General features: G+C 67.5%; 100 protein-coding genes (2 of these 100 cut by a window edge). 37 read left to right on the forward strand and 63 right to left on the reverse strand.

The features are described from left to right. Positions 1–130: the 5' end (the start) of a LysR family transcriptional regulator gene (locus tag SB771_RS20560; protein ID WP_175661206.1), read on the reverse strand. Its footprint begins 806 nt before the window's first position; 130 of the gene's 936 nt are visible here — the first part of the coding sequence; it begins with the start codon at positions 128–130; the stop codon falls past the left edge of the window. A gap of 70 nt (positions 131–200) precedes the next feature. After that, positions 201–1,094 carry a LysR family transcriptional regulator gene (locus SB771_RS20565; RefSeq protein ID WP_105832388.1) on the reverse strand — a complete coding sequence of 298 codons (894 nt, stop codon included), beginning with the start codon at positions 1,092–1,094 and terminating at the stop codon, positions 201–203. A gap of 222 nt (positions 1,095–1,316) precedes the next feature. On the opposite strand from SB771_RS20565, the gene SB771_RS20570 reads away from it, so the two are divergent. Together SB771_RS20570 and SB771_RS20575 are read left to right on the forward strand one after the other, a co-directional pair. Then, positions 1,317–1,580 (forward strand): DUF4148 domain-containing protein, encoded by a 264-nt coding sequence (locus SB771_RS20570; RefSeq protein WP_175661205.1) that lies wholly within the window; start codon positions 1,317–1,319, stop codon positions 1,578–1,580. 47 nt (positions 1,581–1,627) lie between these two features. After that, the gene (locus SB771_RS20575) at positions 1,628–2,842 is read left to right on the forward strand and encodes an MFS transporter (protein ID WP_175661204.1); all 1,215 of its coding nucleotides are present in this window, start codon (positions 1,628–1,630) and stop codon (positions 2,840–2,842) included. A gap of 85 nt (positions 2,843–2,927) precedes the next feature. On the opposite strand, the gene SB771_RS20580 is transcribed toward SB771_RS20575, so the two are convergent. After that, positions 2,928–3,404 (reverse strand): response regulator, encoded by a 477-nt coding sequence (locus SB771_RS20580; RefSeq protein ID WP_175661203.1) that lies wholly within the window; start codon positions 3,402–3,404, stop codon positions 2,928–2,930. A 233-nt stretch (positions 3,405–3,637) separates the two neighbouring features. On the opposite strand from SB771_RS20580, the gene SB771_RS20585 reads away from it, so the two are divergent. From SB771_RS20585 to SB771_RS20595, 3 genes are read left to right on the forward strand one after another with little or no spacing between them, the layout of a single operon-like run. After that, complete coding sequence (locus SB771_RS20585; RefSeq protein ID WP_165754635.1) at positions 3,638–4,291, forward strand: UdgX family uracil-DNA binding protein; 654 nt, start codon at positions 3,638–3,640, stop codon at positions 4,289–4,291. Between the two features lie 36 nt (positions 4,292–4,327). Then, complete coding sequence (locus SB771_RS20590) at positions 4,328–4,681, forward strand: hypothetical protein (RefSeq protein ID WP_175770298.1); 354 nt, start codon at positions 4,328–4,330, stop codon at positions 4,679–4,681. Next, positions 4,669–5,808 (forward strand): NRAMP family divalent metal transporter, encoded by a 1,140-nt coding sequence (locus SB771_RS20595; RefSeq protein WP_175661201.1) that lies wholly within the window; start codon positions 4,669–4,671, stop codon positions 5,806–5,808. Before SB771_RS20590 ends, SB771_RS20595 begins: the two co-directional genes overlap by 13 nt. Positions 5,809–5,954: 146 nt before the next feature. On the opposite strand, the gene SB771_RS20600 is transcribed toward SB771_RS20595, so the two are convergent. From SB771_RS20600 to SB771_RS20630, 7 genes are all read right to left on the reverse strand, one after another. After that, positions 5,955–6,566, reverse strand: a complete 612-nt coding sequence (locus SB771_RS20600) for a DUF892 family protein (protein ID WP_175661200.1) — start codon at positions 6,564–6,566, stop codon at positions 5,955–5,957. A gap of 59 nt (positions 6,567–6,625) precedes the next feature. After that, positions 6,626–7,234 (reverse strand): DUF4142 domain-containing protein, encoded by a 609-nt coding sequence (locus SB771_RS20605; protein ID WP_175661199.1) that lies wholly within the window; start codon positions 7,232–7,234, stop codon positions 6,626–6,628. Positions 7,235–7,262: 28 nt separating this feature from the next. After that, positions 7,263–8,120 (reverse strand): SDR family oxidoreductase, encoded by an 858-nt coding sequence (locus tag SB771_RS20610; protein WP_105832381.1) that lies wholly within the window; start codon positions 8,118–8,120, stop codon positions 7,263–7,265. 130 nt (positions 8,121–8,250) lie between these two features. Continuing rightward, a complete protein-coding gene (locus SB771_RS20615) occupies positions 8,251–8,817 on the reverse strand; it encodes a hypothetical protein (RefSeq protein ID WP_012372689.1) in 567 nt (188 codons plus the stop codon). A gap of 100 nt (positions 8,818–8,917) precedes the next feature. Further along, entirely contained in the window at positions 8,918–9,217 is a 300-nt protein-coding gene (locus SB771_RS20620; protein WP_175661198.1) for a DUF2795 domain-containing protein, read from the reverse strand. A 37-nt stretch (positions 9,218–9,254) separates the two neighbouring features. Then, entirely contained in the window at positions 9,255–10,283 is a 1,029-nt protein-coding gene (locus SB771_RS20625) for an SDR family oxidoreductase (protein ID WP_175661197.1), read from the reverse strand. Between the two features lie 27 nt (positions 10,284–10,310). Further along, positions 10,311–10,715 carry a BON domain-containing protein gene (locus SB771_RS20630; protein ID WP_011660541.1) on the reverse strand — a complete coding sequence of 135 codons (405 nt, stop codon included), beginning with the start codon at positions 10,713–10,715 and terminating at the stop codon, positions 10,311–10,313. Positions 10,716–10,956: 241 nt separating this feature from the next. Between SB771_RS20630 and SB771_RS20635 the strand changes: the two genes are divergently transcribed. Both SB771_RS20635 and SB771_RS20640 read left to right on the forward strand, forming a co-directional pair. Further along, positions 10,957–12,273, forward strand: coding sequence for a glycosyltransferase family 4 protein (locus SB771_RS20635; protein ID WP_175661196.1), 1,317 nt, complete (start codon positions 10,957–10,959; stop codon positions 12,271–12,273). After that, positions 12,273–13,319, forward strand: a complete 1,047-nt coding sequence (locus tag SB771_RS20640; protein ID WP_126224951.1) for a UDP-glucuronic acid decarboxylase family protein — start codon at positions 12,273–12,275, stop codon at positions 13,317–13,319. The genes SB771_RS20635 and SB771_RS20640 overlap by 1 nt, the downstream gene beginning before the upstream one ends. 68 nt (positions 13,320–13,387) lie before the next feature. Here SB771_RS20640 and SB771_RS20645 read toward each other — a convergent pair whose 3' ends face one another. Next, a complete protein-coding gene (locus tag SB771_RS20645) occupies positions 13,388–15,694 on the reverse strand; it encodes an ATP-binding protein (protein WP_175661195.1) in 2,307 nt (768 codons plus the stop codon). 130 nt (positions 15,695–15,824) lie between these two features. Here SB771_RS20645 and SB771_RS20650 point away from each other — a divergent pair, with 130 nt between their 5' ends. Together SB771_RS20650 and SB771_RS20655 are read left to right on the forward strand one after the other, a co-directional pair. After that, positions 15,825–16,532, forward strand: a complete 708-nt coding sequence (locus SB771_RS20650; protein ID WP_175661194.1) for a PIG-L deacetylase family protein — start codon at positions 15,825–15,827, stop codon at positions 16,530–16,532. Continuing rightward, positions 16,511–17,434: a glycosyltransferase family 2 protein gene (locus SB771_RS20655; RefSeq protein ID WP_175661193.1), complete on the forward strand. Its 924-nt coding sequence runs from the start codon at positions 16,511–16,513 to the stop codon at positions 17,432–17,434. Before SB771_RS20650 ends, SB771_RS20655 begins: the two co-directional genes overlap by 22 nt. A 17-nt stretch (positions 17,435–17,451) precedes the next feature. Here SB771_RS20655 and SB771_RS20660 read toward each other — a convergent pair whose 3' ends face one another. Continuing rightward, a complete protein-coding gene (locus SB771_RS20660; protein ID WP_011660547.1) occupies positions 17,452–18,819 on the reverse strand; it encodes a sigma-54-dependent transcriptional regulator in 1,368 nt (455 codons plus the stop codon). A gap of 351 nt (positions 18,820–19,170) precedes the next feature. On the opposite strand from SB771_RS20660, the gene SB771_RS20665 reads away from it, so the two are divergent. Then, entirely contained in the window at positions 19,171–20,244 is a 1,074-nt protein-coding gene (locus SB771_RS20665) for a sigma-54 interaction domain-containing protein (RefSeq protein ID WP_175661289.1), read from the forward strand. Positions 20,245–20,293: 49 nt separating this feature from the next. Here SB771_RS20665 and SB771_RS20670 read toward each other — a convergent pair whose 3' ends face one another. From SB771_RS20670 to SB771_RS20720, 11 genes are all read right to left on the reverse strand, one after another. Continuing rightward, on the reverse strand, positions 20,294–21,244 hold the full coding sequence (locus SB771_RS20670; RefSeq protein WP_012372698.1) for a glycosyltransferase: 951 nt from the start codon (positions 21,242–21,244) through the stop codon (positions 20,294–20,296). Continuing rightward, a complete protein-coding gene (locus SB771_RS20675) occupies positions 21,234–22,310 on the reverse strand; it encodes a glycosyltransferase family 9 protein (RefSeq protein ID WP_175661192.1) in 1,077 nt (358 codons plus the stop codon). Before SB771_RS20675 ends, SB771_RS20670 begins: the two co-directional genes overlap by 11 nt. After that, a complete protein-coding gene (locus SB771_RS20680) occupies positions 22,307–23,308 on the reverse strand; it encodes a glycosyltransferase family 2 protein (protein ID WP_175661191.1) in 1,002 nt (333 codons plus the stop codon). The genes SB771_RS20675 and SB771_RS20680 overlap by 4 nt, the downstream gene beginning before the upstream one ends. After that, on the reverse strand, positions 23,305–25,050 hold the full coding sequence (locus tag SB771_RS20685) for a carbamoyltransferase (RefSeq protein WP_175661190.1): 1,746 nt from the start codon (positions 25,048–25,050) through the stop codon (positions 23,305–23,307). Before SB771_RS20685 ends, SB771_RS20680 begins: the two co-directional genes overlap by 4 nt. Positions 25,051–25,053: 3 nt before the next feature. Next, complete coding sequence (locus SB771_RS20690; protein WP_175661189.1) at positions 25,054–26,256, reverse strand: glycosyltransferase family 9 protein; 1,203 nt, start codon at positions 26,254–26,256, stop codon at positions 25,054–25,056. Further along, positions 26,253–26,864 carry a D-glycero-alpha-D-manno-heptose-1,7-bisphosphate 7-phosphatase gene (locus tag SB771_RS20695; RefSeq protein ID WP_011660554.1) on the reverse strand — a complete coding sequence of 204 codons (612 nt, stop codon included), beginning with the start codon at positions 26,862–26,864 and terminating at the stop codon, positions 26,253–26,255. The genes SB771_RS20690 and SB771_RS20695 overlap by 4 nt, the downstream gene beginning before the upstream one ends. Beyond that, positions 26,855–27,604 carry an SDR family oxidoreductase gene (locus tag SB771_RS20700; protein ID WP_012372704.1) on the reverse strand — a complete coding sequence of 250 codons (750 nt, stop codon included), beginning with the start codon at positions 27,602–27,604 and terminating at the stop codon, positions 26,855–26,857. The genes SB771_RS20695 and SB771_RS20700 overlap by 10 nt, the downstream gene beginning before the upstream one ends. Positions 27,605–27,791: 187 nt before the next feature. Beyond that, on the reverse strand, positions 27,792–28,319 hold the full coding sequence (locus SB771_RS20705; RefSeq protein ID WP_175661188.1) for a hypothetical protein: 528 nt from the start codon (positions 28,317–28,319) through the stop codon (positions 27,792–27,794). Continuing rightward, entirely contained in the window at positions 28,261–31,068 is a 2,808-nt protein-coding gene (locus SB771_RS20710) for an ABC transporter transmembrane domain-containing protein (protein WP_410721201.1), read from the reverse strand. Before SB771_RS20710 ends, SB771_RS20705 begins: the two co-directional genes overlap by 59 nt. A 47-nt stretch (positions 31,069–31,115) precedes the next feature. Further along, positions 31,116–31,982: a BON domain-containing protein gene (locus SB771_RS20715; RefSeq protein ID WP_175661288.1), complete on the reverse strand. Its 867-nt coding sequence runs from the start codon at positions 31,980–31,982 to the stop codon at positions 31,116–31,118. Positions 31,983–32,256: 274 nt separating this feature from the next. Further along, positions 32,257–32,622, reverse strand: a complete 366-nt coding sequence (locus tag SB771_RS20720) for a hypothetical protein (protein ID WP_011660559.1) — start codon at positions 32,620–32,622, stop codon at positions 32,257–32,259. A gap of 293 nt (positions 32,623–32,915) precedes the next feature. On the opposite strand from SB771_RS20720, the gene SB771_RS20725 reads away from it, so the two are divergent. Next, a complete protein-coding gene (locus SB771_RS20725; RefSeq protein WP_175661187.1) occupies positions 32,916–34,502 on the forward strand; it encodes an ATP-binding protein in 1,587 nt (528 codons plus the stop codon). 63 nt (positions 34,503–34,565) lie between these two features. Here the strand turns inward: SB771_RS20725 and SB771_RS20730 are convergent, their stop codons facing one another. The 6 genes from SB771_RS20730 to SB771_RS20755 form a co-directional block, all read right to left on the reverse strand. After that, positions 34,566–34,898, reverse strand: coding sequence for a ferredoxin (locus SB771_RS20730; protein ID WP_012372709.1), 333 nt, complete (start codon positions 34,896–34,898; stop codon positions 34,566–34,568). Positions 34,899–34,926: 28 nt separating this feature from the next. Next, positions 34,927–36,132: a zinc-dependent alcohol dehydrogenase gene (locus tag SB771_RS20735; protein ID WP_175661186.1), complete on the reverse strand. Its 1,206-nt coding sequence runs from the start codon at positions 36,130–36,132 to the stop codon at positions 34,927–34,929. Between the two features lie 209 nt (positions 36,133–36,341). After that, a complete protein-coding gene (locus SB771_RS20740) occupies positions 36,342–37,880 on the reverse strand; it encodes an FAD-dependent oxidoreductase (RefSeq protein ID WP_175661185.1) in 1,539 nt (512 codons plus the stop codon). Positions 37,881–38,174: 294 nt separating this feature from the next. After that, entirely contained in the window at positions 38,175–39,599 is a 1,425-nt protein-coding gene (locus SB771_RS20745; RefSeq protein WP_175661184.1) for a PLP-dependent aminotransferase family protein, read from the reverse strand. Positions 39,600–40,136: 537 nt separating this feature from the next. Then, positions 40,137–40,592 (reverse strand): DUF1269 domain-containing protein, encoded by a 456-nt coding sequence (locus tag SB771_RS20750; RefSeq protein WP_175661183.1) that lies wholly within the window; start codon positions 40,590–40,592, stop codon positions 40,137–40,139. A gap of 163 nt (positions 40,593–40,755) precedes the next feature. Beyond that, on the reverse strand, positions 40,756–41,208 hold the full coding sequence (locus SB771_RS20755; RefSeq protein ID WP_011660565.1) for a phosphate-starvation-inducible protein PsiE: 453 nt from the start codon (positions 41,206–41,208) through the stop codon (positions 40,756–40,758). A gap of 520 nt (positions 41,209–41,728) precedes the next feature. Here SB771_RS20755 and SB771_RS20760 point away from each other — a divergent pair. From SB771_RS20760 to SB771_RS20780, 5 genes are all read left to right on the forward strand, one after another. Continuing rightward, entirely contained in the window at positions 41,729–42,799 is a 1,071-nt protein-coding gene (locus SB771_RS20760) for a Dyp-type peroxidase (RefSeq protein WP_175661182.1), read from the forward strand. Next, positions 42,792–43,607 (forward strand): family 1 encapsulin nanocompartment shell protein, encoded by an 816-nt coding sequence (locus SB771_RS20765; protein WP_012372716.1) that lies wholly within the window; start codon positions 42,792–42,794, stop codon positions 43,605–43,607. The genes SB771_RS20760 and SB771_RS20765 overlap by 8 nt, the downstream gene beginning before the upstream one ends. Positions 43,608–43,707: 100 nt before the next feature. Then, a complete protein-coding gene (locus tag SB771_RS20770) occupies positions 43,708–43,977 on the forward strand; it encodes a hypothetical protein (protein ID WP_175661181.1) in 270 nt (89 codons plus the stop codon). Between the two features lie 508 nt (positions 43,978–44,485). Further along, positions 44,486–47,338: an ATP-dependent Clp protease ATP-binding subunit gene (locus SB771_RS20775; protein WP_175661180.1), complete on the forward strand. Its 2,853-nt coding sequence runs from the start codon at positions 44,486–44,488 to the stop codon at positions 47,336–47,338. Positions 47,339–47,437: 99 nt separating this feature from the next. Further along, complete coding sequence (locus SB771_RS20780) at positions 47,438–49,717, forward strand: FdhF/YdeP family oxidoreductase (protein WP_175661179.1); 2,280 nt, start codon at positions 47,438–47,440, stop codon at positions 49,715–49,717. Between the two features lie 136 nt (positions 49,718–49,853). On the opposite strand, the gene SB771_RS20785 is transcribed toward SB771_RS20780, so the two are convergent. Beyond that, a complete protein-coding gene (locus SB771_RS20785; protein ID WP_105832362.1) occupies positions 49,854–51,275 on the reverse strand; it encodes a purine-cytosine permease family protein in 1,422 nt (473 codons plus the stop codon). A gap of 353 nt (positions 51,276–51,628) precedes the next feature. On the opposite strand from SB771_RS20785, the gene SB771_RS20790 reads away from it, so the two are divergent. Then, complete coding sequence (locus tag SB771_RS20790; RefSeq protein WP_012372721.1) at positions 51,629–52,552, forward strand: LysR substrate-binding domain-containing protein; 924 nt, start codon at positions 51,629–51,631, stop codon at positions 52,550–52,552. Positions 52,553–52,613: 61 nt separating this feature from the next. Here SB771_RS20790 and argE read toward each other — a convergent pair whose 3' ends face one another. From argE to SB771_RS20825, 7 genes are all read right to left on the reverse strand, one after another. Next, on the reverse strand, positions 52,614–53,777 hold the full coding sequence (gene argE / locus SB771_RS20795; protein WP_175661178.1) for an acetylornithine deacetylase: 1,164 nt from the start codon (positions 53,775–53,777) through the stop codon (positions 52,614–52,616). Then, positions 53,770–54,447, reverse strand: coding sequence for a DUF1028 domain-containing protein (locus SB771_RS20800; protein ID WP_175661177.1), 678 nt, complete (start codon positions 54,445–54,447; stop codon positions 53,770–53,772). Before SB771_RS20800 ends, argE begins: the two co-directional genes overlap by 8 nt. A gap of 8 nt (positions 54,448–54,455) precedes the next feature. After that, positions 54,456–54,893 carry a RidA family protein gene (locus SB771_RS20805; RefSeq protein WP_006753132.1) on the reverse strand — a complete coding sequence of 146 codons (438 nt, stop codon included), beginning with the start codon at positions 54,891–54,893 and terminating at the stop codon, positions 54,456–54,458. A gap of 126 nt (positions 54,894–55,019) precedes the next feature. Further along, positions 55,020–56,366: a flavin-containing monooxygenase gene (locus tag SB771_RS20810; RefSeq protein ID WP_175661176.1), complete on the reverse strand. Its 1,347-nt coding sequence runs from the start codon at positions 56,364–56,366 to the stop codon at positions 55,020–55,022. A 228-nt stretch (positions 56,367–56,594) separates the two neighbouring features. Next, on the reverse strand, positions 56,595–56,993 hold the full coding sequence (locus tag SB771_RS20815; protein ID WP_006753130.1) for a PIN domain-containing protein: 399 nt from the start codon (positions 56,991–56,993) through the stop codon (positions 56,595–56,597). Continuing rightward, the gene (locus tag SB771_RS20820) at positions 56,990–57,235 is read right to left on the reverse strand and encodes an AbrB/MazE/SpoVT family DNA-binding domain-containing protein (protein ID WP_006753129.1); all 246 of its coding nucleotides are present in this window, start codon (positions 57,233–57,235) and stop codon (positions 56,990–56,992) included. Before SB771_RS20820 ends, SB771_RS20815 begins: the two co-directional genes overlap by 4 nt. A gap of 84 nt (positions 57,236–57,319) precedes the next feature. Beyond that, on the reverse strand, positions 57,320–58,651 hold the full coding sequence (locus tag SB771_RS20825) for a tetratricopeptide repeat protein (protein WP_244096799.1): 1,332 nt from the start codon (positions 58,649–58,651) through the stop codon (positions 57,320–57,322). Positions 58,652–58,963: 312 nt separating this feature from the next. Here SB771_RS20825 and SB771_RS20830 point away from each other — a divergent pair, with 312 nt between their 5' ends. After that, positions 58,964–59,119: a hypothetical protein gene (locus tag SB771_RS20830; RefSeq protein WP_006753127.1), complete on the forward strand. Its 156-nt coding sequence runs from the start codon at positions 58,964–58,966 to the stop codon at positions 59,117–59,119. 209 nt (positions 59,120–59,328) lie between these two features. After that, positions 59,329–60,342 (forward strand): tryptophan--tRNA ligase, encoded by a 1,014-nt coding sequence (gene trpS / locus SB771_RS20835; RefSeq protein ID WP_175661175.1) that lies wholly within the window; start codon positions 59,329–59,331, stop codon positions 60,340–60,342. Between the two features lie 98 nt (positions 60,343–60,440). Here trpS and SB771_RS20840 read toward each other — a convergent pair whose 3' ends face one another. The 4 genes from SB771_RS20840 to SB771_RS20855 form a co-directional block, all read right to left on the reverse strand. Then, positions 60,441–60,827 (reverse strand): VOC family protein, encoded by a 387-nt coding sequence (locus tag SB771_RS20840; RefSeq protein WP_175661174.1) that lies wholly within the window; start codon positions 60,825–60,827, stop codon positions 60,441–60,443. A 41-nt stretch (positions 60,828–60,868) separates the two neighbouring features. Continuing rightward, a complete protein-coding gene (locus SB771_RS20845) occupies positions 60,869–61,789 on the reverse strand; it encodes a bestrophin family protein (RefSeq protein WP_175661173.1) in 921 nt (306 codons plus the stop codon). Positions 61,790–61,889: 100 nt separating this feature from the next. Then, positions 61,890–62,897: a cytochrome d ubiquinol oxidase subunit II gene (gene cydB / locus SB771_RS20850; RefSeq protein ID WP_175661172.1), complete on the reverse strand. Its 1,008-nt coding sequence runs from the start codon at positions 62,895–62,897 to the stop codon at positions 61,890–61,892. Positions 62,898–62,899: 2 nt separating this feature from the next. Beyond that, positions 62,900–64,300, reverse strand: coding sequence for a cytochrome ubiquinol oxidase subunit I (locus SB771_RS20855; protein ID WP_175661171.1), 1,401 nt, complete (start codon positions 64,298–64,300; stop codon positions 62,900–62,902). Between the two features lie 418 nt (positions 64,301–64,718). Here SB771_RS20855 and fdhD point away from each other — a divergent pair, with 418 nt between their 5' ends. The 5 genes from fdhD to moaD all read left to right on the forward strand — a co-directional run bounded on the left by fdhD (position 64,719) and on the right by moaD (position 69,038). After that, positions 64,719–65,591, forward strand: coding sequence for a formate dehydrogenase accessory sulfurtransferase FdhD (gene fdhD / locus SB771_RS20860; protein ID WP_175661170.1), 873 nt, complete (start codon positions 64,719–64,721; stop codon positions 65,589–65,591). Continuing rightward, complete coding sequence (gene glp, locus SB771_RS20865; protein ID WP_175661169.1) at positions 65,588–66,802, forward strand: gephyrin-like molybdotransferase Glp; 1,215 nt, start codon at positions 65,588–65,590, stop codon at positions 66,800–66,802. The genes fdhD and glp overlap by 4 nt, the downstream gene beginning before the upstream one ends. A 196-nt stretch (positions 66,803–66,998) precedes the next feature. After that, the gene (moaA, locus tag SB771_RS20870; RefSeq protein ID WP_175661168.1) at positions 66,999–68,117 is read left to right on the forward strand and encodes a GTP 3',8-cyclase MoaA; all 1,119 of its coding nucleotides are present in this window, start codon (positions 66,999–67,001) and stop codon (positions 68,115–68,117) included. A gap of 47 nt (positions 68,118–68,164) precedes the next feature. Then, positions 68,165–68,728, forward strand: coding sequence for a molybdenum cofactor biosynthesis protein MoaE (locus SB771_RS20875; RefSeq protein WP_175661167.1), 564 nt, complete (start codon positions 68,165–68,167; stop codon positions 68,726–68,728). Between the two features lie 52 nt (positions 68,729–68,780). Beyond that, positions 68,781–69,038, forward strand: a complete 258-nt coding sequence (gene moaD / locus SB771_RS20880) for a molybdopterin converting factor subunit 1 (RefSeq protein ID WP_011660588.1) — start codon at positions 68,781–68,783, stop codon at positions 69,036–69,038. Between the two features lie 57 nt (positions 69,039–69,095). Here moaD and SB771_RS20885 read toward each other — a convergent pair whose 3' ends face one another. Beyond that, the gene (locus tag SB771_RS20885; RefSeq protein WP_175661166.1) at positions 69,096–69,758 is read right to left on the reverse strand and encodes a glutathione S-transferase family protein; all 663 of its coding nucleotides are present in this window, start codon (positions 69,756–69,758) and stop codon (positions 69,096–69,098) included. A 593-nt stretch (positions 69,759–70,351) separates the two neighbouring features. Between SB771_RS20885 and acnB the strand changes: the two genes are divergently transcribed. Then, positions 70,352–72,937: a bifunctional aconitate hydratase 2/2-methylisocitrate dehydratase gene (acnB, locus tag SB771_RS20890; protein WP_011660590.1), complete on the forward strand. Its 2,586-nt coding sequence runs from the start codon at positions 70,352–70,354 to the stop codon at positions 72,935–72,937. A gap of 124 nt (positions 72,938–73,061) precedes the next feature. On the opposite strand, the gene SB771_RS20895 is transcribed toward acnB, so the two are convergent. Further along, positions 73,062–73,985, reverse strand: a complete 924-nt coding sequence (locus tag SB771_RS20895) for a LysR family transcriptional regulator (protein ID WP_175661165.1) — start codon at positions 73,983–73,985, stop codon at positions 73,062–73,064. 67 nt (positions 73,986–74,052) lie between these two features. Between SB771_RS20895 and SB771_RS20900 the strand changes: the two genes are divergently transcribed. Continuing rightward, entirely contained in the window at positions 74,053–74,670 is a 618-nt protein-coding gene (locus tag SB771_RS20900; RefSeq protein WP_175661286.1) for a LysE family translocator, read from the forward strand. 148 nt (positions 74,671–74,818) lie between these two features. Continuing rightward, entirely contained in the window at positions 74,819–75,943 is a 1,125-nt protein-coding gene (locus tag SB771_RS20905) for an aminotransferase (RefSeq protein ID WP_175661164.1), read from the forward strand. Positions 75,944–75,980: 37 nt separating this feature from the next. Here SB771_RS20905 and SB771_RS20910 read toward each other — a convergent pair whose 3' ends face one another. Then, complete coding sequence (locus tag SB771_RS20910; protein WP_165754679.1) at positions 75,981–77,408, reverse strand: PLP-dependent aminotransferase family protein; 1,428 nt, start codon at positions 77,406–77,408, stop codon at positions 75,981–75,983. A 551-nt stretch (positions 77,409–77,959) separates the two neighbouring features. Between SB771_RS20910 and SB771_RS20915 the strand changes: the two genes are divergently transcribed. After that, complete coding sequence (locus SB771_RS20915) at positions 77,960–80,137, forward strand: DUF4132 domain-containing protein (protein ID WP_175661163.1); 2,178 nt, start codon at positions 77,960–77,962, stop codon at positions 80,135–80,137. Between the two features lie 20 nt (positions 80,138–80,157). On the opposite strand, the gene SB771_RS20920 is transcribed toward SB771_RS20915, so the two are convergent. The 9 genes from SB771_RS20920 to SB771_RS20960 all read right to left on the reverse strand — a co-directional run bounded on the left by SB771_RS20920 (position 80,158) and on the right by SB771_RS20960 (position 92,153). Further along, positions 80,158–81,069: a hypothetical protein gene (locus SB771_RS20920; protein ID WP_175661162.1), complete on the reverse strand. Its 912-nt coding sequence runs from the start codon at positions 81,067–81,069 to the stop codon at positions 80,158–80,160. A 59-nt stretch (positions 81,070–81,128) separates the two neighbouring features. Continuing rightward, positions 81,129–81,452, reverse strand: a complete 324-nt coding sequence (locus tag SB771_RS20925) for a TfoX/Sxy family protein (RefSeq protein ID WP_175661285.1) — start codon at positions 81,450–81,452, stop codon at positions 81,129–81,131. 78 nt (positions 81,453–81,530) lie between these two features. Beyond that, a complete protein-coding gene (locus SB771_RS20930; protein ID WP_175661161.1) occupies positions 81,531–83,267 on the reverse strand; it encodes a site-specific integrase in 1,737 nt (578 codons plus the stop codon). A gap of 98 nt (positions 83,268–83,365) precedes the next feature. Continuing rightward, entirely contained in the window at positions 83,366–84,631 is a 1,266-nt protein-coding gene (locus SB771_RS20935) for an MFS transporter (RefSeq protein WP_175661160.1), read from the reverse strand. A gap of 15 nt (positions 84,632–84,646) precedes the next feature. Further along, a complete protein-coding gene (locus SB771_RS20940; protein ID WP_175661159.1) occupies positions 84,647–85,435 on the reverse strand; it encodes a peptidylprolyl isomerase in 789 nt (262 codons plus the stop codon). Positions 85,436–85,444: 9 nt separating this feature from the next. Further along, positions 85,445–86,128, reverse strand: coding sequence for a respiratory nitrate reductase subunit gamma (gene narI / locus SB771_RS20945; protein WP_175661158.1), 684 nt, complete (start codon positions 86,126–86,128; stop codon positions 85,445–85,447). A gap of 24 nt (positions 86,129–86,152) precedes the next feature. Further along, a complete protein-coding gene (gene narJ / locus SB771_RS20950) occupies positions 86,153–86,854 on the reverse strand; it encodes a nitrate reductase molybdenum cofactor assembly chaperone (protein WP_126223798.1) in 702 nt (233 codons plus the stop codon). Continuing rightward, a complete protein-coding gene (gene narH, locus SB771_RS20955; protein ID WP_175661157.1) occupies positions 86,851–88,386 on the reverse strand; it encodes a nitrate reductase subunit beta in 1,536 nt (511 codons plus the stop codon). Before narH ends, narJ begins: the two co-directional genes overlap by 4 nt. Then, positions 88,383–92,153 (reverse strand): nitrate reductase subunit alpha, encoded by a 3,771-nt coding sequence (locus tag SB771_RS20960; protein ID WP_175661156.1) that lies wholly within the window; start codon positions 92,151–92,153, stop codon positions 88,383–88,385. Before SB771_RS20960 ends, narH begins: the two co-directional genes overlap by 4 nt. A 427-nt stretch (positions 92,154–92,580) precedes the next feature. Between SB771_RS20960 and SB771_RS20965 the strand changes: the two genes are divergently transcribed. After that, positions 92,581–93,771 (forward strand): tetratricopeptide repeat protein, encoded by a 1,191-nt coding sequence (locus tag SB771_RS20965; protein WP_175661155.1) that lies wholly within the window; start codon positions 92,581–92,583, stop codon positions 93,769–93,771. Positions 93,772–93,877: 106 nt separating this feature from the next. Here SB771_RS20965 and SB771_RS20970 read toward each other — a convergent pair whose 3' ends face one another. Both SB771_RS20970 and SB771_RS20975 read right to left on the reverse strand, forming a co-directional pair. After that, the gene (locus SB771_RS20970; protein WP_011660611.1) at positions 93,878–94,069 is read right to left on the reverse strand and encodes a DUF2964 family protein; all 192 of its coding nucleotides are present in this window, start codon (positions 94,067–94,069) and stop codon (positions 93,878–93,880) included. A gap of 14 nt (positions 94,070–94,083) precedes the next feature. After that, on the reverse strand, positions 94,084–94,563 hold the full coding sequence (locus SB771_RS20975; RefSeq protein ID WP_175661154.1) for a universal stress protein: 480 nt from the start codon (positions 94,561–94,563) through the stop codon (positions 94,084–94,086). A gap of 265 nt (positions 94,564–94,828) precedes the next feature. On the opposite strand from SB771_RS20975, the gene SB771_RS20980 reads away from it, so the two are divergent. Next, complete coding sequence (locus SB771_RS20980; protein WP_175661153.1) at positions 94,829–95,590, forward strand: 2-keto-4-pentenoate hydratase; 762 nt, start codon at positions 94,829–94,831, stop codon at positions 95,588–95,590. 281 nt (positions 95,591–95,871) lie between these two features. Continuing rightward, entirely contained in the window at positions 95,872–97,284 is a 1,413-nt protein-coding gene (locus SB771_RS20985) for a 3-deoxy-D-arabino-heptulosonate 7-phosphate synthase (RefSeq protein WP_175661152.1), read from the forward strand. 42 nt (positions 97,285–97,326) lie between these two features. Here SB771_RS20985 and SB771_RS20990 read toward each other — a convergent pair whose 3' ends face one another. The 3 genes from SB771_RS20990 to SB771_RS21000 form a co-directional block, all read right to left on the reverse strand. Then, positions 97,327–98,379 (reverse strand): AraC family transcriptional regulator, encoded by a 1,053-nt coding sequence (locus SB771_RS20990; RefSeq protein WP_175661151.1) that lies wholly within the window; start codon positions 98,377–98,379, stop codon positions 97,327–97,329. A 146-nt stretch (positions 98,380–98,525) separates the two neighbouring features. Beyond that, positions 98,526–98,852, reverse strand: a complete 327-nt coding sequence (locus tag SB771_RS20995; protein ID WP_006759169.1) for a hypothetical protein — start codon at positions 98,850–98,852, stop codon at positions 98,526–98,528. Positions 98,853–98,883: 31 nt separating this feature from the next. Beyond that, on the reverse strand, positions 98,884–100,389 hold the full coding sequence (locus tag SB771_RS21000) for a hypothetical protein (protein ID WP_175661150.1): 1,506 nt from the start codon (positions 100,387–100,389) through the stop codon (positions 98,884–98,886). 401 nt (positions 100,390–100,790) lie between these two features. Here SB771_RS21000 and SB771_RS21005 point away from each other — a divergent pair, with 401 nt between their 5' ends. Next, positions 100,791–102,962 carry a hypothetical protein gene (locus SB771_RS21005; protein WP_175661149.1) on the forward strand — a complete coding sequence of 724 codons (2,172 nt, stop codon included), beginning with the start codon at positions 100,791–100,793 and terminating at the stop codon, positions 102,960–102,962. Positions 102,963–102,969: 7 nt separating this feature from the next. Then, positions 102,970–103,677 carry a DUF3142 domain-containing protein gene (locus tag SB771_RS21010; protein WP_175661148.1) on the forward strand — a complete coding sequence of 236 codons (708 nt, stop codon included), beginning with the start codon at positions 102,970–102,972 and terminating at the stop codon, positions 103,675–103,677. Between the two features lie 81 nt (positions 103,678–103,758). On the opposite strand, the gene SB771_RS21015 is transcribed toward SB771_RS21010, so the two are convergent. Next, entirely contained in the window at positions 103,759–104,595 is an 837-nt protein-coding gene (locus tag SB771_RS21015; RefSeq protein WP_105832324.1) for an alpha/beta fold hydrolase, read from the reverse strand. Between the two features lie 245 nt (positions 104,596–104,840). Between SB771_RS21015 and SB771_RS21020 the strand changes: the two genes are divergently transcribed. Beyond that, on the forward strand, positions 104,841–105,215 hold the full coding sequence (locus tag SB771_RS21020; protein ID WP_410721815.1) for a VOC family protein: 375 nt from the start codon (positions 104,841–104,843) through the stop codon (positions 105,213–105,215). An 80-nt stretch (positions 105,216–105,295) separates the two neighbouring features. Here the strand turns inward: SB771_RS21020 and SB771_RS21025 are convergent, their stop codons facing one another. Next, complete coding sequence (locus SB771_RS21025; RefSeq protein WP_175661147.1) at positions 105,296–106,129, reverse strand: oxidoreductase; 834 nt, start codon at positions 106,127–106,129, stop codon at positions 105,296–105,298. Positions 106,130–106,223: 94 nt separating this feature from the next. Here SB771_RS21025 and SB771_RS21030 point away from each other — a divergent pair, with 94 nt between their 5' ends. Beyond that, positions 106,224–107,195 carry an AraC family transcriptional regulator gene (locus tag SB771_RS21030; protein ID WP_175661146.1) on the forward strand — a complete coding sequence of 324 codons (972 nt, stop codon included), beginning with the start codon at positions 106,224–106,226 and terminating at the stop codon, positions 107,193–107,195. Between the two features lie 417 nt (positions 107,196–107,612). Continuing rightward, positions 107,613–109,013 carry a hypothetical protein gene (locus SB771_RS21035; RefSeq protein ID WP_175661145.1) on the forward strand — a complete coding sequence of 467 codons (1,401 nt, stop codon included), beginning with the start codon at positions 107,613–107,615 and terminating at the stop codon, positions 109,011–109,013. A 1,114-nt stretch (positions 109,014–110,127) separates the two neighbouring features. Here SB771_RS21035 and SB771_RS21040 read toward each other — a convergent pair. Together SB771_RS21040 and SB771_RS21045 are read right to left on the reverse strand one after the other, a co-directional pair. After that, positions 110,128–111,645, reverse strand: a complete 1,518-nt coding sequence (locus SB771_RS21040; protein ID WP_175661144.1) for an OmpA family protein — start codon at positions 111,643–111,645, stop codon at positions 110,128–110,130. A 42-nt stretch (positions 111,646–111,687) separates the two neighbouring features. After that, a complete protein-coding gene (locus SB771_RS21045) occupies positions 111,688–111,996 on the reverse strand; it encodes a hypothetical protein (RefSeq protein ID WP_208446598.1) in 309 nt (102 codons plus the stop codon). Positions 111,997–112,638: 642 nt separating this feature from the next. On the opposite strand from SB771_RS21045, the gene SB771_RS21050 reads away from it, so the two are divergent. Next, on the forward strand, positions 112,639–112,908 hold the full coding sequence (locus SB771_RS21050) for a hypothetical protein (protein ID WP_175661143.1): 270 nt from the start codon (positions 112,639–112,641) through the stop codon (positions 112,906–112,908). Positions 112,909–113,008: 100 nt separating this feature from the next. Here SB771_RS21050 and SB771_RS21055 read toward each other — a convergent pair whose 3' ends face one another. Then, on the reverse strand, positions 113,009–115,343 hold the 3' portion of the coding sequence (locus tag SB771_RS21055) for a molybdopterin cofactor-binding domain-containing protein (protein ID WP_175661142.1). The gene runs 2,057 nt beyond the window's last position; 2,335 of the gene's 4,392 nt are visible here — the last part of the coding sequence; its start codon lies beyond the right edge, outside the window — the gene reads right to left on this strand; its stop codon occupies positions 113,009–113,011.

The raw sequence follows: 115,343 nt of genomic DNA on the forward strand, positions 1-115,343 counted from the left end.
CGAGTTTGTCGATCCGACGACTCAACGCGGGTTGCGAAATGCTGATCGCGTCGGCGGCCTTCCGGAAGCTGCCGAGTTCCACCACCGCGCGAAACGCCTGCAAGTCGGTCAGATCGAAGTTGATTCCCACGGGCCGGTCTCCCCATCTCAGTTGCCGCGTATTGTGCATGATCCGGGCAAAACCGACCCACACCATCCCGCTATGCGCGATGCCGCAACGCATCGATCACGATCGAGAATGCGCGCGAGGCCTGGCGGCGGCTCGGATAATACGCGTGATAGCCGGGAAACACCGGGCACCAGTCCGGCATCACGATCCGCAGTTGGCCGCTGCGCACGTGGTCGAGCACGATATCCTCGGTGACGAACGCAATGCCGAATCCGTCGAGCGCCGCCTGCACCATATGCGGCTGCGTATTGCACGTGATGCGGCCGCTCACGCGCGCCTGGATCTCGTTCCTGCCCTTCTTCAGCTCCCACGCATAGATGCCCTTCGCGGTCGCGAGCCGCAGCGTCACGCAGTCGTGATCGAGCAGGTCCTGCGGCGTTTTCGGCGGCTTGCGGCCGTCGAGATACGCCGGCGACGCGACCATCGTCATCCGGATGTCCGGGCTGATGCGCACCGCGATCATGTCCTTCGCGACCTGGTCGCCGTAGCGCACGCCGATGTCGTAGCGCTCCTCGACGATGTTCGCCAGCCCGTAATCGACCGACAGCTCGACGCGGATGTCCGGGTAATCGGGCAGCACGCGCCTGAGCTTCGGCCAGATGATCGTGTCGATCGGATGCTCGGTGGCCGTGATCCGCACGACGCCGGCCGGCTTGTCGCGGAAATCGGCCACCGCGGCGAGCTTCATCTCGATCTCGTCGATGCGCGGCGCGACGGCCTGAAACAGTTCCTCGCCCGCTTCGGTCGTCGACACGCTGCGCGTCGTGCGCGTGAGCAGCCGCACGCCGAGGCGCGCCTCCAGATCGCGGACCGTCTGGCTCAGCGCCGATTGCGACACGCCGAGCCGCGCCGCTGCGCGCGTGAAGCTCCGGTCGCGTGCCACGGCCAGAAACACGAGCAGATCGTTGAGGTTTTCGCGCGGCATGTCGGGCGGCTCCTGTCGAAACGGACGCCCATCCTAGCACCGACACCGCCCCGTGCCGCCCGCTGCGGCCTCAAACGATTCATCGGCGTAGCTTATAAGTCCAAGCGTGCCGCGCTACTTAATCGATCGGGCGCGGGCCGATAGACTGCGAAGCGTTCAGGCTCCCGTGCGGCCGCTGCCGGCTTCGGGAAGCTTCCACGCATTCTCCCCGGAGTCCATCCCATGAAATCCCTTCTTCGTCTCTTCGTCGCCGCGCTTGCCGTTTCCGCTCCGTTGCTCGCCCATGCGCAGGGCCTGACGCGCGAGCAGGTGCGCGAAGACATGATTCGCTACGAAGCCGCCGGTTTCAATCCGGCGCGCGCCAATCCGCGCACGTGGGTCGACGATGCGCGGCTGGCGTCCACCCGCGTGATGGCGGCGCGCGATGCCGACGGCCGCACGTCGTTGGCCGATCGCGGCACGGCGATCGTCGCGCATTGCGACTGACGCGCCCATCGCCGACGCCACCGATCCGCACTCTTCCCGATTCGACGATGCAAGCCGTTTCCCCTTCCGATCGCGGGCCCGCGCCCGTTCACGCCGCCGCGTGGGGCGCCGTCCTCGCGATGGCGCTCGGCGCGTTCGCGCTCGTCGCGTCCGAATTCATGCCGGTCAGCCTGCTGACGCCGATCGCGCACGACCTGCGGATCAGCGAAGGGCAGGCGGGCCAGGCGATTTCCGTGTCGGGCGCGTTCGCGCTGCTCACCAGCCTGTTCATCTCGTCGCTGGCCGGGCGGCGCGACCGCAAGCGGGTGCTGCTGTCGCTGACGCTGCTGATGATCGTGTCCGGCACGGTCGTCGCACTCGCGCCGAACTACCTGGCGTTCATCGCCGGGCGCGCGCTGATCGGCGTCGCCATCGGCGGATTCTGGTCGATGTCGGCGGCCACCGCGATGCGCCTCGTGCCGGACCGGCAGGTTCCGCGCGCGCTGGCGATCGTCAATGGCGGCAACGCGCTGGCCACCGTCGTCGCTGCGCCGCTGGGCAGCTTCCTCGGCGGCATCGTCGGATGGCGATGGGCGTTCTTCTGCGTCGTACCGGTCGCCGCGATCGCGTTCGGCTGGAAGCTCGCGAGCCTGCCGCGGATGCACGCCGCGCACGGCAGCAGCACGCCCGGGCGCGCGTTCGCGCTGCTGGCGAGCGCGCCGGTCGCGCTAGGCATGGCGGCGGTCAGCGTCTTTTTCATGGGGCAGTTCACGCTGTTCACGTACTTGCGGCCGTTCCTCGAAGCCGTGACACACGCGGGCGCGGCCGGGCTGTCGATGCTGCTGCTTGTGATCGGCGTCGCCGGGTTCGCTGGGACGATCCTGATCGGCACGTTCCTGCAACGCGGGTTGTACCGGACGTTGATCGTCATCCCCGGCCTGATGGCGGCGGTCGCCGTCGCGCTGATCGCGTTCGGCCACTCGATCGGCGCGACCGCCGCGCTGCTGGCCGTCTGGGGGTTGCTCGGCACCGCGGCGCCGGTCGGCTGGTGGACGTGGCTGGCCCGTGCGCTGCCGCGCGACGCGGAAGCCGGCGGCGGCTTGATGGTGGCCGTCGTGCAGCTCGCGATCGCGCTCGGCGCGACGGCCGGCGGCGTGCTGTTCGACCTGCACGGTTATCGCGCGACGTTCGGGCTGAGCGCGGGCCTGCTCGTCGCCGCCGGCGTACTCGCCGCGCTGGCGGCGCGGGCCGCGTTGCGCGCCGAGGCCGCCGCGCGCGCGTGACGGGCCCAGCGCGCCGTCGCGGGCCGCGCTGCGCGCCGAGGCCGCCGGCCGCGCGTGACGACCGCAGCCGGCCGTCGCGGTTTTTTTACACACCCCGTGTAACGCCCGTGTCCTGCCGCGCGCCGCCGTAGGCGGCGTCCAGATAACGCAGCAGCCGGTGCGGCGTCAGCGGCTTCGCACAATGCGCGTCGAAGCCGGCTTCGCGCGCACGCTCGCGATCGCTCTGCGACGCGAATGCGGTGCACGCGATAAGCAGCATGTCGGCGGTGTGCGGGTCGCCGCGCAGCCGCTTCGCGAGTTGCAGGCCGTCGAGGCCCGGCATCGCGATGTCCAGCACGATCGCGAACGGCTGCCAGTCGCGCGCGAGATCGCAGACGGCGAATGGATCGTCCGCGACGCGGCATTCGAAGCCGCGCGCCTGGAGCAGCAATCGCAGCGCATCGGCCGCATCGCGATAGTCGTCGACGACCAGCACGCGGCGCAGCCGGCGCGGCACGCTATCGGGCGGACGCCACAGCAGCACGTCGTCTGCGGCCGGATCGTCGCCGGAGAGGATTTGCATCGCGTTTCTCCCTGTGATCGGACACGGCCCCGGCGCAAACTGCGCGCCCATATTGCCGCGATCGCCCGCACGGGGCATGCCGGTTGCTGCAAATGGTCGAAATCGTCGATACGGGAGCCATCGATGCGCGCACCGCCGCTGTTCCGACCCGGTAGGGACTTCGATCCGCCTGCAGCCCGTCGGCGAATGCCCCGTGACACAGAAGCGGCGCCAGCCTGCGCGGGAGGCCGCGCATGACGCGCCACGCGCCCGCAAAGCCGGCCGCGCCCGACGACCAAGCGCCGGCCACGCTCGACGCGTGCCGCCGCTGCGGGCTGTGGGAACACGCGACGCAGCCGGTGCCCGGCGCGGGGCCCACGAACGCGCGCATCATGCTGGTCGGCGAGCAGCCGGGCGATCAGGAAGACCGCACCGGCATTCCGTTCGTCGGCGCGGCGGGCCGCATGCTCGACCGCGCGCTCGACGAAGCGGGCATCGAGCGCGCGAGCGTGTACGTGACCAACGCGGTCAAGCACTTCAAGTGGGAACCGCGCGGCAAGCGGCGGATGCACAAGACGCCCGCGCAGCGCGAGGTCGCCGCGTGCCATTACTGGCTCGAACGCGAGCTCGCCGCGCTGGGCCCGCGCGTGATCGTCGCGCTCGGCGCGACGGCGCTGCGGGCCGTGCTGCAGGACAACGACGCAACGCTGGAGCGCACGCGCCAGCCCGTGCGCTCGCCCGACGGCTGTCTCGTCGTCGCGACCTATCACCCGTCCTACGTGCTGCGCACGCGCGGTGCCGATTCACGCGAGCAGGCTTACCGGACGCTCGTCGACGCACTGCGCACCGCGTCGCGCCTCGCGCGCGGCAGCGGCGGCACGCACGGCGCGCGGGGAGACGCTGAATGAACGATCTGCGCGGCGACGATGCGTCGCGCGAGGCCGGTGCTGGTGCTGGTGCTAGTGCTAGTGCTAGTGCTGGTGCTGGTGCTGGTGCTGGTGCTGGTGCTGGTGCTGGTGCTGGTGCTGGTGCTGGTGCTGGTGCTGGTGCGGGTGCCGGTGCCGGTGCCGGTGCCGGTGCCGGTGCCGATGCTGGCGCCGCTGCCGATGCTGGTGCCGCTGCCGATGCTGGTACCGCTGCCGGTACCGCCGCCGCTGCCGCTGCCGCCCCCGCCGCGAAGCCGTGGTACCGCCGGCTCGGCCCCGGCCTGCTCGCGGGCGCGTCCGACGCCGACCCGAGCAACATCGCGGTCTATGCGCAGGCCGGCAGCCAGTTCGGCTTCCACATGCTGTGGATGACCATCGTCGCGCTGCCGATGATGGTAGCCGTGCAGCTCGCGTCGGCGTTCATCGGACGCACCAATCGCGAGGGCCTCGTCGCGGGCATCCGCAAGCAGTTCTCCGACCGGCTCGCCAAGGGGCTGATCGTAATGATCGTGATCGTCAACGTCATCAACGTCGGCGCCGATCTCGCCGCGATGGGCGACGCGACCGCGCTCGTCGCCGGCGGGCGCAGCTACTGGTATGCGCCCGTCTACGGCCTCGGGTCGCTCGCGCTGCAGGTGCTGCTGTCCTACGAGCGCTACGCGCGCTGGCTGAAATGGATGACGCTTGGCCTGCTCGCATACGTGCTCGAACTCGGCTTCGTGCACATCGACTGGCGCAACCTGCTGCATGCGCTCGTGCTGCCGCATGTCGCGTTCACGCACGAATACGCGACGACCGCGGTCGCGGTGCTCGGCACGACGCTGAGCCCATACCTGTTCGTGTGGCAGGCCGCGCTCGAAGTGGAGGAAACCCAGGCCGAGCGCCGCAACGGCGACACCGCGTGCGCGCCCGGCGCGCGCCGCGAGGCCGAACGACGCATCACGTTCGATACCTGGACCGGGATGATCGTGACCAACGCGGTGTCGTTCTGCATCATGGTGATCGGCGCCGCGGTGTTCTTCACGCATGGCAAGCACGACATCGGCTCCACCGCGCAGGCCGCCGAGGCGCTGCGCCCGATCGCCGGCGAAGCGGCGTTCCTGGTGTTCGCGTTCGGCATCGTCGGCTGCGGGCTGCTCGCGATTCCGGCGTTCGCGGGCAGCGCCGCGTACGGCTGCGCGGAGGCCTGGCGGTTCCGCGAAGGCCTGAACGAGCCGGTGCGGCGCGCGCCGGCGTTCTACGCGGTGCTGGCGGCCTGCGTGCTCGTCGGCATCGCGATCTGTTTCAGTCCGGTCAATCCGATCAAGGCGCTGTACTGGAGCGCGGTGCTCAACGGCATCGCGGCGGTGCCGATGCTCATGCTGGTGATGCTGCTGTCGCAGCGGCGCGACGCGGCCGGCCAGCCGGGCAGCGGGATCGTGTCGAAGCTGTTCGGATGGCTCGCGGTCGCGCTGATGGCGGCGTCGGTGGTCCTGATGACCGTGGACATGCTGAGCTGAACTGAGCTGAGCGTGACGATGCGATTGAAGGCGGTTGCGTGCGCAACCATTGAATCGGAAACGGGAAAGGGAGAGCACAAAGGAAAAAAAGCCGGCCAACCGGGCGGCCGCATGTGCGACACAGCCCGGTTGCCGGCCCCGCGCGGTTACATCATCTTGCCGCGCGAACGTTCGGCACGCGCCGCATCGGCCGCCGATTCCACCTTCTTCACTTCCTCCGGCGGCGGCAGCACGGCCTTGAAGCCCATCGACTCGATCCACATCTCGCGCGCCCAGCCGCGGGTGTGATACAGGTGATGGTCCTCGTCGGCCTCGACCTCGTCGTGCGCGGCCTTCAGCGCCTTCGCCGCGTCGCTGTCGCGCAGTTGGTCGGCCGCATAGCCGATCAGCTCCCAGTTCAGATGATCCTTCGTTTCGGCGAGCACCACGCATTCGGCCGCGACGACCTGCGCGACCGCCGGATCGGCCTGCTTCTTCGCCTGCTCGATCACCTGGACCAGCGACTTGCCGGTCGCCGCCACCGCGGCACGCCCCGGCGACTGCGTGTTCGGATCGAGACCGAGCGTTTCGAACACCTTGCGCAGCACCTCCTGGTGATGCATCGTCTCGCGGTGGTACTTCTCCCATTCCTTGTGCAGGTCCGCGTCGGTCGCGCACTTGATCGCGGCCTCGTAGATCTTCGCCCCGCCAAGCTCGGTCTCGTATGCCTGACAGAGCAGTTCGAGGATGCCTTCGTGCTTCGATTGCCGTTGGGCCATGACTGCTTCTCCGAAAATACGGGCCGCCCACGCGGCCCTGGGGTTGAACCGGGCGCGCGTTACTGCGCGCCCACCTTGCGTTGGAGCGCCTCTGCCATGCTCAGGTGATGCTTGAGCGTCGGCAGCGTGGCTTTCGCGAATGCGCGCAGCTGCGCGTCCTTGCCGTCGCGCGCCTCGCCTTCGAACAGCGCGACCGCCTTGCGGTGCGCGTCGGGGCCGGCCGCCGCGACATACGCGGTGTCGAAGTCGTGGCCGCTCTTGCCGCGCAGCGCCTCGACGTCCGGATCCGAGATCTGCTCCACCTGCGGCTTCATGCCCTTGCGCGCGGCGATCTGGGTGAGCTTCGCGTTCGCCTTGCCGTGATCGGCCACCATGCGTTTCGCGAACGCGCGCACGTCCGCCGACTGCGCCTGCTTCAATGCGAGCTGGCTCGCCTGCACCTCGGCCTTGCCGGCCATCGCGGCCTTGTCGATGAATTCCGCGTCGCCGCCCTGCGGCGCCTTCGCCATGCCCGTGTCGCCCATGGCGGCGCCCGACGGGTTGATCACGCCGCCCGGCACATGCGAATTCGATGCGGGCGGCTCGCTCGGCATCTGTGCGTGCGCGAGTCCCGACACGGCGAGCACGCCCGCGGCGAGCGCCGCGATCGTCCAGTTGGGTTGCTTCATGCGCTTTCTCCTTGTGCGGGGGGAGCCGTCAGCCGCCGACGATCGAGCCGCCGTTCGGATGCAATGTCTGTCCCGTCATGTAGCTCGCGCCTTCCGATGCGAGCAGCACGTAGCAGCCGATCAGCTCGTCGGGCTGCCCCGGCCGCTTCAGCGGCACGTTCGAGCCGAACTTCGCGACTTCGTCGGCGCTGAACGTCGACGGGATCAGCGGCGTCCAGATCGGCCCCGGCGCGACGGCGTTCACGCGAATGTCGCGCTCGGCCAGTTCGATCGACAGCGAACGCGTGAACGCGACGATCGCGCCCTTGGTCGCCGAGTAGTCGAGCAGCTTCGGGCTGCCGTGATACGCGGTGACCGACGCGGTGTTGACGATGCGTCCACCGGGCTTCATGTGCTGAAGCGCCGCCTGCGTGCAGAAAATCATCCCGTACACGTTGGTGCGGAACGTGCGCTCGAGCTGTTCCTCGGTCACGTCCTCGATGCCGGGTTGCGGATGCTGTTCGCCCGCGTTGTTCACCAGCACGTCGAGCCGGCCGAACTTTTCGACGGTGCGCGCCACGGCGTCGCGCGCCTGGCGGCGATCACCGATGTCGCATGCGATCGCCTCGCAGCGCCGGCCCGCCTGCTCGATCAGGCGCTTCGTATGCGCGGCATCGTCCGATTCGTTCAGGTAGACGATCGCGACGTCCGCGCCCTCCTTCGCGAAACCGATCGCGACCGCGCGGCCGATGCCGCTGTCGCCGCCGGTCACGAGCGCGACCTTGCCGGCGAGCTTGCCGCTGCCGACGTAATCGGCCGCTTCGTCGCGCGGCTTCGGATGCATGTCCCGCTCGCTGCCCGGCTGCTGCGTCTGCTTCTGAGGCGGCGGGGTCTTTGCCGTGGTCATGGGTTCCTCCTTGAACGGGTGTCGGCGACACGTGTCGCAATCGGCGTGCCACGTCCGGCACGCCGGCCCGTGCAGGGTGACAGGGCCCGAGCGTCACACCGCATTGCAAGCACGTGCAGAAACGACCTGCTCAATGCGGCGCGCCCTGCGTGGTGCCGTCCGGGCGGCGCACCGGATCGAAGTCGCGCCACTGGCCGTCCTGCCAGTCGCCTTCGACGCGCTCGATCGATTGCGCGCCGGTCGCGCGCAGCACGTCCTCCGCGGCGGCGGCGGTCGTCGCCGTCACGCGCGCGGCCAGGATCACGCCGGTTTCGGTGTGCGCGAGCGTGCCCTTGCCTTCGGCCTGCTGGCCGCGCATCCGGCCGAGCGCGCCGCCGAAGGCGCCGAGATACGCGCCGGCGAGCGCGCCCGCGGCCGGCACGAACCAGTAGTGCACGCCGATCGCATAGACGATCATCCCGACGACCGCGCCGATCGCCAGCCCGCGCAGCGCGCCGACCATTGCGCCGCGCCCGCCCGGCTTCGCGGCCGTATCGGCATACACGTCGCCGCCGATCGGAAAGCGCGCGTGCTGGCCGCCCGGGTTCAGGAAGAAGATCGACACGTCGTCCGGGCCGAACGCGCGCTCGTACAGGTGGCGCGCCCCACCTTCCGCTTCATCGAACGTCGTGAAGCGGCCTGCGACGATCATCGCCATGCTCATGCTCCTCCTCGTGACGGTGACGGTGACGGTAATGGTGATGGTGATGGTGACGCGCCGTGCACGCGACAGCGCGCACGGCGTGACGCGGCAGCGCTCACATCAGCCGGCCGAGTTCCTTCGAGACCGACGCGGGTGTGCCGTATTCGCGATCGGGGATCTGCCGCAGAATGTCGAGCACGCCCGGATCCGCATTCGAGCGTTCCGCGCACTCGACGATGTCCGACTTGCTGGCCGGATAGTCCATCCCCTTCAGCGCCTTCTGCACGTCGACGGGGCTGGGCGCCTTGCCGTGGCCGGTTTGATGGCCGCCTTTGTCGTGGTCCTGCTGCACCCGCTCGCCTTCGTGCGCGCGCGAGTGGCTGTACTCGTGGCCCGTATGTTGTCGGGATGACATGAAAACCTCCTTCAGATGAAATAACGGAAAGGCGCGATCAGGTCGGCGCGCGGCGCGCGCGCGCCAATGCGGCAACCGCCAGCGCCGCCGCGCCCAGCGCGATCGCGCCGGCGACCTTCGGCCGCTGCACCACCGCGTTGTACGCGCAGCCGCGCAGCACGTGACCCTCCATCCCTTCGCGCTCGTGCAACACGTGGCGCGACTCGTACAGCGCGTTGTCGTCGCGCGGGCGCGCCGGGCGCACCGTGCGCTGGCCGCGCGAGAACAGCGTGGCCGCGACGCGATCGAACAGCCGCGGCGCGTGGTATGCGCTGGCCGACGTAAACTTCGCGGCGCCGCCGACGAACAGCGTGCGGCGCGGATGCGCGGCCGCGAACAGGATCGCGTCGGCGACCAGGTCCGGGTCATAGATCGGCGGCGGCAGCTTCGCCTCGACGTTCATGTAGTTCTTCGCGTGCATCACGAACATCGTGTCGATCGCGGCCGGCTTGATCAGCGTGACGGACACCGGCAGGTGATCCGACTCCAGCTCGAGCCGCAGCGAATCGGTGAAGCCCTTCACCGCGTGCTTCGATGCGGTGTACGCGCTTTGCAGCGGCAGCGGCGCGTCGGATGCCTCGCTGCCCATGTTGATGATCGCGCCGCCGTGGAAATCGTTCTTGCGGCGGAAATGATCCGAAGCGACGAGCGAGCCATGCACGACGCCCCAGTAGTTGGTGTCGAACAGCCGGCGCTGATCCTCGAGCGGCACCGCGGCCGCCGTGCCGAAGATCGACACGCCCGCGTTGTTGACCCACGTGTCGAAGCCGCCGTAGGTATCGGCCGCCTTCGCGGCTGCGCGCTGCAGATCCTCGACATTGCCGACGTCGCCGGCGACCGGCACCGCGAGGCCGCCATGCTGGCGAATTTCCTCGCACAGCGTGTTCAGCGCGTCCTCGTTGCGCGCGAACAGCACCAGCTTCGCCCCGCGCCGTGCCGCCTTGCGCGCGGTGACGAGGCCGATGCCGCTCGTGGCGCCCGTGATCACGATCGTCTGCTCGCCGACCGGTTTGAGCATGCACTTCATCAGTGGACTCCTTTCACGGGGCCGCGGTTATTTCGGGCGGATGGTCAACTGGTCGCGCACGTCCTGCACGCCCTCGATCTGCTTGACGACACTCACCGCCTGCGTGCGCTGCTGTTCGTCCGGCACGCTGCCGGTGAGCATCACGATGCCGTGACGCGTCTTCACGTGGATGTCGCCGGCCGACAGGCCGCTCGTGCCGACCAGCTCGGCCTTGGCCTTGGTCGTGATGGTCGCGTCGCGGATCTTCGCGCCGGTGCTCGTATGCGTCGACGACGACATGGATGACGATGCGCCGTCGTCGCCGGCGGCGAACACGTTCGGCGCGACGGCCGTGCACGCGACGGCCGCGGCGATCGCGACCGCCATGCCGAGGCGCGTCGCCGGACGACGGCGAAAGCGCGGTGCGCGGGCTTGCAGCGGGAATACCTTCATCGTGACCTCCTTTCGTGGGGCCGGCATGGCCGGCGGGTATCGACACGGCGCAAATCGCGTGCCGCGCGCTGTCCGCCGGATGGGCGTGCAACACGCCGATCAGACGCCCTTTCATCCAACGCGTTGTAATTTTTTCGGCGTACCGGCGGGGGGTTTCGCGCGCAAAACCCCGGGCATGCCGATTGCCGAATCGGGACGCAACGGGGCCCGTCGGCGCGGCCCTGACCACCGGAGCAACACCATGCAGAGAATTGCGTTGATCAGTGAACATGCGTCGCCGCTGGGGGGGATCGGCGGGGTGGATGCAGGCGGACAGAACATCTACGTCGCGAACATCGCGAAGCAACTGGCCGAGCGCGGCCTCGACGTGGACGTCTACACGCGTTGCGACAATGCGCACCTGCCGGAAGTCGTGGAGATCGGCCCGCGCATGCGCGTGATCCACGTGCCGGCCGGCCCGCCGGTCGACGTGCCGAAGGAGCGGCTGCTGCCGTACATGGGTGCGTTCGCCGACTACATGATCGCGCGCATGCGGCGCGAAGCCGATCCGGTCGACGTGATGCACGCGAACTTCTTCATGTCGGGCGAGGCCGCGCTGCGCGTGAAGAAGCGCCTCGGCATTCCGCTCGTCACGACCTTCCATGCGCTCGGGCGCGTGCGGCGGCTGCATCAGGGCGCGGCCGACGGCTTTCCCGATGAACGCTTCGCGATCGAGGACACGCTCGCGCGCCGCTCCGACCGGTTGATCGCCGAATGCCCGCAGGATGCGTTGGATCTGACCACGCACTATCACGCGGACGCCGCGCGCATCGAGATCGTGCCGTGCGGGTTCGATGCGCGCGAATTCCGGCCGGTGCCGCGCGCCGACGCGCGCGCGCAACTCGGCTGGCCGCAGCACGCGTTCGTCGTGCTGCAGCTCGGGCGGCTCGTGCCGCGCAAGGGGATCGACACCGTGATCGACGCGCTCGCGCGGATGCCGCGCGACCCGCAGCGGCCGACGCGGCTCTATATCGTCGGCGGCAGCCACGCGACGCCCGATCCGGCCCGCGATCCGGAACTCGCGCGGCTCGCCGCGCTCGCGCACGACACCGGCATCGCGGAGCGCGTGATCTTCGTCGGCCGGCGCGAGCGCGACGTGCTGCACCTGTACTACAGCGCGGCCGACGTGTTCGTGACGACGCCGTGGTACGAGCCGTTCGGCATCACGCCGGTCGAGGCGATGGCCTGCGCGGCGCCGGTGATCGGCAGCGATGTCGGCGGCATCCGCACCACGGTGGACGACGGCGTCACCGGCTACCTGGTGCCGCCGCGCGATCCGGCCGCGCTCGCCCAGCGGCTCGTGCAGCTGCGCGCGCGCCCCGACCTGTGCGACGCGCTCGGCCGCGCCGGCTATCTGCGCGCGCACCGCTTCTATACGTGGCGCGGCGTGGCCGATCGCCTCGTCGACATCTACCGCGGCGTCGCGCATCCGCAGCGCGCCGGCACGGCGGCCAGCAGCCGGCGCACCCCCGTCGCCGCCACGCCGGCCGTCCTCGCGAACCGCAAGGAGAATGCATGATGAAGGGCTACGATCGCAAACGCGTACTCGTTACCGGCGGCGCCGGCTTTCTCGGTTCGCATCTGTGCGAACGCCTCGTGACGTCCGGGCACGACGTGCTGTGCGTCGACAATTTCTATACGGGGACGAAGGACAACATCGCGCACCTGCTCGACGCGCCGAACTTCGAGCTGATGCGCCACGACGTGACGTTTCCGCTGTACGTCGAGGTCGACGAGATCTACAACCTCGCGTGCCCCGCGTCGCCGGTGCACTACCAGCGCGATCCGGTACAGACGACCAAGACCAGCGTGCACGGCGCGATCAACCTGCTCGGCCTCGCGAAGCGCGTGAAGGCGCGCATCCTGCAGGCGTCGACCAGCGAGGTGTACGGCGACCCCGACGTGCACCCGCAGGACGAGCACTACTGCGGCCGCGTGAACCCGATCGGCGTGCGCGCGTGCTACGACGAAGGCAAGCGCTGCGCGGAAACGCTGTTCATGGACTATCACCGGCAGTACGGCGTCGACGTGCGGATCGCACGCATCTTCAATACGTACGGGCCGCGCATGCATCCGGCCGACGGGCGCGTCGTGTCGAACTTCATCACGCAGGCGCTGGCCGGCGAACCGCTGACCGTCTACGGCGACGGCCGGCAGACGCGCTCGTTCTGCTATGTCGACGACATGGTCGACGCGCTGATCCGTCTGATGAACGAGCCCGGCGACGCGTGCGAACCGGTGAACCTCGGCAGCGACGACGAGATCGCGATGATCGATATCGCGCGCGAGGTGGTGAGGATCGTCGGCGCGACGGTCCCGATCGAGTTCCGCCCGCTGCCGTCCGACGATCCGCGCCAGCGGCGGCCCGATCTCGAGGTCGCGCACCGGCGCCTCGGCTGGCGCGCGACGACGCCGCTCGCGACCGGGCTCGCGCATACCGCGCGGTATTTCATCCATCGGCAGGCGATCCATCACGAGCCGGGCGATCTCGTGCGCAGCACGCAGATCGCGTCGCACATGCTCGCGCAGATCAGCACGCAAAACCGGCCGGCGGCGGCGACCTGAGGATCGATACGATGAGTTGAACCGACGTTACCGCTCGCGCTGCCGCGACGGCCGATGCGCACCACGCATCAGCCGTCGCGCTGCGTCACGTCCGCGATCTTGTGCGCCAGTTCGCGCACGTCGACCGGCTTGCACAGAAAGCCGTCGAACCCCGCTTCGAGCGCGCGCCGTTCGTCGGCGGGGCCCGCGTGCGCCGTGACGGCCAGCACGCGCAGGTCGCGCCGCGTCGCGCCGTGCGCACGGCCGTGCCGCAACGCGTCGAGCAGCCAGAAGCCGTCACCGTCGGGCATCGCGAGATCGGACAGCACGACGGTTGGCTGAATATTGGCGACTACCGCGAGCGCTTCGCGGCCCGAGGACGCGATCGACACGGCCGCGCCGAGCGTCGTCAGCGCGGCCGTCAGGCTCGCGCGCGTGGTCGCGTCGTCGTCGACGATGAGGATGCGCTGCGCATCGAGCATCAGCCGCTCGCGCCGGCCATCGGCCTGCGCGATGCCCCACGCCATCGCGCCCGTCGGCTGCCAGCCGGCCGGCAGCGTCACCGTGAAGGTCGCGCCGCGATTGCGGCCCGCGCTTTCGACCCGCACCTGGCCGCCGTGCAGCCCGGCGATGTGGCGCACGATCGACAGGCCGAGCCCGAGCCCGCGCCGCGGCGACGCCGGCGAATCGTCCGCGCGGCGGAACATGTCGAATACATGGGGAATGAACGCGGGCGGAATGCCCTGCCCGGTGTCCGCGACGACCAGCACCGCGTGCGCGTCGTCGCGCGACAGCGTGACCGTCACCGCGCCGCCGCCCGGCGTGAATTTCAGTGCGTTCGATACGAGATTCGCGAGCATCTGCCGCAGGCGTTCCGCGTCGCCCGACACCACGCACGCGCTCGCCGCGCACTCGAACTCGAGCACGATGCCGGCCGACGACGCGGCCGTCTGGAACGCACCGACCGTATCGGAGAAGAGCCGCACCACGTCGACCGGCATCGGATCGATCCGCAGCTTGCCGGTCGCGAGCGACGACGCGTCGAGGATGTCGCCCACCATGCGCGTCAGCGAACGCGCGCTGCGGTCGATCGCATCGATCGCCTGCTGCTCCAGCGCGTCGTCGCGCGTATTGCGCAGCACCTCGATCCAGCCGTAGATCACGTTCAGCGGCGTGCGCAGTTCGTGCGACACGGTCGCGAGCAATTCGTCCTTCAGACGATTCGACGTATCGGCCCGGTCGCGCGCGTCGCGTGCGCCCTGCAGCGAGCGCTGCGTGCGCAGGTCGCGCCGGCGCTGCGCGCCGGTTTCGCGCAGTGTCAGCGACAGCGCGACGCAGCTGCGCGCGTCGCCGCGCACGGGGCCCGCGGACACCGTTGCGCGAAAACGCCGGCCGTCGCGGCGCACGCACAGCAATTCGAGCGGGCCGACCGCTTCGCGCATCGCGTCGAACGAATCGGCGAGCGGATTGCGCCGCAGCCAGCGCATCGCGACCAGCGTTTCGAGCGGGCGTCCGCGCGCGTCGGCTTCGTCATAACCGAAGATCCGCTGCGCGGCCGGATTCCAGCTGACGATGCGGCCCTCGCGGTCGATCCCGACGATCGCGTCCGGCGACGCATCGACCACCGCGCGCTGCAGGCGCGACACCTCCGCCAACGCGCGCTCCGTGCCCGCATCGCGCAGCAACAGCACCGCGCCGTCGAGGTTGCCGTGCGCGTCGACGATCGGCGACGCGGCCTCGACGATCGGCACCGGCGGGCTGCCGTCGGCGCCGTGCAGCCAGTGCCGGTCGGACAGCGCATGCGCACCGGCGAGCGCGCGCTCGAGCGGCGTCGGCTGCACGCGCCGGTCGTCGCGATCGAACACGTGCAGTACGTCGCGCACCGGGCGGCCCGTCGCATCGTCGAGCGCGCCGCCGGCCAGCGCGATCGCCGCCGCGTTCACGTAGGTTATGCGGCCTTGCGCATCGGTCGCGATCACGCCCTCCGGCAACGCCTGCAGCACGGCGTCGAGTTGCCGCCGCGCGGCGGCCTCGCGCCGGTATGCCAGATGGTTCGTGACCCGTGCGTGCCGCAGCCTCGCCGCGATCGCGCACACCAGCACGCCGACCAGCATGAAGATGCCGAGCCGCACGAGGCGGTCGGGCAACGGCCCGGTATACGCGGATGCATCGGACAGGAACAGCGTCCAGACCAGCAGCCCGCTGAGCACGGTCGACAGGATTCCGAACAGGAACGACGTCGCCCATGCGGCGCCGGCGAGCAACGGGTAGTACAGGATCAGCGGCAGGTTCACGCCGCCGAAGCGGATCGCCAGCGTTTGCAGCACGGTCGCGGTCGCGACGAGCATCACGGCGGTTGCGTAATTTCCGGCCTGCGGCCGTGCAATTTCACTCATCGGACACGCTCCTGCCGGAAGCTCGACGGCACCCGGCAACGGGCGAACACACGGGCATGCCGCCTGCTTGTCCGCATGCCCTCCGGCCCGCTCGGCCGCTTACATCGGATACCAGGGAGACTTTGAAAACATGACCGCTCCGACACGCTGGCTCGTCATCTCGCCGCATCTCGACGATGCCGTCTTCAGTTGCGGGCAGTTGCTCGCGCAGGCGCCGGGCTCGGTAGTCGTCACCGTCTTCGCCGGGATTCCCGCGCGCGGATCGGACGCGCCGCCATGGGATCGCCGGGCCGGCTTTCGCACCGCCGACGAAGCTGTGCGCAGCCGCCGCGACGAAGACCGCTGCGCGCTCGCGATGCTCGGCGCGCAGCCGGTATGGCTCGACTTCCTCGACGATCAGTACGGCACGCGGGCCGCGTCGACGGCGATCGCCGCGCGCCTGGCCGACACGATCGACGCGCACCCGGGCTTCGGCGTGCTCGCGCCGGCCGGCCTGTTTCACCGCGATCACATCCAGGTGCAGCAGGCGGTGCTGACGCTGCTGCGCGAGAACAGCCGCTCGGGCGACGCGGCGCGCGTCTGGCGCTTCTACGAGGATGTGCCGTATCGGCGGATCGACGGCTTGATGGCGAAGCGCGTGATCGACTGGCGCGAGCATGGCTGGATCGGCCATCCGGTCGGCCCGCCGGCGGGCAATCGCACCGACGGCGCGGCAGCGAAGGCCGCCGCGGTGGACGCGTATGCGAGCCAGATTGCGCTGTTCGAGCCTCATATGCGCGCCGATCTCCGTGAACCCGAAACGTACTGGCGGCTCGAATGCGACAACGTGTCCGCGTAACGCCGCCGCGCGTCGCGCTGCCGCCGCGCGAAGCGCGCGTGACCGCGGTCGTGCTGACGTACCGGCGCGCGGCGGAACTCGCGCGCACGCTCGCGCGGCTGTCCGACTTGCCGGACCGGCCCGCGATCGTCGTCGTCGACAACGGCTCGGACGACGATACCGCCGCGCTCGTGCGCGACCGCTTCCCGCACGTGGCGCTCGTGCATGCGCCGGCCAATCTCGGTGCGGCCGGCCGCAATCTCGGCGTGGCCGTCGCGCGCACGCGCCACGTCGCGTTCTGCGACGACGACACCTGGTGGGCGCCGGGCTCGCTCGCCGAAGCCGCGAACCTGCTCGATGCGTATCCGCATGTCGCGGCCGTCACCGCACGCGTGCTGGTCGGCCCGGAACAGCGCGAAGACCCGACCTGCCGGCTGATGGCCGACAGCCCGCTGGATGCGAGCGTCGCGCTGCCGGGCCGCCCGATCCTCGGGTTGCTGGCCGGCGCGACCGCATTCCGGCGCGACGCGTTCATGAAGGCCGGCGGCTATCACCCGCGCTACTTCCTCGGCGGTGAGGAAGCGCTGCTCGCGCTCGACCTGTACCGTGCGGGCGCGTGGCTCGTGTATGCACCGCACTTGACGGTCCATCATTACCCTTCGAAGCAGCGCGACGTGCACGCGCGCGCGAGCGTGTCGACCCGCAACGCGGTATGGACCGCATGGCTCCGATGGCCGGCCGGCGCCGCGCTCGCGCATACGCTGCGCATGCTGCCGCGCCTGTGGCGGGAACGCGGCGTCACGCCTGCGCTCGCTGGGCTGCCGTGGATCCTGCGCGAGCGGCATGCGATTCCGCCGGAGGTCGAGCGCATGCGCCGCCGCGTGGACGACGCCGAGCGCCGCCGCACGCGCGCACGCGCATGACCGCAGCGCTCGGCGCATCAGGAGTCCGGCTTTTCCGTTTCGTCTTCCAATTGGGCGAGCCGGTTGTAAATCGTTTTCAGGCTGACGTCGAGCACCTCGGCGGCCTGCGCCTTCACGCCGCCGCATTGTGCGATCGTGCCGAGGATCAGCTTGCGGTCGACTTCCTCGAGCGGCGTGCCGAACGGCACCGTCACGCGATCTTCGTGCGACTCGACCATGCTCGACAGTTCGTCCATGATCGGCGGCGGCAGCGTGTCGATCACGTCGGCGTCGCTGAAGATGCTCGCGCGCTGCACGAAGTTGCGCAGCTCGCGCACGTTGCCGGGCCATGCGTACGACTTCAATGCCTCGCGCGCGGCCGGCGCGAAGCGCAGGTTGCGGCCGCTTTCCTCGTTGTAGCGTTGCAGGAACGCGTCGGCGAGCATCGGGATATCGTCGCCGCGCTCCCTGAGCGACGGCAGCGGGATCGGAAACACGTTGATCCGGTGATACAGGTCGGGCCGCAGCTTGCCGTCCGCCATCGCGGCTTCCGGATCGCGGTTGGTCGCGGCGACGATGCGCACGTCGACGTCGATCTCGCGCGTCGAGCCGAGCCGCGTGAGCCGCCCGGTTTCGAGCACGCGCAGCAGCTTGACCTGCGATTCGACCGGCATCTCGGTGATTTCGTCGAGGAACAGCGTGCCGCCGTCCGCGCGCTCGAAGAAGCCCTTGTGCTGCCGCTCCGCGCCGGTGAAGCTGCCGCGGTCGTGGCCGAACATTTCGCTCTCCACCAGGTTCGCGGCGATCGCGCCGCAGTTCACCGCGAGGAACGGGCCGCGGCGGCGCAGGCTCAGGTCGTGCACGGTTTGCGCGGCGAGCTCCTTGCCGGTGCCTGATTCGCCGGTCAGCAGCACCGACGCTTCGGTACGCGCGACGCGGCCGATCGCGTCATAGACGGCCTGCATCGCGGGCGAGCTGCCGAGCATCCGGCCGAAGCGGCCGAGGCGTTGCAGCTCGGAGCGCAGCTCGGCGATTTCCTCATGCAGCGCGGTGGTGCGCGGCACGCGCGCGAAGATGCTGTTCAGCCGCTGCATGTTGAGCGGCTTCACCAGGTAGTCGGACGCGCCGCGCCGCAATGCGTCGATCGCGGTTTCGAGGCTCGCGTGACCGGTGGTCAGCACCATTTCGCAATGCCCGCGCTTGGGCAATGCGTCGAACAGATCCATTCCGTTGCCGTCCGGCAGCACGAGGTCGCACAGCACCAGATCGGGGGTATTCGTCGAGACGAGCGTGCGCGCTTCTTCGAGCGTCGCGGCCGTGTCGCATGCAAGCTGCTGCGACTGCGCAAGTGCCGCGAGCATCGCGCGCGTGTCGGCGTCGTCTTCGACAATCAGGACATAAGGCATCGAAGCTCCTTGTGATGCGGCCGGCTCGAACATCGGCCGAAACCGCGGCGGGCATGCGATGCGGGGTACGACGCCGGGCATCCGGCAACAGGCAATCCATCGCACCGCATACGAACAAGCAGACAAGTTGTCCTGCCATGACAAACGACTGTTTAGCAGTATAGAAGAGGCGTGTCATGCATTCGCCGCTCATCGAATAAATCTATCCGCCCGCGACGGTCGCATTGCCAGATTCAATCTGCGGTCTCGCGCATAAGAGGTATGCTTTCTACGTGAAAACGGCGGATGCCACGTCATTTTTTCACCTTGTCTCGGCGGCTTCGGTCAAAACTTCCCAATGCGATAACACTCATGTCGAAATCCGACGATGACGGCACGCGGCTGTTCGGCCGTTCGCGAACAATCCAGGACCTGCTGCTGAAAATTTCGCGCGTGGCCGCAACGCGCGTGAGTGTGCTCGTGGTCGGCGAAAGCGGTGCCGGCAAGGACATCGTCGCGCGACTCATCCACGACATGAGCCCGCGCCGGCGCGGCCCGTTCGTGCCCGTCAACTGCGGTGCGATTCCGAAAGACATCGCGGAGTCCCATTTGTTCGGACATGAAAAAGGCAGCTTCACGGGCGCCGTTGCACAACATGTGGGCATGTTCGAAGCCGCGCGCGGCGGCACGCTGTTTCTCGACGAAATCGCGGAAATGCCCGCGGAATTGCAGGTGAAACTGCTGCGCACGCTCGAATCGAACACGATCGTGCGGGTCGGCGGCCACGAAGCGATTCCGCTCGATGTGCGGATCGTCGCGGCCACCCATCACGATCCGGTCGAGGCCGTGCGCAGCGGCCGGCTGCGCGAGGACCTGTTCTACCGGATCGCGACGATCGCGCTGCATGTGCCCGCGCTGCGGCAGCGCGAGGACGACGTCGGCGACATCGCGCTGCAGATCGTCGAGCGGCTGAACGCGCGGCACCGCACGCGCAAGCGCCTGTCGATGCAGGCGATGAAGGCGCTGCGCGCATACACGTGGCCCGGCAACGTGCGCGAGTTGCGCAACGCGCTGGAGCGTGCGTTCATCCTCGCGGACGACCAGATCGAACTCCAGCTGCCACGCCGCCTGCCGCCGCGCGAGGAAGTGCGCCACAACGCGATGACGCTGCATATCGGCACGACGCTCGCGCATACGCAGCAGCGCTTCATCGTCGCGTCGCTGCGTCACTTCAACGGCGACAAGCCGCGCACCGCGAAGGCGCTCGGCATCAGCCTGAAGACGCTGTACAACCGCCTCGCGCTGTTGCCCGAACACGAGCGCAACGCGACGAACGGCACCGCCGCGTCGACGTCGGGCACAAGTAGCAGCGCCACCGGCACGAGCGGCAGCAGCACCAGCAGCGCCGCGAGCGCGCCCTCGCCGGCGAGCCCGTCGAGCGCATAAGCGCGCCCGTTTCAAGGGCTGCATCGCGTCGATCACGGCCCCGCTCACGCTACGACGCAACGTCGCGCAATGCGTTGTCCCAGTCGCGCGCGAAGCGCTCGATGCCGAACCGCTCGCACGCGTCGCGCTTCGCCGCCGCGCCCCACTCGCGCGCGAGTTCCGGATCGCGGATCAGCATGCGCATCGCATCGATCAGCACGTCGGGCCGCGTATCCGCGACACCGTTGGAACCGCTCTTCACGAGCTGCGCCATCTCGGTCGTCGCGAGCGCGACGATCGGCAGCCCGATCATCATCGCCTCGATCACCGCGAGCCCGAGGCTCGTGTAGCGGATCGGATTGAAGAAGAACCGGTAGTGCGACAGGAACTGCGGCAGCGCCGGGTTCGGCACTTCCCCGATGCCGCCGAGGTCGGTCGAGCCCATCCCGACCAGATCGAGCGGCACGCTGTGGCGCACGACCTCGAACAGGTCCGCGCCGAGCCGCCGCCCGCGCCGCGCGAGGTTGTTCACGACCGTCACGCCCTTCGGCAGCGTGCCGCGATACTCGATGCCGTCCGGCAGCAGCACGCCATGCTCGATCACGCGCGTCGGCGTGACGCCGTTGTCCCACATCAGCGCGTTGAACGGCGTCACGTGCACCAGCAACATGTTCGGGTCCTGCACCGGATGCAGCGTGTCGGTCGGATGCTCGCGCGGCGGATCGTGCTCGACGAACAGCGCGGGCAACGCACGCTGCGCGTCGCTCAGCAATCGCAGCCGGTCTTGCTCGTAGTGCCGGTGATGCTGGTACAGCACGCAGTCGAACTCGGTGTCGCGCACGCATTCGACGCTCACCTCGTGCACGTTGTCGCCCCACGGCAGATGCCCGACCCGCCCCGCATAGCCGGGCGGATGCTGCGGCTTCGTCACGAGGTAGAAATCGTGCGGCGCCTGCGACAGGTAATACAGATAGTTGCCATGCACGTGCCAGGTCAGCACGCGCAACCGCTTACGTGACATGACGTCTCTCCTCCGCGAGCAGTTCGCCCGCCCGTACCATCACGTCGTCGACGCCGATCGCGCTCGCGCATTCGTGCCCGTACGGGCAGGTGTCGAACATGCACGGCCGGCAAGCCGGGTAGTTCGCGATCACGCGATGACGGTCGGCATCGAGCGGCGCCCAGCGGGCCGTATCGCTGCCGCACGCGACGACAATGCTCGGCGTGCCGAGCGCCGCCGCGACATGCGACACGCCCGTGTCGTTGCACAGCAGCAGCCGCGCGCGACCGATCAGCGCGGCCAGCGCGCCGAGCGGCGTGCGTCCGCACAGGTTCACGCACGGCCGCCCGAGCTGCTCGGCGAATGCGGCGGCGAGCGCGATTTCCGCGCGCGTGCCGGTCAGCACGATCTGCCAGCCTTCGGACGCGAGCTGCCGCGCGGCGCTCGCGAAACGCTCGACCGGCCAGCGCCGCGACGCCATCCGCGCGCCCGGATGGACGATCACGTAGCGGCCCGGATCGAGCGCGTGTTCTTCGCACAGCACATGCCAGAGCGCGTAGTCGAGGCCGCCGAGCGGGAATTCGAGGTAATCGCCCCAGTCCGGATAGCCGAGCTTGCGCGTGAGCGACAGGCAGTGCGTGACCTCGGGCTCGCCGTCACGCCACGGGACCTGACAGTCGAGCGCCGTCGTGCCGCCGTCGGCCGGCACGAAGCCGGCGGTGCGCGTCGCGCCGAGCGACGCGACGATCGCGTTGGTCTGCACACCGCTGCCGTGCAGCTGGATCGCGAGATCGAAGTCGCGCGCACGGCATTCCGCGACGAACGCCTCGCGCGCGGCTGCGTCGGCTTCCGGCTGCTCACCGAGGCCCGGCGCGCCGGGAAACGCGATGAAGTTGTCGATGTAGTCGGAGAAGCGCGACGCGAATTCGCGCGCCCACGGCAACCCGATCAGCGTGATGCGCGCATCGGGCTCGCCGCGCCGCAGCGCGCGCAGCGCCGGCACCGCGCACAGCATGTCGCCGAGCTGCAGCGCGCGAAATACCGCGATGCGGCTCGGGCCGGACGATGAAGCGGAATCGAACATCATAGGAAGAACACCCGGAAGTGAAGCGCGCCGCGCATGCGCCAGTACAGCGACACGGGCGGAATCGCGATCGACGTGACGATCATCTCGGCGACATGCGACGGCGTGAGCCGCGTGCCGCGCAGCCGCTTCGCGCAGAACGCGGCGGTGATCGCGGCCCACGCGAGCGCGCACGCGATGCCCGCCGTGCGCCAGCCGGCCGCGAAACAGCCGATCGCGCCGAGCGCGAACAGCACGGCCGCGTAGTAGTTCCACGGCGGCATCGGCCGGATATGACGCCGGTAGGTCGCGCGATGCTTCTTGTACAGCAGCGCGTCGAAATACACCTTCGACTGCTGGCCGATGCTCGCGCCCCAGCGCGCGGGGCGCACCGGATGCACGATCCGCGCGGCGTCGACCTCGACGATCGGCCCCGCATGCTCGCGCAGCGCGAACATCAGGTCGGCGTCCTCGCGCCACGCGCGCGTGAAGCGTTCGTCGAAACCGCCGACGCGTTCGAGCGCCGCGCGCCGCACGAAGCAGTTCGCGGTCGCGAACTCCGCGTGCGCGAGGCCGGCGGCATCGCGTTCGTAGTCGGTCGGGCGCGGCCGCAGCGGCACGTCGATGCGCCCGGCCGCCGCGGCCGCCGACGGCTCGGCCAGCAGCGCGGCCGCGCCGTGGCGCAGCCAGGTCGGATCGGGAATCGTGTCGTCGTCGGTGAACGCGATCAGCGCGCCGCGCGCGCTGCGCCAGCCGACGTTGCGTGCTCCGGCCGGCCCCTGCGTATCGGGCGCGGTCATGTAGCGGATCACCGGCACGTCGGCCACGCGCGTGCGACAGGCGTCGACGACGGCCCGCGCGCTGCCGGCCGAGTCGTCGTCGACGACGACGATCTCGTAGGTCGTCGGATCGAACACCTGCACGCACAGCGCGTCGAGGCAGCGCTCGAGCAGGTCGGGCCGCCGGTACGTCGGCACGACGACCGACACGACCGGCGGCAGTTGCGTGGCGCGCATGTTCATCTCGGCTTCTCCAGCAGGAACGAACCGATCACGAGCGCGTCGAGCGGCGACGTCCAGAAGCATTCGATCGCGTCGCGCGGCGAACAGACGATCGGCTCGCCGCGTGTGTTGAACGACGTGTTGACGAGCACCGGCACGCCGGTGAGCGCGTCGAACTCGGACAACAGCGCGTGCAGCAGCGGATGCTGCTGTTCGTCGACGGTCTGCACGCGCGCGGTGCCGTCGATGTGGCGCACTGCCGGAATCTTCGCTTCCGCGCCGGGCGCGACGTCGTATACGAACAGCATGAACGGCGCGCGCAGCGGCGTGCGCCGCCCGCCGATGAACCACTGATGCGCACGGCTTTCGAGCACGACCGGCGCGACCGGCCGGAAGTCCTCGCGATCCTTGATCCGGTTCAGCTTGCGCTGCATGTCCGGATCGATCGGCGACGCGAGGATCGAGCGGGCGCCGAGCGCGCGCGGCCCGAACTCCATGCGGCCCTGGAACCAGCCGATCACGCGGTTCGCCGCGAGCAGCGCGGCCGTCTGCGCGGCGACGTCCGCCAGCCGCCGGTACGGCAGCTGCGCCTCCTTCAGGAACGCCTCGATCGCGTCGTCGCTGTACGACGGTCCGAGATACGCATGGTCCATCCGCCAGTCGCCGCGCCTCCCGCGCATCCGGAAGTCGGTCCACACCGCGGCGCCGAGCGCGGTGCCCGCGTCGCCGGCGGCCGGCTGCACCCACACGTCGTCGAACGGCCCGCGATCGCGGATCTTCGCGTTCATCACGCAGTTCAGCGCCACGCCGCCCGCCATCGCGAGCTGCTTCTCGCCGCTCTCGGCGGCGAGCCAGTCGACCGCCTGCAACACCGTTTCCTCGAGCACCACCTGCAGCGCATGCGCGATGTCGCAGTGATGCGGCTCGATCGGGCCGCCGCGCTCGCGCGGCGCGCCGAACCGCGCGGCGAGATCGGCTTCGACGACCTCGTAGCGGCCTTCGCCGTTGTAGCTCACCAGCTTGCGCATCTCGTCCGCGAGCACCGGCTTGCCGTACGACGCGAGCGCCATCACTTTGTACTCGTCGGACGAATGCAGGAAGCCGAGGTAGCGCGTCACGTGCTCGTACAGCAGGCCGAGCGAGTGCGGCAGGTTGATCTGCCCGAGCCGCCGGTAAGCCTGGCCGTCGAACACGCCGTAGCTCGTCGTCGCGCGCTCGCCGCGCCCGTCCAGCGTCATCACCGCGCAGTGCTCGTACGGCGCCGCGAGAAACGCGCTGGCCTCATGTGCGAGATGATGTTCGATGAAGTGCCAGCGAAACGGGCCGTCGTGCGCGACGCCGCGAAAGCGCCGCTGCAGATGATGCGGCGCGCCGCCCGCGAGCTGGCGCGGCGCGTTCACGATCGACGACAGGAACAGCGGATGCCACGGCGACGCGCCGTCGGCACGCGGCGCGTGCGCGGACGGCGCCAGCGGCAGCGTCAGCTCGGGCGTGTTGCCGTGCCGATCGAGTTCGAGCCACGGATCGTACGAATACGCGACATGGTCGACCTCGGCCAGCGTGATGTCGGCTTCCGCGAGACAGTAGTCGATCGCGTGATACGGCAGCTCCCACGTCGAAAACGGCACCGGCCGCTTCGCGTGCTTCACGTGCGTGAAGCGTTCCTCCTCGGCCGCGGCGAGCACGACGCCGTCGCGCACGAGGCACGCGGCGCTGTCGTGGAAGGCGGCGTTGATGCCGAGCGTGTAAGTGGAGTCGGGCATGCGTCAGCTCCTGGTGATGACGTGCGCGAAGGGAATCACGTTCGATGCGTTCGCGGCGACCGGCTCGACGCCGCGGACGGCGGCGCGCGCGGCCGCGCGTTGCGCATGGCGCTCGCTGCCGCGCAGCAGCGCGTGCGTCGCCGCGACGACGTCGTCGACGCTCACGCCGAGCAGGCACGGATGCCCCGGCTGGTTGCATACGCTGCGATAGCAGTTGCGACACGGCACATCGACGTTCAACGCGCGATGCGGCACACGCCACGGCGTGTGCTGTGGGTTGGTCAGTGCGTACAGGTCGACGACCGGCGTGCCGAGCGCGGCCGCGAGATGCACGGGGCCGCTGTTGTTCGACAGCAGCAGGTCGGCCGTCTCGATCAGCGCGCCGAGTTCGCCGAGCGGCAGCGCGCCCGCGAGCGGCACCGCGCGCGGCCCCGCGCGTTCGCAGACGGCCTCGACGAGCGGCCGCTCGTCGGCGCTGCCCGTCACCGCGATTCCGTCGAACAGCGGCGCGAGCCGCGCGGCCGCGGCGCCGAAGCGCTCGGCCGGCCAGCGCCGCGACGCCGCGCTCGCGCCCGGATGCACGACGAGCCAGCGCGCGCGCGCCGAGCCCGGCCGGTGCGGCCCGCCGATGCGCTCGAGCGCGGCGCGCAGCCGGGCGTGCAGCGCATCGCGCGCCGCGTCGCCGGGCTCGAACGCCATCCGCCAGTCGGACGTTTTCGCGCCGATCGAGCGCACCAGCGCGAGCTGGCGCGCGACCTCGTGGCGCACGAACGATTCCGGCTCGGGTTCCGGCACGCGGTCGGTCAATAGTTCATACGGATTCTCGCGACAATGCGCGAGCCGCAGCGGGATGCCCGCGAGCCAGCACATCATCGCGGCCGGCAGCGGACTCTGGCTGTACACGGTGAAGATCACGGCCGCGTCGAAGTGGCCGGCCAGCAGCCTGCCGATCATGTCGAGATCGACGACCGGATCGCCGCGCGCGTCGGGATGCTTGACCCAGGGCGCGTCATACGTCCACACGTCGTCGACCATCGGCAGATGCGGCGCGAGCGCGGCGCCGGTGCGCGAGGTCAACAGCGTGAGCCGGCGGCCGTGGCCGCTCTCCTTCAGCGCGCGCAGCGCGGGCGTCGTCATCAGCACGTCGCCGAGGCTGTCGAGCCGCACGCACAGGATCCGGCGTGCACGATCCCACGCCGCGCTCATCGCCGCACCCACGAGCCGTGACGGCGCACGGCCTCGCGCACGACGATGTCGGCGGCGAGGTCGAGACGGGTGACCACGTGGAGCGGCGTGCGCGTGGCGTCGATCCGCCATTCGGTCTCGTTGCCGCAGTCAACCAGGATCGTGCCGCAGCGTGCGGCGCGGCCGGCCTCGACGTCATCGAGGATGTCGCCGATCATCCAGCTCCATTCGGCGACCGCGCCGAGCGTGGCGAGCGCGCGGCGCAACATGCCGGGGCGCGGCTTGCGGCAGATGCAGTCGCACGTATAGCGCGGCACGCTGCCCGCCGGGTGATGCGGGCAGTAAAAAAAGTCCGCCAGCACCGCGCCGTTCGCTTCGAACAGTTCGGCGAGACGCTGGCGGACCGCGCCAAGCTCACGTTCGGTAAAGCGGCCGAGCGCGACGCCCGGCTGGTTCGACACGACCGCGATCGGCATGCCGGTCTCGCCGAGCGTGCGCAGCGCGCGCGCCGCGCCCGGCGCGAGCTTCATCCGCGCGGGATCGACGTTGTACGGCACGTTCTCGAGCAGCGTGCCGTCCTTGTCGAGCAGCACGGCGCCCGGCAGCCGCCGTTCGCGCTTCAGGGCCATGACGTCTCCTTCATCGGCAACACCATCAGCTCCGGCACGACGGTGCCCGGCGGCTGCGTCAGCACGAACCGCACGGCGGCCGCGACGTGCTCCGGCGGCTGCAGCGTGTCCTCGTCGATGTCGGGGAAGCGGTCGAGCAGGAACGGCGTGCGCATCCCGCCCGCGACGATCGCGGACACGCTCACGCCGGCCGGCCGCAATTCCGCATGCAGCGCATGCGACAGCCCGAGCAGCCCCCACTTCGTCGCGTGATACGCGGACGCATTCGGCCACGCGCGCTTCGATGCCGTCGACGCGATGTTGACGATATGGCCGCTGCCGCGCGCCTTCATCATCGGCACGGCCGCGTGGCACATCAGGTATGGGCCGAACAGGTTCGTCATCATCACCTGCTGCCACGCTGCAACGCTCACGTCGTCGATCGGTGCGGTCACGTCGATCGCCGCGTTGTTGACGATCACGTCGAGATCGCCGAGCGCCTCGCGCGCGTCGTGCACCACCTGCAGCACCGACGCTTCGTCGCGCACGTCGAGCGGCCGTCCGACCGCCTGGCCGCCATGCCGCTCGAGTCGTTGCGCGACGGCCGCCGCGCGGTCGCCGTCGAGATCGGCGACGATCACGTGCGCGCCGTGTTGCGCCAGCTCCTCGCAGATGGCCTCGCCGAGGCCGCGGCCGCCGCCCGTCACGAGCGCGGTGCGTCCGGCAAGAGATTGGCGGGCGGGATCGTGAGTCGCGTTCACATGCACCTCCTGTATGCGTCCGAAGAATCGTCGAAATCGTGGCCGTGACACTTGTCGCGACAAGCGTCGGTACAGGGGTACAGCGAGAAGCATGCCCGTGCGCGCGCGCCCGTGCCGTGTCGGCGGGCGGCGCGCGGTCGCTGGCTTTTTTATAACGGGCTGTAAAAACGTGCCCGCGCGCCCGGGCTCAGATCGCGAGCGCGTCCGGCGTCGCCTGCGCGCGGTGCTTCGCGAGCGCGCGCAGGCAGTGCGCGATGCAGCCCGCGAACGCCTCGTCGAACCACGGTTGCGCGCCCGACACGCCGACCACGATCCCGTGCTGCGCGACACCGCCCCACAGGTTCGTGTCGCCCGCGCGCAGCCGGTACGGCTCCAGCGCCTGCACGACGTGGCCGTCGCGGCCGGTTTCCCACGACAGCCGCGCCTTCGCACGTGCGTAGGCGCGATAGTCCGCATCCCAGTCCTTCGGGTCGGGCAGCGAGAACTCGTAGAGGATGGCGTCCTCGAATGCAGCGTCGCGCGGCCCGAGCGCCGGATCCATGATCACGATGTGCAGACAGCCGCTGTCGCCGACGAAGTCGCTCTGCAACGCGGCCGACAACGTCGGCAGCAGCAGCTCGACGGCCGCGATCGCGGCCTGGCGATCGGCGAACGCGCTACCGCCGCGGCGCTGGGTCAGGGTTTCGGGGGGCGTCGGATTCAGAAGGTTCGGCATGGAGTTCTCCGGAGGAAAACGCGAGCGCGCGCAGCGCCGCGATCAGGTCGTCCGCCGCGGCGGGCTTGGTCAGGTAAGCATGGAAACCCGCTTCGACCGCGCGGGTGCGGTCGCGTTCGCGCGCATGGCCGGACAACGCGAGCGCCTCCAGCGGCGCGCGGCCGTCGCGCGGGCGTTCGGCATCGAGCTGGCGGACCCGGCGCATCACCGTGTAGCCGTCCTCCTCGTCGTCGCCGAGGTCGATGTCGCAGACGAGCAGCGCCGGCCAGTCCGCGCGGCGCGCGTGCCACAGGTCGTCGAGCAGCGCCTGTCCGGACGCGAACGCGCGCACGTCCGCCCCGGCAAACTTCAGCAGCGCGGTGAGCGCCTCGCGCGCTTCGTCGTGATCGTCGACGCAGGCGATGCGCACGCCGTCGAGCGGTTTCGTCGGCACGGTTGCGCCGGCACCGGCCGCCTGTAGCGATGCCGGCGCCACCGCGCACATCGGTAGCGACAGATGCAACGTCACGCCGTGGTCGTCTCGCTCGCGCACGACGTAGCCGCCGGCGTCCTCGATCGTGTCCTGCAGCCGCTCGAGATCGAGCAGCGACAACTCCGGCGCCTCGACGCCCGCGCACGTGATCGTGATGCGCGCTTCCGGGTCGTGGCGCGCGGTGCGCACCTCGACCTGGCCGCCGCCGCTCACGTCGATCCCGCCGCGGCACAGCTCCCACACGAAGCGGCGCAGCGCGGCAGGATCGGCCTCCACGACGAGATCCTCGTTCGACAGTTCGCGAAATACCGGCACGCCGCGCCGGGCGGCCGCCTCCGCCAGCGAGTCGAGCACGTGCGCGACGAGCGGATTGATCCGCACCGGCTGCCGCGCGAATTTCGCTTCGGTGCGCTCCAGCTCGCGCTGCTTCGCCTGCAGCGACCACATCTGCGCATACACGCCGTCGCTCGCCAGCAGTTCGTCGTGCGTGCCCTGCTCGACGAGCCGGCCGTGCTCCATCACGAGGATCCGGTCCGCGTCGACGATCGTCGACAGCCGGTGCGCGATGATGAGGCTCGTGCGGTGCCGCGCGACGCGCATCAGTTCCTGCTGGATCGCGCGCTCCGAGCGCGTGTCGAGGGCAGATGTCGCCTCGTCGAACACGACGATCGGCGGCGCCTTCAGCAACGCACGCGCGATCGCGACGCGCTGCCGCTCGCCGCCCGACAGCCGCACGCCGCGCTCGCCGACGCGCGTGTCGTACGCATCGGGCAGCCGCTCGATGAACGCGTCGAGCTGCGCGCCGCGCGCGGCCGCGATCACGTCGCCGCGGGTCGCGTCGCGCCTGCCGTACGCGATGTTGTAGGCCAGCGTGTCGTTGAACAGGATCGTGTCCTGCGGAACGATGCCGAGCGCATCGCGCAGGCTGCGCTCGGTCACGAGCCGCAGGTCCTGCCCGTCGATCCGGATCGTGCCGGCATCGGGCTGGTACAGCCGGAACAGCAGCCGCGCGAGCGTCGACTTCCCCGAGCCGCTGCCGCCGACCACCGCGATCGATTGCCCGGGCTCGATGCGAAACGATACGTCCCACAGAATCTGCCGGCTCGGCTCGTAGCTGAAGTCGACATGCTCGAACTCGATCGCGCCGCCGCGCACCGCGAGCGGCTGCGCGCCGGGCGCGTCGCCGTCCTCGCCCGGCAGGCCGCGCGCATCGAGCAGGCCGAACAAGCGCTCGATGTTCGTCATCGCGTCGTTCGCCTCGCGGAACACGAAGCCGAGCGCGTTCAGCGGCAGGCTGATCTGGATGATGTACGCGTTGATCAGCACGAGATCACCGACCGTCATCGTGCCGCGCGCGACATACTGGCCGGCGAGCAGCATCACCGCCGCGATGCCCGCGCCGATGCACGCGCTCTGCCCGATATGCAGCGTCGACAGCGCGTACTGGTTCTCGACGCCGGCCTCGCGCCAGTCGTCGAGCACGCGTTCGAGCCGGCTGCGCTCGACGTCCTCGCGCGCGAAGTACTTGACGGTATCGACGTTGAGCAGGCTGTCGACCACGCGCGAGTTCGATTCGGCCTCGAGCGCGTTCACGCGGCGCTGGTAGCGCGTGCGCCGACGGGTGAACACGGTCGTATACGCCGCGTAGACCGCGAACGTGACGAGGATGATCGCGGTGAAGCCGCCGCCGTACTTGCTGATCACGATCACCAGCACCGAACCGATCTCGATCGCGGTCGGCACGATCGTGAACACCGCGACGCCGAGCAGGTACGCGATGCCGGCCGTGCCTTTCTCGAGATCGCGCACGACCATGCCGGTCTCGCGCTGCGAATGAAAGCGTGCGCCGAGCCGGTGCAGGTGGCCGAACGTGCGGACGGTAAACGACGCGACCGTATGCTGCGTGACCTGCACGAAGGTCATGTCGCGCACCTCGTTCAACGCGTTCGCGGCGAAGCGCACCACCGCATACGCGAACAGCAGCAGCACCGGCAGCGCGATCGGCTGGCCGGCCGCGCGGCCGAATCCGTCGACGATATCCTTCAGCAGCAGCGGCACCGATACGGCCGCCGCCTTCGCGAGCACCAGCAGCACGATCGCGGCGAACACGCGCGTGCGGTAATGCCGGATCGCGCGCCACAGCTCGAGCGCGATGCGCATGCGCAGGCCGCGCACGTCGTGGTCGCGGCTGTCGCGGGGATCGCAGCGGTCATGGCGCGCGCCGTTGCCGCGCGGGTCGCGGCCGTCGCGCGCCAGCTCGTCGGTGCCGGCCGTCATGCGCGCGAGGCCTGGGTCCGTGGTCGGGTCGTCCCGCGCATCGGCCGTCAATGGTGCGATTCGCGGTCGCGGCCGGTGCCGCTGCCCGGTTCGGGGTCGCGCACGGCGGGCTGCGTCGGCGTGACGGTGCGTTGGGACGGATGCAGCACCGTGCCCGGTTGGTGTTCGTCGTCGTCGCGGCGCACCCTCACGCGGTTCTCGACGTCGCGCACGCACATGCAGCCGTCGGCGATGTCCTCGATGTCGTGCTTCATCCAGCGCGACGGCACGGTGCCGTCCAGTTCGACGCGGCCGTCGCGCACCTGCACGGTGACGTCGCTCACGTCGATGTCGAGCGCATGCGCGAGCCGCTCGCAGACGTCCTCGCGAATGCGCTCGTCCGAGCGCGTATAGCCTTTCGGGCCACGGCGCTGGCGCATCGCTTCGCGTTGCGCATCGGCACGGCGCGGATCGTGTGGATCGCGCGGATCATGGTCGCGCTCGCCGCCGTACCCGCCCATCCGGTAATGCTCGCGGAACCCCGGCTGATCGCCGCCATACCGACCTTCGCGACCTTCGCGGCCTTCACGACCCTCGCCGCCTTCCATGCGACGACCGCGGTTGCCGTAGCCGCGTTCGGCTTCCCATTCGGGGTCGCGCGACCCGCCCGGCGCGTCGCGCCAGTCGCCGACGTCGCCCGGACGCCGCTCGGCCGATGTGCGCGCCGAACGTTCACTCCATTCGCTGCCCCAGTCTTCCGGGCCGACGTTCTCGCTCGCGAAGCGCCGGTACGCGGATTCATAGTCGGCGTCGTGCCGCCGGGTTTCGTCGCCGCGAAAGTCGCGCTCGCCGCCCCGGTACGCACGTTCGCCGCGTTCCTGCCAGTCGGGCGGCCCACTGCGTTCGGCTTGCCGTCCCGGATATCGTCGTTGCATCATGTCCTCCTTGCGCGCCCCAGTGCCGCGCACGGCTCCATGCCGCAGCGCGGCGCGCGTCGTTCGGTCGGTTGCAAATCGCGTGCCGCGGTCGTGGCAAGGCCCGACACGGCGAGGCGGGTTGGTGACTCGACGCGGCTCGTCGGTTTACGCCGCCCGCGGCTTCCCCGTGTTCTCGGGCGCTCTCCGGTCGAACGCCGGGCGCCGGCGCCGGCTGCCGCCCCTATCTGCAACGCGATTGCACTTTTTGCGCGGAACCGCGCCGTATCGGGCCCTATGCGCCACCCGTGCCCGGGCCTGTCGGCTCGTCCGGGTCTTCAAGGCCGCCGGCCTCGTCGAATCGTTCCGTGCGGTCCGGCTCGATATCCGCGGCGTCCTCGAGCCCCGCATCGCCGTCCGCGGATGCGCGTTCGCCGGTGCCCGCCCGGTCCGTATCGCTGTCGAGCGCAGCGTCGCCGCGTTCCAGCGCGTGCTCGTCGAGCGGCGAATCGATGTCGAACGGATGGCGCCGCGCGCCGGCCGTGTCGCTGCCGCTGTCGGACGAGTCGCTCGGGCCCAGTGCGCGTCCGTCGCGCCCGCGCGACGCGTTCTCGTCGTCCGGGCCGACCGGCTCGTTGTCGGGATTCAGTGTACTGTTCATGTCGATGTCCTCGTGTTCCGCCGGGCCGCAGGACCGCCTGCGTGCCCGATGCGCCCGTGTAGCGCGGGTCGGACCACGACGCAATCGGCATGCCGCGTCCGCGGCGATCGGGCGGCCGGCAGCCCGATCGACCGCGTCATCCAATAGGCGGCATGCACAATGCGCACCCATTGATCAGGTGAATCGGGTTCCCGTATGCTTTCGAGCGACTCAATCCGGTTCGAATCGCCGCCGCCGGTCCCGCCAGGCGCGGCCGGGTTGGCCCGAGGCCACCCTCATTAGACTCAGCTTCGATGAACAAAGACGACGCCATTTCCGAATTGCCTCCGCCGCTCGGCCCCGCCGACGCACGCGATCTGCTGCATCGCTTCGCCGAGTTCCGCTTCGAAACCGTCGTCGGTGCGATCACCGACTACGCGGTGTTCATGCTCGATCCGCAAGGCAACGTCGCGACCTGGAACGCGGGCGCGGAGCGCATCAAGGGCTATCGCACCACCGAGATCATCGGCCACCATTTCTCGCGCTTCTATCCGCCCGACGCGATCGCCGCGGGCCGGCCGGCGCTGGGGCTCCGCGAAGCGAGCGCGCACGGCCGTTTCGAGGACGAAGGCTGGCGCGTGCGCAAGGACGGTTCGCTGTTCTGGGCCAGCGTGACGATCACGGCCGTGCGCGATCATGGGGGCCAGCTGGCCGGCTTCATCAAGATCACGCGCGACATGACCGAGCGCAAGCGGCTCGCCGAACTGGAAATGTCGACGCACCGGCTCAGCGTGTTCATCGCGATGCTCGCGCACGAACTGCGCAACCATCTCGCACCGCTGCGCCACTCCGTCAGCGTGCTGCAAACGCTGCCCGATCCGGCGCCGATGCTCGCGCAATGCCGCGATGCGGTGCACCGTCAGGTCGGACAATTGACGCGGCTCGTCGACGATCTGCTCGACGTCGGGCGCATCACGGCCGGCAAGGTCGAACTCGACAACGCGCCGGTGACCGTGCGCGACGTCGTGTGCCGCGGCGTGGAGAGCATCCAGCCGAAACTGGCCGCGCGCCAGCAGCATCTTCGTGTCGAACTTCCGCCCGAGCCGGTGGTGGTGCGCGGCGACGCCGCGCGGCTCGTGCAGGTGCTGCACAACCTGCTCGACAACGCGTCCAAGTTCTCGCCGCCGGGCGCGCGCATCGACGTCTCCGCCGACCGCGAAGGGTCGACCGTCGCGATTCGCGTGACCGATCACGGCGTCGGCATCGCGGCGGGTTCGCTCGAGACGATCTTCGACCTGTTCGACCAGGACGGCGTGCCGGGCCGGCGCCCGTCCGACGGCTTCGGGCTGGGCCTCGCGATCTGCCGGTCGTTCATCGAGCTGCATGGCGGCAGGATTTCCGCGGAAAGCGACGGCCCCGGCCACGGTGCGACGTTCACGGTACGGTTGCCCGTCGAGCACCACGTGGAAACGGCACGGACGGAAGCGCCCGCGCCGCGCGCAGGGAAGCCGACCGCCGCGCCGCTGAACATCGTCGTCGTCGACGACAACCGCGACTCGGCCGACACGCTCGCCGTGCTGCTGCAGCTGAAGGGGCACGTGCCGCGCGTCGCGTACAACGCGAGCGACGCGCTGGCGCTCGTGCGCGAAGCCGTTCCGCATCTGATGCTCATCGACCTGTCGATGCCCGACGTCGACGGCTACACGCTGCTGCACGAACTGCGCGCGATCGACACGCCGGGCGGCATGATCTGTGTCGCGCTGTCCGGTCATGCCAGCTCGTCGGATCTCGCGCGCACGGCGCGCGAAGGCTTCGACGATCACCTCGTGAAACCCCTCGAGATGGCCGTGCTCGACGCGCTGCTGCAGCGTGTCGCGCGCACGGTGCATGGCACGCCATGACCGTGTGCGCGATCGCTTACGCCTTCGCTCGAGCCCTCGAGCAGGCGCGCGCTTAGGCCCTGCTCAAGCCATCGCGCGGCACATCGCCGCGCACGCGTCGCACGCCAGCGCGCAGCGCCGGCAATGTTCGTGCAGATGCCGCAGGCATTCGACCGCGCACAGCTCGCATACCTGCGCGCACAGCGCACACACGCGCGGCGCGACCACGCTGCCGCGCGCCATCACGCCCGACGCGAAGCGGCACAGCTGCGCGCATTCGATGTCGAGCGCGATGCAGTCGGCCAGCTTGTGTGCGTCGGGCTCCGCCAGGCACGCGGCCATGCACGCGTCACAGGCGTGCGCGCACGCGTCGCACGCGGCCATGCAGTTGTCGTAGCGAGTATTCGTATCGCTCATCGCAGTGCTCCTCGTTCCAGTGGGATCGTCATGGCGTCAGCTTCACTTTCATCCAGCCGGGCTCGCGCACGTCGAACGCTCGGTACGCATCGATCGCGTTCGTCAGCGGCTCGCAGCGCGTGAGCACCGACACCGGGTCGAACGCGCCGCTGCGCACCAGCTCGATCAGGTGCGGCGTGATGGTCCGGTGATTGCAATTGCCCATCTTGATCGTCAGGTTCCGGTTCATCGCCTCGCCGATCGGAAACACGCGCGCCTGCGGCGGATACACGCCGATCACCGCGACCGTGCCGGCCTTCGCGACCGCGCGCACCGCCCATTGCAGCACCTGCGACGGCCCGTCGCCCGGCGTCCAGTAGCGGCCGTCCGGTTTGCGGCGCGGCGCGACGGCGTCGACCTCCGCATCGAATGCGCGCGCCGCGTCGCGATCGGCCGCGGCCGGGCCGTGCGTCGCGCGCATCGCGTCGACGCCCACCGCGTCGATCACGCGATCGACGCCGATCCCGCCGGTGAGACGCAGCACCGTGTCGACCGGGTCTTCCTCGGAGAAGTCGATCGTTTCCGCGCCTTGCGCGCATGCCATGTCGAGGCGCGACGCGATGCGGTCGATCGCGATCACGCGCCCCGCGCCCAGCAGCTTCGCGCTCGCGATCGCGAACTGGCCGACCGGCCCCGCGCCGAACACGGCCACCGTGTCGCCCGGCTTCACCTCGGCGAGTTGCGCGCCGAAATAGCCGGTCGGGAAAATATCGGACATCAGGATCGCGCGGTCGTCGTCGATCGCCTCGGGCAGCCGGATCAGGCTCGCGTTCGCAAGCGGCGTGCGCGCGTATTCGGCCTGCAGCCCGTCGAACGGACCCGTGTCCGCCGGGCCGCCGAAGAACGCGGTGCCCGCGCGCGGGCCGCTCGGGTTCGCGACGTCGCATTGCGCGGTGTAGCCGGCGCGGCAGTATGCGCAGCTGCCGCACGCGATCGTCGACGGAATCAGCACGCGATCGCCGCGCTTGAGGTTGCGCACGTCGCGCCCGACCGTCTCGACGATGCCGACGCCCTCATGACCGAGGATCGTGCCCGGCTTCATTCCGCCGAGCGTACCGCGCACCATGTGCAGGTCGGTGCCGCAGATCGCGCTGGCGGTCAGGCGCACGACCGCGTCGGTCGGTTGCGAGACTTCCGGGTCGGGTACCGTATCGATGCGAATGTCGCCGATGCCGTGAAATACCACTGCTTTCATGTCAGGCCCTCCTTGTCGAAAGCGGGGACGGTGAAGTCACCGTCGCGCTTTCGAGCAAGGTGCGCGCCTGTCGGGGCGTGCTGGGGTTGTCGTGGTTGTCGTGGTTGTCGTGGTTGTCGGGCTTGTCGTGTGCACGTGCGCAGTTGGTGGGCCTGAGGTCGCGGGTTCAGCCGCCTCGCGACGCAGTCAACACGCCACGAGCGCGACCATCAGCCCGACTTCACAGCGCCCTGCTGCTCGAGCGCCTCTTCCGCCTTCAGGCAGTCGAGATCGCGGCCGATCGTCGCGACCGCGAGCCGCTTGTCGCCGCGCCAGTACGTCACCGAGCCGTCGTGCGCGCGCAGGTCGCCGTCGATCTCGACGCGGTCCCACTGCTCCGCATGTCCCACATAGCGGACGGTCAGATCGTAGTGCTGGCTCCAGAAGAACGGCACCGCGTCGAACGGCCGCTGCTGGCCGAGCATGTTGCGCGCCGCCGCGATGCCCTGCCGCTCCGCGACGACCCAGTGCTCGACGCGAATGCGCTCGCCCGTCAACGGATCGGGCCAGCGCGCAATGTCGCCGGCCGCGTAGATGTCCGGTGCGCTCGTCTGCAGGAATCGGTCGACCGTCACGCCGCGATCGACGGCCAGCCCCGCATCCTGCGCGAGCGTCACGTCCGGATGCACGCCGATGCCGACCACCACGACGTCGGCCGGCAGCCCGTCGCCGTTCGACAGCATCACGTCATCCGGCGTGATCTGTGCGGGCGTCACGCCGAGATGGAACGTCACGCCGTGCGACTCGTGCAGCGCGCGGAGCGTGTCGCCGAGCGCGTCGCCGAGCACGCGCGCCATCGGATGCGCATCGGGCGCGACCACCTGCACGACGAGCCCGCGCGTGCGCAGCGCGGCGGCCGCCTCGAGCCCGATGAAGCTCGCGCCGACCACGACGCAGCGTTGCGCATGCTTCAGCGTGCCGATCAGTGCATCGCAATCGGCGCGCGAGCGCAGCACGCGCACGTGCGGCAGCTCGGCGCCCGGCACGGTCAACCGGTTCGGCTCGGCGCCCGTCGCGAGCAGCAGCGCGCCGTAGCCGACGCGGCTGCCGTCCGCGAGTTCGACCGCGTGCGCCGCGGGATCGATCCGCGTAACGCGCGTGCCGCAGCGCACGTCGATGCGCTGCTCGGTATAGAACGACGCGCCACGCAGCGGCAGCCAGTCGGCTTCGGCCGTGCCGGCCAGATAATCCTTCGAGAGGTTCGGCCGATCGTACGGCGGCTCGCTGTCCGCGCTCAGCAGCGTGATCGCGTGCGGATAGCCTTCCTGCCGCAGCGTCACGGCCGCCGCGATCGCGGCCGCGCCGCCGCCGACGATCACCACCGATTCGGGCAGCCCGGCCGCTTTCAGCGCGGGCGGCGACGCGGCAGGCTGTGCATCGAGCACGACCGCGCGGCCATCGCGACGCTCGACGCGCCAGCACGTCAGGCCGTCGAGCGCCGGCGCGCGCAGCATTGCGCCGGTGCGCAGACAGAACGCCGCGTGATGCCACGGGCAGCGGATCGTGTCGCCGACGAGCAGCCCGTCGGCCAGCGGCGCGCCGTAGTGCGGGCATTGCCCGGTCACGGCAAACAGTTCGTCGGCGCGGCGCACCAGCAGCACCGTTGCGTCGCCGACCCGGCCTTCGATCATCGCGCCGTCGGCGATGTCGTCGAGCGCGATGCCCTGCGCGAGATCGGGACGTGAAGACGAGGCGTCACTTGCGGACATGGCATGGCTCCCGGAGTGTGGGGTAACGGTCCCATTATCGGCGTCCTTCCTGAAAAGAACAGGTACAGACAACCCCGCGGCGCACGCAAACGCGGAATGTAGCTCGTATGCGATCCGCGCCCGGCGTACAACGTCATCCACGTTGCGGCGCAACACGCCGGATGCGCAATGCGCGGGGTGCGGCGACGCGCGCAATCCGCATGCCACGCCCTTCTTCATCCCGTCACGCGAAGCGACGTGATGGCGATGTGGGACGTGACCCGACGTGACTTCGCGTGATGCGCCGCCGCGCCGTCAATCCATGCAGGCCGCCGCGAGCTTGCCGACGGTGACGATCGCTCGCTCGATCTCCGGCGACCACGGGCTGCTGTAGTTCAGCCGGATGAAATTGCGGTAGGTGTCCGCGATCGAGAACATATAGCCTGGCCCGATCGTGATGCCCTGCTCCAGCGCGAGCTGGTACAGGCGCATCGCGTCGACCTGTGCCGGCAGCTCGACCCACAGCACGTAACCGCCCGCCGGGCTCGAGATGCGCGTGCCTTCCGGGAAGAACCGCGACACCATCGCGCGCATCAGGTTCGCCTGTTGCGCATACGCCTTGCGAATCCGCCGCAGGTGATGCTCGTAACCGTCTCGCTCGAGAAACTCGGCGATCGCGAGCTGCGGCAACGACGGCGTCGCCAGCGTGTTCAGGAACTTCAACTTCTCGACCTGTTCGCGATAGCGGCCCGGCAATGCCCAGCCGATCCGGTAGGCGGCCGTCAGGCTCTTCGAGAACGATGCGCAATGCAGCACGATGCCGTTACGGTCGAACGCCTTCAGCGCGCTTGGGTGTGCGTTGCCGAAATACAATTCGTTGTACACGCCGTTCTCGATGATCGGCATGCCGGCTTTCGTTGCAAACTCAACCAGTTCGCGCTTGCGCTCGTCGGGCATCTGAAAGCCGAGCGGGTTCTGGAAGTTCGGCATCACCATGCACGCGGCGATCGGCTGCGACTTTGCGATCGCCGCCAGCGCCGCGATGTCGATTCCGTATTCCGGGTGCGTCGCGACCTCGATCGCCTTCATCCCCATCCGCTCGATCGCGTGCAGCATCGCGTAGAACGTCGGCGACTCCACCGCGATCGTGTCACCCGGTTTCGCAACCGCCTGCAGGCACAGATTGATCGCCTCCGTCGCGCCCACCGTCACGATGATCTCGTTCGGATCGACCGACATCCCGTTTTCCAGATAGCGTCGCGCGATCTGCCGGATCAGGCGCGGATGGCCCGGCGGCAGCCCGTCCGTCACGCCCCACAGCGACTTGTCGCGGCCGGCTGCGTACGCATAGCGGTTCAGCTTCTCGAACGGAAACAGGCTCGGGTCCGGATACGGCGAACCGAGCGGCACCGCGTCGTCGGTGCCGATCGCGCGCAGCGTCGACAGCACGAGCCGGCTCATGTCGACCGACGACGAGATCGCGATCGGCTTCGACGGCCGCAGCTCGCGCACCGGCGCGTGGTTGTCGTCGCGACGCAGGTTCACGAAGTAGCCGGATTGCGGACGGCTTTCCAGCAGCCCGCGGCTTTCGAGCAACAGGTACGCATGCAGCACGGTCGTGATGCTGATCCGATGCTGCTGGCTCGCCTGCCGTACCGACGGCACACGATCGCCATGTCGATACACGCGCTGCCGGATGAGTCTCTCTATGTCGTTCGCGAATTTCTCGTAGAGCTTCATCCGCCTCGCCCCGCCAGCGGTGAACCGGCCCGCGACGCGTGTGCGCGCGTGCCGCGCCGATGCGCGAAGCCGGATAGCCGTGCCCGCTGGCGGGCGTTCGGGTGCGAGCGTCGGCCGTTACCGAAATTGAAGGCGGGTAGCAATGCGAAATCCATCATGACGAGGATCGGCATCCTACTGCGTCAATTCGGCGAATGTAAGTGACAGTTTGGCGGCCAAACGTCAAATCGCGCGGGTGTGGTGAACAGATGGGAAGACCGTGGCACGCAGCCGCGTGTCGTATCATCCGTACCGCCGCGCGCATGCGGTCGTGACGCGAAACGGCACGATGCGATTCGCGTGGCGACCTTCGAGCGTGACGTCGTGCGCACCGACGCTCGGTATAGCTGATCGTCTAAGTCCCTAAGTCCCGCGCACGCGCAATGCCGGTTCGTGCGTCACGATGCGCGGCGTCGCACGAACGCGCAGGTGTCGTCGACGCGATCCGCGCCGGGCCGAACGCCGGACTTCATGCGATTCGAACACCGCAAGCCGGGCCTAGCCGATCACGTGCCGCACGACCTTCCCGCCGAATCCCGTCACGATGTTGTCGACCGAGAACGGCGTCGCCTCGTCCGCCTCGACGATGACCGCCACGCTGCCCGGCGCGAGCCGTGTCGCGACCGATTCGACGAACTGCCCGTCGAGCAGCGCATTGCCGGCTGCGTCCGCGACGATGCCGGCCCCCGCGCCGGCCGCCATGCCGGCGATCGCGCCGAGCGGCCCGGCGAGCATCCCGAGCAGCCCGCCCGCGATCGCGCCGATCACGCCGCCCTTGAACGACCGCGACTCGGCGTCGAGCACGGCGAGCTTGCCGTTCGCGTCCTTTTCGACGACGACGCCATTGTCGACGTGAAATCCTTCATGTTTCTCCGACAGCGCCTCGAAATCGTTCGCGGCCTGACGGGCCGTGTCGACGCTGCCGAATACGGCGACGATCAGTTGCTTGGTCATGCGACACCTCTCGGGTTGGTGAGCGACGCGAACGCCGCCAGTCGACGGACATCCGCGGATGGGTCGGACCGGCCGCGCGTTGCGTGCCGGGATCCGTGGGTGCGATACGCGCGCGTGCCGCTGCATCGCGAACACGAGCGGCACGAGCGGCGCGGGCCGCACGCTACCGGCGCGTATGCGCATCCTCCTCGACATCGTCGACTTCCGCCGGAAAGCGATGCTGGCCGAAGCTCAGAATCAGCACGCCCACCGCGAGCAGCACGATCCCGCACGTGGTCATCAGCATCCGCTCCGGGCCGTCGGTCGCGCCGCGCAGGATCAGGTCGCGCGCGAGCGACGTCATCGCGATGAACAACGGAAAGCGCACCGGCAGCCGGCCGAGCCGCAGATAGCGCACGTTCATCGCGAGCACTTCCAGGTACAGGAACATCAGCAGCAGGTCGGTGAGCGACACCTCGCCCGCGAGCACGACCTTCCACGCTTCCTGGGTCATCGCGAACGCGGTCGCCAGACCGATCACGATCAGGCCGGCCAGCTCGGCCGCATGGAGGAAGTGGCCGAAGCGGCGGCGGATGCGCTCGGCGGCCGTATCGGCGGAAGCAGTGGACGTGTTCAAGGCGATGACCGTTGCAATGAGGTAGGTGCCGCGCTCGACGCCCCGTCGACGCCGTGCTCAACCCCCGCGACAAAAATTCGCATCGCTTCCAGCAGATTCGCCATGGTGAATCCTCGTCGGCAGGTGGAGCGAACCAATCTACTGCACGCGTCGCGCCCACTCAAGAGCACAGCGGCACGCGCTTCAGGAGTACAGCTGCACGCATGCGATGCAAAATCGAACCTTGATCAACCGATTCGAATGACAGATCGTCGATACGTGTTCCAAAGACCCGCCGAAGCTGCTAGATTGCAGGCTCGACGACGTTACGCGGTGCGGAGAGGTCACGCGCCGGGCGAACGCGCGGCCCTCCTGCCTGCCTTCCCTTTCGCGCCCGGACGGCAGGCCGCCGCCGCTGCGGCCCGTTGCGCGATGCCCGCGCAACGTCCTTCATCCGCATGTCACAAAGAGAACAGTCGCATGACACAGTCCACCCGCTCGTCTTCGCGCGCCGCGGCAGCCGCGGCCCGTCCGTCCCGACATGACTGACCGGCAGGCCGCGATGCAAACCCGTCCCCCGCTTTCCCAGGCCGTTCACGAGCCGATCACGCGCAGCGCGATCTTCCTCGTCGCCACCGTCAACCCCGGCGCCGAGCGCGCCGACACGATCCGCGCGTGGTGCGGCGACATCGCCGCGCTCGTGCGCTCGGTCGGCAAGCGCGTGCCGGGCGGCAACCTGTCCTGCGTATGCGGCTTCGGCTCCGACGCATGGGACGCGCTGTTCGGCGATCCGCGTCCCGCGTCGCTGCATCCGTTCCGCGAATTCGGCGCCGGCCAGCGCGTCGCGATTGCGACGCCGGGCGACATCCTGCTGCACATTCGCGCCGACGCGATGGACCTGTGCTTCGAACTCGCGACCCAGTTGCTCGCCGCGCTCGGCGACGCGGTCACGGTCGTCGACGAGGTGCACGGCTTCCGCAACTTCGACCAGCGCGCGATGATCGGCTTCGTCGACGGCACCGAGAACCCGGAAGGCCGCGAGGCGGTCGACTTCACGGTGATCGGCGACGAGGACGCCGAATTCGCGGGCGGCAGCTACGTGCTCGTGCAGAAGTACCTGCACGACATGGCCGGCTGGAACGCGCTCGCGGTCGAGACGCAGGAGCGCATCATCGGCCGCACCAAGCTGTCCGACATCGAGCTCGCGCCGGACGTGAAGCCGTCGTGCTCGCACAGTTCGCTGACCACGCTCGACGAAAACGGCCAGGAAGTGAAGATCCTGCGCGACAACATGCCGTTCGGGCGCCCCGGTTCCGGCGAATTCGGCACCTATTTCATCGGCTACGCGCGTTCGCCGGCGCCGATCGAGCAGATGCTCGAGAACATGTTCGTCGGCCGCCCGCCCGGCAACTACGACCGGCTGCTCGACTTCAGCCGCGCGGTCACGGGCTCGCTGTTCTTCGTGCCGTCGGCCGACCTGCTCGAAGCGCTCGCCGATCGCGCCGCACCGGCCGACACCGACGCCGCGCAGCCCGCACCCTCATCGCCCGAGCCGCGTCGTGACGGCTCGCTGAATATCGGATCGCTGAAAGGAGTCAAAGCCTATGAATAACCTGCACCGCGAACTCGCGCCGATTGCCTCGTCCGCGTGGGCGCAGATCGAGGAAGAAGTCGCCCGCACCTTCAAGCGCTCGGTGGCCGGGCGCCGCGTGGTCGACGTCGAAGGGCCGGCCGGCCCCGGGCTGTCGGCCGTCGGCACCGGGCATCTGCGCGACGTCACCGCGCCGCGCGAACAGGTGAGCGCGCGACTGCGCGAGGTCCGCAACGTCGTCGAGCTGACGGTGCCGTTCGAGCTGAGCCGCGACGCGATCGACAGCGTCGAGCGCGGTGCGCGCGACGCCGACTGGCAGCCGGCGAAGGATGCCGCGCAGCGCCTGGCGTTCGCGGAAGACGGCGCGATCTTCGACGGCTATCTGGCCGCGGACATCGTCGGCATCCGCGAAGGCACGTCGAATCGCAAGCTCACGCTGCCGACCGACGTCAGCGCGTACCCGGACGCGATCAGCGACGCGCTGGAAGCGCTGCGGCTCGCGGGCGTCGACGGCCCGTACACGGTCGTGCTCGGCTCGGACGCCTACACGGCGCTTAGCGAAGCGCGCGACCAGGGCTACCCGGTGCTCGGCCACATCAAGCGCATCGTCAGCGGCGAGATCGTGTGGGCGCCGGCGATCAGCGGCGGTTGCGTGCTGTCCACCCGCGGCGGCGACTACGAGCTGCACCTCGGCGAAGACGTGTCGATCGGCTATACGAGCCATACCGACAAGGTCGTCCGCCTGTACCTGCGCGAAACGTTCACGTTCCTGATGCTGACGAGCGAGGCATCGGTGGCCGTGGCGCCGCAGGCCAGCACGGCCGCCTGACGGCCTGCCCGCGCGCGATGCCCGCCGGGCGTCGCGCACGCCGGCCGCGTTGCCGGCCGCACGTTCGTCGCCGGCTGAACCCTCCTGCATGGAGCGTGACATGAGCGATTCGAATCAAGCATTGCAGTCGTTGCAAGCATCGGTCGACAGCCTGAAGCAAACCATCGACGCGAACGCGAGCCGCCAGGCCGCCGACACCGCCGTCCTGTTCACCGTGGTGTCGCTGATGCTGGCCGAACTGCCGCCCGACACCCGCAACCTGATCGAGGATTCGTTCACCGTGTGGGCCAATGGTCTGCAGGATGCGGCACTGTCGACCGACGTGAGGCAGATTGCCCGGCAGCGCCTCGCGATGAAACTCTCCGACTGACGCCGGTTCGCCACGGTTGCGCCTGATCCGGCCCGCACCGTGCAACTCGCCCGCTTCGCCATCGGCCCCGCGCCACGCATCGGTTGGCGGGCGGGCGCGGCCCGGCGTAATCCGCCCGCATACCTCACCGCCCCACGCGATCGCTCCGCCGCGCGTGCGCCGCGTTTCACCACACGTACCCCTTCCCGTTTGCCGCCTGCCGGCGCCCTGCGCGCCGATGTCGCACCGCGCTTTGCGCGCGTGGCGCGCCGCGCCGTTTCCCGATTCCGCACGCCGCACCCGCATGCGCGCTCGTCTGTACTCCTTGCACCGGACGCACGCGCGCATGTGAGGGTGCAATTCCCGGCCGGGCCGGTGCGGAACTGTGTCTTGGAGGCGTTCGGCCAATTCGCTATTTTGAACGCAGTCGAAGTGATGCCGCGGGCTGAGCGACGCACCGGTGTTGCCGTGCCGTCGCGCATCGGGATTTCCCTTTCGATCCACGTTCATTGACAGGAGCCAGACCACCATGCCCGCACTTTGCGATATCTGTCACGCCCGGCCGGCCGTCGCGCGCGCCACCGTGATGCAGGACGGCGAGCGCAAGACGATCTCGATCTGCGACTACCACTTCCGTCAGCTGATGCGGCATCAGAGCATGCTGAACCCGTTCGATTCGCTGCTGGGTGGTGGCGCGTCCTCATTGTTCGGCGAGGACGGCGACGCGTCGCCGCTGGCCGCCGAGATTCCGCGCGAATCGGTCGACCCGACCGATGCGTTCAGCGAGCAGACGCTCGAACTGCTGCAGCATGCGGCCGAGAAGGCGCACGAACTGCGCCGCAGCGAGCTCGACACCGAACACCTGCTGTACGCGCTCGCGGATACCGACGTGTGCGCGGCGCTGCTGAAGGAACTGAAGCTGTCGCCGCAGGACCTGAAGGCCTACATCGACGAGCATGCGCACACCGGCACGGCGGCCGCGGACGCGTCGCTCGACCGGCTGTCGATCTCGCCGCGCGTGAAGAAGGCCGTGCAGTACGCATTCCAGGCGTCGCGCGATCTCGGCCACTCGTACATCGGCCCCGAGCACCTGCTGATCGGTCTCGCGGCGGTGCCGGACAGCATCGCCGGCACGCTGCTGAAGAAATACGGCGTGACGCCGGAAGCGCTGCGCCAGAAGGTCGTGAAGGTCGTCGGCAAGGGGGCGGAAGACGGCCGCGTCGACGCGCCGACCGGCACGCCGAATCTCGACAAGTTCGGCCGCGACCTCACCGCGATCGCGCGCCAGGGCAAGCTCGACCCGGTGCTCGGCCGCGCGCAGGAAATCGAGAGCACGATCGAAGTGCTCGCGCGCCGCAAGAAGAACAACCCGGTGCTGATCGGCGAGCCCGGTGTCGGCAAGACCGCGATTGTCGAAGGCCTCGCGCAGCGGATCGTCAACGGCGACGTGCCCGAAGTGCTGCGCGGCAAGCGGCTCGTCGAGGTCAACATCAACTCGATGGTGGCCGGCGCGAAGTATCGCGGCGAATTCGAGGAACGCGCGAAGCAGCTGATCGACGAAGTGACGGCCAAGCATGACGAGCTGATCCTCTTCATCGACGAGCTGCATACGATCGTCGGCGCGGGCCAGGGCGGCGGCGAAGGCGGGCTCGACATCGCGAACGTGCTGAAGCCGGCGCTCGCGCGCGGCGAACTGAGCCTGATCGGCGCGACCACGCTCAACGAATACCAGAAGCACATCGAGAAGGACGCGGCGCTCGAACGGCGCTTCCAGCCCGTGTTCGTGCCGGAGCCGAGCGTCGAGCAGACGATCGTGATCCTGCGCGGGCTGCGCGACAGCCTCGAGGCGCACCACCAGGTCACGTTCGCCGACGACGCGTTCGTCGCGGCCGCCGAGTTCGCCGACCGCTACATCACCGCGCGCTTCCTGCCCGACAAGGCGATCGACCTGATCGACCAGGCCGCCGCGCGCGTGCGGATCGGCGCGACGTCCCGCCCCGCCGACATCCAGGAAGACGAAGCGCAGATCGTGCAGCTCAAGCGCGAGCAGGACTATGCAACGTCGCGCAAGCGCTTCGACCAGGCGAAGCAGTTCGACGAGCAGATCAACGCGAAGCAGAAGTCGCTCGACGAAAAGATGGAGGCGTGGCAGCGCAAGACCGGTTCCGAGACGCTGGAAGTGACCGTCGAATCGGTCGCCGAGGTCGTGTCGCGGTTGACGGGCATTCCGGTGTCCGAGCTCACGCAGGAAGAGCGCCAGAAGCTGCTGAAGATGGAAGAGCAACTGCGCGAGCGCGTGATCGGCCAGAGCGATGCCGTGGTCGCCGTGAGCGACGCCGTGCGGCTGTCGCGCGCCGGGCTCGGCCAGTCGCACCGGCCGATCGCGACATTCCTGTTCCTCGGGCCGACCGGCGTCGGCAAGACCGAGCTCGCGAAGGCGCTGGCCGAGACCGTGTTCGGCGACGAGCAGTCGATCATCCGCATCGACATGTCCGAGTACATGGAACGGCACGCGGTCGCGCGGCTGATCGGCGCGCCGCCCGGCTACGTCGGCTACGACGAAGGCGGCCAGCTCACCGAGCGCGTGCGGCGCCGCCCGTACAGCGTGATCCTGCTCGACGAGATCGAGAAGGCGCATCCGGATGTCTACAACGTGCTGCTGCAGGTGTTCGACGACGGCCGGCTGACCGACGGCAAGGGCCGCGTGGTCGACTTCAGCAACACGATCATCATCGCGACGAGCAACCTCGGCGCCGCGATCATCATGGACAACCTCACGCAGCCGGAAGCCGCGCGCAAGACCGACAAGGCGATCCGCGAGCAGCTGATGCAGGTGCTGAAGGGCCATTTCCGCCCCGAGTTCCTGAACCGGATCGACGAGGTGATCGTGTTCCATGCGCTGTCGAAGGAGAACATCCGCTCGATCGTGCAGATCCAGCTCGACCGCGTGGTGCGCACCGCCGCCGCGCAGGACATCACGCTCGTGATGGGCGACGCGCTCGTCGAACACCTGACCGAAGCCGGCTATCAACCGGAATTCGGCGCGCGCGAGCTGAAGCGGCAGGTGCGCCAGATCATCGAGACGAAGCTCGCGAAGGAGATTCTCGCGGACAAGCTGCAGTCCGGCGATCGCGTCGAAGTCGATTACGACAACGCGAGCGACGCGGTGACGTTCAACAAGCTCGCGCGGCCCGATGCCAAGGACACCAAGGACGCGACCAGGAACGCCGACGGCAAGGCCCGGCCGAACGGCAAGGCGGCGAAGGCAGCGTCCGATGCAAAGGATGACGAAGCGAAGGACGAGACGCCTGCACCCGCGCCTGCGCCCGCAGCCAAGCCATCCGGCAAGAAGTCGTCCGGTGCGAAGAAGGACGCGCAGTAATAACACGCGGGCCCGCATGCACGGGCCCGCTTGCCCCCCAACGCCGCGACGCGGCGCAACCCGAGCCGGCCCGCAGCGGGCCGGCTGATGGAGATTCACATGACAAATCGACGCGAAGTGCCAGGCATCAGGAAGTACGATGGGCCCGCCGGCGGTTGGGGCGCGCTTCGCGCGACAGCCGAGGCCGTGCGCACGCAGATGGAAACCATCGAGGCGCCGATCGTGCTGATGCGGACCAACCAGCCCGACGGCTTCGACTGTCCCGGCTGCGCGTGGCCCGACAAGGAACACAAGTCGACGTTCCAGTTCTGCGAGAACGGCGCGAAGGCCGTCACGTGGGAAGCGACCACCAAGCGCGTGACGCCCGAGTTCTTCGCGGCGAACCCGGTGTCGTCGCTGCTGCGGATGTCCGACTACGAGCTGGAGAACATGGGCCGGCTCACGCATCCGCTCGTCTACGATCGCGCGACCGACACGTTCCGCGCGGTCGAGTGGGACGATGCGTTCGCGCGCATCGGCGAGGTGCTGCGCGCGCTGCCGCCCGAGCAGGTCGAGTTCTACACGTCGGGCCGCGCGTCGAACGAAGCCGCCTACCTGTATCAACTGTTCGCGCGCGAGCTTGGCACCAACAACTTCCCCGACTGCTCGAACATGTGTCACGAGCCGACCAGCGTCGGCCTGCCGCAGTCGATCGGGATCGGCAAGGGCACGGTGTCGCTCGAGGATTTCGACCACTGCGAGCTGATCATCTCGATCGGCCACAACCCCGGCACCAACCACCCGCGGATGATGGGCACGCTGCACGAGTGCTCGCGCCGCAACGTGCCGATCATCGTCTTCAATCCGCTGCGCGAGCGCGCGCTCGAACGCTTCGCGGATCCGCAGGACATGATCGAGATGGCGTCGTTCGGCTCGACGCGCATCGCGTCGACGTACTACCAGGTCGACGCCGGCGGCGACGCGGCCGCGCTGAAGGGCATCATGAAGGCGCTGCTGCAGCTCGAGGCCGAGCGCGGCGACGTGCTCGACAAGGATTTCATCGCGCAGCACACGAGCGGCTTCGACGCGTTCAGCGCCGACCTGGAGGCCACGTCGTGGGACGACATCGAGCGCGCGAGCGGCTTGAGCCAGGCGCAGCTCGAACAGGTCGCGCTCGCGTATGCGAAGTCGAACGCGACGATCGTCACGTACGGGATGGGCGTCACGCAGCACAACAAGGGCACCGCCACCGTGCGCCTGATCGCCGACCTGCTGCTGATGCGCGGCAACATCGGCAAGCCCGGCGCGGGCGTGTGCCCGCTGCGCGGCCACTCGAACGTGCAGGGTAACCGCACGGTCGGCATCACCGAGAAGCCGTCGGCCGAGTTCCTGCAGAAGATCGAGGACGTGTGCGGCTTCAAGCCGCCCGCGCAGCACGGACACGACGCCGTGCAGGCGATGCAGGCGATGATCGACGGCCAGGCCAAGGCGCTGCTGTGCTTGGGCGGCAACTTCGCGGTGGCGCTGCCCGATCCCGAGCAGTCGTTCCCCGCGATGGCGAAGCTCGATCTCAGCGTGCATCTCGGCACGAAGCTGAACCGCTCGCACCTGCTCGTCGCGAAGGAAACCTACATCCTGCCCGTGCTCGGCCGCACCGAGCTCGACATGCAGGCGAGCGGCCGGCAGTCGATCACCGTCGAGGATTCGATGTCGATGGTCCACGCGTCGGCCGGCAAGCTCAAGCCGGCGTCGGACCAGCTGCGCTCCGAGCCCGCGATCGTCGCCGGAATCGCTCACGCGACGCTGCCGGCCAGCAAGGTCGCGTGGCTCGACCTGATCGCCGACTACGACCGCATCCGCGACCTGATCGACCGCACGGTGGCCGGCTTCGAGGCGTTCAACGAGCGCATCCGCACGCCGGGCGGCTTCCGCCTGCCGCTGCCGCCGACCGAGCGCGTATGGCCCACGGCCACCGGCAAGGCGATGTTCTCGATCTACAAGGGCGTGAAGGAAGACGCGGACGTGCTCGGCGCCGAGCAGGTGCTGCGGCTGATCACGCTGCGCAGCCACGATCAGTACAACACGACGATCTACGGGCTCGACGATCGCTATCGCGGCGTGTTCGGACGACGCGACGTGCTGTTCATGAACGCGGCGGACCTCGCGAAGTACGGGCTCGAACACGGCGACCTCGTCGACATCGAGACGGCCACCGCGTCGGGCCGCACGCTGCGCCTCGAGAAGATCACCGCGATCGAGTACGACATCGCGCCGGGATCGGTCGGCGCGTATTACCCGGAAGCGAACGTGCTCGTGCCGCTCGACTACATCGACAAGGAAAGCGGCACGCCGTCGTACAAGTCGGTGCCGGTGCGCGTCGCGCGCTCGGCGGTCGTCTGACCCGCGGGTAAACAGGCTGGCGACGCACGGCTCGATAGGACACGCCCGCGCATCGCCCCACCCTCTCCTCTCGCGGCCGCCGCATCGCTATCGATGAGGCGACCGTTTTCGTTGATCGCGTCGAACGACGATCCGCTTACCGCGCCGCCGACGACGGCAGCTGCGCGCCCGTCTGCCGGCGCCGGTACGCGCTGTCGCGCGTCGCGAGCCAGTAGTACAGCGGTGACGTCAGCACCAGCCCGACGAGCCACGACAGGTCGGCGCCGCCGAGATGCGCGGGAATCGGTCCCGCATACATCGGCGTGTTCATGAACGGAATCTGCACGGCGATCCCGATCGCATACGCGAGCAGCGCCTGCGGATTGAAGCGGCCGTACACGCCGCCGTCCGCCATGAAGATCGACTGGATGTCGTACTTGCCCTTGTGGATCACGTAGAAGTCGATCAGGTTGATCGCCGTCCACGGCACCAGCACGACGAGCAGTGCGAGCACGAGATCGACGAGATTGCCGACGAAGTTGGTCGACGCGCCGATCGCCGCATAACAGCACGCGACGAAGATCACCACCGACACCACCGCGCGCGTCTTCGCGGTCGGAATCCACCGGTATGCGAAGGTCTGCACCGACGTGATGACCGCGAGCACCGCGCCGTACAGGTTCAGCGCGTTGTGGCTGATCACGCTCAACAGGAACAGCAGCAGCATCAGCGGGCCGAGCGGGCCCGTCGCCTGCTTGACCGCGTCCATCGTGTCCGCGCCGGCCGGCACCGCGAGCACCGCGACCGCCCCGAAGATGAACGCGAGCGTCGAGCCGATCGTGCAGCCGAGATAGGTCGCCCAGAACGTCGACGCGACGCCGACATCTTCCGGCAGGTAGCGCGAATAGTCCGACACGTACGGCGCGAACGCGATCTGCCACAACGCGGACAGCGACACCGTCGCGAGCCACCCGGCAAAGTCGAAGCCGCCGCGCGTGAGGAAATCGGTAGTGCTCACGTTCGACAGGATCATCCAGAAGCCGACGAGAATGCCGATGCCGAGCACCCACGTGCCGATCCGGTTCAGGATGTGGATGAACCGGTAGCCGACGATCCCGATCAGCCCCGAGCCCACCGCGCCGATCACGATGCCCACCGGCACCGGCACCGACGACGCGATGCCGTGCACCGACTTGCCGGCCAGCACGATGTTCGATGCGAAGAAGCCGACGTACATCACCGCCGCGATCACCGTGACGAGCAGCGCGCCCCACGAGCCGAACTGCGCGCGGCTCTGGATCATCTGCGGAATACCCATCTGCGGCCCCTGCGCCGAATGCAGCGCCATCAGCACGCCGCCGACCGCCTGGCCGACGACGATCGCGACGATCCCCCACATCAGGTTCAGGTGAAAGATCTGCACGCCGAGCGCGCCGGTCACGATCGGCAGCGGCGCGATGTTGCCGCCGAACCAGAGCGTGAACAGGTCGCGCACCTTGCCGTGGCGGTCTGCGGGCGGCACGTAGCCGATCGTGTGTTTCTCTATCATGGGGGACGCGTTGCGATCCGCGGTCGTCATGGCTAAGTCTCCTGTCCTGCGCGGCGAGGCGCGCGTGCCGTTTCCGCCGGCGCGCGACGATGCGCGCGCCTGCAATCGGGTCCGGATACGCGGGCAACGGTTTGCCGCATGCGGGCGGAGGCGGATGCCGTGCCCCGCCGGCGCATGCGCGCTTTTGTCGCGATCCGGATTGCAGACGATGGTGCGCCACGCATGCGGCGACCGGAAAATACTAAAAATATTTTCGGGACATACGAAAAAGCTCTGCAGCGGAAATTCCGGCGCCGGGCGTCTTCGGGTAAGGTGCTACGCAAAACAGCGGACAGAACGCGCCCCGCGGCGGCACGCGCGCGGGGCCGGCATCAGAGGTGCTCGTGGCTCACTACACTTTGCGGCAACTGAAATATTTCGTGACGACGGTGGAATCCGGTAGCGTCGCCGAGGCGTCGCGCCAGCTCTTCATCGCGCAGCCGTCGATCTCCAGTGCGATCAAGGGGCTCGAGGAAAGCTTCGGCGTGAAGCTGTTCATCCGCCATCACGCGCAAGGCGTGTCGCTGACGCCGAGCGGCACGCGTTTCTACCGGAAGGCGCAGGAGCTGCTGCGCATCGCGCACGAGTTCGAGCAGAACGCGCTCGCCGACAACGACGTGATCAGCGGGCAGATCGACATCGGCTGCTTCGAGACCGTCGCGCCGCTCTACCTGCCGCAACTGATCGCGGGCTTTCGCGAACGCTATCCGGGCGTCAACATCCGGCTGCGCGACGGCGACCAGCAGGAGCTCGTGCAGGGCCTGACGGCCGGCACCTTCGATCTCGCGTTCCTCTACGACCACGACCTCGACGGCACCATCGAGACCGAGCCGTTGATGCCGGCGCAGCAGCCGTACGTGCTGCTGCCGGAGAACCACCGGTTCGCGGGCCAGTCGCACGTGTCGCTGCACGAGCTCAGCGTCGAGCCGATGATCCTGCTCGACGTGCTGCCGAGCCGCACGTACTTCGTCAGCCTGTTTCACGAGCTCGGGCTCACGCCGAACATCGTGTTCGCTTCGCCGTCGATCGAGATGGTGCGCGGGATGGTCGGCCAGGGGTTCGGCTTCTCGCTGCTCGTCACGCGCCCGCATTCCGAATACACGTACGACGGCCGGCGCGTCGTGACGATCGGCCTGAGCGAAACGGTGAGCCCGTCGGGGCTCGTGAGCGCGCGGCTGAAGCGCGGGCAGCTCACGAAACAGGCGCAGTCGTTCGTCGAGTTCTGCCGAGAGCGGCTGGCGCAGATCGTCGCGGAATCGGCGCGATAGCAACGAAAGAACCGCACGCGCCGCGGAACGGCGGCGTGCGGCATGCGGTTGGAAAGCCGGATCAGCCAGCCGACGCGAGATACATCGCGAGACGGCCGAGCATCGCGTCGCATCCGTGCAGCTGTTCGAGCGTGACGAACTCGTCGGGCTTGTGCCCCTGGTCCATGCTGCCCGGCCCGCACACCACCGTCGGAATGCCGGCCTGCCCGAACAGCCCGCCCTCGGTGCCGAATGCGACGGTGCCGAACGCGTCGGAGCCGCTCAGCATCGCGAGCAGCCGCGCGGCTTCGCTGTCCGGCGAAGTCGCGAGCCCCGGATACGCGCCGAGCGGCTGCAGACGGATGTCGGTATCGGGCTGCACCGCGCGCATCGTCGGCAACAGTTCGGATTCCGCATAATCCTGCAGCTTCCTCGGCACATCATACGCATCGAAAGCCGGCAGCGCCCGCACCTCGAAATCGAACTCGCATTCGGCCGGCACGATGTTCAGTGCGCGGCCGCCCTTGATCAATCCGGTCTGCACGGTCGAGAACGGCGGATCGAAGCGGCTGTCGTGATGCTCCGGCCGCGCGAGCGACGCGCCGATCTCGCCGAGGCGGCCGATCAGCTTCGCCGCATAGTCGATCGCGTTGACGCCGAGCGGTGCATACGCCGAGTGGCAGGCGGCGCCCTTCACGTGGCAGCGCATCGCGAGCTTGCCCTTGTGACCGAGCACCGGTTTCAGTTCGGTCGGCTCGCCGATCAGGCACAGGCGCGGCCGGTGCTCGCGCGTCGTCAGTGCGTCGAGCATCGGCCGCACGCCGAGACAGCCGACTTCCTCGTCGTACGAGAACGCGAGGTGCACGGGCAGGTTCAACGGCCGTGACACGAATGCCGGCACGGCCGCGAGCACCGACGCGATGAAGCCTTTCATGTCGGCCGTGCCGCGCCCGTACAGCCGGCCGTCGCGCTCGGTCAGCCGGAACGGCTCGACCGTCCACGCCTGTCCGTCGACCGGCACCACGTCGGTATGGCCCGACAGCGCGATGCCGCCGCGATCGCGCGGCCCGATCGTCGCGTACAGGCTCGCCTTCGTGCGCTCCGCGTTGTAGAACAGCTCGCTCGAGACACCGAAGCCGTCGAGATAGTCGCGGATGAAGTCGATCATCGCGAGGTTCGAATCGCGGCTGACCGTCGCGAAGCCGATCAGCCGCTCGAGCAACGCGCGGCTCGACGTGTCACTCATCGCCGGGCACTCCGTAGCTCGGCGCGGCGGTCGGGTTCAGCGCGCGCGTCTGGTAATCCTGCATCTGCGGGCGATAGGCCTGCCACAGCGCGTCCAGCTGCCCGATCGGATCGGTGTCGGCCCAGTCGACGCGCAGGTCGACGATCGGCCAGGTCACGTCGCCGGCCACCTTCAGCGCGGCCGAATGCACCGGCCCCGCCTCGCCGCCCGCCGCCATCGCCGCATGCATCGCGGCCAGCAGGCGGTCGGCCAGCAGCCCGGGCGCCTGCTCGAACGCGCGCGCCATCGCGTCGATCACGGCCGGCGCGGCCAGCAGATTGCCGGCCGCCACACATTGCTCGCCCCGCACCGCATGGTGCGTGCCGAGCGCCTCCTTGCCGGTGAAGCACGCCGTCTGCCCCTGCCCGTCGATCACCGTGACCTGCCGGTACTGGCTCCAGCCGTTCGCGCTGAGCGCGCGGTCGAGCGCGACGGCGGGCGCGAGCTGCTGGTGCTCGATCAGGTCGAGAATCTGCGGGCCGAGCGCCGGCAGCGTGATGTTCTGCGTCGCGACCGCGCCGACGCCCGCCCGCACCCACGGGCAGCGCGCGCCCACCGCGATGCTCGACGAGCTGATCGCGATGCCGAGCTGGCCCGTTTCCGGGCAGCGCCCGACGATGGAGAAAGTCATGTCGCCTCCTATGCGCGGTTCGGCTGCCAGTTGTCCGGGATCACCGCGATCACATCGATCTCCATCAGCCACTGCGGCTGGCCGAGCGCCGAGACGACGAGCCCCGTCGAGATCGGATAGACGCCCTTCAGCCACTTGCCGACTTCCTGGTACACCGGCTCGCGATAGCGCGGGTCGATCAGGTAGGTCGTCGTCTTCACGATGTGCGTGATGTCGCTGCCGGCTTCCTCGAGCAACTGCTTCACGTTCTTCATCGCCTGCTCGGCTTGGGCGCGCGGATCGCCGAGGCCGACCAGCTTGCCATCGAAATCGGTGCCGACCTGGCCGCGCACGTAGACGGTGTTGCCGGCGCGCACGGCCTGGCACAGGTCGTTGTCGAGCGTCTGGTTCGGGTAGGTATCCTTCGTGTTGAACATGCGGATACGGGTATGGGTAGGCTGGCTCATCGAAGTCCTTCGAAGGTCGGTGTGTTGCGCTCGCCGCGCCGACGCGGTCACGGTCGCGGTGCAGCGGGTGCTGATAAGTGTTCGTGGGTGCGGGTAGCGGCGCAAATGCCGAATGCCGAATCCGTATCAGCCGATCGCGTCGACCAGCGGGCGGGCATCGGCCTGCGCCGTGCGTGCCGTGTCGCCGTGCCCGGTGCGCGTTTGCGCGCGGCGTTGCGACGCGTCGTGATAATCGAGGTACTTGCGCTGCGTGACGATGTGGTCGGCGATGTGTTTCGCGTCGTGCCACACGCCCCAGATGAAGCTGGAGCCGCGTCGCGACAGCCACGGCAGTCCGAGGAAATAGATGCCCGGCTCCTTCGACACGCCGCGCTGATGCTGCGGCTTGCCGTTCGCGGCGAACGCGTCGACGTTCAGCCAGCTGTAGTCGAGCGCGTAGCCCGTCGCCCAGACGATCGACGTGACGCCTGCGGCGGCCAGGTCGAGCGCGAGGATCGGCTGCGTGACGCAGTCCGGATTCGGCAGGATGCGGCGTGCTTCCGGTTCCTCGGGCAGGTCGAGGCCGTTGCGCGCCGCATAGGCGTCGGCCGCGTCGAGCAGCGACAGGTAGTTCTCGTCGCCACGGGCGAGATTGTTCGCGAGATCGTTTTCGAACACCGCGACGCCGCCGTCGAACGCCTTCGTCAGCCCCACGAGCGTCACGCCCTGGTGCGCGAGTGCGCGGAAATCGACCGTATGGCCGCCGCGCGCGCCGCTCACCGCGATCGTCACGTGTTCTCGGCCGGGCGTCGCGACCTCCTTGTCCCATTCGCCGAGCACGCCGAGCCACCAGCAGAAGTCGCGGCCGCGATAGGCGCGCGGCGGGCGATCGTGCGGGCCGACCGACAGGTAGACCTGCCGGCCCGCGCGCTGCAGCTCGTCGGCGATCTGCACGCCCGACGAACCCGCGCCGACCACCAGCACCGCACCGTCCGGCAATTGCGCCGGGTTGCGATAGTCGGCGGAATGGATCTGCACGAGGCCGGCATCGTCCGGCGCGATCGGCGGAATGACAGGACGCTGGAACGGCCCCGTCGCGACGACCACGCGGTTCGCCTCGATCGTGCCGTCCGACGTTTCGACGATGAAGCCCGGCTTGCCTGTGTTGCGCACGACGGTTTTCACTTCGACGCCGGTGCGGATCGGCGCGCCGAACTTGCGTGCGTAGGCTTCGAAGTAGTCGGCGACCTGGTCTTTCGTTGCGAACGCATCGGGATCGAGGCCATCGAATTCGAGCCCCGGAAAGCGGTCGTGCCACGCGGGGCCGTTCGCGACCAGCGAATCCCAGCGCCCGGTGCGCCAGCGCTCGGCGATGCGATCGCGCTCCAGCACGAGATGTGGCACGCCGAGCTTGCCCAGGTGCTCGCTCATGGCCACGCCGGCCTGGCCGGCACCGACGACCAGCGTATCGATTGAGGTTGTTTCCACTGCCACGGCTGTCTCCTTGAAGTGCGGCTCGCGGCGATGCTCGGGTCGTCGCGCGAGGGGGAATGGAGACATTCTGCTGACAGGCAGGCTAGGGCGAAACGATCATTTTTGTCGTTGTTGACGAGAAAAAAGCTGGGGGCGGTGAGGCGGGGTTGGAATGACGAGCGAACAGCCTCCGGGGGCGCGTGTGTCCGAAGTGGCCGCGCGCCTCCATGAGCTTGTGCAGTCGAATGATTACTTGATCAACTGCATCCCCGCGACCTTCGACGCTGTCACATCGAAAGTAGCCGTGTACTCGCTGCCGGCTACATGCCCTGAACGCTCGATCAGGCAGTCCGCGAAATCCGCCTTCGCGGATGCAGCGAAAACGCGAAGTGCCTTTCGCACCGTGTCCGCGCCTTCAACCATCAATTCCTTGGTGCCGATCATCGAGTCGATGATGTCCTTCATCTGCTCTCGCTCAACGCCGTAGCAGCGCCCGAGCACCCACACGACCTCGACCAATGCGACCTGCGAAACGTACCCCGGCGATTCGGCCGACAGGGACTCCATCAATGCCGTCGCCTTCTTCGACTGAACGACGTCGTCCTGGGCAAAGTAGCGGACCAGCACGTTCGTATCCAGTCCGATCATCGCGCGGATGCTCCCTGCTCGGCGATGGCCCGATTCATGTCTTCGATCGACACCGGTTTGGCGGGCTTCTTCACGATGCCCTTGAGCGACGCGAGCGAACGCGTGGCCGGGTAGATCTCATACCGGCCGGTCGTCTCGTTGAAACTGAATTCAATCCGGTCTCCCGACGCAAGGCCAAGCTGATTGCGCACGTCCACAGGGATCGTGACCTGGCCCTTGGAAGTGATAGTTGCTGCTGTCATGGTGATTCCTCCGATATTCCTTACTTTAAGGTAAGGCGAACCGAAAAGCAAGGATGGTGCATGTCCCGCGGATCGGGGAAGGCATCACGCTGTGCGACATTGGCGTGGCTGTACCACTGATTGAACGTCGCGGCCCGAGGATGGTTCTCTGTCATGCTGGCCTGCCAGATGCCCGTCACCGGGCACGCGCGTGGGCCCCGGAGGCACTGTGACGTGCGGCTTCTCCGGCAACATGTAGCCATCGGGCACACGCGCACGACCGGTACGCAGCGAGACCGGATGCATGCCGGGTTGGGAAGGCGGCACGGGTACCGACATCACAGCCCTAGCCGCATTGATCAGCGTCTCCTTGTTGCCGTCCCACTTGGGCAATCTGGACGGTGGCAACGGCAACACCTTGTCCAGGTTCGGCAGACGAAGGTCCGGATCGCGCTCCAGGCGGTCGGCGAGAATGATGTAGCGCTCGGCGCGGGCGCGATCCTTTGCGTTACCGGCCACCGGATCACCATCATCGAACGCGCCGAACAAATATGCTGCACTCCTGGCGCTGCCGTACTTCACCCCGTCATGCAGAATTCTGAGGGCGCGTTCATTGTCTTCGCCTAGCGACTTGTCGGACCCAACGAGTGTTGTCCCGAGCGCATACGCTGCATCTCCATTCCCCTGCGCAAATCCACACTCGAGCATCTGAAGCGCAATCTTGCGATTACCCCAGAAGCCCGCTTTGGGATCGTCATACACGGCATCCATCTTGCCGCCCAGATATGCCATCGCATTCGGGTTGCCCATATCGGCAGCGAGTTGCCGGAACCCATACGCGCGGCTCGCGTCCTGCTTCACGCCCGTCCCGTTCATGTAATACGTGCCCATCAGGTCATAGGCCGCAGGTACGCCGAGTTTCATTGCCTGCTCGACAATCTGCACGGCACGTTCCGAATCTCGATCCACGCCATCGCCCTGAGCGTACGCATTCGCCAGATTCAACATCGCCTTCCAGTGTTTGCGCTCGGCGGCCTTCGTCCATAGATCGACAGCGCCCTTGTAGTCGCGCTGGTTCGGCCACAACAGCGAACTGGTGAGCGCCATCGCTTGCCGGTTCCATCGATCCGCCTCCTGATCGATCGGCGGAACAACGTCGGCTTCGTGCTTGCACTCGAATGCGGCGCGATGAGGGTTGAAGGCAGTCAGCGACATGTTGCGGGGGAGCGCATCGGTCCGCGAGCAGGCCGCACACCCGACGAGCAGAAAAACGGAAGCCCATCGGATCAAGCCGATACGGTCGGCGGCCATCGGACGCAATTGAGTTCGCACGATATCGAATACCTGAACAGGAAAAATGAACGGACTGCTGGCGTGCGCACCAGGGATGCGGATACAAAAGCCCGGACGGCAAGCCCTTGTTCCGGGTAATTTCACCGCCCCTCGGCAATGGCGCCGAACCGAAAAAGCACCTCGCCAACGCTGCGCCGATTTTAGGCGATGACCCTTGATCCGACCATCACGCGACAATTGTTGACTGTCCCCCCGCGCCCGAACTGGTACGATGCGCGTCGTCTATGCGATGCGCCCGGGGACGCCTGATCGTTCCCTTTTTCGATCCCCCGCGCGCGCCTCTTGCCGCGCCGAATCGCCGGCCCGGCCTCTCGTTGAACCCCGTAGCATCTCGGCGCCGCCCCACCCGGCGCCGTTGCAGCAACCGTTGGAGTGGCGCACGTCGCGCCTGCAAGCATGAAGAAACTGAAGCAGCACATCATGACCCTGAGCGGGAAAGACCGAACGCCGATGGTACGCGCAGGCGCGCTGCTGTTGATGGCCGGCCTGCTGTACCTGCTGTGGCCATCCGCCGAAACCGCCTACCTCGCGATGGAGTCGGTGATCCGCTGACGCGCACGGCGGCCCGCGCGCTGCGCTATACTCGCGCCATGGAAATCAAACCTGCCTCGCCGAACGTGCATCGCTGGTGGCGCGCCTGACCCAGGCGGCCCGTTTCCTTTTGCATGTCCCGAACGTGATGCCGCCAGCCATGGCGGCATTGTCGTTTCTGCGCCTACGTCATGGCTGGCGGCTTCGATAACCCGGAGCCAACCCGTACCATGACGCACCCGACCCGACCGACCATCCTCACCGGCGACCGCACGACCGGCCCGCTGCATCTCGGCCACTACATCGGCTCGCTGCGCGCGCGCGTGCAGATGCAGCACGAGGCGACGCAGTTCCTGCTGCTCGCCGACACGCAGGCGCTGACCGACAACATGGGCCGCCGCCAGCGCGTCACCGAGAACGTGATCGAGGTCGCGCTCGACTACCTGGCCGTCGGCATCGACCCGGCGATCTCGACGATCGTCGTCCAGTCGCAGGTGCCCGAGCTCGCCGAGCTGTCGCAATACCTGCTCAACCTCGTCACGGTCGCGCGCCTCGAGCGCAACCCGACCATCAAGGAAGAGATCCGCCTGCGCGGCTTCGAGCGCGACATCCCGGCCGGCTTCCTGACCTACCCCGTCAGCCAGGCGGCCGACATCAGCGCGTTCAAGGCGACGCACGTGCCCGTCGGCGACGACCAGTTGCCGATGATCGAGCAAACCAACGAACTCGTGCGCCGCTTCAACGCGACGGTCGACAAGCCGGTGCTGGTCGAATGCGAGGCCGTGCTCTCGGCCGTCACGCGGCTGCCCGGCATCGACGGCAAGGCGAAGATGAGCAAGTCGCTCGGCAACGCGATCACGCTCGGCTCGACGCCCGACGAGATCACGCAGGCCGTGAAGGACATGTACACGGACCCGAACCACCTGCGCGTCAGCGATCCCGGCCAGGTCGAGGGCAACGTCGTGTTCACGTTCCTCGACGCATTCGAACCCGACGTGCCGAAGGTCGACGAACTGAAGGCGCACTATCGCCGCGGTGGCCTCGGCGACAGCGTCGTGAAGCGCGTGCTGAACGAGCGGCTGCAGGCGCTGATCGAGCCGATCCGTGCACGCCGCCGCGAATTCGAGGCGGACAAGGCCGAGGTGATGGCGATCCTGAAGCGCGGCACGCTGCATGCGCGCGAGGTGGCCGGCGCGACGCTGGCGGAGGTGAAAGGCGCGATGGGGCTCACGTATTTCGATTGAGCGGTGACGACGGCGGGCGCTGGTACTCCAGCGCCGCACGCACGACGCGCCGCCGGTCGCGGCGTGCCGATGAGCGCGCCGATATCCGCGCCTTCGCGTCACTTCATCTGCATGAGCTGCACGAGATTCCCGCACGTATCGTCGAGCACCGCGATCCGCACGGGGCCCGCGTCGATCGGCGCCAGCGTGAAGCGCACGCCGAGCGCATCGAGCCGCGCGAACTCCGCGTCGAGATCGTCGACCTGGAACGACGCCGCCGGAATGCCATCCTCGTAAAGCGCCTGACGGTAAGGCGCGACCGTGCGATGATGGCTCGGCTCGAGCATCAGCTCGGTGCCGTCGGGCTGGTCCTTCGACACGACCGTCAGCCAGCGGTACTCGCCCACCGGCACGTTGTTCTTCAGCCGGAAGCCGAGGGTGTCGGTGTAAAACGCGAGTGCCTTGTCCTGATCGTCGACAAAGATGCTCGTCACGTAGATACGCATGACATGTCCTCCTGATCCTGCGAGCCGCCGCGCGGTGGCGCTTACGTGATCTGATACGTCGACGCCGGCACGAATTCCTCCGGCATCGCGCGATCCCCAAGCTCCAGCACCGACCGTTCGATCGTGCGCGCCATCGCGTCGAGCGCCAGCGCGTTCGGTGCGAGACCGAACGGCTCGGCCACCTCGTTCGCGATCGCTTCGAGCGCGATCAGCGTGTACGAAATGAATACGCAGATCAGCGGCGTGAAGAACTCCGTCGAATCGACGAGACCGAACGGCAGCAGCACACAATAAGCATAGACGGTGCGATGCAGCAGCACGCTGTACGAGAACGGAATCGGCGTGGTGAGGATCCGCTCGCAGCCGCCCACCGCCCGGCCCAGCTCGACCAGTTGCGCATCGAACATCCAGCACGTCGCGTCGTGGCCGGCCCCGCGGCCCAGCACCCGGACGATTCCGCCGCGCAGTTCATCGAGAATCGCCACGGGCTGGTAGCACTTGTGCGCGAACGCAGCGGCACGTTCCGGGCCGAGGATGCGTTGCAGGTCTTGCGTCGCATCGGTATGACGCAGCTGATGTTTCAGCGCATACGTGAACGCGATCAGCAGATCGGCGAGCCGGTTGCGCTCCGCGTCGCCGACGCTGTCGGGCAGGTAGCGGTGCAATTGCGACGTGACGGTGCGCGCCGCGATCAGCAGGTTGCCCCACAGAAGCCGCGCCTCCTTGAAGCGCTCGAAGCTCGCGTTGTTGCGAAACGCGAGGAAGATCGCGAGCGCGAGCCCGAACAGCGTGAACGGCGCGGTGTTCAGCGGAATCTTCTCGCCGAAGATGCGCCCGTTCGTGAAAACCGCCAGCGTGCTGACGATCGCCATGAACACGAGTTGCGGAATGATCGACTGCAGCACGGAGCCGTTCCATACGAACAGCATCCTGAGCCAGTTTTGTCGTGGTCTGACGATCATGGTGTGGTCTCGACTGCCAAGGAAATACGCAATGCCTGCGCCCGATGTGCGACGGCCCGCGCGTGGCGGGCCGCTGTCGGAGCGATACCGGGTGCATCGCTCAGTGATAGCCGATGTCGCCCTCGCGCACCTTGCCGCGGAACACGCGGTACTGCAGCGCGTTGTACACGAGAATGACCGGCAGCACGATCACCGTGCCGACGAGCGCGAAGAGCTGGCTCGAATGGCTCGACGACGCCTCCCAGATCGTCAGCGACGGCGGCACGATGTTCGGCCAGATGCTGATCACGAGCCCGGTGTAGCCGAGGAACACGAGCGCGAGCGTCAGCAGGAACGGCGTCGCCTCGTGCTGGCGCTTCACCGTGTGGAAGATGCCCCACACGCACGCGGCGACGAGGATCGGCACCGGCAGGAACCAGCCGAGGTAGCCGCTGCCGAACCAGCGGTGCGCGACCGCCGGCAGCCCGATCACGGTCCACAGGCTGACCACGCCCATCACGGCGAGCAGCACGCCCGCGAGCGGCTTCATCAGCACGCGCATCTTGCGCTGCAGTTCGCCATCGACTTTCAGGATCAGCCAGCCGCAGCCGAGCGTCGCATAGGTGACGAGCACGCCGATCCCGCAGAACAGGCTGAACGGCGACAGCCAGTCGAACGGCCCGCCCGCGAACTGGTGGTCCACGATCCGGATGCCCTGCAGCAGCGAACCGAGCACAATCCCCTGGCAGAACGCGGCAAGCGCGGAACCGCCAATGAACGCGAGATCCCACAGGTGCTGCGTGCGGTTCGCCTTCGCGCGCAACTCGAACGCGGCGCCGCGGAAGATCAGCCCGACCACCATCAGGATCAGCGGCAGGTAGTTCGCCGGCAGCAGCGTCGAGTAGACGACCGGGAACGCGCCGTACAGGCCCGCACCGCCGAGCACGAGAAAGGTCTCGTTGCCGTCCCACACCGGCGCGACGGTGTCGAGCATCACCTGCCGCTCGGCCTTCGCATCGAAGAACGGAAACAGCAGCCCGATGCCGAGATCGAAGCCGTCCAGCATCACGTAGATGAATACGCCGAGGCCGATAATTGCGGCCCAGACGACAGGAAGATCGATGTGCATGGTTACTCCGCCTCGGTGACGTTCAGCGGCGTGGACAGCGCGCTCTTGCGCAGCCCCGGATGCCGGTGCAGTTCGATGTAGCCGGCCTGGGCTGCCGGCCCGCGCTTCATCAGTTTCATCATGTAGTAGATACCCGTTCCGAATACCAGGAAATACACGACCACGAAGACCAGCAGCGACACGCCGACCTGCTGCGCGGTAAGCGGGGAGACCGAATCGACGGTGCGCAGCACGCCGTACACGGTCCACGGCTGCCGCCCGACCTCGGTCGTGATCCAGCCGGCCAGCAGCGCGATGATGCCCGACGGCCCCATGCACACGACGAACCACTGGAACCAGCGGGTTTCATACAGGCGCCCGCCCTTTCTCAGCAGCAGCCCGAGCAGCGCGGTGAGCAGCATCAGCATCCCGAGGCCGGCCATGATCCGGAACGTCCAGAAAATGATCGGCGAATACGGGCGGTCCTGCGGCGCGAATTCCTTCAGCCCGCGGATCTCGCCGTCCCAGCTGTGCGTGAGGATCAGGCTGCCGAGGTGCGGCACCTGGATCGCATAGCGCGTCGTTTCGGCCTGCATGTCGGGCAGGCCGACGAGGTTCAGCGCGGTGCCGCCCTTCTCCGTTTCCCACAGCCCCTCGATCGCCGCGATCTTCGCCGGCTGGTATTCGCGCGTGTTCAGCCCGTGCGCGTCGCCGACGACGATCTGAATCGGCGCGAGCAGCAGCAGCATCCATAGCGCCATCGAGAAGCTGCGCTTCACGGGCTCGTCGCGACGCCCCTTGAGCAGATGCCACGCGCCGCACGCGGCAACGATGAAGCCCGCGACGATGAACGCCGCGATCGTCATGTGCACGAGGCGATACGGGAACGACGGGTTGAAGATGATCTTGAACCAGTCGACCGGCACGACGAGGCCGTTCTCGATCTTGTAGCCCTGCGGCGTCTGCATGAAGCTGTTCGACGCGAGAATCCAGAACGTCGAGATCAGCGTGCCGACCGCGACCATCAGCGTCGCGAAGAAGTGCGCGCGCGGGCTGACGCGCTGCCAGCCGAACAGCATCACGCCGAGGAAGCCGGCTTCGAGGAAGAAGGCCGTCAGGACTTCGTAAGTGAGCAGCGGGCCGGTGATGTTGCCCGCGACGCGCGAGAAGCCCGCCCAGTTCGTGCCGAACTCGTAGGCCATCACGACGCCGGAGACGACGCCCATCCCGAAGCCGATCGCGAAGATCTTCGACCAGAACTGGAACATGGATTTATAGGCGGCGTCGCCGGTGACGAGATAGCGCCATTCCAGCACTGCCAGAAAATTCGCCATGCCGATGCTGATCGCCGGAAACACGATGTGGAACGACACCGTGAACGCGAATTGCAATCGTGCGAGATGGAACGCATCGAAGATTTCCATGACCGTAATTTGCTCGTGGTTGTGAGGACGTCAGCTCGAAGCAGGAAATCGCGCGACGGCTTCGCGACGGCACGCGCCAACCTGGAACGGATCGCGGGGCACGGCAACGAAGCGTGAATGACGATATCGCGTTTCGGACGATACTCGCAATCGCGCGAACGTGCGCTGAAACTGTGCTTTCCCCCGGTCCAAAGATGTGTGTACGGAAAACCCGTTTCGGCGCCGGGAGGCCGTCAGCTGTACTGCTTTGCGCATCGCGACGCTGTGCATTCGCGCCCGGGCCGAACGCCCGTACCATCGGCTCGAAGCCTGCCCGTGGCGAGCCGGCGCGACGCCGCGCACCGCCCTTCGCAGCATCCGTTTCCGTCGCCCGGCGCCCGCGCCGGCCGATTCCCGATTTCCCCCTGGAGAAAACCGCATGGAGCCCAGCGACCGCCCCGACGATCCGGCCGGCAGCCGCGCGTGTCATGTGACGCGTCATCGTGCCGGCGACGCGCTGGGCGCCGTCGATCGCGTCGTCGACGAGACGCCGGTTGCGCTCGTATTCAACGGCATCGCGCACACGGTAATGATGGCGACGCCGATCGACCTCGACGCGTTCGGCCTCGGCTTCGCGCTGAGCGAAGGGATCGTCGAGCGCGCGTCCGACGTCTTCGACATCGAAACCGAATGCCGGCCCGACAGCGCCGAAGTGCGGCTCACCGTGTCGCAGCAGGCGTTCATGGCGCTGAAGGCGCACCGGCGCGCGCTGGCCGGCCGCACCGGCTGCGGCGTCTGCGGGATCGAAAGCATCGCGCAGCTCGACCTGCATCCGCCCCGCATCGCGGCCGCGGGCGCGGCGGCCGGCATCGGCGCCGACGCCGTCGCACGCGCCGCCCGCGCATTGCCGGCGCGGCAGCCGCTGATGCGCGCGACCGGCGGCATCCATGCAGCCGCGTGGTGCGACCGCGACGGCGCCGTGCTGGAAGTCTTCGAGGACGTCGGCCGCCACAATGCGCTCGACAAGCTGATCGGCCGGCTCGCGCGGCAGCGCGCGGACCTGCGCGCGGGCTTCGTGTTCCTGTCGAGCCGCGCGAGCTACGAGCTCGTGCGCAAGGCGGCACGCGTCGGCATCCCGATGATCGCGACGATCTCCGCGCCGACGTCGCTCGCGATCGACGTCGCCCGCAAAGCCGGCGTGCGGCTGCTCGGCTTCTGCCGCAACGACGGCTTCGTCGAATACGTGTCGCCCGACTCGCTCCCGTTACCCGAACCCGCGCATGCGCAACCGCATGCGCTCACCGCTCGATGACACCCCTGACCGATTTCGATACCGCCCAACGGCATTTCGCCGGCGCGTTCGCACTGCCGCCTGCGGCCGTCTCCATTCCGGTCGCGCAAGCGGCCGGCCACGTGCTCGCCACGCCGCTCGCCGCCGTGCTCGACCAGCCGCCCGCCGACCAGAGCGCGATGGACGGCTACGCGGTCCGGCACGCGGACCTCGCGCACGGCGAGCCGTTGCGCGTCGCGCAGCGCTGCTATGCGGGCGACGCGCCGTCGCCGCTCGCCCCGCGCACGGCCGCGCGAATCTTCACCGGCAGCCTGATTCCGCCCGGTGCCGACACCGTCGTGATGCAGGAGCACGCGCACGAGCAGGACGGCTGGGTCGCGTTCGACGCGCCGCAGCGCGCCGGATCGCATATCCGCCGCCGCGGCGAGGAAGTACGCGCGGGCGATCTGCTGATGCCGGCCGGCGTGCGGCTCGGCGCGATGCACGTCGGCGTCGCCGCCGCGCAGGGTTGCGCGCACATCGATGTGCGGCCGCCGCTGCGGGTCGGCATCCTCACGACCGGCGACGAGCTCGTCCGGTGCGGCCAGCCGCGTGCGCCGCAGCAGATCTACAACAGCAATGCGCCGATGCTCGCCGCGCTGGTGGCGGGAACCGGTGCCATCGTCGCCGCGAGCGAGCATGCAGCCGACACCGCGGCCGCCGTCGATCAGGCATTGCGCACGATGGCCGCGCGCTGCGATGTGATCGTGTGCGTCGGCGGCGCATCGGTCGGCGACAAGGACCTGCTGCGCCCCGCGCTGACCGCGCTCGGCGCGTCGTTCGTGGTCTCCGGCGTGCGGATGAAGCCCGGCAAGCCCGTCGCGCTCGCGCGCCTCGACGAACGGCCCGTCGTGCTGCTGCCCGGCAATCCGGGCGCCGCGATGACCGCGTTCGCGCTGTTCGTCGCGCCGCTGATCCGCCGCCTGCAGGGGCGCGACGATTGCGTGCCGGCCGTGCCGTCGCTGCCGATCGATATCGACGTCGAGCCGGATGCGCAGCGCGAACGCTTCGTGCGCGTGCGCCGCACCATCGACGCCCACGGCGCACCCGTACTCGACACGCTGCGGCAGCAAGGCGCCGGCACGCTGCAATCGCTCGTGCAGGCGAGCGGGCTCGCGCGGCTGCCGGCCGGTCGACGCATCGCGCGCGGCGACGCGGTGCCGTATTACGATTTCGCACACTGGCTCGCGTGAACATGAGCATGAGCATGCATGCGATGCCCGTCTTTCGTGCATGCAGGATCGCGAACTGTATTCCTGCATTTCGGGCGGGATTGTGCCTCTGCCGGAAAAGTCCGGCAGACTATCCTCACGATGACGCTCGTCACGACCTGTGCGCTGATACGTCGGCGCATACGCGGCCGCTCGGCGACGCCATTCCGCTCACTTCATGCAGGCCGACGAACCGATCGTGAATGCCATCGTTTCCGCGCCGGCCGCCGCCGCCTCCGGCGGCGCATCGCCCGGCGCCTTCTCCCGCCCGCTCGACACGCTCGCGCGGCCGCTGCGCGATCTGCGGCTGTCCGTCATCGACCAGTGCAATTTCCGCTGCGGCTACTGCATGCCGCGCGACAGCTTCGGGCCCGACTACGCGTTCATGCCGTCGTCCGAGCGGCTGTCGTTCGCGCAGCTCGAGAAGATCGCCCGCGCGTTCATCTCGCTCGGCGTCGAAAAGATCCGACTCACCGGCGGCGAACCGCTGCTGCGCCGCAACCTCGAAGCGCTGATCGAACGGCTCGCGACGCTGACGACCGTCGACGGCAAGCCCGTCGAAATCGCGCTGACGACCAACGGTTCGCTGCTCGCCGCCAAGGCACGCTCGCTGCGCGATGCGGGCCTGTCGCGCGTGACGGTGAGCCTCGACGCGATCGACGATGCCGTGTTCCGCCGGATGAGCGATGCCGACGTGCCCGTTGCGCGCGTGCTGGCCGGCATCGAAGCCGCGCAGACGGCCGGGCTCGCGCCGGTGAAGGTCAACGCGGTGATCGAGCGCGGCGTGAACGACGACCAGATCCTGCCGCTGGTGCGTCACTTCAGACATAGCGGCGTGGCCGTGCGCTTCATCGAATACATGGACGTCGGCGGCGCGAGCGCATGGTCCGGCGACAAGGTCGTGCCGGCCACGCGGATGCGCGAGCTGATCGAAGCAAGCTACCCGCTCGTGCTCGTCGGCGAACCGGGGCACGACGCCACCGCGATCCGCTGCCGGCACATCGACGGCGCGGGCGAGGTCGGCTTCATCGCGAGTGTGTCGCATCCGTTCTGCGGCACGTGCTCGCGCGCCCGCGTGTCGGCCGACGGCCAGCTCTATACGTGCCTGTTCGCCACGCAGGGCACCGATCTGCGGCCGTGGCTCGACGACAACGCATCGACCGGCCAGCTCGCCGACGCCGTGCGCGCGCGCTGGATGCAGCGCGACGACCGCTATTCCGAGCGGCGGGCGACGCGTGCGGCGCGGCCGTCGGGCAAGACCTATCCGACCGTGCGCATGTCGCTCGTCGGCGGCTGACGGCTGCCGCGCGAAGCGGCGCGCACCGCTTACAGGAGAACCCCGTCATGACGAGTTTCACCGAATCCCGTGGCGCGCCACCCGACGATCCGTCGCGTGACGACAGCCATCCCGAGCCATCCGCGCTGCACACCGAACCGCCGCCGGCGATTGCCGCCGGCTTCGAGGTGCGGGTGCAATACGCGGCGATCGACGCCGGCGCCGAGATCGCGCCGATCGTTCGCAATCCGAATGTTGGCGCGGTCGTGAATTTCCTCGGCGTCGTGCGCAACGAAGGCGACGTCGACGACGTGATCGCGCTCGAAGTCGAGCACTATCCGACGATGACCGAGCAGGCGCTATGGAGCATCGTCGAGGAAGCCGGCGCGCGCTGGCAGCTCGAAGCGGTCAGGATCGTGCATCGCGTCGGGCGGATTCCGCTCGGCCAGCCGGTCGTGATCGTCGTGGTCGCCGCCGCGCATCGCGCATCGGCGTTCGACGCGTGCGAGTTCATCATGGACTTCGTGAAGACGCACGCGCCGTTCTGGAAGAAGGAGATCCGGCACGACGGCGTGTCCGGCTGGGTCGAGCCGAAGGCGCATGACGATCAGGCGATGCGGCGATGGGGATGAACGTGCCGGCCATGCCTTTTCCACTTCCGCTGCTTCTGCCCGAGACATCGCGATGAAACTGACGATCAAATACTTTGCGAGCATTCGCGAACAATTGCATACCGACGAGGAAGTCGTCGAGATCGATGCGGATGAGCTCACAGTCGACGCGCTGCGCCGCACACTCGCCGCACGCGACGCGCGTAGTGGAGAAGCGCTGCGAATGGATCGGCCAGTGCGGGCGGCCGTGAATCTCGAGATGGTGACGGGCGGGTTCGTCGTGCGCGAGGATAGCGAGGTGGCGTTCTTTCCGCCGGTGACGGGCGGGTGATCCCGTTCGCATCGAGCGGCGAGCGGCGATCGCCGCCGATCGATGCGAAACGGATCGCTAGTCGAGCCCGCGAAGAAAGTCCGGAACCGGATGATCGATCGAAGCGAGATAACCGGCCATCGCGCCGGCCACTTTCCGCACGGCCGGACGCGCGGTCATCCGTTCGCGCCATGCGAGCAGATGCGGCGTCTCGGCCGTCATCGGCGCGCCCTTGCGCGCGCCGAACAACTGCGCCATGTAGAACGCGATGTCCGCATAGGAATAGGTTTGCGCCAGATATTGCCGGTCCGCCAGCACGCTTTCCATGCGCCGATAGTATTGCCTCGCTGCGTCGCGCGCGGCCTGCGCGTCGGGATGCTCCGGCGTCGCTTCGAGGCCCATCAGCCGGATGACGTGCGGAAAATAGATCTCGTCGCTGCAGTGCTCAAGCTGACGCGCGACGGCACGAGCCTTCGGCTGCGCCGGCCATAACGCGGGATCGGGCTGCACGTCCTCGAGATATTCGAAGATCTGCGTGGAATCGAAAATCTCCAGCTCGCCGTCGATCAGCACCGGCACCTGGCGTTTCGGGTTGATGCGCAGGACGTCCGGATGCTTCGGGTCGTAGCCGCGCTGCTGGCTGAACGGCGCCAGCACGCGCTCGAAGGCGATGCCCTTCTCGTGCGCCGCGATCTCGACCTTCGCGCCGAACATGCTCAGCGGACCGGTGATGATTTTCATCTGTCGCTCCTCCATGGGTTTTCACGTCGTGACGGTCACGCGGACGCTTCGTGCGGGTCGGCGCCGTTCGTTCGGCGAGACGCCGCGCATCTTCGGTGGGACCTCACGCCGAAGCGTCGCGTAAGAGCCTTCCTCAACGCGTCGGCGCTACCGTGACCATGCCGGCGGCTGATATCGTGCATCGATTTTTCATCCAGCGCGAGCGTTCGGCAAACGGTCGGGGAGATCGTATTCGCATCTTCGAGCGACCGCTACCGATCTGACACGACGCCCAGCACCGGTTCAGTGCACTGAACGAAGCTCCAAACGTGGAAGCCGCAGCCTCGCGCAGATGCAAGGGGGACCGATTCCGCGTCTGCCCCGGAATGAATGTCTTCGCGGTTCGCGGCCCGGTCGGCTTCCACTCAACCGCCGCGCCGCGACCCGCCAACGGGAAGTCTCAAACCCAACTCTTATATAAGACATAAGACATTTGACGCCTGACCGTATTGCGATTAGAATCCCGTCGAAAGCAGTGAAGCAGTGTCCGGAACAGCAGCCTCGGCGTGCCTGGAAAGCCCTTCCCCTGAAACGCAATCTCAGCAGGTCCCCCCATGCTTGAAAACTTTCGTGCTCACGTGGCCGCCCGCGCCGCGCTCGGTATCCCCCCTCTGCCGCTGACGGCTCAGCAAACCGCCGAGTTGGTGGAACTGCTGGCGAACCCGCCCGCAGGCGAAGAGCAGACGCTGCTCGACCTGATCACCTACCGCGTCCCCGCCGGCGTCGACGAAGCCGCCCGCGTGAAGGCCGGCTTCCTGGCCGCCGTCGCGAAGGGCGAGACGGCCTGCCCGCTGATCTCGCGCGAGCGCGCGACCGAACTGCTCGGCACGATGCTCGGCGGCTACAACATCCAGCCGCTGATCGAGCTGCTGTCGGACGACGCCGTCGCGGCCGTCGCCGCCGACGCGCTGAAGAAAACCCTGCTGATGTTCGACCAGTTCCATGACGTGAAGGAACTCGCCGACAAGGGCAACGCCCACGCGAAGGCCGTGCTGCAGAGCTGGGCCGACGCCGAATGGTTCACGAGCCGTCCGGAAGTGCCGGAAAGCCTGACCATCACCGTGTTCAAGGTCACGGGCGAAACCAACACCGACGACCTGTCGCCGGCGCCGGACGCCACCACCCGCCCGGACATCCCGATGCACGCGCTCGCGATGCTGAAGAACGCGCGCCCCGGCATCACGCCGGAAGAAGACGGCAAGCGCGGCCCGGTCAAGTTCATCGAATCGCTGAAGGAAAAGGGTCACCTGGTCGCCTACGTCGGCGACGTGGTCGGCACCGGCTCCTCGCGCAAGTCGGCCACCAACTCGGTGCTGTGGTTCACCGGCGAAGACATCCCGTTCGTCCCGAACAAGCGCTTCGGCGGCGTGTGCCTCGGCGGCAAGATCGCCCCGATCTTCTACAACACGATGGAAGACGCCGGCGCGCTGCCGATCGAACTCGACGTGTCGCAGATGGAAATGGGCGACGTGGTCGAACTGCGCCCGTACGAAGGCAAGGCGCTGAAGGACGGCAACGTGATCGCCGAATTCCAGGTCAAGTCCGACGTGCTGTTCGACGAAGTGCGCGCCGGCGGCCGCATTCCGCTGATCATCGGCCGCGGCCTGACCGCGAAGGCGCGTGAAGCGCTGGGCCTCGCGCCGTCGACGCTGTTCCGCCTGCCGCACCAGCCGGCCGACAGCGGCAAGGGCTTCTCGCTCGCGCAGAAGATGGTCGGCCGCGCATGCGGTCTGCCGGAAGGCCAGGGCGTGCGTCCGGGCACGTACTGCGAACCGAAGATGACCTCGGTCGGCTCGCAGGACACCACGGGCCCGATGACCCGCGACGAACTGAAGGATCTGGCGTGCCTCGGCTTCTCGGCCGACCTCGTGATGCAGTCGTTCTGCCACACCGCCGCCTATCCGAAGCCGGTGGACGTGAAGACGCACCAGACGCTGCCGAACTTCATCAGCACGCGTGGCGGCATCGCGCTGCGCCCGGGCGACGGCGTGATCCACTCGTGGCTGAACCGCATGCTGCTGCCCGACACCGTCGGCACCGGCGGCGACTCGCACACGCGCTTCCCGATCGGCATCAGCTTCCCGGCAGGCTCGGGCCTGGTCGCGTTCGCGGCCGCCACCGGCACGATGCCGCTGGACATGCCGGAATCGGTGCTGGTCCGCTTCAAGGGCAAGATGCAGCCGGGCGTCACGCTGCGTGACCTGGTCAACGCGATTCCGCTGTATGCGATCAAGCAGGGCATGCTGACGGTCGCCAAGCAAGGCAAGAAGAACATCTTCTCGGGCCGCATTCTCGAAATCGAAGGCCTGCCCGACCTGAAGGTCGAGCAAGCGTTCGAGCTGTCGGATGCGTCGGCAGAGCGTTCGGCGGCCGGTTGTTCGGTGCACCTGAACAAGGAACCGATCATCGAGTACCTGAACAGCAACATCACGCTGCTGAAGTGGATGATCGCGCAGGGCTATCAGGATCCGCGCAGCCTGCAGCGCCGTATCGCGGCGATGGAGCAGTGGCTGGCCGACCCGCAACTGCTGTCGCCGGATGCCGACGCCGAATACGCGGCCGTCATCGAGATCGACCTGGCCGACATCCACGAGCCGATCGTTGCGTGCCCGAACGACCCGGACGACGTGAAGACGCTGTCCGACGTCGCGGGCGCCAAGATCGACGAAGTGTTCATCGGCTCGTGCATGACCAACATCGGTCACTTCCGTGCGGCGTCGAAGTTGCTGGAAGGCAAGCGCGACATCCCGGTCAAGCTGTGGGTCGCCCCGCCGACCAAGATGGACCAGAAGCAGTTGACGGAAGAAGGTCACTACGGCGTGTTCGGCACGGCCGGCGCCCGCACCGAAATGCCGGGCTGCTCGCTGTGCATGGGCAACCAGGCACAGGTGCGCGAAGGCGCGACGGTGATGTCGACGTCGACCCGCAACTTCCCGAACCGCCTGGGCAAGAACACGAACGTGTACCTCGGCTCGGCGGAACTGGCGGCGATCTGCTCGCGTCTGGGCCGGATCCCGACGAAGGAAGAGTACATGGCCGATATGGGCGTGCTCACCGCGGACGGCGACAAGATCTACAAGTACATGAACTTCGACCAGATCGAAGACTTCAAGGAAGTCGCCGACACCGTGCAGATCTAAGCATGCGGTCGAGCTGCGGCGGGTCATGCCCGCCGTGGCGACACGCAATGGCGCCGCGGGCTGAATGCCTGCGGCGCCATTTTTTTGAAGGTCGCCGACGTCGTGCAACGACTCGGCTCACGCGTCAGGCCATCGTCCTCAGCCAGTCGAGCAGCGCCGACTGCGCACTTCCGTCCTTCACCGGCTCCGGCGTCAGCAGGCAATAGTGCGAGCCGTCTTCGACGAAACCCATCGGCGCGACCAGCACCCCGCTTGCGAGGTCGTCGCGAACGAGGTGCCACGGGCCGATCGCGACACCCAGCCCCGCGACGGCCGCCTGAAGGCTGAAATAGAAATGGTCGAACATCTGGCCGCGCCCGCTGCCCGCCGGTTGATGCGCGACCGCCGCCCATTCCTTCCATGCGTCCGGCCGCGTGCGTGTGTGCAGTCGCGGCGCGCCACGCTTCAACGCGCGGCCATCGCGACTGTCGGAAAACCACGGATCTACCTTGTCGGGCCGGCATACCGGACCGACCTTCTCCGCGAACAGTCGCTCCGCGTGATAGCCGGCGGGCCACGTAAAATCATCCCGGCGAATCGCCATGTCGATGCCGTTGTCGAACGAGAACGGGCCGCCCGCCGCCGCGAGATGAATCTCGACGCCCGGGTATGCCGCCTGGAAATCCCGCCAGCGCGGCATCAGCCAGCGCATCAGCAGCGTGGGTTCGCACGACAGCACCCAACGCTGCGCACGGGCCGCGTCGGTCCGCACCTCATGCGCGGCCCGCCTCATCAGGTGCAGGCCGTCATGGACGGCCTGCGCGAGCTTGCGGCCCGCGTCGGTCAGGAACACGCGACGACTGCGCCGCTCGAACAACGCCACACCCAGGTCGTCTTCGAGCAGACGCACCGCACGACTGACCGCGCCATGCGTCACGTGCAGTTCGTCGGCGGCACGGCTGAAATGCTCGTGGCGCGCCGCCGCTTCGAAGCAGCGCAGCGCCATCAGCGACGGCAGCGCGGCACGGACGTTCTGTGAGCCAAACTCACCATCCTGGTCAGAAATCATCGCTTTTCCCGGCGAATCGTGATCCCTAATATTGGCGCATCACGAAGAAAATCGAAAGGACGATGCAATGACGGAATGGATAGTCGTAGTCACCATCACTGTGCTTGCCGTGATCAGCCCGGGGCCGGATTTCGCGATGGTCACGCGCAACAGCCTGATGCTGTCGCGCCGTTCGGGCTTGCTCACCGCATGGGGGATCGCGCTGGGCGTGACGGTTCACGTGAGCTATACGCTGCTCGGCGTGGGCCTGCTGGTCCGCCAATCGCTGTGGCTCTTCAACGCCGTCAAGCTCGTCGGCGCGATCTATCTGATTTACCTCGGCGTGAGGATGCTCGCAGCCAGGCCTGCCGATGGTCGGCCCGCGACGCAGGCCGCGCCGCTGTCCGATCAGGCGGCGCTGCGCACCGGCTTCCTGACCAACGCGCTGAATCCGAAAACCACCGTGTTCATCGTCAGCCTGTTCATGCAGGCGGTCCGGCCCGACACGCCGTTGCACGTGCAGATCGGCTACGGCCTGTTCATCGCGCTGGCACATGCAGGCTGGTTCAGCCTGGTGGCGGTCTGTTTCTCCGCCGATGCCGTCCGAGATCGCTTGTTGTCGTTACGTCACTGGATCGACCGCACCTTCGGTGTTCTGCTCGTCGGCTTCGGGATCATGCTGGCCGTTGCGCGCGGCGGTCGCTGAGCGGCACGGAATCGACTTGATCGACGGGCTCGGCTTCCTTTCACACTGTCCATAAAATATAGATTTTTAGTCTACTCTGGACATTATGTTTTGAAAGGCAGATACTTGGCAGCATCGCTTTCCAGGCCAACCGGACAAAGGAACGACCATGAAGATCAAGGAATTCGGCGTCGAACGCTGGATGGATCTGTACGAGAACCGCTGTACGTACAACCTCGCGGAAACGTGCGTCGAATCGCTGACCGTCGATCAACTGCTGACGATGACCGGCACGCAGGACACGCTGCTCGACGAGCTGCGGCCGATGAAGCTCACGTATGGCGCGATCGAAGGCACGCCGCGCCTGCGCGAAGCGATCGCGTCGACCTACGCGCGCCAATCGGCCGCGAACGTGATCGTCACGCACGGCGCGATCGGCGGCAACGCACTCATCTACGAAACGCTGGTCGAGCCGGGCGATACCGTCGTGTCGGTGTTGCCGACCTACCAGCAGCACTACTCGATTCCGGAAAGCTACGGCGCGAACGTGAAGGTGCTGAAGCTGCGCGAGGAAAACGGGTTCCTGCCCGATCTCGATGCGCTCGCGTCCCTCGTCGACGACAACACGCGCCTGATCGCGATCAACAACCCGAACAACCCGACCGGCTCGCTGATGGACGAAGCGCTGCTCGGCAAGATCGTCGAGATCGCGCGACGCTGCGGCGCGTACGTGCTGTGCGACGAGGTCTATCGCGGCACCGATCAGGCCGGCAGCGGCTACAGCGCCTCGATCGCCGACCTGTACGAACGCGGAATCAGCACGGCGAGCATGTCGAAGACGTACTCGCTCGCCGGGCTGCGGCTCGGCTGGATCGCGGGGCCGGTCGAGCTGATCCACGCGGTGAGCGTCCGTCGCGACTACAACACGATCAGCGTCGGGATGATCGACGACTACCTCGCGACGCTCGCGCTCGAGCACCGCGATGTGATCCTGAAGCGCAGTCACGACATCGTGCGCACCAACCTCGCGATTCTCGATGCATGGGTCGAACGCGAGCCGGCGATTTCCTGGGTCAAGCCGAAGTCGGGCACGACGGCGCTGCTCAAGTACGCGTTCGACATGCCGTCGCGCGCGTTCTGCACGGAGCTGATCGAGGCAACCGGCGTGATGTTCACTCCGGGCAGCGCGCTCGACATGGAAGGCTATGTGCGGATCGGTTACGCCAACAACCGGACGGTGCTCGAGCAAGGGCTCGCGCGCGTGTCGGAGTATTTACGCGTGAAGGCCGGCTGAGCGAAGGCGGTGCGTGCGACGCGCACCGGCCTTCACTTCACGACTGCATGCACGATGCCGCGAGTTTCCCGACCGCGATCACCGCCTGCTCGATCTCCGGCGACCACGGGCTGCTGTAGTTCAGCCGGATGAAGTTCCGGTAGTTGTCGGTGATCGAGAACATGTAGCCGGGCCCGATCGTGATGCCCTGCTCCAGCGCGAGCTGGTACAGGCGCATCGCGTCGACCTGTGCCGGCAGCTCGACCCACAACACGTAACCGCCCGCCGGGCTCGAGATGCGCGTGCCTTCCGGGAAGAACCGCGACACCATCGCGCGCATCAGGTTCGCCTGCTGCGCATACGCCTTGCGCAAGCGCCGCAGATGATGCTCGTAACCGTCGCGTTCGAGAAACTCGGCGATCGCCAGCTGCGGCAGCGACGGCGTCGCCAGCGTGTTCAGGAACTTCAGCTTCTCGACCTGATCCCGATAGCGGCCCGGCAACGCCCAGCCGATCCGGTAGGCTGCCGTCAGGCTCTTCGAGAACGATGAGCAGTGCAACACGATGCCGGTGCGGTCGTAGGACTTCAGCGCGCTCGGATGCGACTCGCCGAAATACAGTTCGTTGTACACGCCATTCTCGATGATCGGCATGTCGGCTTTCGTTGCGAATTCAACCAGTTCGCGCTTGCGCTCGTCGGGCATCTGGAAGCCCAGCGGGTTCTGGAAGTTCGGCATCACCATGCACGCGGCGATCGGCTGCGACTTTGCAATGGCCGCCAGCGCCGCGATGTCGATTCCGTATTCCGGGTGCGTCGCGACCTCGATCGCCTTCATCCCCATCCGCTCGATCGCGTGCAACATCGCGTAGAACGTCGGCGACTCCACCGCGATCGTGTCGCCCGGTTTCGCAACCGCCTGCAGGCACAGATTGATCGCCTCAGTCGCGCCGACCGTCACGATGATCTCGTTCGGATCGACCGACATCCCGTTTTCCAGATAGCGTCGCGCGATCTGCCGGATCAGGCGCGGATGGCCGGGCGGCAGCCCGTCCGTCACGCCCCACAACGACTTGTCGCGGCCGGCTGCATACGCATAACGGTTCAGCTTCTCGAACGGAAACAGGCTCGGGTCCGGATACGGCGAGCCGAGCGGCACGGCGTCGTCGGTGCCGATCGAGCGCAGCGTCGACAGCACGAGCCGGCTCATGTCGACCGACGACGAGATCGCGATCGGCTTCGACGGCCGCAGCTCGCGCACCGGCGCGTGGTTGTCGTCGCGGCGCAGGTTCACGAAGTAACCCGACTGCGGCCGGCTTTCCAGCAGCCCGCGGCTTTCGAGCAGCAGATATGCATGCAGCACGGTCGTGATGCTGATCCGGTGCTGCTGGCTCGCCTGCCGCACCGACGGAATCCGGTCGCCGTGCCGGTACACGCCCTGGCGGATCAGGCGCTCGATGTCGTCCGCGAGTTTTTCGTAGAGCTTCATCGCGCGCTCCCCGCCGGCCTGCGCATGCGCGCCGCCGTCCCGTGCGCGTCCGATACGCGCGTGTTCTGCCCGCCGACCGGGCTGTCGTTCTGCCTGATTGCTCCCTCCGGTTTTGCCTTTTCCATCGCAGTGGCTCGCTTTTGAAAATGCGCCGGGAGGTTCCGTTACAACAGGATCCGCGGCACTGTGCACTTGATGAATGAATCTTAAGAGCAGAACAGTTGGTGGCGGGTACACACATCGAACACGGGAACAAGAGTACAGTTCGGCGCGGATCGCGCAGAGCGGGGCAACTGTACGTCTTATGAAATGGCCGAATGGCCGGAGAACTTGCGCACGGCGCGGCGGGATTGCCCGGCACACCCGCCGCGCGGGCGTTCGTCGGCTATCGCAATTGGGGTGCAATACTGTGCGCCCGCTCGGTTTCATTGCCGGAGTCAGACCATGCACTATCCAATCGACCAGACAGCCGGCCCGGGCGACGGAGCCCGCGCCGCCGGGCAAGTACCGAAATGGCGCCAGAACGAAACGACCGACCCATCGGAAAGTGCATGACTGACCGCCCCCTCGTTGCGCTGCTGGTCGCACGACTGACCGGCACGGCCGACCATCCGCGCTTCACCGGCACGCCGATCGACCTGTCGACGCTCGATGCGCATGCGCTCGGCGCGGTCTGGCCGGCATTGCGCCGCGTCGAGCACGAGATCATGCAGCGCGACCACGCATACGACGACCCGCGCGCCGAATTCGCGCGCTGGCTGCGCCGGCAGATCGATGCGCTCGGCCTCGTGCCGCTCGTCGACGCCGATGCGGCGCTCGAGCTGTTCCGCGACATCCCGGCCGGCGGATGGAAGCGTGCGCTGGAGGATCTGCCCTGCCTGGACGCGCTGCCGTTGCCCGCGCTGCAGGCCGAACTCGCCCGCATCGTCGCCGAACCGGAGGAAGGCAGGCTGCGCGCGGTGTCCGCGTATGGCGCGTATGCGCTCGACTGGTTCGCCGGCCGCCGCGACTTCTCGGCGCGACGCGCCGCGTATACGCAAGCGCTGGCGGACTCGCCGTTTCGCGTGCGCGAACTCGACGTGCTGCCCGAGCTCGGCCCGGCCGCGCTGCTCGCGCTGGCCGCGACGAACGACGGCTATTTCGCGCCGAAGCGGCTGTGGATCGACTTAAGCGATCCGGCCGTCACGCTCGCGCAAGACGCCGCGTATGTCGCATTCGCGCGCGACGCGCTGACCGACGCCGCGCGGCAGGTCGCGGCGCTTCATGCCGGCGCCGTGCCGTACGAGGCCGACCGCGCATTCACGACCGACGACGCGCAGGTCGTCGCGCGCGCCGCGCGCGTGGCCGCCTATCGCGACGAAGCCTGGCTGCGCCCGTTGATCGGCCCGCTGCTGACGGGCGTGTGCGTCGCACCGACCGCCGCGAAGACCGCGCCGTCGCAGTCGCTCGCGATCGCACTCGGCCACGCGGTCGAGACGATCCCGACGCCCGAGAGCGTGCGCGCGCTGCGCGACGCGCTCGCCATCGTGCGTCATGCGGGCGTGCAGAAGAAGCTCGCGCGCAACCTGAAACCGGCCGAACGCGCGCTCGGCGAGCGGCCGCACACCGCGCTGCGGATGACGCTCGACGCCAAGCCCGACAAGAAGCAGCTCGCGATGCTCGCCGCATGCATGGAAGCCGGCTTCTGGCAGCCGATGTCGCTCGGCCACGCCGAATGGCGCGAGCGGCTCGTCGATGCGCCGGCCGGCGCCGCGTTCTCCGCGCGGATGATCTGGCAGGCACGCGGCCGCGATGGCGCGACGCAGTCGTTCATGCCTGAGATCGCGAAGGGCAAGGTCGTGCCGCGCGACGCGGCCGGCCGCGCATGCGACATCGCGGCCGACAGCGACATCCGGCTCTGGCACCCGCTGCTGGCCGACGCGGACGAGCGGCTCGCATGGCAGCGTGCGATCGTCGGCCGCTCGCTGCGGCAACCGGTCCGGCAGGCTTTCCGCGAGTATTACGTGCCGGCCGATGACGACGCGTCGGCCAGCGATTGCGCGATGTTCGAAGGTCACGTGCTGTCGAGCCGGCCGCTGCTCGGCGTCGCGCGCCGCGAAGGCTGGTCGATCCGCGCGTACGACGACGGGCTCGTGCGCGAATTCGGCGACGTGCGCGCCACCTTTCTTGTCGACGCGCGGCTCTATCCCGGTTCGGAAGGCCACGGCACGTCGCGTCGGCTGTACGTCGAGCGCCGGCACGAACGGCGCTGGGCGCCGGTGCCGATCGGCGAGATCGATCGCGTCGTCTTCTCTGAAATTGCACGCGCGGTCGACCTGCTCGTCAGCGTGGCCGCGTTCGCGCTCGACGACGACGCAACGCGCGCGGCCGCCGCGGCGCTCGCGACGGACCCGGTCCGCCAGCGCGCGCTCGACACGGAGCGCCAGCACCGCCTGAACCGGTTGTCGGATCTTCCATTGGGCGTGATGGCGCGCCATCGCCAGCACGTGCTGTCGCTCGTGTTCGCCGAACCGGTTGCGCAAGGGAGGATCACGATCGACGAACGCCACGTACGCGTCGGCGCGTGGGCGGTGCATTGCGCGACCGGACGCGTGACGCGCGACGGCGAGCCCGTCGAACCCGCGATCGAGCCGCCGCCGTCGCCGCTGCGCGCGGTGCCGTGGCTGCCTTACGACGAAGCGCTGCTGCAGCGGATCGTCGATGTCGTGGCGGGGTTACTGATCGATTGATCGACGCCCGGCAGCCCGTGTCATCGCGCCGCCTGCTGCCGCTGCACCTCCTGCGCTTTCATCCGCAGATACGCGCCCCGCTCGACTTCGTGCAGTTGCTGCGGATACTGCTCGGTGGCGTCGAACCAGCGCCCGAGGCGCTGCTCGAGCGGTTTGTCGAGCGTCGCGAGATATGTGTCGATCGCGAGGTAGTAGCGCATCGTGTTGCGCTCCAGCAATCCGCGCACGCCGCCGATATATTGCGGCTGCGCCGTCGATGCGCCGCTCGCGACCGTGAACCCGACCTTGTCGCTGCCGGCCGTCGCGAGGTAGGTCTTCATCGCCATGCGGCCGACCGTGCCGAAGCCGTACGAATACGTGAGGTGCAGGAACGTGCGCGACGCGCCGATCGGCACGGCCTCCAGCGCGATCCGGTAGTCCTTCGTGCCCATCGGGCCGCTGTCGGCGGTCAGGTCGACCTGAAAGTAGTCGGGCGTCGCGGCGGCCACGCCGTAGCGGAACTGCACGCGATAGGTATCCGACAGCTTCTGCTCGATCTTGCGGCCGAGGTTCACGTCGAGCACCGGGCCGTTGCTGCCGGTCGATGCATGGCAATACTTCGTGTTCAGATGCAGGATGAGCACCGCGCACCAGTTGGCGGGGCCTTGCGCGGGATCGTTGAGCTTGCCGTTCACGACGGAGAATGGATAGTCGACGACCGCGTAGATATCACCCTTCAGCGTCGACGATGCCTCGGACGATTCGAGGTACAGCGGGCGGTGGAACGGGTTGTTCTTCAGTTGCTCGCCGAGGCTGTGATAGCGGTCGAGCAGCGCCGCCGCGCCGTCCGCGCCGAACGACAGCGCACTCCAGCCGACGCATAGCGCCGCGACGAGCGCGTGCCATGCGCGGCGACCGTATCGCGGGCCTTGCGGGTGTGGGGTTGTCTCCATTGTTGTGCTCCAGTGCGGCGTGCGGGTTGGCGCGCCAGTTTCACGGAAGATGCCGACCGCTATCGGCTTCGCTTCACCGGGACCGGCAATTGCGCGGCGGTGATCCGGATCAGCGTCGACAGCCATTCGCGCTCGTCCCAGCGGTCGCCTCCAATGACGAGATGCGGTTTTGCTGCCGGATACGGTGGAGCTTCGTCGCAGGCACCGACAAACGCACGCCCGTCGGACGTCGGCTTGACGAACAACCGGTCGTCGCACACCAGCGCGACCATCTTGCCGTCACAGTAGATTCCGTATTCGCCGAACATCTTGCGGGCCGACACCGTGCCGGCCAAGGCCATCTGCTCGACGATGAAATCGACGGTTCCCTGACTCGATGCCATCCACCCACTCCGTGACCGAATAACCGTTCTGACCGTCATCGATGCCGTGTCGTTCCGTTCGATCCGCTCGCGCCCCGCTTATTTGTCCGCCGAAAACGCACTCGACATCTGCCGTGCCCGCTTCACGTCATCCCCGTGCAGATAGATCGACGTCGTCGAGATCGACGCATGCCGCAGGTTGTCGCGCACGGTCGTCAACTCGGCGCCCCGCGCGAGCGCGTGCGTCGCATGCGTATGCCGCATCCAGTGCGGGCTCGCCTGCCGCAGCTTCTGCGCGAGCGCGGGGTTGTCGGCATCGACGAGCGCGGCCGTCTGCGCGAAGAACCGCTGCATCACCTTCCACAGCCGCACGCTCGTGATCGCGGCCGCGCCGTCTTCCGCGAGGCTCGGAATCAGCGGCGTATCGGGCCGCCAGCGCACCGGCGTGACCGGCAGCCGGCGCGCGACCAGATAGCGATCGAGCGCCGTGCGCGCGAGCGGCGGCAGCGCGACGCGCGCGGCCTTGCTGCCTTTGCCGATCACCTTCAGCCACGCGTCGCCGTGCGCGTCCGTGTCGATGTCGCCGAGCGTCGCGCCGACCAGCTCGCTCGCGCGCAGCCCGGTCGCATAGCCGAAATCGAGGATGAAGCGCAGCCGTTGCGCGGCGGCCGGCGTCCAGCCGGACGCCGGCGCGCCGGACGGCTTGTCCTTGCGAAACTCGAGCCCGTCCGCGATCGTGCGCACGAGCAGCCACTCGCCTTCGGTGAACGCATGCGACGTGTCGAGCGCATTCGCGCCGCGCGTGTCGCGCACCTTGACGCCCGCGAACGGATTCGCGAGCAGGTAGCGCTGCTCGATCAGCCAGCGGAACAGCGCGCCGAGGACCGACAGCGTGTACGCGGCCGAGCGCGCGGACAGCCCGCCCGAAAACGGCCGCCAGTCCGGCGCGCCGCGCGGCCGCACCGGGCCGACCCAGCGCTCGTGCGGCGTCGGACGCCGGATGAACGCGCGATACGCGACCGCATCCTCGGTCGTCAGCGACGACAGCGCACGGCCGCGCTCGACGATCGCCCACAGGATCAGCCGCTCGGCCTCCTTGCGGTACGCGCGTCGCGTCGCGGCCGATTCGTGCAGCGACAGCCATGCGTGCACGGCCGCGTAGTCGTTGTCCGCATCGAGCGTGCTGGTGGCGCGCGGCGCGCGGAACGTGCCGGCCGATCCGTCGACCTCGTGCGGCAGCTTCAGTTGTTCCCACGGCACGATGCTGCCGCGCGGCGTCGCGGCAATCAGTGCGCGCGCCCGCTCGGTCAGGTCGGGATGCGCGGAAAAGAACGCCTCGATATGCCGCGCGCTCGCCACGCCGAGCCCCGCGATCGCGCGCCACCACTGACGCCGCCGCGGAATCCGCACGGTCAGGTCGGCGAGCGTCGCGATCCCGTGCGCACGCAGCGCGGCGACCGCACGCGCCGGCAGCCACAGGCCGACGTCGTCGCTGATCTGCGGCACCGGCGCGCGCGCATGGCGCAGCACGCCGATCGCATCGGTCGCGGCCTTCGCCATCTGCACGCGCTCGCGGTCGGCATGGCCGAGCTGCTCGGCGAGATCGGGCCGTCCGGCCTGCCGCGCGACACGCACGAGGCGACGCCGAATTGCGCCGATCACGCCGCGCGCCGAGCGCCCTTCGCCGAGCCGGCCTGACAGGTAGCGCTCGACGGCCTGGCGCACGGTCATGCCCGCGTACCACGCACGCAGCGCGGCGAGTTCGTCGGCGTCGGGAAAGCCCGCGAGCGCGGGCGCGGAATCGGAGAAAGGCGGCAGGGTGAGGCGCGATGTCATGGGCGCAAGTTTGACAGAACTGCGCACGGTCGCAAACGGCCGACGCGCGGTACGACACCTGCGCGATGCCGTGCGCCACCGGCATCGCGCAACGGCGCTCAGCCCGCCACAGGCGTGCGCCGCACTTCCGACAGGTAGATGAGAATCAGCGACACCCACACGATCCCGTACAGGAACATGAAGCATGTCGTGCGCACGCGCAGCAAGTCGAGCAGCATGCCGAACAGGATCGGCAGCAGGAAGCCGCCAAGCCCGCCCGCAAGGCCGACAATGCCCGTGACGACGCCCATGTTGTCCGCGAAATCGTCGGCGACGTACTTGAAGGTCGACGCCATCCCGAACGCGAACACCGCGCCGAGCACGAAGGTCAGCGCGACGAAGCCGGCCACCGGCATCGCGAGGCTCAGCGACGCGGTGCCGTCGATCGTGTGGATAACGAAGTCGGTCGCCGGATACGACAGCAGGAACAGCGCGATCCATGCGACCCACAGCCCCCACCACGTGACCGCATGCGCGCCGAAGCGATCGGACAGCGCGCCGCCGAGCGCGCGCAGCACGGAGCCCGGCAGCGAGAAGCCGGCCGCGAACGCGGACGCCATCACGAGCGACATCCCGTATTCGCTCTTCAGGTACTGCGGGATCCACAGCGACAGCGCGGTGAAGCCGCCGAACGTGATCGAGTAGTACTGGCACAGCCGCCACACGCGCGGGTCGCGCAGCACCTTGAACGAGTCGAGCATCGAGCCGCCGCGCTTGCCCGCGCCGGGATCGGGCGCCGACGCGAACCAGAAGATCACGGCCGTGACGAGCAGCGCGACCGCATAGACGCGCGGCACGAAGCGCCAGCCGTACGCGGCGAGCAGCAGCGGCGTGACGAACAGATTGACCGCGGCGCCGCACGTGCCGGCGCCGAACACGCCCATCGCGAGCCCGCGCCGCTTCGGCGGGAAAAAGCGCGCGACATACGGCGTGCCGACCGCGAACGACGCACCGACGCAGCCGAGGAACAGCCCGATCACGAGGAACTGCCAGAGCTGCGTCGCGTAGCTGACGATGTAGACCGGCACCGCGCACACGACGAGCAGCACCGTCATCACGATACGGCCGCCGAAGCGGTCGGTCCACGTGCCGAGCGGCAAGCGCATCAGCGCGCCGGTCAGCACGGGCGTCGCCGTGAGCAGCCCGAACTCGGTGCTGTTCAGGCCGAGATCGGTGCGCAACTGCACGCCAAGCACGCCGAACATCATCCACACGACGAAACACACCATGAACGCGAGCGTGCTCGCGGCCAGCACCGACCACGCGCGCAGCGGAATGGTCTGCGGATCCGCAGCCACGCCGACGTTAACTTGTTGAGTTGCCATATGTAAAACCCCGTTTCATTGGACGAGCGGCCCGTTCGCGCCGTCGAAGGTCACGCCTTCGACACGCGCGCCGCCCGCGAGTATCGCCACGTACTGCCGCATCGCCCGTTGCCGCACGCGTTCCGACAGGTATGCGGCGATCTGGCCGGCGGCTTCGTCGAACGGCACGATGTCGCCCGGCACGCGGCGCTCGATGCGCACGATGTGAAAGCCGAAGCGCGTGTTGACGAGTTTCGGCAGCACGCCGAGCCCGTCAGTGTCGAACAGCGCGGCCTCGAATTCCGGCACGGTGTCGCCGCGCAGCAATTGCCCGAGGCTGCCGCCGACTTGCGCCGACGGGCAGTTCGACGATTCGCGCGCCACTGCTTCGAACGTATCGGGCGCGGCGACCACGTCGGCGAGCGCGCGTTCCGCGCGCTGCCGCAGCGGCGCGAGCGGCACGCGGTCGGTCACCGCGAACAGCACGTGGCTTGCATAAACGATGTCGTTGCGGCGAAAGCGCGCCGGATGCTGCGCGTAGTAGCGCTCGCAATCCGCTCGATCGGGTTCAGGGACGTGCGTCAGCTCGCATTCGAGCAGCGCGTCGACCGTCGCGTCGTCGAGCGGCGCGCGTTCGTCGATCAGCGCGAGCGCCACCGCGCGCTGCCGCAACAGCTCGCGCACCGCAAGCGCATGCCGCGCCGCATCGAGCGGATCGCGCGCATCGCCGTGATGCGCGGCTTCCGCCGCGATGGCCGCGTCATCGATGGCAATGCCGTTGATCGTCAGCGGCATCGTCGCGACTTCGGAGAGAACGTCGTTCATGTGGCCTCCTCAGCGCTTACGCACGAGCTGGTACGGGCGGATCAGGTACGCGACCGATGCGATGCCGCTCCAGATATGTACCATCCGCGTGAACGGCGACACGAGAAAGATCGTGAAGCCGAGCAGGATATGCAGCCGGTACGTCAGCGGCACGCCGACGAGCAGGCTCGCGATGTCCGGCCGGAACGTGACGACGCCCTTCACGTAGTCGGTGAGCTGCTCGAACATCACGCCGTCCATGTGGCGCGTCGACAGCACGACGGTGCCGAGCCCGAGCGCGAGCTGCACCCACAGCATCAGCACGATCATGATGTCCGACGTGCGGCTGTTCTTGCGGATGCGTGCGTCGCCCAGGCGCCGCCAGATCAGGATCGTCAATCCGATGATCGCCGCGACACCGGCCGCGCCGCCCGCCACCATCGCGACGAGTTGGTGCCCGGACGCCGACAGGAACGGCGACACGAGCCAGTGCGGCGCGAGGAAACCGCCGAAGTGCCCGAGCACGACGACCAGCACGCCCCAGTGGAACAGGTTGCTGCCGAGCCGCAGCATGCCGTGGCGCAGCAGCTGCGACGAATCGCTTTTCCACGTGTATTGCTCGCGGTCGAAGCGGATCAGGCTGCCGACCAGCAGCACCGCGAGACAGATGTACGGGTAGATCCCGAACAGGAACTGATGCAAGTAAGCGTTCATGTGTTTCCCCAGTTGGGCCCGCGCTCACGCGCCGCGGGCCGGCCGCTTGTCGTGGAACCGCACGGTCTGCTCCGTCGACGCCGGCGTTGCCGCGCCGACGAAGCGCACGGCTTCGTCCGCATACGACGCATCGAGCGCGCGGTAGTCGTCCGCAGTCGGACGCTCGGCGGCGACGTCGTCGTCCGCGTCGGCCGGTGCATCGACCGGCGCGAGGCCGGCCATCGGCAGCAGCGCGCCGACGACGAAGCTGTAATGGCTGCCGCGCTGCGCGAGCTGGCCGGCCAGCGCGCGCAGGATCTCGCCGGTTTCGGCGAGCAGGTTGCGCGCATCGGGCGCCGGCAGCCGCGACAGGTATTCGAGGAACACGGGCAGGTAGTCGGGCAGCTCGCCCGGGTTCAGCGCGAGCCCGTGCCGCTCGTACATCTGCAGCAGGTCGACCATCGCCTGCCCGCGGTCGCGCGATTCGCCGTGCACGTGCTCGAACAGGTGCAGCGACGTCGCGCGGCCGCGATCGAACAGCGCGACGTAGTTCTCCTGCAGCGTCAGCAGGTCGCGCTCGCGCACGTACGCGAAGAACCTGTCGAGGCCCGCACGCACCGCCTGCGGCACGCGCATGCGCTCGCGCAGATGGGCTTCGATCGAGTCGAGCACGTCGACGAGCGCGTCGTCGGGATAGTCGAGCAGCGCCGCGAACGCCGCGTAGGTCGGATCGGGTGCGGTGCTCATCGCGATACCTCGTGGATCGGAATCGTCCGGGTGCCCTTCTCCTTCTTCGCGCTGAACAGGCTCGCCGACGAGCGGCCGTCGGAACAGCCGTTGCCGAACGAGAAGCCGCACGACGCGCGCAGGTCGTACGCGTTCTCCGCATATTCTCGATGCGTGGTCGGGATCACGAAGCGATCCTCGTAGTTCGCGATCGCGAGATAGCGGTACATCTCCTCGACCTGCGCGAGCGACAGCCCGACCTGATCGAGCACGCCGCGCGCGTCGATGCCGTCGACGTGGCGCGCGCGCATGAACGCGCGCATCGCGAGCAGCCGTTCGAGCGCGAGCTTCACCGGCGCCTCGTCGCCGGCGGTCAGCAGGTTCGCCAGATAGCGCAGCGGAATGCGCAGCGATTCGACGTCCGGCAGGTAGCCGTTCATCCCGAGCGCGCCGCTGTTCGCGGCGGCGTTGATCGGTGACAGCGGCGGCACGTACCAGACCATCGGCAGCGTCCGGTATTCCGGATGCAGCGGGAACGCGATCTTCCAGTCGATCGCCATCTTGTAGGTCGGCGAGCGCCGCGCGGCGTCGATCCATGCGGCCGGCACGCCGTCGCGCTCGGCCTGCGCGATCACGGCCGGATCTTCCGGATCGAGGAACAGCGACAGCTGCGCTTCGTACAGGTCTTTCTCGTTCTCCGCGCTGGCGGCCTCGCTGATCCGGTCGGCGTCGTACAGCAGCACGCCGAGGTAGCGGATGCGGCCCACGCAGGTCTCCGAACACACGGTCGGCTGGCCGGCCTCGATGCGCGGATAGCAGAAGATGCACTTCTCGGCCTTGCCGCTCTGCCAGTTGTAGTAGATCTTCTTGTACGGGCAGCCCGACACGCACATGCGCCAGCCGCGGCACTTGTCCTGGTCGATCAGCACGATGCCGTCTTCCTCGCGCTTGTAGATCGAGCCGGACGGGCACGCCGCGACGCACGCCGGATTCAGGCAGTGCTCGCACAGGCGCGGCAGATACATCATGAAGGTGTTCTCGAACTGCCCGTAGATGTCCTTCTGCACGTTCTCGAAGTTGTAGTCCTTCGCGCGCTTCTCGAACTCGCCGCCGAGGATTTCCTCCCAGTTCGGGCCCCACTCGATCTTCTCGAGCCGCTGGCCGCTGATCAGCGAGCGCGGCCGCGCCACCGGCATCGCGCGCGTGTTGCCCGCTTCCTGCAGATGCGCGTAGTCGAACGTGAACGGCTCGTAGTAATCGTCGATCTCGGGCAGATGCGGGTTCGCGAAAATCTGCGCGAGCAGCCGCCACTTGCCGCCGAGGCGCGGCTCGATCCGGCCGTCCGCACGCCGCTGCCAGCCGCCGCGCCAGCGGTCCTGGTTCTCCCAGTCCTTCGGATAGCCGATGCCCGGTTTCGTCTCGACGTTGTTGAACCACGCGTATTCCATCCCTTCGCGGCTGGTCCACACGTTCTTGCAGGTCACCGAGCAGGTATGGCACCCGATGCACTTGTCGAGGTTCAGCACCATCGCGATCTGTGCACGTATTTTCATGACGTTTCTCCCGCCCGCACCGCTTGCGTTGTCGGTTCGACTACGGTCTCTTCTCCGTCGAGCCAGTCGATCCTGCTCATCTTGCGCACGATCAGGAACTCGTCGCGATTCGAGCCGACCGTGCCGTAGTAGTTGAAGCCATACGACAGCTGCGCATAGCCGCCGATCATGTGCGTGGGCTTGAGCGCGATGCGCGTGACCGAGTTGTGAATGCCGCCGCGCGTGCCGGTGATCTCGGAGCCCGGCGTGTTCACGATCTTCTCCTGCGCGTGGTACATCATCACCATCCCGGACGGAATCCGCTGGCTCACGACCGCCCGCGCGCACAACGCGCCGTTCGAGTTGTAGCATTCGATCCAGTCGTTATCGACCGCGCCGATCGCCTTCGCGTCGTCCTCCGACATCCACACGATCGGGCCGCCGCGCGACAGCGTGAGCATCAGCAGGTTGTCCGTGTAGGTGCTGTGGATGCCCCACTTCTGGTGCGGCGTCAGGAAGTTCAGCACACGCTCGGGGTTGCCGTTCGAGCGCTTGCCGACCATGTGTTCGTAGCTGCCCGTGTCGATCGGCGGCTTGTATGCGCACAGCGACTCGCCGAACGCGCGCATCCACGGATGGTCCTGGTATAACTGCTGACGGCCCGTCAGCGTGCGCCATGGCACCAGTTCGTGCACGTTCACGTAGCCGGCGTTGTACGACACATGCTCGGATTCGATCCCGCTCCACGTCGGCGACGAGATGATCTTGCGCGGCTGCGCCTGGATGTCGCGAAAGCGGATCTTCTCGTCCGCGCGCGCGACGGCCAGGTGCGTGTGATCGATGCCGGTGAGGCCCGACAGCGCATGCCACGCCTTCACCGCGACTTCGCCGTTGGTCTCCGGCGCCAGCGCGAGGATCACCTCGGCCGCGTCGAGCGCGGTGTCGATGCGCGGGCGCCCCTGCGCGGCGCCCTCGGCGACCGTGTAGTTCAGTTCGCCGAGCAGCTTCACTTCGTCCTTCGTATCCCAGCCGATGCCCTTGCCCGCGTTGCCGAGCTTGTCCATCAGCGGCCCGAGCGACGTGAAGCGCGCATAGGTGTTCGGGTAGTCGCGCTCGACGGCGATCACCGCCGGCATCGTACGGCCCGGCACCGGCTCGCATTCGCCGCGCTTCCAGTCGTGCACGTCGAACGGCTGCGCGAGCTCGCCCGGCGTGTCGTGCGCGATCGGTGCGAGCACGACGTCGCGTTCGACGCCGAGATGCCCGACGCACAGCTCGGAGAAGCGCTTCGCGATTCCCTTGAAGATGTCCCAGTCGCTTTTCGATTCCCACGCGGGATCGACCGCCGCCGACAGCGGATGGATGAACGGATGCATGTCGGACGTGTTCATGTCGTCCTTTTCGTACCACGTCGCGGTCGGCAGCACGACGTCCGAATACATGCAGGTGGTCGACATCCGGAAGTCGAGCGTGACGAGCAGGTCGAGCTTGCCGCGCGGCGCGTCGTCGTGCCACTTCACTTCCTCGGGACGCGCGCCGCCCGTCGCGCCAAGGTCCTCGCCCTGCACGCCGTTGGTCGTGCCGAGCAGGTGCTTCAGGAAATACTCGTGCCCCTTGCCCGACGAGCCGAGCAGGTTCGAGCGCCACACGAACAGGTTGCGCGGGAAGTTGTCCGGTGCGTCCGGGTCCTCGCACGCCATGCGCAGCGTGCCGGCCTTCAGCTGCCGGGCGACGTCGGCGCCGGCTTGAGCTGCGTCGCCCAGACTCGCGCCGACCTTCAGCGGATTAACCGCGAGCTGCGGCGCGGACGGCAGCCAGCCCATCCGTTCCGCACGCACGTTGTAGTCGATCGGCGAGCCGTGGAACTGCATCCTGTCGGCGAGCGGCGACAGCAGCGCGCTCGGGTCCATCGTGTCGTAGCGCCACTGGTCGGTGTGCGCGTAGAAGAACGACGTCGCGTTCATGTGCCGCGGCGGGCGGTTCCAGTCGAGCGCGAACGCGAGCGCGGTCCAGCCCGTCTGCGGGCGCAGCTTCTCCTGACCCACGTAATGCGACCATCCGCCGCCCGGCTTGCCGATGCAGCCGCACATGATCAGCATGTTGATGATCGCGCGGTACGACATGTCCATGTGGAACCAGTGGTTGATCCCCGCGCCGATGATCACCATCGACTTGCCTTGCGTCTTGTGCGCGTTCTCCGCGAACTGGCGCGCGACCGAGATCACGTCCGCGCGCTTCACGCCGGTGATCGTTTCCTGCCACGCCGGCGTATACGGCAGATCGTCGTCGTAGCTCGCGGCCACGTCGCGCCCGCCCAGCCCCTGGTCGAGCCCGTAGTTCGCGACGAACAGGTCGTAGACGGTCGCGACCAGCATCTCGCCGTCGCGCGTCGCGACGCGCCGCACGCCGATCCGGCGCGACAGCTCGGAGCCGTGGTCGGTCGAGTTGAAGTGCGCGTGTGGCTGGTTGCCGAAGTACGGGAACAGCACGTCGACCACGTCGTCGTGCTCGGCCGTGCAGGACAGCCGCGGCGACAGCGCCGCACCCTTCGACGTCTCGCCGCGCAGGTTCCACTTGCCCTTGTCCGCGTCCGCCTGCTGCCCCCAGCGAAAGCCCACCGAGCCGACCGGCACGACGAATTCGCCCGTCGCGTCGTCGATCATCACGGTCTTCCAGTCCGGGTGCGCGGCTTCGTCGAGCGCGTCGTCGAAGTCGGATGCGCGCACGAGACGCTCGGGCACATAGCCGTCGCCGTGCGGCACGAGGCGCACGAGGCACGGCATGTCGGTGTAGCGCTTGCAGTAGTCGATGAAGTAGTCGCTCTTGCCGGCCAGGTGGAACTCTTTCAGGATCACGTGCCCCATCGCGAGCGCGAGCGCCGCGTCGGTGCCCTGCTTCGGATGCAGCCACAGGTCGCCGAACTTCGCGCCTTCCGCGTAATCGGGGAACACCGACACGACCTTGGTGCCGCGATAGCGCGCCTCGACGAGGAAGTGCGCGTCGGGCGTGCGGGTCTGCGGGACATTGGAGCCCCACATCATGATGAACGTCGAGTTGTACCAGTCGGCCGATTCCGGCACGTCGGTCTGCTCGCCCCAGGTCTGCGGCGACGCGGGCGGCAGGTCGCAGTACCAGTCGTAGAAGCTCAGGCACACGCCGCCGATCAGCGACAGGTAGCGCGAGCCGGCCGCGTACGACACCATCGACATCGCCGGAATCGGCGAGAAGCCGACCACGCGATCGGGCCCGTACCGCTCCACCGTGTAAACGTTTGCGGCCGCAACGATCTCGTTGACCTCGTCCCAGCTCGCGCGCACGAAGCCGCCGAGCCCGCGCCGGCTCTGGTACGAACGCCGCGCGTCGTCGTCCTCGACGATCGAGCGCCACGCGTCGACGGCGCCGAGCGTGCGGCGGCGTTCGCGCCACAGCTTCACCAGCGCGCTGCGCACCATCGGATGCTTCAGACGGTTCGCGCTATACAAATACCAGGAGTACGAAGCACCGCGCGAGCAGCCGCGCGGTTCGTGGTTCGGCATGTCGGGGCGCGTGCGCGGGTAATCGGTCTGCTGGGTTTCCCAGGTGACGATCCCGCCTTTCACGTAGACCTTCCACGAGCATGAGCCCGTGCAGTTCACCCCGTGAGTCGAACGGACGATCTTGTCGTGCTGCCAGCGCATCCGGTAGCCGTCTTCCCATTTGCGGTCTTCGTCGGTGACGGCGCCGTGTCCGTCGGAGAAGGTCGGCCTCGTGGTGGAGAAATAACGCAATCTGTCCAGGAAATGGCTCATGGGGATCTCGTTTTTCCGGTCTGTTCGCAGACCCTGATTATTTAAGGAGGTGAAATACCGGTTGTAAAGGACCATCGAATTTCGATCGCTGCGTCCTTCTCACCGTGGTCGAATCCATTGTCGGGCGAAGCGACGTATCACGATTTGATACAAATCACGATACCGTTCATCCGCCCGAAACAGTCGCAAACAGGGCGCTTGAGCGGCACCACCTGTTATGCTGCGCGCGGGCGCTCCGCTGCGCCTGCTCGTCCGCTTCCCCGTGGATCGGTCGGGCGCAATCCGCCTCGAATGGCATTGAATGAACGGCGATTCCCGTCGGGCGATCGCCGGCCCGCAGCACGTTGTTTATAGAAGACTGCGCAACGCATTCGAAGGTTTACCGGCCGTCGGTCAATAACACCTTTACCTATAAGAACCGCATTTCATGACATCACGCCTTTTCACCGCATGCATTGCCGCCGTGATCGGCTGCGCCACGCTGCCCGCCGCTCACGCCCGCACCTACCTCGCGCCGACGACGTCGCTCGGCAAAGGCGCTTACGTCCATCAGTTCGTGCTGCGCGACCCGGTCACGCACCAGCCGCTGCCGAATGCGCGCTACCGGCTGTTCCTGCCGGGGCAGGTCATCGCGGGCCTGCCGGTCAAGCCGGGCCAGCACGACAGCGTCGTATTCGGCACGACGGACGACGCCGGCCGCACCGTGCGGATCCGGCTGCCGAAATCGCATCCGCAGAAGCAGTGGGTGTTCAACCCGGTCATCGGCGACGGCGACCTGGGCGAATCGTTCCGGCTCGTCAATGCGGGCGGCGACGCGCCGCTGCGCGGCTTCCCGTATCTGCTGGACGTGGAGCACGAATATCTGGCGTGCGGCCACTCGGACGCGAACGGCTACACGTACTACGCACAATCACGCACGCCGCGCACCGTCAATCTGTACACCGGGATGCTGGGTGATTCGGCCGACACCGACTGGTGCGCGGGCCCTGGCGCGGCGATTGCGAACAGCGCGAACGAACCGGGTTCGCCGGACCTGTACACGCAATACCTCGGCAGCCTGGTCGCCAACGGCGACCGGATCGGCAGCGAGTTGCGCCAGCAGATCGTCATCAAGCTGCTGTCGCTCGCGACCGAAGAACGCGACGCCGGCCGCGTGGCCGCCGTGCTCGATCTCGGCGAGATCCCCGACGACCGCCTGAACGACACCGGCTATCGGTTGGTCGACGCGGGCGTCGCCGTCGATCGCGGGCTCGCGATGATCGACGCGCATCTCGCGAAATCGCCCGACGATGCGTATGCGCTCGACAGCAAGGGTTGGGCGCTGTATCGGCTGGGCCGCAACGACGAAGCGCTCACGTGGTTCGACCGCTCGATCGCGATCTTCGAGAAAAATGGTGACGGCGACAGCGACACGCGCGAAGCGTGGGCGACCGGCGTGACGCACAAGGGCGAGGTGTTGTGGAAGCTGGGCCGACAGGATGAAGCGCGCGATGCGTTCGCGCAGGCGAGGAAGATTCAGCCGAAGAACACGGAGCTGGCGGAAACGTTGAAGCGGCTGAATGTGCAGGAGAAGCCTGCCGAGGCCGGTGCGTCGGCGTCGGGTACGACGGGCACGTGACACGTCACGGGCCCGCCGCACGCGGCAGGCAGTGATCGTCGGGCCCCGGCGGTCACTGCCGGGCGCCGGCACGCGCCGTTAAGGGAAGACCGGCGTCTTCCCCGCCTCACCCTTCGCCCTTGGGCCCCGGGTTGAGCATCACGACGAAACCGGCCACGCCGACGATCAACGCGATCGCACCGCCGCGCAGCGCGATCGCCTGGTCGAACAGCAGCCCGGTCACGACGGCCATCATCCCCGCGAGCGACAGGAACACGGCGATCGTCGCGACGACGATCCGGGACTGGCGACGTATCATCGCGCGCCCCCGCGTCAGGCTGCCGCGGCGGACGCCGGCACGTCGCCGTCGTCGCCGCGAACCAGCAGCACCGGGCACGTCGCGCCGCGCACGAAGCGCTCGGCGACGCTGCCGAGCAGCACGCGCCGGATGCCGCGTCGCCCGTGCGTGCCGACCACCGCGAGCTCGATGCCGCACTCCTTCACGTAACGCTGCAGGCGTTCCGCGATGTCCTCGCCGATGGTCTCGGTCTCGACGAGTTCGCCCTCGCCCTTCGCGCCGGCCAGCGCGATGATCTGTTCGGCTTCACGCAGCACCTTGCGCCCGTCGTCGCGGATTTCCTCGATGAGCGCATGCGGATCGAAGCGGCCCGCGTACGTAAACAGCACCGACTTGTCGACCACGTACACGACGCTGACGTGCGTATCGGCCGCCACTGCCATCTTCACGGCCTCGGCAAGCGCCTGTTTCGACGAAGCGCTGCCGTCGATGGCCACCATGATCTTCTTGTACATACGAACCTCGCTGGGGTGAGTTGCCGCGAGCGGTCGCGCGCGGCCATGCCCCCATCATCGGCGGACCGCGGGTTCGAGGGTTGACGGCGATCAAGGTCCGTCCGAAGCCCGTCGTGCGGCAAAGCGCCACGCGGAGAAATCGGCGTGCCGGGCCTGCGGCCGCGCCGCGCGACCGAGCAGCCAGCCCGCCGAAGGCGCTATCATCAGAGCTGCGATCTTCGTCCGGCCCCTTTTTGCCGGTTCACTTTCAACTCGCTCAACCGACATGACAACGACTACCGAACGCGTGGACGGCGCCGCCCAGCATCTCGTCGCCGCCCGCCATGCCGGCGCGCCCGGCCCGCTGCTGCCCGACGCCTTCCGCCCCGAGAACGTCGACACCGCGCTCGCGATCCAGCATCGCGTCGCCGATCTGCTCGGCGAAACGATCGGCGGATGGAAATGCGCATTGCCGCCGCCCGACCGCGTGATCGTCGCGCCGATCTTCGCGTCGACGATCCGCGAAGCCGATGCGCCGTACCGCGTCGTCGGCGGCCCGATCGTGCGGATCGAGCCGGAAATCGCGTTCGTGCTCGCGCGCGACCTGCCGGCCCGCGCGCAGCCTTACGACGAGAACGACGTGCGCGGCGCGATCCGCGAAGTGCGCATCGTGCTCGAGGTATTGGGCTGCCGCTATGCGGAGCCCGCGCGCGCGTCGAAGTTCGAACTGCTCGCCGACGGGCAATTCAACCAGGGGCTGTGCGTGGGTCCCGTCGTGCCGGACGGGCTGAACGTGCCGCTCGAGACGCTCGCGCTGTCGTTCGAGGGCGCACTGAATCGCACGATCGACGGCCGCCATCCGGACGGCGATCCGCTCAAGCCGCTCGTATGGCTGGTGAATTTCCTCGCGTCGCGCGGTGACGGCGCACGCGCCGGCCAGATCGTGACGACCGGCTCGTATGCGGGCGCGATCGACGTGCCGCTCGGCGACGTGCTGACCGTGCGCTTTGGCGAGCTCGGCAGCCTGTCGGTGACGCTGACGGCGTAACCTGGCGCGGGCGCCGCTGCCCGGGCTGGCGTGAAGGCCGCGTCGACGCGGCCCGGCGATCCTGGTGAACGTGCAGCACGCTGCGCACGACGTCGACGGCGTCACGAGCTGAAGCCGATCCACGACGGCGGGTTGGCGGCGGGCCACCGCCGGCTGCATGCCCGGCCGCGCGCGTTGCGTGGTCCGCCGGCCGGCTTCGTCCGGTCCGGCGTGATAACGTTGCACATCGTCGCCCGCGGTTCGAACCGCCGGCACGCGAACCGCTTTCACGCCCATACGCCATGTCGCTGACACCGCTGCCCGCCCTGCTCGACGAAATCCTGCTCGCCGTCACGCGCCGCTATCAACTGCCGCCGTTCGACGGCGCGCCGACGCCGGCCGATGCCGCGAACCCGGCGGCCATCCTTGCGCGTGTGATCGAGGACGCACGCCGGATGCTGGCCGACGGCCGGTCTCCCGGCACGGCGCTGCGGCAGCGCTTCATCGATGCCCTTGCGCACATGATCCGCGCTGCGATGGATCCGCATGCCGGCGATCACGCGTTTCAGGCGTCGGTCCTGCGGCACGACGCGCCGAGCGTGCGCGAATACGCATCGCTGCACGCGCACGCCGAGCAGGACCGGCGCGCGCTGCACTCGGCCGTCAACGCGATCGCGCACCCGGCCAAACTCGAGCGCAGCGCGCAGGCGTGGCAACGCGACGGGCTCGCGCGGTTGCATGCGGCCGCAACGTCCGGATCGTGGAGCGAGCTCCATGCCACGCTGGAGCAGTTGCTCGCGCTGCCCGGCATGGCGACCGACACCGCTTTCGAGCAGGACATCGTGAAGTTGAAGGACGGTGCCGCGCTCGAACGCCTGCTGCGTCTCGACGCGCTGGCATCGGACGAGCACGTCCGTCGATACCGCGCACTGTGGGTCCGGCAAGGTCCGCTCGAAGGCAGCACGGTGGCCGTCGCGCAGGGCGTCGCGTCCCAGCAGCGCGGCGCGGCCGTCGAAGCGCTGGCCGCGCAGGCGCTCGACGCACTGGCCCGCCGGCTCGACGCGCTGGACGAGCGGCGCACGTACCGCGTGGTCACGTCGATGCGCGTGCCGTCATCGATACCGGGCCGCCACGACCGCGCGAAGACCGAATGGGATGCGATCCTGCTCGAACGCACGCGCGGTGACGAAGCGGTGCCCGTGTGGAACGTGCGCTTCCTCGTCGAGGCGAAGGCGTCGGCGGATGCCGCGACGACCGATTTGCCGCGACTGCTGCGCGGCCTGAACCTGCTCGCGCAGGCCGACGCGGACACGATCTATTCGTTCGAGACGCACCAGGGCACGGTGCGCGTGCACGGCGCGTCGCTGCGCGCATTGACGACCGACGCCGCGGCGCTGCAGCGGGAAGTACTCTATTGCTGCGATGCGTCCGCGGACACGACGCCGCGCTTGCTGGGCGCCGCGAGCCGGATGCAGTTGCTGTCGGCGCAGGCGAGCCTCGAATACGCGAGCGCGCTCGCGCGGCAGCCCGATGCCGATCCGGCCGGCCTCGGCGTGATCTGGCAGGCGCTGCTGACGCAGCCGCAATGGCATGCGGTGCTGCATCAATACCCGTCGTTGCGGCAGGTGCGCGAACTGATGGTGGCAATCGACGACTTGCGCGCCGCGATCGACGACGCAGACGAAGGCGGCGTCGCGAGCAGCGCGTGCGCGTGATGCTCGAGGCGAGCCGCCGCACGAGCGCAACGTGCTGCCCGCTCAGTTGGTGAGCACGCCGAACGGCAGCGTCCATCCCGCCAGCCGGCCGCCGTCGCCCCATCGATCGTCGGCCGCATCGCACGGCAGCAGCACCGGCGCGGCCGCACACTCGAGCGTTTCCTTCGGCGTATGGCCGAACTCGGCCTTGAACAGCCGGTGGAAATACTTCTCGTCGGGAAAGCCGTGCGCCCACGCGATTTCCGCGATGCGCCGATGCCGGCGCTGCGGATCGCCCAGCACGTGGTATGCGTGACGCAAGCGCCTGCGCGTGATCTGCCGCATCACGCCGCCCTCTTCCTTGAACAGCTGATAGAGCCGTGCCCGCGACACGCCGATGTCCCGGCAGATCCGCTCGGGCGTCAGGTCGGGTTCCAGCAGGTGCATGTCGATGTAGCGCCGCACGCGCTCGACCAGCGCGTTGTCGATCGGGCCGCGCGCGTCGTCGAGTGCCTGTGCGCTCGGCGCCACCGCCGCCGCCAGCAGCAGCAACAACGATTGCACGACGCTCGGCACGTCGTGCATGCGCAGGTCCGGCAGATTCCGGAACAGCGACAGCATCTGGTCGCCGACCAGGCGGCCCACGCCGCTCGTCAGCGTCTGCCCGTGCGCCCGCGCCGCATGGCTCGGCAGCAGGTATCTGGGCACGACCAGGCTGATCACGTCGCCGGCGTCGACCCGGCAGTCGTTGATCTGCGCGACGTCGTACACGAACACGTCGCCGGCGCGCTTGATCAGCTCGGGGCCGCCGGTATGGCTCGCGAGCCGGCCGCCGAGCAGCAGCGTGAAGCGGATCGAATCCTGTCCGTCGAGCCGGATCCGCCGGGTGGTCCGGTGAACCGTATAGGTGGGCGCGCGCGAGCGCCATTGCCGGCCCGACAGGATCAGCGGGCCGAGCGCGGCGCCGCTCGCTTGCGCGTCGAACGGGCCGTGGCCGCCGGGGTCATCCAGCCGGTAGTCGCACAGCATGTCCTTGACCCAGACGTGGAACCGGTCCGGCTCGGGATAATCGGTCGTGCGAAACTTGAAAACAGGGACGAATGCCGCTTGATCCATGACAGTTTTTTATCGAGCCGACGGGAAGGAATGAATCGGTTCGTCGATTATCGGACCAAATTGCGCCGGCGCGAGGGCCGGCGCGGCATATCGTCCACAAGCGGTCGACCGACGCCCTGCGGCGGGCGTCGTCGTGATCGCAGCCATCAGCGTTGCGGATGGCACTCCCAGTTGTTGTACGTCGGCCGATCGATCGGCGTGAGCCCCGGAATCATGAACACCGTACAGCCGAAACGCCGGCCCTTGCCCGTCGTCGCGTTGTAACTCACCTTCTGGCCGCCCAGCCCGTCCTTCTTCCCGTACTGCACGTTGGCGATGGTGATCTCGTCGGACGACGCGAGCCCGAGCGTCTTCGCGGTCGACGTCTGCACGTCGACCATGTTCATCTGCGTCGTGCCGCACGCGGACAGCACGAGGCCGGCGACCGCGGCGCCCAGCGCGGTCCGTACGGTGCAATGCATGGTTTTCTTCATCACTTCTCCTTCGGTTTCCCGCGCAACGCGATTACGTGCCCGGGGTATAGAAACTGGACTGCAGCTGGCTGCCGATACTCGCGACATACGACTGCCAGATGAGCGCCATCGACCCCGTGCCGTTGACGGCGAGCGCCGGCCACGATGCGCTCTGCGCCGCCACCGTCGACGCGCTCCACGCCCCTTTCCGGTAGGTGGCCGCGATGACGGCCGACGCGCCCGGCAAGCCCGTGTCCTGCCATGCGGCCGTCACGTTGCCGGCCGCGTCGATCACCAGCGGCGGATACTGGGCGGCCGCCCCGTTCAGGTGCTCCGTCAGCCGCTGCAGCGGCCCCCAGTTGCCGCTCGCATCGGACACGCTCGCCTGCAGGACGGCGCCGCCTTCAGCCCACATCGCGGCGGCCACGCCGTTTTCGTTGACGGTCAGCATCGGCGTCGCGATGAACCCCGTCGGCTCCGCGATCGCCGGCGCGACGGGCTGCGCGGGCTGCCACCCGGTGCCGGCCACGTAGCGTTGCGACATCGTCGCCGTGAGGATCTGGCCGCCCGTCACGTCGAGCTGCCCCCAGAGCAGCGTGATGTTGCCCTTCGCGTCCATGCCGGCCACCGGCGAGATGATCGTCGCGAACAGGCTCGAGTTCGAGACGGCCTGGTTGACGTCGGTCCAGCCGTTGGTCGCGTCGTAGGTCGCCGTCCACAGCGCCGACTTCGTATGGTTGGTCTGCCGCCATGCGAGCACCGCGCGGCCGGACGGCAGCACCGACAGCATCGGCCTCACGTTGTCGGTATCGCCGGTCACCGCGCCGGGCCCGGTCTGCACCGGCATCTGGATCAGCGTCGTCGGCGACCACTGTCCCGCCTGCGTATAGCGTGTCCATGCGATGCGCGTATCGAGCAGGCTGATCGATTGCGTCCAGGCAACGAGCGCGTTGCCCTGGCTGTCGATCCCGGCCGTATAGGACGAACCGGCCATGTCCGCCGCCAGCTCGAGCGGCACGCCCCATCCGGTAACCGGGCTGTACGGGCGCGCCCACAGTGCGTACGTGTTGGGGCCCGGCATCCATTCCGTCCAGAACGCGACCGCTTGCCCGCTCGCGTTGCCGACCAGTTGCGGCTGAACGCCGGTCAGCCCATTCATCGAGTGCGAACCGTCGCTCGTGTCGAGCCGCGTCGCGCTGGCCCACCCCGAGCCCGGGACATAGCGCGCACCCCACATTTCGTCGCCGTTCGCGCCGGCCGGGCCAAGGGTCATCCAAGTGGCGAGCGCATTGCCGCTCGCATCGATCGTCACGCTGGGGTCGCCTTCCGGTCCCTTGCCGTCCACCGCGACGGCCGTCGACCAGCCGGCCTGCGGCTGCGCGGTGCCGCCGCCCGTCGGGCCGCCGCTCGAACCGCCGCCGGGCGGTGTCGTCCCGGACGGCGAACCGGGATTGCCCGGCGCCGCCGACGACGCGCCGCCGTTCGTGGCGACGTCGTCGCCGCCGCATGCGCTCAGCGCGAGAACGGCTGACATGACCAACCATGTGATGGGTTTCATCGGAATCCTCTTGTTTTCTTTTTCCGGCATGCTCTCGTCTGCCGTTGGCCGAAACGCCGCCGCATTGCGTCGGTCGGCCGATCGATTAGCAATACTATTGAATAGGCATGCAACGCGGCGCCGTTTCATGTCCCCGTCAGGATCGATTCCGTCGCGCGCTTCTGCAGACCACCCCCGTCGGACAGCGAAGACGACGGCTTGTCGTCGATCGCCGGATGTCCGTCACTGCCGGCTGCATCTTAATTCATGCGCTCCGGATTCAAGGTGGCGTTGCGTCTACAGTGAGTGGACTTCCATCTCGCCGGGCCGGCGACCGAACCGGCTCGTGAGGTACGATACGCGCCGAGGCGAAATGCCCGCTGAGAGAACCGGCCCTCGCGGCCCCACCTAGTACAAGAAAAATGCCGAGAAACCCGACGCTGAACCGAAACCTGCTCGCCGCACTGGCGACCAGCCTGCTTTGCCTGCCCGCCGCCCACGCCAGCTCGGACGACAGCTGCAACGTGCCGCCCACGCTCCGCCAGGGTACGTACTCGTGCGGCAACGTGCCGATGCTGAGCCCCGCCAACGACACGCGCATCAACGCGATGCTGATGATGGTCGACAGCGCCAAGGTCGCGCGGGTGTTTCCGGACCCGAAGACCATCCCGCCGAAAGACCGGATCAGCCAGATGATCGTGCCGTTCCCGATGGATTTTTCCGGGTGGATCGATATCGGCCAGAAGGCGCCCGACCCGGCCGGCGGCGCAGCGGACGCCGATGCGCCGTCGAACCGGTACGCCGACGGCGAAGGCAGCATCTGTCGCAGCAAGGACGCTGGCGCGGACGCGTTCAACGACGCACTGGACGGTGCCGGCGGCCTTCCCCCCGACGAAGCCGCCCGCCTGCGCGCGGCGCGCGCCGACATCGCGCAGAAAACCTGTGCGGCGGGCGGCGCAAGCGCCGCGTGGACGAAGCCGCCGGTCAAGTCGCCGCTCGGCCAGCAGTTCGCCGCATACCTCGACGGCACGAACGCGTTCTACCGCGCCGACTTCCACGCCGCGACGCGCGCCTTCGCGAGCGCATCGCACAGCGCGAACCCGTGGCTGAAGGAAACCGGCCTCTATATGGCCGGGCGCGCGCAACTGAACGCCGCGCAGGCCAACGCATTCGACAACGACAGCCCGACGCCGTCGCGCGCGCGCGTCACGAAGGTGTCGCTCGACGCCGCGAACACCGTGTTTCGCACTTACCTGAAGGTGTATCCGCAGGGGCGCTATGCGGTTTCCGCCAACGGGCTGCTGCGGCGCGTCGCGTGGCTCGGCGGGGACGTCGCACAGCAGGCCGACCTCTACGGTCACGCGCTCGCGCGCTGGTCGCCGGCGACGTCGAACGTGCCGCTGATCCAGCTGGCGAACGAACTCGACAGCAAGCTGCTGTTCGGATCGGAACTCGACGCGCGCCAGATCCAGTCGCCGACCGTGCTCGCGACCGTCGACCTGCTGCGCATGCGTACGCCGGAAAACAGCGAGTCGAGCCGCGGCAAGCCGCTGACGCTGGACGACCTGCAGGCGCAGAAACCGCGCTTCGCGAACGCGCCCGCGCTGTACGACTACCTGCTTGCCACCTGGTATGTGCAGATCGGGCGCAAGCCCGATGCCGCGCTCGCGTTGCTGCCGTCCACGCCCGCCGCGCCGCTCGACTACTTCGGCCTGAGCCAGCAGGCGCTGCGCGCGTTCGCGCTGGAGGATAGCGGCCAGGGCGACAAGGCACGCCAGCTGTGGCGCGACCTGATCCCGCTCGCGAAATTGCGCTTCCAGCGCGAGGCGCTGGAACTCGCGCTCGCGATCAACCTGGAGCAGGCCGGGCTCGTCAACGACGTGTTCGCCGACGATTCGCTCGTGCAAAACGCCGCGATCCGGGCCGTCCTGCTGCAGCACACGGCCAATGCGGACCTGCTGCGCACGCAGGCGCAGAACCAGGCGAGCGGCGGTGCGCTGCGCGACACCGCGCTGTACACGCTGCTGTACAAGGAGCTCACGCGCGCGCACTACGCCGATTTCATCGCCGATACCGCGCTGGTATCCGGCGCGCCCGCCGCTCCGTTGAAACCGTTCATCGCATCGGGCGCCCGAAACGACGACGGCTACGTGTGCCCGTCCGCGCGCGAGATCGCCGCGGCGCTGCAGCAGAATCCCGCCGATGCGAAAGGGCTGAACTGCCTCGCCGATTTCGTGCGCCTTCATCCGCCCGCGGCCGGCCTCGAAGGCGACGCGGTGCCGCCGTGGATGCGCAACGCGTCGGCGGCCGCCGCCGCACGCGTGCCGCCGACGCTCGGCGGCGCGCCGTCGCAGTTCGCGGGCAAGCCGTACGAGCGGATGTCGAGCTACGTGACCGTGATCGCCGATGCGCAGGCCAGCCCGAACGACCGCGCGTACGCGCTCTATCGCTCGATCAAGTGCTATGCGCCGGGCGGCACCAACGAATGCGGCGGCAAGGACGTGCCGAAGAACGTGCGCAAGCGCTGGTTCGACACGCTGAAAACCGCCTATCCGGGCACGCCGTGGGCGCAGAAGCTCCGCTACTACTGGTGAGCGCCGCGTGAAGCGCATCGCGTGTGTCGCGCTGCTGCTGGCCTGCCGCGTCGCGCTGGCCGGCACCGTCGATGCCGCGCGGTACGACGCGTTCTGGCTGTGGGCCGGCGTGAAGCCGCAGCCGGTCGTCAGCGGCGCGCGCACGCTGTACGTGCTGCAAGGGCAGATCGAAGCGTCGCCGCGCGACGAGTCGCAGGTACGCGTCATCGCTCAGGGCGTCGCGCTGCCGCCCGCGCCGAATGCGCGGGTGTGGCTCGTCTATCGTGCGCATACGCTGCGCTGGACGCCGCGCGTGACGCGGATCATGCTCGCGCAGCTCGAGCGCTGGCGGGCGTCGGGCCGCACGATCACCGGTATCCAGATCGACTTCGACGCGCGCACGCGGCATCTGCAGGACTACCTCGAATTTCTGCGGACGCTGCGCGACACGCTGCCCGCCGATTGCCGGCTGAGCATCACGGGGCTGCTCGACTGGAGCAGCCGCATCGATACCGACCAGGTCAACCAGCTCAGGGGGGTCGTCGATGAAGTGGTCGTGCAGACCTACCAGGGGCGCAGCACGATTCCCGACCATGCGGCCTACCTGCCGCGCGTCGCGCGGCTGCAGCTGCCGTTTCGCATCGGCGTGATCCAGGGCGGCGAGTGGGACGCGCCGCCGTACCTCGCCGCGAATCCGTGGTTCCGCGGCTACGTCGTATTTCTACGCAACGACTAGCGGGCGAAAACGCGGTGGCCGCCATCCCGCCCGCACATCGGCGTCGCAGCCCGCCGAAGCGGGCATGCACCGCTTACACCGTTACGACTGCACGAAAGCCAGCAGGTCGGCGTTGAGCACGTCCGCGTTGATCGTCAGCATCCCGTGCGAGTAGCCCGGATAGGTTTTCAGCGAACCGTTCTTCAGCAGCTTGATCGACTTCAGCGCGGCATCCGCGATCGGCACGATCTGGTCGTCCTCGCCGTGCAGCACGAGCGTCGGCACGGTGATCGCCTTCAGGTCCTCGGTCTGGTCCGTTTCCGAGAAGGCCTTGATCCCGTCGTAGTGCGCCTTCGCGCTGCCGATCATGCCCTGGCGCCACCAGTTCTGGATCACGCCCTGGTGCACCGTCGCGCCGGGCCGGTTGAAGCCGTAGAACGGGCCGCTCGGCACATCGACGAAGAACTGCGCGCGATTGTCGGCGAGCGCCTTGCGGAAGCCGTCGAACACCTCGAGCGGCAGGCCTTCCGGGTTCGCGTCCGTCTTCAGCATCAGCGGCGGCACCGCGCTGACCAGCACTGCCTTCGCGACGCGGCCGGCCGGCTCGCCGTGCCGGGCCACGTAGCGCGCGACCTCGCCGCCGCCGGTCGAGTGACCGATGTGCACTGCGTTGCGCAGGTCGAGCGCCTCGGCCACCGCGAACGCATCCGCCGCGTAGTGATCCATGTCGTGGCCGTCGGATACCTGCGCCGAGCGGCCGTGCCCGCGGCGGTCGTGCGCGATCACGCGATAGCCTTTCTGGACGAAGAACAGCATCTGGGCGTCCCAATCGTCGGACGACAGCGGCCAGCCATGGTGGAACACGATCGGCTGTGCATCCTTCGCGCCCCAGTCCTTGTAGAAGATCTCGACGTTGTCCTTCGTGGTGATGTAAGGCATGGCTGCAGGCTCCTTTGGGGTAGATGAACGCGTGCCGGCCGGGCACCCGGGCGGGTGTCGGCACGAACCGCGGCGCGGCGGCACACCGCGCCGATCGATGCGGCACTTAGGCGTTGTAACGGAAAACCGCGACCCTGTCATGAAACGAACTGAATCCGGCATGAACGAGGCCCGGCGGGCCGCCCCGCCGTATGGCAATATCGCGTCGGATCCGCCGTGCAGCCCCACTCACTTCAGGGACATTCATGTTCGATCACGTCAAATTCGGTGTCAGCGACTACGCAGCCAGCAAGGCGTTCTTTCTCCACGCACTCGAACCGCTCGGCGTGGCGGTCCTCGACAAAGGCGTGCCGACCTACGGCGTCGAACTCGGCGTGCCGGGCAAGCCGACGCTGTGCCTGTTCCAGACCGACGAGAAGCCGGCCCATCTTCACCTCGCATTCGCGGCCGACACGCGCGCGCAGGTCGACGCGTTCCACCGCGCGGCGCTCGCGGCCGGCGGCAAGGACAACGGCGCACCCGGCCTGCGCCCGCAGTACCACGCGCACTACTATGCGGCGTTCGTCATCGGTCCGGACGGGCACAACATCGAAGCCGTTTGCTCGCGTCCCGAGGCCTGATCGTTCGATCGTGCCACGATTGACTGCATCCGCGCGCCACGCAGCCAACCGCGGATGCGTCACACGCGAGCCATTGCCCTTCAACCGTCCGTCGACACGGTCACCGCCTCCCACGCGCGCATCTCGTCTTCCAGCGCCGCCCATTTGGCGCGCACGAGCCGCAGCGCATCGCTGCCGAGCAGCAGATGGGCCGGCGGACGGTCCGCCGCAATGACCGCGAGCATCGCGCGCGCGGCCTTCGCGGGATCGCCCAATTGCCGGCCGCTTTTCTCCTCGCGCGCCTGGCGGATCGGATCGAAGATCGCGTCGTAATCGGCGATCGAGCGCGGCGTGCGCGTCATCGAACGGCCAGCCCAGTCGGTGCGGAACGAGCCCGGCGCAACGGCAGTCACCGCGATGCCGAACGGCTCCAACTCCTTGCCGAGCGTTTCCGAAATCCCTTCCAGCGCGAACTTGCTGCCGCAGTAATACGCGATGCCCGGCATCGTGATGTGGCCGCCCATCGACGTGATGTTCAGAATGCGGCCGCGCCGGCGCTCGCGCATGAACGGCACGACGGCCTTCATCATCGCGACCGCGCCGAACACGTTCACGTCGAACTGCCGGCGCATCTCCGACAGCGGCGACTCCTCCAGGATGCCTTCGTGCCCGTAGCCGGCGTTGTTCACCAGCACGTCGACGGGGCCGACGTTCGTCTCGATGTCCGCGACGACGCCGTCGATGCGCTCGAAGTCGGTCACGTCGAGCACGCGCCCGATCGCCGCATGCGGGGACAGCGCTTCGAACGCCTGCCTCGCCGCTTCACTTCTGACGGTGCCGACCACCGTATGACCCGCGGCCAGCGCTTCCTGCGCGAGCGCGCGGCCGAAGCCGCTGCTGACGCCGGTGATGAGCATGAGGTTGCCGGATGCCATGTGAGCTTCTCCCAAATGTCGATCGAAGCATGCATACTAGTCTGACGATCTACGCCAAATAAGCCAGATTCTGCTGATTTTCTTGCACAAAACTATGAGCGCCGCGCCCTCCTCGCCCCGATCGCCGTCGCTCCCCGCGCGCGGCCGCCAACGCCTGATCGCGTTGCTGCACGCGTTGGCGCCCGACGAAGGCTACAACCTGACCGCGCTGCCGAGCGTGCGCATCCTGCGTTCGAACCGCGCGCTGTCGCGCACGCCGGTGTTGTACGACCCCGGCATCGTGATCGTGTGCCAGGGCCGCAAGCGCGGCTATTTCGGCGGCGAACGCTATCTGTACGACGAGGATCACTATCTGGCGGTGTCGGTGCCCGTGCCGTTCAGCATGGAAACCGACGCGACGGCGGAGCACCCGCTGCTCGCGCTGTATCTGCACCTCGATTTCCCGATGGCCGCGGAACTGGCCGCGCAGATCGATCGCGCGGGGATCGCGGAGCCCGTGCAGGCGCCGCGGAGCATGATGTCGACGCCGATGGATGAAGCGATGCAGGCGAGCGTGCTGCGTTTCGTCGAGGCGATGCATCGGCCGCTCGAAGCGGCGGTGCTCGGCCAGGGGCTGCTGCGCGAGCTGTATTTCCGCGTGCTCACCGGCGCGCAGGGCAGCGCGATGAGAAACGCGCTGGCGATGCGCGGCCAGTTCGGCCGGATCGGCCGCGCGCTGCGCGTGATCCACGCCGACTACGCGCAGGCGCTCGACGTGTCGCGACTGGCCGGTGAGGCCGGGATGAGCGTGCCGAGCTTCCACAGCCACTTCAAGGCGATCACGCAGGTGTCGCCGATGCAGTATTTGAAGTCGACGCGACTGCATCAGGCACGCCTCTTGATGGTGCGTCAGGACCTGACCGCGGAGGCGGCCGGTTATGCGGTCGGCTATACGAGCCCGTCGCAGTTCAGCCGGGAATTCAAGCGGCTGTTCGGGCTCACGCCCGCGCAGGAGACGAAGCGCATGCGCGCGCAGTTCGCGATTCCGGCGGCATTCGACGATGCGGTGTATGTGTCGTCGCATTGACGTGCCGCAGCCCGTTGCGCGAGGGGCGCCCGACGCGACCCCAGCGCTGGCCTCCCGTCCAGTTTCGATTTTCAGCGCCGCTCACCGCAGCGCATTCACCATCCTCGGCAATTGACACGTCCAGCTCTGCGGCACGCGAATTGGCTAGCATGATGCCGCGGTCGAGGCATCGATGTAGAGAGGGGGCGACGCTGCCGCATCCCGTTACGAAATGTTGCCTACGGCTAGGTAACGGCGGCTCGGACGTCTGGCCCAAGCTGTCCGAGGACACGGACAATGTGTGCGCCATGTGCTCCGTACGGACGCGGTTTGCGGATTGGTCCAATTAAGCCCTTGCAACAAATTTTGTGGGCACCTATCAAATAATGACGAGCCACCAGGGGTGTGGCTTTTTCGCGAAAGAACAAGGAAAACGAAATGCGAATCCGAAATGCGATGGTCACCACCGCGGGAGTGGTATTGACGTCGGCGTGCACACAACAGCCATACGATCCCGCGTGGCTGTCCAAGCAATGGGCTATGTCGATGAACACGTACAACATCAAGCCCATCTATCCGCCGACTGAGGATGTCCACGTTGGAGATGTCTACGGGCTTGCGACTGATCCATATGGTTCCAAAGCTCCGCCACACGACCGCTATGGCGGAGAATTATGGGCGTCCGTGAAATTGGCGTACGTCCCAATGAACCGGGAGCTCGAGGATTACTATTCTGCACTTCCTGTCTTTCCGGAAACAACTGATCCACCATCCAACAACGCAATTTGGCGACAGCAGGAAGCGGGCGCGCTGGTCAAGATCGGGAATGCTGAACCAGCATCAGATTCGCAGACCTTAGCGCCAAAATCGCTGAACGAAAAAACGAAGAAGGCTCAGGCGCCCTCGGCAGCCGGCGTTGTGGCTCGTGATGCGACTCCGCCACCCCGGAGTGTCTTTGCGCCGACAAAAGTGCTCACGAAGCTTCCGCTCGTTGCGTTTCCGGGATTTACGCTGGCACGTGGAAATCTCCAGTCATTCGGAACGTCCGTGCCGTTGAGATTTTTCAATATCGTGTTTGGTGCCTCACACTCAAATGATGACAAGGTGACAATTTCAGTGAGAGGCGCAGAGACGTATGGGATCCTAAGCTCTGACGCGAAGTTGGCGCTCTACAATTTTTGTCACGATGATAATACTGGGCCGATCTGCGATCATCGTTACGTCGAAAGCGAGTTGGCTACGCTCACCGGCGACGCGGGACCAAAGTACTCGGCAGTTGCGATGGTTACCCGGCTGTACCTTGCCAGAAGCATTGACTACACCTATGAGAATGCGAGTGCAACTGATGCTTCCGGATCGGTTTCGGTGCTTTTAGCGAAAGCCGTGTCTAACCAGCAAGCCTTGCTAGGTTTGCTGGCTGCGGGATCTGGAAAGGCCGCGAGTGGAAATGGAGGTTCGCAGCCAGCCGATGCGAAGAAGGCGGCATTGCCTTCCATGGCCGGCTCAAGTCCGGATGCAGCTTCTGCACCTCAGGAAACGTCGGCTCCAACCGGCGCGAGCGTGCCGGTGGCAACAGACAAGCAAAATCATGGCGATACGCAGTCGATCCAAAGCCAGGTAGCGTCATTGCTCGCATCACTGCAAACACTGAATCAGTCGCTGGGTTCATCAGCCGTTCCTGGCTCCACATTCAGCATCGGAAGTATCAGTGAGCGGGGAATCACTCTTGTTCAGACATTCGAACGGCCTATCGCGGTTGGTTACCGATACGTTGCAATGCGCTCTATCGGTGGTTTAGATCCAGATACCGACCACGCACCGGCCAATCAGGCCAAGTGAGGAGATCATGCCGCATTCAGGTAAAACATTCCCCAAGCAACGTGTCATGCGCTGGGGCTTCGTTACGGTGATGTGCTCTCTTTCCGTAGCGGGCTGGTCGCAGACGGTGCCTCAAGGTCAACCAGCTTCCGCAGCATCTGCGACATCCACAGTGTCAGCACCCGCAGATAGCGCGTCAACCTCTGATGCCCCACAGAAATGTACGGGGTCAGGCAAGTGCTTTAAGGCCCTTGTGACTAGTTCGTCGACAGGTCGAATAGGTAACGTGAAGGGGGCTGCGGCGGGAAAGCCGATCGGTGACAAGGAGTGAGCATGGTTGAAATCGTGTAGGTATGTAGCCGCTGGTGTGCGGACCGATGCGCAATCAAGTGCCCGGTGCCCCCATGTAGAACGCGTCGATTGCGCTTCGCACCGTTGAATTTGAAGTGGACAAGCTCCTATATCCGTCGATTTGGTGCCGATGGTGAACCGCACCTCCGGCGCCTAATCTCCTTCAGCTTCGCCGCTCGGCGTTCCGCCCCGTCGCGAGCTGGCTCTTCCGAGATCTCCGTTCCCTGAATTCGTCGTCCTTGTTCCGCGACCATAGCGCCGGTCTCTGCCGCGTCAAGGCACCCGGGGTCGTGTCGTCCGCTTCGCTCCCTCCCGCCCCACTCCCCGCCCTTTCTCCTCGACCCGGCGCCGGCCGTCGCTCGTCCGTTCGCGGGACGATGAACTCAGGGAACAGCGGCACCTGCGAAGCGCAGCCCGCCGACTCGACGAAACCCAGTACGACGGGACGCCGGAATCTTGGGCCTCGATCAGCACAACACTGCGACGGGCAGTATGACTTGGAGGAAGCATGTACGAACTGACGATCCAATGTGGCCAAGTGCCGAGCGACGAGCCGTCTACGCAGCCCGGTAGTGACCACTACGTCGCGCATAGCGAGGCCGAGTGCGCGGCTCACATGAGGATCCGCCGGGATTCGTGAGCCCGCGACGCTCACCATTGTCATGCCCACGCGCTTCCGATCGGCAATGCTACGGAGAAAAAGTAGCCTGTGCGCCACTCTTTACCCACGAAGGCAGCGAACAGCCAGGATCACCTGAGACAGTCGCTGCCACCGAACAGCCACTCAATGTTGATTCTTCTGCGCTTGACCTCCGACGGGATTTGGATTTGCCGCATACGTAATGCGGATCTCGACACGACGGTTGGGGGCGTTGCACTGCTGCGCTTCATAAGGCGTCGTCGCAGTTCCAACCGGGCAGATCACCTTCGGTTCACGACTGCCCGCTCCCTCCGCGGTAATGTCGAGTCCCGGGCTGTTAAACAGCTTCTTCAGCTCCGCAGCGACGGTTTCCGCCCGCCGCTCCGAGAGCCGCTGGTTATCACCCACCTCGCGTTCCATCTGACCGCCGATATGGCGCGAATCGCTGTGTCCTCGCACGACGATCCGCGCAACCGGATCATCGGCCTGTATCGAAGACACAAGTGCTTTTAGCGTGGTATCCGCCTCCGGCGCGAGTTCGTACTTTGCCGTCCCAAACAGCATATCGTTCGGCAGATCAAAGCATGGCTTCAGGGGAGGCCTTGCTTCAAGGATGTGTACCGAGCTGGTGTCCAGTCTGAGCATCGCCTCTTGCAATGGCTTCGGGTCAGGCGCGAACCATCCAGGGTGCACCGGATTGTCCTCTACGAACGAAAGGTACGTAGTACTGCCAACGCCAGTCCAAAGCACATTCACATGATGGATCAGAAGCCTGTCCTCTTTGCCCGACCGATGGCAGTCTAGAACGGGGCGATTCAACGCATCAGAAATTCGTTGCACCGACTTCAGTTCGGTGGCTGGGACTTCAACGCTAACATTCATCATCCGGATACCGAGTTGCTGAAATACAACGTGAACAAGACCCATTGCGCCACGAAGCGTAATTAGCATGACGAGTGGCATCACCACTGCGAGAAGCAGGCGAAACCGCGTCGAAGTCCAGTAATCTTTCTTCGACGGACGATTTTTTACCCTCCCGGTGTCAGGGTTAGAAAAAGCGAGGGAGATGAATCCGCCAACGAAAATTCCCACCATCAATCGCTGCACAGAACTCGCACGTGTAGTCAGCGTAAGGGACACTAAAAAAATAAATAGCAGAATCGAGACGGCCGTGTAGGCTACGCGCCTCAGCTCTGGGTGCAGCGGGTGGAAGCCGCGCCTTGAAAGGCGTGTGCTGCGGAATCTGACATGATGAAGTCGCCTTATTTGCCAATTTTTCGGAATACTCCAGGATCTCCACCCCGTCATTCCACGCCGACGTCTGAAACGAAGGCTATTCCGAAACCAGACTATCAGGTTGACCAGCCATATTGCCGATACCGCACCAAAGCCGAGCAGCATCAGGTAGACGAGGCCGAAGCCCATTGCCACAAAAACGAAAAAGATGACTTCCGCCGCAGTCAGGCCTGCCGGGAAGAATCCGATTTCAAACAGGTAAGCGAATACGACAATTGCGCCGATCGCTGCGGAAATCTTGTAAAACAGTGACGCGATGGTGTTATACGTTTCCCATTGCTCCTTTAGTGATGGCTTATCGCTAGATTTAATTTTTGACTTTACTCCGAACACCCCAATTCGGCTATTTTTTTTAGTCTTTCGCATGTGGTTAAGAGGTCTTTGGTTGTGAGAAAACGGTTACATTAATCAAATAAGCGGCGTAAACGTTGTCGCGACGTCCAGCTGAAAGACATTCTTCGCGAGATCTATGGCAAGGAAGCGGACGGTGTCCATGACGATACTCCTATGAACGGGAACGCCAGCAGTTACGATACGCCTGCCGGAGCAGTCCATACCATTGACTGGCGTAGTCGCTACGGCGGCATGGATGTCTCCGAAGCACGACGATTGCGGTAGTTGGAAGAGGAAAATCAGCAACTCAAGCGGTTGGTGGCAGAGCAGTCGCTGGACATCCAGGTTCTGAAGGAAGTTCTCGGAAAAGCCGGCGGCCGGCATTCGCGGCTCGGCCCACGCGCCCGTCGCACGTGCATGTGCCGCGTTTGTGTAGACACGGCGCCCCCTGCCGGTCGTAGCGAACGATCGGATCAGGACACTGTTCGACAAGCGCTCGGAGTCCTCGCTCCTGCTCGTACCCGAATGCCTCGCGGGAGGTATGCCGGTGACATCCCGCAGCGAGCAGAAATAGCGCCACGCACCACGACGCGGTGCGGGCATCGCCATCCAGGCAACTGTCATCGAATGTTGCCCGCGCAAAGGCGCCGACCGTAGTCGAGTCCAAAAACGCGATGACTCTATTTCGGCCTACGCTTCGCGCGCCCAGGGCGAGCCTATCATGGCGGGAAGAAACGAAGATTTCCGCGTGGTGCAGCCGTCGCCGATTTCTTCCTGCGAGAACTGACAGGTATCGGCATATGTGTCAGTTGTTCTAATATCGATTTAAAACAAGTTAACCCGTACCTAGCATGTAGAACGGCGAATCTAAAAAACATTCAGCTGATCGGCCTTGGAAAGACTTCACGAGAGTGCCGGCGAGGGTGTGCAGGCGAAGTTCGTACCCTTCCCAATATTTGAATTTCACGACGCGTACACCAGACGCGCCTTCGATATCCAACATGCAGTCATCTTTCGGGTGAAGACATGACGACGACATTGCAGAACGCCTACGTTTCCGAACTCAATGCATCCCCAAGTGGGTCGCCGAACAACACGTTCGTTTCATTCGTTGATGAAAATGGGAACAGTCTTGGAGATCATCTTTTCGCGAACGCCGATCTGGCCACGAAAATATTCATGCCAATACTCAGCCTGAGCTTGGCGAACCTTATCGGCCCGATCACAGTCCTGCTCGACGACTCCGGCTATATCACTTCGCTCATCGCTCGCAGCCCTACGGTGCAACAAAAGTAGTCGCAACCGTTGCGCTCCGGGGGGCGGTTGCCCTCGGAGCGCAGGACCAGGGACTTGCCGGCGATGTCACGTCGCCGACAAGTCCCTGGCTCCTCTGCACCTATACCGTCAGATTTCCCTCCGCCACGAGACACGCGTCACGTACACGCTGCGCGTTTGCAGGTGCGTCCAGACTGAACCATTCATCGTACCCCCGGTCCTTGCGCGCGGCCATGATCGCCTTCTTGATCGCGAAGAACGCCGTTACGGCCAGCGTCATCGGCGGCTCTCCCATTTCCTTCGACGACATGAGGTCGCCCTTGTCCGGCGGTGCGCTCGCCGCGAGTTCGCGCGGGAACATCATGATGTTCATTTCCTGCGGAATGCTTTGAGCTGCAGGGGGTTTATATTCCCACGTATTGACCGTATAAAGCGCGCCCGGAGCCGGCTGACCTGGTTGCGGCATCGTGGTCGAATCAACGGGCTGGTACGTCAGTTCCTCACTGATAGCATAGCCAAGTCCTTGTACGAACCCGCCCTCGACCTGCCCGATGTCGACGGCGGGATTGAGACTCCGACCAGCGTCGTAGACGACGTCGGAACGCAGAATCGTCACCTCGCCAGTCAATACATCGATCTCCACCTCGGTACAGGCCGCACTGTAGGTGTAGCCGTTGAAATAGTCGACAGGTTCAGAAGCCGGTTTTCCATTCACCAGTTTGAATTCGAGGCCAGAGTCCGGGCTTTCGCCGCCGCGCACCTGGATACGCGCTTGCGCCGAGAGATTCAGGCGCGCACTGTATGCAAGCGAAACGATGCATTGCCACAGCGTCTTGCCGGAATGGTTCGGTATCGTTGCGCGCCAGCCTTCCGGGTAATCCCAGAAATTGACGTTGTTGTCGCGGCACCATTGCTCGCCGTTCGTCTCGCGAAGTTCGAGGCAAAATTTCTCCAGGCGCTCGCGAAGTTCGTGACAGGCCTTCTGCGCAGCGCCCCCATTGAACGACGTACCAGTGGAAGCGCCAGTGCCTTGCGGATTGGGAACCACCGCCGTGTCGTTTTCTGCGACGCGAATCGTACCGATCGGAACATTCAGTCCGACGGCCACGATCTGGGCAATCTTTGTATTCAGGCCCTGCCCCATTTCGATGCCCCCGTGCCGAACGAGGATGGATCCGTCCTGCTCATAGACTTCGATCAACGCGCCGCCCTGTTCGAGCATCGTGAGGTTGAAGCCTGAACCATATTTCACGGGGATCAAGGAAATGCCCCGCTTACGCCAGCGGTTTTGGGCGTTGAACTCGCTGACGTTTTTTTCACGGGCGGCAAATCCGGATTTTTCCATCGCGTAGTCCCAGACTTCCTTCATGTAGCAGGAATCGAGAGGCTCGCCATACGGAGTGGCCTGGCCCTGGCGATACAGATTCCTCGCCCGCACTTCCTCACCGATCAGGCCGACGCCGTGCGCGGCACCTTCAATCGCATCTTCGACGATGATCGCCGCCTGGATCATGCCCATGGTGCGCATGGACGTATTGCTCGTCTTGTCGGTCCGGCACACGTCGGCGACGCAGTTCCAGTTTGGAATGAAATACGCCGAGTCGCTACGCAGCGCGAGGCAGTCGCTGACGACCAGGCTGCAATCGTAGGTACGTCCACCGTCGAGCCAGTAGTCCGCCTGATAACCGAACAGCTTTCCGTGCGTCCGAGGATCGGACGCATCGCCGATCGCGACATGGTAGTTGCCGAGTACCGGATGGCGGTGACCGAACATCGCCGAGTCAACCTGGCGCGACATGGCCACGCGTACCGGCCGGCCCAGCTTCCACGCTGCGACCGCGGCCATGCTTGCCGCGAACACCGATTGCCCGCATTTACCGCCATACCCGCCGCCGATTCGGCGTACCCGCACATCCACCTTATTCAGAGAGAGCCCGAGCACGCGTGCAATACCGCCCTGAATGGCGTTCGCGTCCTGCGTGGACGCATGGGCACGCACTTGCCGATCCTCGAGCGGTTCCACGTAGCAAGACTGCGTTTCCATGTAGAAATGAATCTGCCCCCCGGCCCGCTGGCTACCGGAGACTCGCGTGCAACTGACCTTTCCATGATGGGCGCTCGATAGCGCGATCCCGCGAGTCAGTACGGGCTGGATCAGATCAGGTTGAGCGGGAGCGCGCTGCGGTACCCAGTCGAGCGATGTGCCGGCGCGCGTGATCTTCCAGATATGGCTGTACCACGGCGCGCTGGCGGGCTGGTCGGGATAGACCAACTGGTTGCGTTGCGCGTCCGTGTTCGGTAATTCGATGATCGGCCGTTCGGCAGTGAACGCGCAAAAATGCTGCTGCAGGTACTCGGCGGCCTCCTGCGCGGTCCGTTCGTCTGCCGCGAGAACCAGGCCGATGCACTGTCCGAACCCAGTCAGGTACAGGGGCGCCCGCGGGTCGTAAGCGCTC

The sequence above is a fragment of the Burkholderia sp. SIMBA_051 genome (assembly GCF_046534915.1).
GTDB lineage: Bacteria > Pseudomonadota > Gammaproteobacteria > Burkholderiales > Burkholderiaceae > Burkholderia > Burkholderia ambifaria.

Excerpts from the sequence above, each read along its gene's own strand:
- SB771_RS20565 (WP_105832388.1), bottom strand. The coding sequence starts at position 1,094 with ATGCCGCGCGAAAACCTCAACGATCTGCTCGTGTTTCTGGCCGTGGCA.
- SB771_RS20570 (WP_175661205.1), top strand. The coding sequence starts at position 1,317 with ATGAAATCCCTTCTTCGTCTCTTCGTCGCCGCGCTTGCCGTTTCCGCT.
- SB771_RS20575 (WP_175661204.1), top strand. The coding sequence starts at position 1,628 with ATGCAAGCCGTTTCCCCTTCCGATCGCGGGCCCGCGCCCGTTCACGCC.
- SB771_RS20580 (WP_175661203.1), bottom strand. The coding sequence starts at position 3,404 with ATGCAAATCCTCTCCGGCGACGATCCGGCCGCAGACGACGTGCTGCTG.
- SB771_RS20585 (WP_165754635.1), top strand. The coding sequence starts at position 3,638 with ATGACGCGCCACGCGCCCGCAAAGCCGGCCGCGCCCGACGACCAAGCG.
- SB771_RS20595 (WP_175661201.1), top strand. The coding sequence starts at position 4,669 with ATGCTGTGGATGACCATCGTCGCGCTGCCGATGATGGTAGCCGTGCAG.
- SB771_RS20600 (WP_175661200.1), bottom strand. The coding sequence starts at position 6,566 with ATGGCCCAACGGCAATCGAAGCACGAAGGCATCCTCGAACTGCTCTGT.
- SB771_RS20605 (WP_175661199.1), bottom strand. The coding sequence starts at position 7,234 with ATGAAGCAACCCAACTGGACGATCGCGGCGCTCGCCGCGGGCGTGCTC.
- SB771_RS20610 (WP_105832381.1), bottom strand. The coding sequence starts at position 8,120 with ATGACCACGGCAAAGACCCCGCCGCCTCAGAAGCAGACGCAGCAGCCG.
- SB771_RS20615 (WP_012372689.1), bottom strand. The coding sequence starts at position 8,817 with ATGGCGATGATCGTCGCAGGCCGCTTCACGACGTTCGATGAAGCGGAA.
- SB771_RS20620 (WP_175661198.1), bottom strand. The coding sequence starts at position 9,217 with ATGTCATCCCGACAACATACGGGCCACGAGTACAGCCACTCGCGCGCG.
- SB771_RS20625 (WP_175661197.1), bottom strand. The coding sequence starts at position 10,283 with ATGAAGTGCATGCTCAAACCGGTCGGCGAGCAGACGATCGTGATCACG.
- SB771_RS20630 (WP_011660541.1), bottom strand. The coding sequence starts at position 10,715 with ATGAAGGTATTCCCGCTGCAAGCCCGCGCACCGCGCTTTCGCCGTCGT.
- SB771_RS20635 (WP_175661196.1), top strand. The coding sequence starts at position 10,957 with ATGCAGAGAATTGCGTTGATCAGTGAACATGCGTCGCCGCTGGGGGGG.
- SB771_RS20640 (WP_126224951.1), top strand. The coding sequence starts at position 12,273 with ATGAAGGGCTACGATCGCAAACGCGTACTCGTTACCGGCGGCGCCGGC.
- SB771_RS20645 (WP_175661195.1), bottom strand. The coding sequence starts at position 15,694 with ATGAGTGAAATTGCACGGCCGCAGGCCGGAAATTACGCAACCGCCGTG.
- SB771_RS20650 (WP_175661194.1), top strand. The coding sequence starts at position 15,825 with ATGACCGCTCCGACACGCTGGCTCGTCATCTCGCCGCATCTCGACGAT.
- SB771_RS20655 (WP_175661193.1), top strand. The coding sequence starts at position 16,511 with ATGCGACAACGTGTCCGCGTAACGCCGCCGCGCGTCGCGCTGCCGCCG.
- SB771_RS20660 (WP_011660547.1), bottom strand. The coding sequence starts at position 18,819 with ATGCCTTATGTCCTGATTGTCGAAGACGACGCCGACACGCGCGCGATG.
- SB771_RS20665 (WP_175661289.1), top strand. The coding sequence starts at position 19,171 with ATGTCGAAATCCGACGATGACGGCACGCGGCTGTTCGGCCGTTCGCGA.
- SB771_RS20670 (WP_012372698.1), bottom strand. The coding sequence starts at position 21,244 with ATGTCACGTAAGCGGTTGCGCGTGCTGACCTGGCACGTGCATGGCAAC.
- SB771_RS20675 (WP_175661192.1), bottom strand. The coding sequence starts at position 22,310 with ATGATGTTCGATTCCGCTTCATCGTCCGGCCCGAGCCGCATCGCGGTA.
- SB771_RS20680 (WP_175661191.1), bottom strand. The coding sequence starts at position 23,308 with ATGAACATGCGCGCCACGCAACTGCCGCCGGTCGTGTCGGTCGTCGTG.
- SB771_RS20685 (WP_175661190.1), bottom strand. The coding sequence starts at position 25,050 with ATGCCCGACTCCACTTACACGCTCGGCATCAACGCCGCCTTCCACGAC.
- SB771_RS20690 (WP_175661189.1), bottom strand. The coding sequence starts at position 26,256 with ATGAGCGCGGCGTGGGATCGTGCACGCCGGATCCTGTGCGTGCGGCTC.
- SB771_RS20695 (WP_011660554.1), bottom strand. The coding sequence starts at position 26,864 with ATGGCCCTGAAGCGCGAACGGCGGCTGCCGGGCGCCGTGCTGCTCGAC.
- SB771_RS20705 (WP_175661188.1), bottom strand. The coding sequence starts at position 28,319 with ATGCCGAACCTTCTGAATCCGACGCCCCCCGAAACCCTGACCCAGCGC.
- SB771_RS20710 (WP_410721201.1), bottom strand. The coding sequence starts at position 31,068 with ATGACGGCCGGCACCGACGAGCTGGCGCGCGACGGCCGCGACCCGCGC.
- SB771_RS20715 (WP_175661288.1), bottom strand. The coding sequence starts at position 31,982 with ATGCAACGACGATATCCGGGACGGCAAGCCGAACGCAGTGGGCCGCCC.
- SB771_RS20720 (WP_011660559.1), bottom strand. The coding sequence starts at position 32,622 with ATGAACAGTACACTGAATCCCGACAACGAGCCGGTCGGCCCGGACGAC.
- SB771_RS20725 (WP_175661187.1), top strand. The coding sequence starts at position 32,916 with ATGAACAAAGACGACGCCATTTCCGAATTGCCTCCGCCGCTCGGCCCC.
- SB771_RS20730 (WP_012372709.1), bottom strand. The coding sequence starts at position 34,898 with ATGAGCGATACGAATACTCGCTACGACAACTGCATGGCCGCGTGCGAC.
- SB771_RS20735 (WP_175661186.1), bottom strand. The coding sequence starts at position 36,132 with ATGAAAGCAGTGGTATTTCACGGCATCGGCGACATTCGCATCGATACG.
- SB771_RS20740 (WP_175661185.1), bottom strand. The coding sequence starts at position 37,880 with ATGTCCGCAAGTGACGCCTCGTCTTCACGTCCCGATCTCGCGCAGGGC.
- SB771_RS20745 (WP_175661184.1), bottom strand. The coding sequence starts at position 39,599 with ATGAAGCTCTACGAGAAATTCGCGAACGACATAGAGAGACTCATCCGG.
- SB771_RS20750 (WP_175661183.1), bottom strand. The coding sequence starts at position 40,592 with ATGACCAAGCAACTGATCGTCGCCGTATTCGGCAGCGTCGACACGGCC.
- SB771_RS20760 (WP_175661182.1), top strand. The coding sequence starts at position 41,729 with ATGACTGACCGGCAGGCCGCGATGCAAACCCGTCCCCCGCTTTCCCAG.
- SB771_RS20765 (WP_012372716.1), top strand. The coding sequence starts at position 42,792 with ATGAATAACCTGCACCGCGAACTCGCGCCGATTGCCTCGTCCGCGTGG.
- SB771_RS20770 (WP_175661181.1), top strand. The coding sequence starts at position 43,708 with ATGAGCGATTCGAATCAAGCATTGCAGTCGTTGCAAGCATCGGTCGAC.
- SB771_RS20775 (WP_175661180.1), top strand. The coding sequence starts at position 44,486 with ATGCCCGCACTTTGCGATATCTGTCACGCCCGGCCGGCCGTCGCGCGC.
- SB771_RS20780 (WP_175661179.1), top strand. The coding sequence starts at position 47,438 with ATGACAAATCGACGCGAAGTGCCAGGCATCAGGAAGTACGATGGGCCC.
- SB771_RS20785 (WP_105832362.1), bottom strand. The coding sequence starts at position 51,275 with ATGACGACCGCGGATCGCAACGCGTCCCCCATGATAGAGAAACACACG.
- argE (WP_175661178.1), bottom strand. The coding sequence starts at position 53,777 with ATGAGTGACACGTCGAGCCGCGCGTTGCTCGAGCGGCTGATCGGCTTC.
- SB771_RS20800 (WP_175661177.1), bottom strand. The coding sequence starts at position 54,447 with ATGACTTTCTCCATCGTCGGGCGCTGCCCGGAAACGGGCCAGCTCGGC.
- SB771_RS20805 (WP_006753132.1), bottom strand. The coding sequence starts at position 54,893 with ATGAGCCAGCCTACCCATACCCGTATCCGCATGTTCAACACGAAGGAT.
- SB771_RS20815 (WP_006753130.1), bottom strand. The coding sequence starts at position 56,993 with ATGATCGGACTGGATACGAACGTGCTGGTCCGCTACTTTGCCCAGGAC.
- SB771_RS20820 (WP_006753129.1), bottom strand. The coding sequence starts at position 57,235 with ATGACAGCAGCAACTATCACTTCCAAGGGCCAGGTCACGATCCCTGTG.
- SB771_RS20830 (WP_006753127.1), top strand. The coding sequence starts at position 58,964 with ATGAAGAAACTGAAGCAGCACATCATGACCCTGAGCGGGAAAGACCGA.
- trpS (WP_175661175.1), top strand. The coding sequence starts at position 59,329 with ATGACGCACCCGACCCGACCGACCATCCTCACCGGCGACCGCACGACC.
- SB771_RS20840 (WP_175661174.1), bottom strand. The coding sequence starts at position 60,827 with ATGCGTATCTACGTGACGAGCATCTTTGTCGACGATCAGGACAAGGCA.
- SB771_RS20845 (WP_175661173.1), bottom strand. The coding sequence starts at position 61,789 with ATGATCGTCAGACCACGACAAAACTGGCTCAGGATGCTGTTCGTATGG.
- cydB (WP_175661172.1), bottom strand. The coding sequence starts at position 62,897 with ATGCACATCGATCTTCCTGTCGTCTGGGCCGCAATTATCGGCCTCGGC.
- SB771_RS20855 (WP_175661171.1), bottom strand. The coding sequence starts at position 64,300 with ATGGAAATCTTCGATGCGTTCCATCTCGCACGATTGCAATTCGCGTTC.
- fdhD (WP_175661170.1), top strand. The coding sequence starts at position 64,719 with ATGGAGCCCAGCGACCGCCCCGACGATCCGGCCGGCAGCCGCGCGTGT.
- glp (WP_175661169.1), top strand. The coding sequence starts at position 65,588 with ATGACACCCCTGACCGATTTCGATACCGCCCAACGGCATTTCGCCGGC.
- moaA (WP_175661168.1), top strand. The coding sequence starts at position 66,999 with ATGCAGGCCGACGAACCGATCGTGAATGCCATCGTTTCCGCGCCGGCC.
- SB771_RS20875 (WP_175661167.1), top strand. The coding sequence starts at position 68,165 with ATGACGAGTTTCACCGAATCCCGTGGCGCGCCACCCGACGATCCGTCG.
- moaD (WP_011660588.1), top strand. The coding sequence starts at position 68,781 with ATGAAACTGACGATCAAATACTTTGCGAGCATTCGCGAACAATTGCAT.
- SB771_RS20885 (WP_175661166.1), bottom strand. The coding sequence starts at position 69,758 with ATGAAAATCATCACCGGTCCGCTGAGCATGTTCGGCGCGAAGGTCGAG.
- acnB (WP_011660590.1), top strand. The coding sequence starts at position 70,352 with ATGCTTGAAAACTTTCGTGCTCACGTGGCCGCCCGCGCCGCGCTCGGT.
- SB771_RS20895 (WP_175661165.1), bottom strand. The coding sequence starts at position 73,985 with ATGATTTCTGACCAGGATGGTGAGTTTGGCTCACAGAACGTCCGTGCC.
- SB771_RS20900 (WP_175661286.1), top strand. The coding sequence starts at position 74,053 with ATGACGGAATGGATAGTCGTAGTCACCATCACTGTGCTTGCCGTGATC.
- SB771_RS20905 (WP_175661164.1), top strand. The coding sequence starts at position 74,819 with ATGAAGATCAAGGAATTCGGCGTCGAACGCTGGATGGATCTGTACGAG.
- SB771_RS20910 (WP_165754679.1), bottom strand. The coding sequence starts at position 77,408 with ATGAAGCTCTACGAAAAACTCGCGGACGACATCGAGCGCCTGATCCGC.
- SB771_RS20915 (WP_175661163.1), top strand. The coding sequence starts at position 77,960 with ATGACTGACCGCCCCCTCGTTGCGCTGCTGGTCGCACGACTGACCGGC.
- SB771_RS20920 (WP_175661162.1), bottom strand. The coding sequence starts at position 81,069 with ATGGAGACAACCCCACACCCGCAAGGCCCGCGATACGGTCGCCGCGCA.
- SB771_RS20925 (WP_175661285.1), bottom strand. The coding sequence starts at position 81,452 with ATGGCATCGAGTCAGGGAACCGTCGATTTCATCGTCGAGCAGATGGCC.
- SB771_RS20930 (WP_175661161.1), bottom strand. The coding sequence starts at position 83,267 with ATGACATCGCGCCTCACCCTGCCGCCTTTCTCCGATTCCGCGCCCGCG.
- SB771_RS20935 (WP_175661160.1), bottom strand. The coding sequence starts at position 84,631 with ATGGCAACTCAACAAGTTAACGTCGGCGTGGCTGCGGATCCGCAGACC.
- SB771_RS20940 (WP_175661159.1), bottom strand. The coding sequence starts at position 85,435 with ATGAACGACGTTCTCTCCGAAGTCGCGACGATGCCGCTGACGATCAAC.
- narI (WP_175661158.1), bottom strand. The coding sequence starts at position 86,128 with ATGAACGCTTACTTGCATCAGTTCCTGTTCGGGATCTACCCGTACATC.
- narJ (WP_126223798.1), bottom strand. The coding sequence starts at position 86,854 with ATGAGCACCGCACCCGATCCGACCTACGCGGCGTTCGCGGCGCTGCTC.
- narH (WP_175661157.1), bottom strand. The coding sequence starts at position 88,386 with ATGAAAATACGTGCACAGATCGCGATGGTGCTGAACCTCGACAAGTGC.
- SB771_RS20960 (WP_175661156.1), bottom strand. The coding sequence starts at position 92,153 with ATGAGCCATTTCCTGGACAGATTGCGTTATTTCTCCACCACGAGGCCG.
- SB771_RS20965 (WP_175661155.1), top strand. The coding sequence starts at position 92,581 with ATGACATCACGCCTTTTCACCGCATGCATTGCCGCCGTGATCGGCTGC.
- SB771_RS20970 (WP_011660611.1), bottom strand. The coding sequence starts at position 94,069 with ATGATACGTCGCCAGTCCCGGATCGTCGTCGCGACGATCGCCGTGTTC.
- SB771_RS20975 (WP_175661154.1), bottom strand. The coding sequence starts at position 94,563 with ATGTACAAGAAGATCATGGTGGCCATCGACGGCAGCGCTTCGTCGAAA.
- SB771_RS20980 (WP_175661153.1), top strand. The coding sequence starts at position 94,829 with ATGACAACGACTACCGAACGCGTGGACGGCGCCGCCCAGCATCTCGTC.
- SB771_RS20985 (WP_175661152.1), top strand. The coding sequence starts at position 95,872 with ATGTCGCTGACACCGCTGCCCGCCCTGCTCGACGAAATCCTGCTCGCC.
- SB771_RS20990 (WP_175661151.1), bottom strand. The coding sequence starts at position 98,379 with ATGGATCAAGCGGCATTCGTCCCTGTTTTCAAGTTTCGCACGACCGAT.
- SB771_RS20995 (WP_006759169.1), bottom strand. The coding sequence starts at position 98,852 with ATGAAGAAAACCATGCATTGCACCGTACGGACCGCGCTGGGCGCCGCG.
- SB771_RS21000 (WP_175661150.1), bottom strand. The coding sequence starts at position 100,389 with ATGAAACCCATCACATGGTTGGTCATGTCAGCCGTTCTCGCGCTGAGC.
- SB771_RS21005 (WP_175661149.1), top strand. The coding sequence starts at position 100,791 with ATGCCGAGAAACCCGACGCTGAACCGAAACCTGCTCGCCGCACTGGCG.
- SB771_RS21015 (WP_105832324.1), bottom strand. The coding sequence starts at position 104,595 with ATGCCTTACATCACCACGAAGGACAACGTCGAGATCTTCTACAAGGAC.
- SB771_RS21020 (WP_410721815.1), top strand. The coding sequence starts at position 104,841 with ATGTTCGATCACGTCAAATTCGGTGTCAGCGACTACGCAGCCAGCAAG.
- SB771_RS21025 (WP_175661147.1), bottom strand. The coding sequence starts at position 106,129 with ATGGCATCCGGCAACCTCATGCTCATCACCGGCGTCAGCAGCGGCTTC.
- SB771_RS21030 (WP_175661146.1), top strand. The coding sequence starts at position 106,224 with ATGAGCGCCGCGCCCTCCTCGCCCCGATCGCCGTCGCTCCCCGCGCGC.
- SB771_RS21035 (WP_175661145.1), top strand. The coding sequence starts at position 107,613 with ATGCGAATCCGAAATGCGATGGTCACCACCGCGGGAGTGGTATTGACG.
- SB771_RS21040 (WP_175661144.1), bottom strand. The coding sequence starts at position 111,645 with ATGCGAAAGACTAAAAAAAATAGCCGAATTGGGGTGTTCGGAGTAAAG.
- SB771_RS21045 (WP_208446598.1), bottom strand. The coding sequence starts at position 111,996 with ATGCCGGCCGCCGGCTTTTCCGAGAACTTCCTTCAGAACCTGGATGTC.
- SB771_RS21050 (WP_175661143.1), top strand. The coding sequence starts at position 112,639 with ATGACGACGACATTGCAGAACGCCTACGTTTCCGAACTCAATGCATCC.